87 protein-coding genes (2 of these 87 only partly in view) are annotated in these 115,343 nt (G+C 67.6%); 39 read left to right on the forward strand and 48 right to left on the reverse strand.

Going from position 1 to position 115,343, the window contains the following annotated elements; translation table 11 throughout:
- The 6 genes from MZV50_RS14855 to MZV50_RS14880 form a co-directional block, all read right to left on the reverse strand.
- A protein-coding gene (locus tag MZV50_RS14855) for a zinc-dependent metalloprotease (protein WP_252629957.1) crosses the window boundary here: on the reverse strand, nucleotides 1-444 show its beginning. The gene continues 2,067 nt to the left of window position 1, outside the view; 444 of the gene's 2,511 nt are visible here — the first part of the coding sequence; it begins with the start codon at nucleotides 442-444; its stop codon lies beyond the left edge, outside the window.
- A 16-nt stretch (nucleotides 445-460) separates the two neighbouring features.
- Nucleotides 461-3,511 carry a TonB-dependent receptor domain-containing protein gene (locus MZV50_RS14860; protein ID WP_252629959.1) on the reverse strand — a complete coding sequence of 1,017 codons (3,051 nt, stop codon included), beginning with the start codon at nucleotides 3,509-3,511 and terminating at the stop codon, nucleotides 461-463.
- Between the two features lie 404 nt (nucleotides 3,512-3,915).
- Nucleotides 3,916-4,527 carry a YceI family protein gene (locus MZV50_RS14865; protein ID WP_252629960.1) on the reverse strand — a complete coding sequence of 204 codons (612 nt, stop codon included), beginning with the start codon at nucleotides 4,525-4,527 and terminating at the stop codon, nucleotides 3,916-3,918.
- A 108-nt stretch (nucleotides 4,528-4,635) separates the two neighbouring features.
- A complete protein-coding gene (locus MZV50_RS14870) occupies nucleotides 4,636-6,051 on the reverse strand; it encodes a family 43 glycosylhydrolase (RefSeq protein WP_252629962.1) in 1,416 nt (471 codons plus the stop codon).
- Nucleotides 6,052-6,168: 117 nt separating this feature from the next.
- Nucleotides 6,169-6,792: a response regulator gene (locus MZV50_RS14875; RefSeq protein ID WP_252629964.1), complete on the reverse strand. Its 624-nt coding sequence runs from the start codon at nucleotides 6,790-6,792 to the stop codon at nucleotides 6,169-6,171.
- A complete protein-coding gene (locus tag MZV50_RS14880) occupies nucleotides 6,789-9,803 on the reverse strand; it encodes a sensor histidine kinase (RefSeq protein WP_252629966.1) in 3,015 nt (1,004 codons plus the stop codon). The genes MZV50_RS14875 and MZV50_RS14880 overlap by 4 nt, the downstream gene beginning before the upstream one ends.
- A 458-nt stretch (nucleotides 9,804-10,261) precedes the next feature.
- On the opposite strand from MZV50_RS14880, the gene MZV50_RS14885 reads away from it, so the two are divergent.
- The 8 genes from MZV50_RS14885 to MZV50_RS14920 all read left to right on the forward strand — a co-directional run bounded on the left by MZV50_RS14885 (nucleotide 10,262) and on the right by MZV50_RS14920 (nucleotide 17,437).
- On the forward strand, nucleotides 10,262-11,098 hold the full coding sequence (locus MZV50_RS14885; protein WP_252629967.1) for an alpha/beta fold hydrolase: 837 nt from the start codon (nucleotides 10,262-10,264) through the stop codon (nucleotides 11,096-11,098).
- Between the two features lie 181 nt (nucleotides 11,099-11,279).
- A complete protein-coding gene (locus MZV50_RS14890) occupies nucleotides 11,280-11,936 on the forward strand; it encodes a hydrolase (RefSeq protein ID WP_252629969.1) in 657 nt (218 codons plus the stop codon).
- Between the two features lie 51 nt (nucleotides 11,937-11,987).
- Nucleotides 11,988-12,257 carry a DUF1427 family protein gene (locus MZV50_RS14895; RefSeq protein ID WP_252629970.1) on the forward strand — a complete coding sequence of 90 codons (270 nt, stop codon included), beginning with the start codon at nucleotides 11,988-11,990 and terminating at the stop codon, nucleotides 12,255-12,257.
- Nucleotides 12,258-12,355: 98 nt separating this feature from the next.
- Nucleotides 12,356-14,206, forward strand: a complete 1,851-nt coding sequence (locus MZV50_RS14900) for an amidohydrolase (protein WP_252629972.1) — start codon at nucleotides 12,356-12,358, stop codon at nucleotides 14,204-14,206.
- A 2-nt stretch (nucleotides 14,207-14,208) separates the two neighbouring features.
- On the forward strand, nucleotides 14,209-14,637 hold the full coding sequence (locus tag MZV50_RS14905) for a DoxX family protein (protein ID WP_252629974.1): 429 nt from the start codon (nucleotides 14,209-14,211) through the stop codon (nucleotides 14,635-14,637).
- Complete coding sequence (locus MZV50_RS14910) at nucleotides 14,634-15,329, forward strand: YoaK family protein (RefSeq protein ID WP_252629976.1); 696 nt, start codon at nucleotides 14,634-14,636, stop codon at nucleotides 15,327-15,329. Before MZV50_RS14905 ends, MZV50_RS14910 begins: the two co-directional genes overlap by 4 nt.
- A complete protein-coding gene (locus tag MZV50_RS14915) occupies nucleotides 15,326-16,681 on the forward strand; it encodes an alginate export family protein (RefSeq protein WP_252629978.1) in 1,356 nt (451 codons plus the stop codon). Before MZV50_RS14910 ends, MZV50_RS14915 begins: the two co-directional genes overlap by 4 nt.
- A gap of 135 nt (nucleotides 16,682-16,816) precedes the next feature.
- The gene (locus MZV50_RS14920; protein WP_252629980.1) at nucleotides 16,817-17,437 is read left to right on the forward strand and encodes a glutathione S-transferase family protein; all 621 of its coding nucleotides are present in this window, start codon (nucleotides 16,817-16,819) and stop codon (nucleotides 17,435-17,437) included.
- Here MZV50_RS14920 and MZV50_RS14925 read toward each other — a convergent pair.
- Complete coding sequence (locus MZV50_RS14925) at nucleotides 17,434-18,687, reverse strand: M28 family peptidase (protein WP_252629982.1); 1,254 nt, start codon at nucleotides 18,685-18,687, stop codon at nucleotides 17,434-17,436. The two genes, MZV50_RS14920 and MZV50_RS14925, sit on opposite strands and share 4 nt — an antisense overlap.
- A gap of 268 nt (nucleotides 18,688-18,955) precedes the next feature.
- Between MZV50_RS14925 and MZV50_RS14930 the strand changes: the two genes are divergently transcribed.
- Together MZV50_RS14930 and MZV50_RS14935 are read left to right on the forward strand one after the other, a co-directional pair.
- On the forward strand, nucleotides 18,956-19,672 hold the full coding sequence (locus MZV50_RS14930) for a GntR family transcriptional regulator (RefSeq protein ID WP_252629984.1): 717 nt from the start codon (nucleotides 18,956-18,958) through the stop codon (nucleotides 19,670-19,672).
- A gap of 20 nt (nucleotides 19,673-19,692) precedes the next feature.
- Nucleotides 19,693-20,712: a serine hydrolase domain-containing protein gene (locus MZV50_RS14935; RefSeq protein WP_252629986.1), complete on the forward strand. Its 1,020-nt coding sequence runs from the start codon at nucleotides 19,693-19,695 to the stop codon at nucleotides 20,710-20,712.
- A gap of 215 nt (nucleotides 20,713-20,927) precedes the next feature.
- Here MZV50_RS14935 and MZV50_RS14940 read toward each other — a convergent pair whose 3' ends face one another.
- The 5 genes from MZV50_RS14940 to MZV50_RS14960 all read right to left on the reverse strand — a co-directional run bounded on the left by MZV50_RS14940 (nucleotide 20,928) and on the right by MZV50_RS14960 (nucleotide 27,019).
- A complete protein-coding gene (locus MZV50_RS14940; RefSeq protein ID WP_252629988.1) occupies nucleotides 20,928-22,100 on the reverse strand; it encodes an acetyl-CoA C-acyltransferase in 1,173 nt (390 codons plus the stop codon).
- Nucleotides 22,100-22,993, reverse strand: a complete 894-nt coding sequence (locus MZV50_RS14945) for an SDR family NAD(P)-dependent oxidoreductase (protein WP_252629990.1) — start codon at nucleotides 22,991-22,993, stop codon at nucleotides 22,100-22,102. The genes MZV50_RS14940 and MZV50_RS14945 overlap by 1 nt, the downstream gene beginning before the upstream one ends.
- A 101-nt stretch (nucleotides 22,994-23,094) precedes the next feature.
- Nucleotides 23,095-23,796 carry a TetR/AcrR family transcriptional regulator gene (locus tag MZV50_RS14950; RefSeq protein ID WP_252629992.1) on the reverse strand — a complete coding sequence of 234 codons (702 nt, stop codon included), beginning with the start codon at nucleotides 23,794-23,796 and terminating at the stop codon, nucleotides 23,095-23,097.
- The gene (locus MZV50_RS14955) at nucleotides 23,796-25,355 is read right to left on the reverse strand and encodes an AMP-binding protein (protein ID WP_252629994.1); all 1,560 of its coding nucleotides are present in this window, start codon (nucleotides 25,353-25,355) and stop codon (nucleotides 23,796-23,798) included. The genes MZV50_RS14950 and MZV50_RS14955 overlap by 1 nt, the downstream gene beginning before the upstream one ends.
- A gap of 11 nt (nucleotides 25,356-25,366) precedes the next feature.
- Nucleotides 25,367-27,019 carry a carboxylesterase/lipase family protein gene (locus MZV50_RS14960; RefSeq protein WP_252629996.1) on the reverse strand — a complete coding sequence of 551 codons (1,653 nt, stop codon included), beginning with the start codon at nucleotides 27,017-27,019 and terminating at the stop codon, nucleotides 25,367-25,369.
- Nucleotides 27,020-27,288: 269 nt separating this feature from the next.
- Here MZV50_RS14960 and MZV50_RS14965 point away from each other — a divergent pair, with 269 nt between their 5' ends.
- Nucleotides 27,289-28,506 carry a spinster family MFS transporter gene (locus tag MZV50_RS14965; RefSeq protein ID WP_252629998.1) on the forward strand — a complete coding sequence of 406 codons (1,218 nt, stop codon included), beginning with the start codon at nucleotides 27,289-27,291 and terminating at the stop codon, nucleotides 28,504-28,506.
- Nucleotides 28,507-28,509: 3 nt separating this feature from the next.
- Here MZV50_RS14965 and MZV50_RS14970 read toward each other — a convergent pair whose 3' ends face one another.
- A complete protein-coding gene (locus tag MZV50_RS14970) occupies nucleotides 28,510-29,184 on the reverse strand; it encodes a TetR/AcrR family transcriptional regulator (protein ID WP_252630000.1) in 675 nt (224 codons plus the stop codon).
- 202 nt (nucleotides 29,185-29,386) lie between these two features.
- Between MZV50_RS14970 and MZV50_RS14975 the strand changes: the two genes are divergently transcribed.
- A complete protein-coding gene (locus tag MZV50_RS14975; RefSeq protein WP_252630002.1) occupies nucleotides 29,387-32,431 on the forward strand; it encodes a TonB-dependent receptor domain-containing protein in 3,045 nt (1,014 codons plus the stop codon).
- A gap of 65 nt (nucleotides 32,432-32,496) precedes the next feature.
- Here MZV50_RS14975 and MZV50_RS14980 read toward each other — a convergent pair whose 3' ends face one another.
- From MZV50_RS14980 to MZV50_RS14995, 4 genes are all read right to left on the reverse strand, one after another.
- Complete coding sequence (locus tag MZV50_RS14980; protein WP_252630004.1) at nucleotides 32,497-33,660, reverse strand: glycosyltransferase; 1,164 nt, start codon at nucleotides 33,658-33,660, stop codon at nucleotides 32,497-32,499.
- A gap of 148 nt (nucleotides 33,661-33,808) precedes the next feature.
- On the reverse strand, nucleotides 33,809-34,693 hold the full coding sequence (locus tag MZV50_RS14985; protein WP_252630006.1) for a glucosamine inositolphosphorylceramide transferase family protein: 885 nt from the start codon (nucleotides 34,691-34,693) through the stop codon (nucleotides 33,809-33,811).
- Nucleotides 34,686-35,642, reverse strand: a complete 957-nt coding sequence (locus MZV50_RS14990) for a hypothetical protein (protein WP_252630008.1) — start codon at nucleotides 35,640-35,642, stop codon at nucleotides 34,686-34,688. The genes MZV50_RS14985 and MZV50_RS14990 overlap by 8 nt, the downstream gene beginning before the upstream one ends.
- A gap of 5 nt (nucleotides 35,643-35,647) precedes the next feature.
- Complete coding sequence (locus tag MZV50_RS14995) at nucleotides 35,648-36,814, reverse strand: glycosyltransferase (protein ID WP_252630010.1); 1,167 nt, start codon at nucleotides 36,812-36,814, stop codon at nucleotides 35,648-35,650.
- A 193-nt stretch (nucleotides 36,815-37,007) separates the two neighbouring features.
- On the opposite strand from MZV50_RS14995, the gene MZV50_RS15000 reads away from it, so the two are divergent.
- From MZV50_RS15000 to MZV50_RS15020, 5 genes are all read left to right on the forward strand, one after another.
- Nucleotides 37,008-38,267, forward strand: coding sequence for a glycosyltransferase family 4 protein (locus MZV50_RS15000; protein WP_354668899.1), 1,260 nt, complete (start codon nucleotides 37,008-37,010; stop codon nucleotides 38,265-38,267).
- A 12-nt stretch (nucleotides 38,268-38,279) separates the two neighbouring features.
- Nucleotides 38,280-39,479 carry an LptF/LptG family permease gene (locus MZV50_RS15005; protein WP_252630012.1) on the forward strand — a complete coding sequence of 400 codons (1,200 nt, stop codon included), beginning with the start codon at nucleotides 38,280-38,282 and terminating at the stop codon, nucleotides 39,477-39,479.
- A gap of 144 nt (nucleotides 39,480-39,623) precedes the next feature.
- Complete coding sequence (locus tag MZV50_RS15010; RefSeq protein ID WP_252630014.1) at nucleotides 39,624-40,151, forward strand: RNA polymerase sigma factor; 528 nt, start codon at nucleotides 39,624-39,626, stop codon at nucleotides 40,149-40,151.
- A 112-nt stretch (nucleotides 40,152-40,263) separates the two neighbouring features.
- Nucleotides 40,264-41,256 carry a FecR family protein gene (locus MZV50_RS15015; RefSeq protein ID WP_252630016.1) on the forward strand — a complete coding sequence of 331 codons (993 nt, stop codon included), beginning with the start codon at nucleotides 40,264-40,266 and terminating at the stop codon, nucleotides 41,254-41,256.
- Between the two features lie 2 nt (nucleotides 41,257-41,258).
- A complete protein-coding gene (locus MZV50_RS15020; RefSeq protein WP_252630018.1) occupies nucleotides 41,259-43,703 on the forward strand; it encodes a TonB-dependent receptor domain-containing protein in 2,445 nt (814 codons plus the stop codon).
- Here MZV50_RS15020 and MZV50_RS15025 read toward each other — a convergent pair.
- From MZV50_RS15025 to MZV50_RS15065, 9 genes are all read right to left on the reverse strand, one after another.
- Nucleotides 43,700-44,722, reverse strand: coding sequence for a purple acid phosphatase family protein (locus MZV50_RS15025; RefSeq protein WP_252630020.1), 1,023 nt, complete (start codon nucleotides 44,720-44,722; stop codon nucleotides 43,700-43,702). The two genes, MZV50_RS15020 and MZV50_RS15025, sit on opposite strands and share 4 nt — an antisense overlap.
- 98 nt (nucleotides 44,723-44,820) lie before the next feature.
- Entirely contained in the window at nucleotides 44,821-46,818 is a 1,998-nt protein-coding gene (locus MZV50_RS15030; RefSeq protein ID WP_252630022.1) for a TonB-dependent receptor, read from the reverse strand.
- A gap of 129 nt (nucleotides 46,819-46,947) precedes the next feature.
- Nucleotides 46,948-47,640: a hypothetical protein gene (locus tag MZV50_RS15035; RefSeq protein ID WP_252630025.1), complete on the reverse strand. Its 693-nt coding sequence runs from the start codon at nucleotides 47,638-47,640 to the stop codon at nucleotides 46,948-46,950.
- Between the two features lie 15 nt (nucleotides 47,641-47,655).
- Nucleotides 47,656-48,969 (reverse strand): ABC transporter ATP-binding protein, encoded by a 1,314-nt coding sequence (locus MZV50_RS15040; RefSeq protein WP_252630027.1) that lies wholly within the window; start codon nucleotides 48,967-48,969, stop codon nucleotides 47,656-47,658.
- A 12-nt stretch (nucleotides 48,970-48,981) separates the two neighbouring features.
- On the reverse strand, nucleotides 48,982-50,739 hold the full coding sequence (locus MZV50_RS15045) for an ABC transporter permease (protein ID WP_252630029.1): 1,758 nt from the start codon (nucleotides 50,737-50,739) through the stop codon (nucleotides 48,982-48,984).
- A gap of 244 nt (nucleotides 50,740-50,983) precedes the next feature.
- Nucleotides 50,984-51,886: an ROK family protein gene (locus MZV50_RS15050; RefSeq protein ID WP_252630031.1), complete on the reverse strand. Its 903-nt coding sequence runs from the start codon at nucleotides 51,884-51,886 to the stop codon at nucleotides 50,984-50,986.
- A 34-nt stretch (nucleotides 51,887-51,920) separates the two neighbouring features.
- On the reverse strand, nucleotides 51,921-53,612 hold the full coding sequence (locus MZV50_RS15055) for a carboxylesterase/lipase family protein (RefSeq protein WP_252630033.1): 1,692 nt from the start codon (nucleotides 53,610-53,612) through the stop codon (nucleotides 51,921-51,923).
- A 212-nt stretch (nucleotides 53,613-53,824) separates the two neighbouring features.
- On the reverse strand, nucleotides 53,825-55,993 hold the full coding sequence (locus MZV50_RS15060) for a TonB-dependent receptor (protein ID WP_252630036.1): 2,169 nt from the start codon (nucleotides 55,991-55,993) through the stop codon (nucleotides 53,825-53,827).
- 109 nt (nucleotides 55,994-56,102) lie between these two features.
- A complete protein-coding gene (locus MZV50_RS15065) occupies nucleotides 56,103-57,143 on the reverse strand; it encodes an alpha/beta hydrolase (RefSeq protein WP_252630037.1) in 1,041 nt (346 codons plus the stop codon).
- Between the two features lie 193 nt (nucleotides 57,144-57,336).
- On the opposite strand from MZV50_RS15065, the gene MZV50_RS15070 reads away from it, so the two are divergent.
- Entirely contained in the window at nucleotides 57,337-58,446 is a 1,110-nt protein-coding gene (locus MZV50_RS15070) for an alpha/beta hydrolase (protein ID WP_252630039.1), read from the forward strand.
- 28 nt (nucleotides 58,447-58,474) lie between these two features.
- Complete coding sequence (locus tag MZV50_RS15075) at nucleotides 58,475-59,395, forward strand: alpha/beta hydrolase (protein ID WP_252630041.1); 921 nt, start codon at nucleotides 58,475-58,477, stop codon at nucleotides 59,393-59,395.
- On the opposite strand, the gene MZV50_RS15080 is transcribed toward MZV50_RS15075, so the two are convergent.
- The 8 genes from MZV50_RS15080 to MZV50_RS15115 form a co-directional block, all read right to left on the reverse strand.
- Nucleotides 59,392-60,726 (reverse strand): MFS transporter, encoded by a 1,335-nt coding sequence (locus MZV50_RS15080; protein ID WP_252630043.1) that lies wholly within the window; start codon nucleotides 60,724-60,726, stop codon nucleotides 59,392-59,394. The two genes, MZV50_RS15075 and MZV50_RS15080, sit on opposite strands and share 4 nt — an antisense overlap.
- Nucleotides 60,727-60,802: 76 nt before the next feature.
- Nucleotides 60,803-61,798 (reverse strand): alpha/beta hydrolase, encoded by a 996-nt coding sequence (locus MZV50_RS15085; RefSeq protein ID WP_252630045.1) that lies wholly within the window; start codon nucleotides 61,796-61,798, stop codon nucleotides 60,803-60,805.
- Nucleotides 61,799-61,831: 33 nt separating this feature from the next.
- Nucleotides 61,832-62,824, reverse strand: a complete 993-nt coding sequence (locus tag MZV50_RS15090) for an alpha/beta hydrolase (RefSeq protein WP_252630046.1) — start codon at nucleotides 62,822-62,824, stop codon at nucleotides 61,832-61,834.
- Between the two features lie 36 nt (nucleotides 62,825-62,860).
- Nucleotides 62,861-64,990, reverse strand: coding sequence for a TonB-dependent receptor (locus MZV50_RS15095; protein WP_252630047.1), 2,130 nt, complete (start codon nucleotides 64,988-64,990; stop codon nucleotides 62,861-62,863).
- A gap of 361 nt (nucleotides 64,991-65,351) precedes the next feature.
- Nucleotides 65,352-66,401 carry a LacI family DNA-binding transcriptional regulator gene (locus MZV50_RS15100; protein WP_252630048.1) on the reverse strand — a complete coding sequence of 350 codons (1,050 nt, stop codon included), beginning with the start codon at nucleotides 66,399-66,401 and terminating at the stop codon, nucleotides 65,352-65,354.
- 91 nt (nucleotides 66,402-66,492) lie between these two features.
- Entirely contained in the window at nucleotides 66,493-67,842 is a 1,350-nt protein-coding gene (locus MZV50_RS15105) for a hypothetical protein (protein ID WP_252630049.1), read from the reverse strand.
- 101 nt (nucleotides 67,843-67,943) lie between these two features.
- Nucleotides 67,944-69,098, reverse strand: coding sequence for a glycoside hydrolase family 68 protein (locus MZV50_RS15110; protein ID WP_252630051.1), 1,155 nt, complete (start codon nucleotides 69,096-69,098; stop codon nucleotides 67,944-67,946).
- 517 nt (nucleotides 69,099-69,615) lie between these two features.
- Nucleotides 69,616-72,678, reverse strand: coding sequence for a TonB-dependent receptor plug domain-containing protein (locus MZV50_RS15115; protein ID WP_252630052.1), 3,063 nt, complete (start codon nucleotides 72,676-72,678; stop codon nucleotides 69,616-69,618).
- Between the two features lie 221 nt (nucleotides 72,679-72,899).
- Here MZV50_RS15115 and MZV50_RS15120 point away from each other — a divergent pair, with 221 nt between their 5' ends.
- Nucleotides 72,900-74,957, forward strand: a complete 2,058-nt coding sequence (locus MZV50_RS15120; protein WP_252630053.1) for an alpha/beta hydrolase family protein — start codon at nucleotides 72,900-72,902, stop codon at nucleotides 74,955-74,957.
- 119 nt (nucleotides 74,958-75,076) lie between these two features.
- Here MZV50_RS15120 and MZV50_RS15125 read toward each other — a convergent pair whose 3' ends face one another.
- From MZV50_RS15125 to MZV50_RS15135, 3 genes are read right to left on the reverse strand one after another with little or no spacing between them, the layout of a single operon-like run.
- Nucleotides 75,077-77,527, reverse strand: coding sequence for an ABC transporter permease (locus tag MZV50_RS15125; protein WP_252630054.1), 2,451 nt, complete (start codon nucleotides 77,525-77,527; stop codon nucleotides 75,077-75,079).
- A gap of 10 nt (nucleotides 77,528-77,537) precedes the next feature.
- Nucleotides 77,538-78,218, reverse strand: coding sequence for an ABC transporter ATP-binding protein (locus MZV50_RS15130; protein WP_252630056.1), 681 nt, complete (start codon nucleotides 78,216-78,218; stop codon nucleotides 77,538-77,540).
- 3 nt (nucleotides 78,219-78,221) lie between these two features.
- Nucleotides 78,222-79,481, reverse strand: a complete 1,260-nt coding sequence (locus MZV50_RS15135) for an efflux RND transporter periplasmic adaptor subunit (protein ID WP_252630057.1) — start codon at nucleotides 79,479-79,481, stop codon at nucleotides 78,222-78,224.
- A 168-nt stretch (nucleotides 79,482-79,649) separates the two neighbouring features.
- On the opposite strand from MZV50_RS15135, the gene MZV50_RS15140 reads away from it, so the two are divergent.
- Both MZV50_RS15140 and MZV50_RS15145 read left to right on the forward strand, forming a co-directional pair.
- Entirely contained in the window at nucleotides 79,650-80,207 is a 558-nt protein-coding gene (locus MZV50_RS15140; protein WP_252630059.1) for a response regulator, read from the forward strand.
- Nucleotides 80,197-81,399 carry a sensor histidine kinase gene (locus MZV50_RS15145; protein ID WP_252630060.1) on the forward strand — a complete coding sequence of 401 codons (1,203 nt, stop codon included), beginning with the start codon at nucleotides 80,197-80,199 and terminating at the stop codon, nucleotides 81,397-81,399. The genes MZV50_RS15140 and MZV50_RS15145 overlap by 11 nt, the downstream gene beginning before the upstream one ends.
- 87 nt (nucleotides 81,400-81,486) lie before the next feature.
- On the opposite strand, the gene MZV50_RS15150 is transcribed toward MZV50_RS15145, so the two are convergent.
- The gene (locus MZV50_RS15150) at nucleotides 81,487-81,918 is read right to left on the reverse strand and encodes an Lrp/AsnC family transcriptional regulator (RefSeq protein ID WP_252630062.1); all 432 of its coding nucleotides are present in this window, start codon (nucleotides 81,916-81,918) and stop codon (nucleotides 81,487-81,489) included.
- A gap of 120 nt (nucleotides 81,919-82,038) precedes the next feature.
- Between MZV50_RS15150 and MZV50_RS15155 the strand changes: the two genes are divergently transcribed.
- From MZV50_RS15155 to MZV50_RS15170, 4 genes are read left to right on the forward strand one after another with little or no spacing between them, the layout of a single operon-like run.
- Nucleotides 82,039-83,139: a saccharopine dehydrogenase family protein gene (locus MZV50_RS15155; RefSeq protein WP_252630063.1), complete on the forward strand. Its 1,101-nt coding sequence runs from the start codon at nucleotides 82,039-82,041 to the stop codon at nucleotides 83,137-83,139.
- A 1-nt stretch (nucleotide 83,140) separates the two neighbouring features.
- Nucleotides 83,141-84,577 carry an FAD-binding oxidoreductase gene (locus MZV50_RS15160; RefSeq protein WP_252630065.1) on the forward strand — a complete coding sequence of 479 codons (1,437 nt, stop codon included), beginning with the start codon at nucleotides 83,141-83,143 and terminating at the stop codon, nucleotides 84,575-84,577.
- Nucleotides 84,574-86,097 carry an L-piperidine-6-carboxylate dehydrogenase gene (gene amaB / locus MZV50_RS15165; protein ID WP_252630066.1) on the forward strand — a complete coding sequence of 508 codons (1,524 nt, stop codon included), beginning with the start codon at nucleotides 84,574-84,576 and terminating at the stop codon, nucleotides 86,095-86,097. Before MZV50_RS15160 ends, amaB begins: the two co-directional genes overlap by 4 nt.
- Nucleotides 86,098-86,107: 10 nt before the next feature.
- A complete protein-coding gene (locus MZV50_RS15170; protein WP_252630068.1) occupies nucleotides 86,108-87,124 on the forward strand; it encodes a 2-oxoadipate dioxygenase/decarboxylase family protein in 1,017 nt (338 codons plus the stop codon).
- Here the strand turns inward: MZV50_RS15170 and MZV50_RS15175 are convergent.
- On the reverse strand, nucleotides 87,121-88,659 hold the full coding sequence (locus tag MZV50_RS15175; RefSeq protein ID WP_252630070.1) for an N-acyl-D-amino-acid deacylase family protein: 1,539 nt from the start codon (nucleotides 88,657-88,659) through the stop codon (nucleotides 87,121-87,123). The two genes, MZV50_RS15170 and MZV50_RS15175, sit on opposite strands and share 4 nt — an antisense overlap.
- Nucleotides 88,660-88,825: 166 nt before the next feature.
- Here MZV50_RS15175 and MZV50_RS15180 point away from each other — a divergent pair, with 166 nt between their 5' ends.
- A complete protein-coding gene (locus MZV50_RS15180) occupies nucleotides 88,826-89,335 on the forward strand; it encodes an Lrp/AsnC family transcriptional regulator (RefSeq protein ID WP_252630072.1) in 510 nt (169 codons plus the stop codon).
- Nucleotides 89,336-89,338: 3 nt separating this feature from the next.
- Here MZV50_RS15180 and MZV50_RS15185 read toward each other — a convergent pair whose 3' ends face one another.
- The 6 genes from MZV50_RS15185 to MZV50_RS15210 form a co-directional block, all read right to left on the reverse strand.
- Nucleotides 89,339-90,325: a dipeptide epimerase gene (locus MZV50_RS15185; RefSeq protein WP_252630073.1), complete on the reverse strand. Its 987-nt coding sequence runs from the start codon at nucleotides 90,323-90,325 to the stop codon at nucleotides 89,339-89,341.
- On the reverse strand, nucleotides 90,325-91,350 hold the full coding sequence (locus tag MZV50_RS15190) for a DUF1611 domain-containing protein (protein ID WP_252630074.1): 1,026 nt from the start codon (nucleotides 91,348-91,350) through the stop codon (nucleotides 90,325-90,327). Before MZV50_RS15190 ends, MZV50_RS15185 begins: the two co-directional genes overlap by 1 nt.
- A 43-nt stretch (nucleotides 91,351-91,393) precedes the next feature.
- A complete protein-coding gene (locus MZV50_RS15195; protein WP_252630075.1) occupies nucleotides 91,394-91,729 on the reverse strand; it encodes an Lrp/AsnC ligand binding domain-containing protein in 336 nt (111 codons plus the stop codon).
- Between the two features lie 101 nt (nucleotides 91,730-91,830).
- Nucleotides 91,831-92,280, reverse strand: coding sequence for an Lrp/AsnC family transcriptional regulator (locus MZV50_RS15200; RefSeq protein ID WP_252630076.1), 450 nt, complete (start codon nucleotides 92,278-92,280; stop codon nucleotides 91,831-91,833).
- A 27-nt stretch (nucleotides 92,281-92,307) separates the two neighbouring features.
- Nucleotides 92,308-93,327 carry an isoaspartyl peptidase/L-asparaginase family protein gene (locus MZV50_RS15205; protein WP_252630077.1) on the reverse strand — a complete coding sequence of 340 codons (1,020 nt, stop codon included), beginning with the start codon at nucleotides 93,325-93,327 and terminating at the stop codon, nucleotides 92,308-92,310.
- Nucleotides 93,328-93,362: 35 nt separating this feature from the next.
- Complete coding sequence (locus tag MZV50_RS15210; protein WP_252630079.1) at nucleotides 93,363-94,346, reverse strand: cyanophycinase; 984 nt, start codon at nucleotides 94,344-94,346, stop codon at nucleotides 93,363-93,365.
- Nucleotides 94,347-94,649: 303 nt separating this feature from the next.
- Here MZV50_RS15210 and MZV50_RS15215 point away from each other — a divergent pair, with 303 nt between their 5' ends.
- The 6 genes from MZV50_RS15215 (at nucleotide 94,650) to MZV50_RS15240 (ending at nucleotide 105,469) form a co-directional block, all read left to right on the forward strand.
- On the forward strand, nucleotides 94,650-97,439 hold the full coding sequence (locus MZV50_RS15215) for a TonB-dependent receptor plug domain-containing protein (protein WP_252630081.1): 2,790 nt from the start codon (nucleotides 94,650-94,652) through the stop codon (nucleotides 97,437-97,439).
- Nucleotides 97,440-97,495: 56 nt separating this feature from the next.
- Complete coding sequence (locus MZV50_RS15220; RefSeq protein ID WP_252630082.1) at nucleotides 97,496-99,418, forward strand: M61 family metallopeptidase; 1,923 nt, start codon at nucleotides 97,496-97,498, stop codon at nucleotides 99,416-99,418.
- Nucleotides 99,419-99,648: 230 nt separating this feature from the next.
- The gene (locus MZV50_RS15225) at nucleotides 99,649-100,080 is read left to right on the forward strand and encodes a DcrB-related protein (RefSeq protein ID WP_252630083.1); all 432 of its coding nucleotides are present in this window, start codon (nucleotides 99,649-99,651) and stop codon (nucleotides 100,078-100,080) included.
- Nucleotides 100,081-100,097: 17 nt separating this feature from the next.
- On the forward strand, nucleotides 100,098-104,483 hold the full coding sequence (locus MZV50_RS15230) for an RHS repeat-associated core domain-containing protein (RefSeq protein WP_252630085.1): 4,386 nt from the start codon (nucleotides 100,098-100,100) through the stop codon (nucleotides 104,481-104,483).
- An 8-nt stretch (nucleotides 104,484-104,491) separates the two neighbouring features.
- Nucleotides 104,492-104,833 (forward strand): hypothetical protein, encoded by a 342-nt coding sequence (locus MZV50_RS15235; RefSeq protein WP_252630086.1) that lies wholly within the window; start codon nucleotides 104,492-104,494, stop codon nucleotides 104,831-104,833.
- Between the two features lie 90 nt (nucleotides 104,834-104,923).
- The gene (locus MZV50_RS15240; RefSeq protein ID WP_252630088.1) at nucleotides 104,924-105,469 is read left to right on the forward strand and encodes a hypothetical protein; all 546 of its coding nucleotides are present in this window, start codon (nucleotides 104,924-104,926) and stop codon (nucleotides 105,467-105,469) included.
- 45 nt (nucleotides 105,470-105,514) lie between these two features.
- Here the strand turns inward: MZV50_RS15240 and MZV50_RS15245 are convergent, their stop codons facing one another.
- The 3 genes from MZV50_RS15245 to MZV50_RS15255 form a co-directional block, all read right to left on the reverse strand.
- A complete protein-coding gene (locus MZV50_RS15245) occupies nucleotides 105,515-106,033 on the reverse strand; it encodes a hypothetical protein (RefSeq protein ID WP_252630090.1) in 519 nt (172 codons plus the stop codon).
- Nucleotides 106,034-106,065: 32 nt separating this feature from the next.
- Entirely contained in the window at nucleotides 106,066-106,683 is a 618-nt protein-coding gene (locus MZV50_RS15250) for a thioesterase domain-containing protein (RefSeq protein WP_252630091.1), read from the reverse strand.
- A gap of 184 nt (nucleotides 106,684-106,867) precedes the next feature.
- Complete coding sequence (locus tag MZV50_RS15255; RefSeq protein ID WP_252630092.1) at nucleotides 106,868-108,208, reverse strand: M23 family metallopeptidase; 1,341 nt, start codon at nucleotides 108,206-108,208, stop codon at nucleotides 106,868-106,870.
- A gap of 137 nt (nucleotides 108,209-108,345) precedes the next feature.
- Between MZV50_RS15255 and tssK the strand changes: the two genes are divergently transcribed.
- The 6 genes in view from tssK to MZV50_RS15285 are tightly spaced (at most 9 nt apart) and all read left to right on the forward strand, a layout consistent with a single transcriptional unit that may run on beyond the window.
- A complete protein-coding gene (gene tssK, locus MZV50_RS15260) occupies nucleotides 108,346-109,689 on the forward strand; it encodes a type VI secretion system baseplate subunit TssK (RefSeq protein WP_252630094.1) in 1,344 nt (447 codons plus the stop codon).
- A complete protein-coding gene (icmH, locus tag MZV50_RS15265) occupies nucleotides 109,686-111,071 on the forward strand; it encodes a type IVB secretion system protein IcmH/DotU (RefSeq protein ID WP_252630096.1) in 1,386 nt (461 codons plus the stop codon). Before tssK ends, icmH begins: the two co-directional genes overlap by 4 nt.
- On the forward strand, nucleotides 111,068-113,959 hold the full coding sequence (tssM, locus tag MZV50_RS15270; protein ID WP_252630097.1) for a type VI secretion system membrane subunit TssM: 2,892 nt from the start codon (nucleotides 111,068-111,070) through the stop codon (nucleotides 113,957-113,959). The genes icmH and tssM overlap by 4 nt, the downstream gene beginning before the upstream one ends.
- On the forward strand, nucleotides 113,938-114,504 hold the full coding sequence (locus MZV50_RS15275) for a type VI secretion IcmF C-terminal domain-containing protein (RefSeq protein ID WP_252635250.1): 567 nt from the start codon (nucleotides 113,938-113,940) through the stop codon (nucleotides 114,502-114,504). Before tssM ends, MZV50_RS15275 begins: the two co-directional genes overlap by 22 nt.
- Nucleotides 114,501-115,031 carry a type VI secretion system-associated protein TagF gene (gene tagF / locus MZV50_RS15280; protein WP_252630099.1) on the forward strand — a complete coding sequence of 177 codons (531 nt, stop codon included), beginning with the start codon at nucleotides 114,501-114,503 and terminating at the stop codon, nucleotides 115,029-115,031. The genes MZV50_RS15275 and tagF overlap by 4 nt, the downstream gene beginning before the upstream one ends.
- A 9-nt stretch (nucleotides 115,032-115,040) precedes the next feature.
- Nucleotides 115,041-115,343, forward strand: the beginning of a protein-coding gene (locus tag MZV50_RS15285) for a PP2C family protein-serine/threonine phosphatase (RefSeq protein WP_252630101.1). The gene runs 438 nt beyond the window's last position; 303 of the gene's 741 nt are visible here — the first part of the coding sequence; the start codon lies at nucleotides 115,041-115,043; the stop codon falls past the right edge of the window.

Below are 115,343 nucleotides of genomic sequence, written 5' to 3' on the forward strand. Positions count from 1 at the left end.
GACGTCGCCGGACCAGACCACCGACGCGGGGAAACTGTCCTGAACGGTCCGGATTTCCTCGGGCGTCCCGCCAACCGCGCGGAAGCCGTAGTTCTCGAACGCGATCAGCACCTTTTTGCCGACGCGCCGGAAGATCAGCACCTGGGTCTCGCCGGTCGCGGCCCGGTCCAGACCCACTGGCGTCGATCCCAGACCGCCGCTCAGGCTTGGCTGGTAGAGAAACCGTCCAGACACCCCGTCGGCGCCCGGCGCCGGCAGGGTGACGACGACGGCGCCCCTGGCCGCGTCGGTCTTCACCGGCAGCAGGCTCGAGGGCGAGGCGGCCGCCGGCGCGGGCGCGCCAGCGGCTTGAGCGAAGGTCGCCGGCGCGGCCGCGAGCACGAGCGCGGCCAGCGCGCTCGAAACCCGCCAGCGCGCCCGTTCAGCGCTGAACTCGTACTTCACGATCCGCCCCCTGTTCCTAGAACGTCTTCTTGACCGAGACGTACCAGTAGCGGGCATAGGGCAGATAGACCGTCCCGTCATAGCCCGCCGAGCTGAGCGGCGGGTCCTTGTCGGTGATGTTCCGAACGCCCAGGCGCAGCTTGGTGTTGGCCGAGGCGAAGTCGTACTCGCCGTACAGGTTGGCGGTGATCTGCGAGTCCACCACCCACGGCGCGCCGGCCGAGTCGATCAGGGCGGTGTCGTTGTACTCGCCGATGTACTGGGTGAAGCCGCCGACGGTCAGCTGCTTGTAGCGCCAGGTCAGCGCGGCCGAGACCTTCCAGTCGGTCTTGCCGTTCTGCTGCAGCAGGTTTCCGCCGCCGGTGATCGTGGTGCCGGCGTTGATCTTGCCCGCGTTACGCGCCGCCAGCAGTTCGGAGATGCCCGGCGAGGGCGACTGGTAGTACTTGATCAGGTGCGCGGCGTTCACGTTCAGGTCGAAGTCGCCGAGCTTGTCCGTCGACAGACGATACATCAGGCCGAGGTCCAGGCCCTCGACGTCCTGCGGCTGCAGGTTGGTGTACTTGTCGTTGACGTACAGCACCTGGCCCGCGGCCGCGAGACCGGTGCCAGCGAAGGCTGCCTGATCGTCGGCCGTCGGCGCGGCGCGGATGACGTTCGGGTTGCTCGAGCCCGACTGGCGCAGCAGGTAGTCCAGGATCAGGGCGTTGCCCTCGCCGAACACCCCGATCAGGCCCTTCTGCTTCACCTTCCAGTAGTCGACGGTGAAGGTCAGGCGACCGTACTCCGACGGGATGAACTTCGGCTCCAGGACCACGCCGTACGAGATGGTCTCGGACTCTTCGGGATTCAGGTCGGGGTTGCCCGCCCGGCGGGCCGTGGTCAGCAGCGAGCGCGAGCAGCCCGAGAACGCGGTGATGCGCTTCGCCCGCAGGTCGGCCTCGCAGAAGGCGTAGTCGGTCCGGGTGTTGGAGCGCGACACCACCGTGGCGTTGATCTGCTCCAGGTTCGGGGCGCGGAAGCCCTTGGCCCACGAGCCGCGGATGCGGAAGCCGTCGACCAGGTCCCAGGCGCCGGCCACCTTGGGCTTGGCCGTGTTGCCGAAGTCGCTGTAGTGCTCGTAGCGGCCAGCCAGTTGCAGATCCAGGCGATGGACCAGCGGGATCGACATCTCGGGCGAGACCAGCGGAACGGCGAACTCGATATAGGTCGAGGCGACCGAGCGGTGACCCTTGGTGTCGGGGTTCATGCTGGAGTTGATCAGGTCGCTCAGCACCGCGCCGCTGATCGGATCGGTGAAGGTGATCGTGCCATCGATGCGCTTGTCGCGGTCGTCCAGCTGGGTCTCGCGACGCACTTCGACGCCCGACGCCACGCCGACGTCGCCGCCCGGCAGGCTGAAGAGGTCGGGCTTGGAGACCTTGAAGTCCCACGAGGCCAGGCTGCTCTTGGTGCGGCGCTTGATCTTGACGCGGATGGCGTCGATCGCCGCTTCGCTGTTGCGCGTGGTGTCCGCGCCGCTGGGGTTGTTGATGTCCGAGCCGTTGAAGACGTTGTAGGCGTCGGGCGTCGACAGGGCCAACTGGGCATAGAGCTTGGTGTTGGAGATGTTGTCGCTGATGTCGTCGGCGGTGGCCTCCGAATAGACCAGGGCCGATTCCCAGTCGAAGCCGAACTTCCGGCCCCGAACGCCGCCCAGCACGCGGTACTGGTCGTTGGTGACGTCGACGTGGGTCAGGCCCAGGTCGGCGAAGGTATAGCCACGCAGGGTCAGCGACAGGCCGCTGGCCGGGACGTTCAGGTTGGGCAGACGGTTGGGATTGGTCGCGCCGTTGGCGAAGGTCACCGGACCGAAGGGGTTCCAGTAGTTGCTGGCCGGGATGCTGATCACGCCCGACGACAGCGTGGCGATCGGCGCCTGCAGGGCGCTGGTCTTGGCGTGATACAGGCCCAGTTCGCCGAAGACGGTAAGGTCGTCGGAGATGTCGTAGTGGCCGGTCAGGAAGACGTTGGTGCGCTTCAGCTCCGGGATCACCGTTGTTCCGAGGGCGGCCGAATTGAAGCGAAGGTCACGGTCGGCGGCCGAGGTGGCGAGCGCGCCGTCGTCGATGCACATGCCGCCGCTGATGTTCAGCTGACAGCCGGCGAACGTCGAAGGCTGGATATGGAAATAGCCAGCGCTGCTGGTCAGGGCCGTCGTCCCCTGACGCACCGTGCCGAAGCTCTGGGGCGTCTGGACGTAGGCCCACGGCGTCGTGGTGCTGCGGCCGTCCAGGCTGGCGGCGCTGTCGAAGCGGGTGCCGGCGAACAGCGGACGGCGATCCAGCGAGGCGGTGTAGTCCTGGTCGGTCGAGCGCATGCTGGTGCGCTGGTCGTAGGAGACGAAGACGCTGACGTTGCCGCGACCGTCGGCGAAGTTCTTCCCGCCGAAGGCGTTGAAATTGTACTCCTTCAGGTTCGTGCCCTCGGCGAAGCCATACTGGGCCGAGGTGGTCAGGCCCTCGACATCGTCGCGCAACACGGTGTTGACCACGCCGGCCACCGCGTCGGCGCCGTAGATGGCCGCCGCGCCGTCGCGCAGCACCTCCAGGCGCTTGAGGCCCGACACCGGGATGGCGCTGGTGTTGTAGGTCAGCACCGGCACCAGGTTGTCATTGGCCTGGCTGGTCGGGTGGGTCACCACGCGGCGGCCGTTCAGCAGGACCAGGGTATTGCCGATGCCCAGGTTGCGCAGGTTCACCGAGCCGACGTCGCCCCGGGCGCTGTTGCTGGTGCCCGGCAGGTACTGGGCGTTGAAGTTCACGTCGCCCATCTGCGGGATCGACCGGAAGAGCTCGTCGCCGGACACGGCGCCAGACGCCCCGATCTGATCCTCGCCGACCACCGTCACCGGCAGCGCCGCGTTGACCTTCGCGCCCTTGATCTGAGAACCGACGACCACGACGGCCTCGATCTCGGTGGGTTCAGCGCCGGCCGGCGGCGTGGTCTGGGCCCAGGCGTGGGCGGCGAAGCTCGCGGCGCACAACGCCGTGGTCGCAAGCACGAGTTTGCGGTGATTGATGATCATGGAAGCCCCTCCAATAACGCGATGCGCGGGCCACCCCCGCCCTGCTCCAGACGAAGCAAGGCATGGCCCGCGCCACACTCCGAACACAAATGGATCGGACGGATGTTAATCCCATCAAACTGGTTGGAATTAAAAGGAGAGTTTTTCTGACAAACGCCGCAGCGATTGTCACAGAAACAACCTCTAGAGAATGGCTTTGCTCAAGAGAAAGGCAAAGATCTTCCCATGTATAAAGGGATTGACGAGGCCAGAAAATGCGCTCTCGCGCGAGCCATCAACCCTGAAACTCATCTCAACTCAACAACAACCCTGCAGGGCGACGGGTCGGGATTACAGCGTTCTTCGAATGCGCCACAATCCCGCCCCCTTTAACGCCCGACCGATCGATCTTGCCGGCGACCCAATTATTTTTTGATCTGGTCGAACTCGATATCGATCTGGATGTCGATGTCATTGCCGATCGCGCCGGCCAGGGTGGTGAAGCCGAAGTCGCGGCGGTCGAATCGGGTGGTGGCGGCGAAGCCCAGCTTGGCGCCGTCGCGTGACTTGCCCACGCCGCCGAAGGTGACGTCCAGCACCACCGGCTTGGTCACGCCCATGAAAGTCAGGTCGCCCGCCACCTTGCCCGAGGTCGGACCACTGAGGCTGACCGACTTGGAGACGAAGGTGATCGTCGGGAACTGGGCCGACTTGAAGAACTTGTCGCCCGCCAGTTCCTCGGCGAACCCGGCCACCGGCGTGACGATCGACTTGGGGTCGATGGTGACCGACAGGCTGGACTGCTCGGGTTTGGCGCCATCCCACTTCAGGGTCCCGTCCAGGCCGTCGAAGCGGAACACACTCTTGGAGACGCCGCCCTGGTGGTCGACGCGGGCGATCAGCGCCGCGTGCCGCTTGTCGAGCGCGTAGTCGCCGCTGGGCGCGGTCGCGGGATTCTTGTCCGGCGCCGCGACCGCGGCGGACGCGGTGAGCAGCGCGAAGCTCGTCGACAGCGCGAGAATGAAAGCCCGAACCATTTGGATCCCTCCGAAGACTAGCACGCGCGCCAACCGCGGCCGCGCCGCCGCATATCGTCAGAATGTTCGCTCGGGCGATATACTCTTTTCTCGCAAGCCCCGCCCTCCTCAGGTCACCCGGAAGGTCGCCGCGCCCCGGCTGGCGGCCCGACCGACGATCAACGCCCCGTCGCGGTGGACGAGATGGCCGCCACCCACCGCCGCGAACGACACCGCCTTGGCGTTGGCCAGGCCCGGCATGCGGCGGAAGCCGGCGGCCCTGGGATCCCCGCCGGCGAGGACGATCCCGACCGCGCCGTTCGCGCCCACGCTCAGCACATGGCCGGGCTTGAGGATCGGCTCCAGGCTTATGGCGCCTCCACCCAGCGGGCTGGAAACCTGGCGAAACTGGGTGGTCGGCAGCGGACCAAAGCCGACCAGGGCTCGGTCCCCGTGATGGCGGAGGAACGCCTCCGGACGATCCAGCGGCGAAAAGCGATCGGGGATGGCCCCCGCCCCGACCGGCACGCCGAAATCAGGCGTCCCGTCGGCCTTGTAGTAGAGGCGTTGCACACGGGTGTGGCGGTTGGGATCGAACAGCGGATCACCCTGGATCTTCTTGTAGTCGCGGCCATGGTAGACGAGGACGTCGCGCCCCTGCTCGTCCACCGTGAACGCGTTGTGGCCGGGCCCCCAGACGCCGGTCTCCTCGGACGAGACGAAGACCGGTTCCGGCGATTTGCGCCAGGCGTCAGGCGACATCAGGTCGGCGCCCTCGTCCGCGCTCAGCAGGCCCAGGCAGTAACGGTCGTCGGTGGCGCTGGCCGAATAGCTGATGAAGACCCTGCCGTTGCGGACCAGGGGCGCGGGCCCTTCGGCGACCTTGAAACCCCGGATCTCCCAATCCAGCGTCGGCAGGGTCAGGCGCGCCGGCGGCGCGGCCAGGGTGGTTGGGCTCGCCAAGGGCGCCAGATAGAGATTGCTGTTGGTCTTTATGCCCGGCTCCTGCTGGGCCCACAGGGCGTAGCGCACGCGCCGGTGGCTGAAGATCGTGGAATCGAGGGTGAAGGTGTCCCAAGGCGTCTGGAACTGGCCGGCCATCTCCCAGCGACCGGTCAGGGCGTCCTTGTCGAGGCAGCGCAGGACATAGGTACGGATGTGGAACGGCTCGCCCGCGTCGCCAGCCGCGAAATACATGTGCCAGCGGCCGTCGATCTCGTGCAGCTCGGGCGCCCAGATATAGCCGCCCAGCTTGCCGGTTTTGGGTCGCCGCCAGATCACCGCCTCGGCGGCGGTGGAGAGCTCGGCCAGCGTGGGCGCGCGGCGGATGGCCAGCCGGTCGTACTCGGGCACGGACGCGGTCATGTAGTACACGCCGTCGCGATGCTTGAAGATCTGGGCGTCGGCGCGCTGGCGCACCAGCGGGTTCGAGGCCGCCGCCGCGGCCCTCGCGGCGAGGGCGCGGCCGCCCACGGTCAGCGGCGCGGCGAGCGCGCCGACGCCGGCCAGCAGGGCTCTGCGCGACGGCGGAAGATCGAAGGTCATCTGCGGCTCCCCATGCGGCGCGATTCAAGCCACACCGTCTCAACCGCCGCGCAGACTGCATCGACCGCGATCCCGGGAAAAGCATTTTGTCAGACAAATGAGCGGAAAGAACGCGACCTACAGAAGGATGATGCCCCGGCGGTGGGCGACGGTGACCGCCTGGGTCCGGTCGGTGACATCCAACTTGGTGAAGATGCTGCGCATATGGCTCTTCACCGTGTCTTCCGACAGCGACAGCAGCCGCGCGATCTCCTTGTTGGCGCGGCCCATGGACACGCTCTTCAGGACGTCGATCTCGCGATCCGTCAGCGGCTCGCCGATCGCGTTGAGCGCGATGTCGTGAGCCACCTGCGGGTTCAGATAGCGGCGGCCGCCGTGGACCGCGCGGATCGTATCGATCAGCTCTCGGCGCAGGCTGCTCTTCAGCAGATAGCCGCTGGCCCCCGCCTTTAGGGCGCGCAACGCCCGGACATCGCCGGCATAGGTCGTCAGGACGATGATCCTGGCCTCGGGCGCGGCGGACCGGATCTCGCCGATGGCGTCGACGCCGTCCATGCCCGGCATCTGCAGGTCCATCAGCACGACGTCGGGGGATAGGCGCGCGAAGGCCTCGACGGCCTCGGCGCCGTCCTTGGCCTCGCCGACGACGGTGATGTCGGCCTCGGCGTCCAGCACGGCGGCGACGCCTTCGCGCAGCAGCGGATGATCGTCGACGATCAGGACCGAGATGCTGTCGCTCACCGCTTCGCCTCCTGCCCGGCCGACCACGGCCGCAACCACGCCCAGCGGGCCGCCGGACGCGTCGCATAGGCCACATTGGCCGGCGCGACCAGCTCGACCTCGGTTCCTCGCCCCGGCGCGCTGCGGATCGTCAGAGTCCCACGGATCTTGCGGGCCCGCTCGCGCATGCCGGCCAGACCGAAGTGCCCTTCCCGCCCGCCGGCTTCCAGAATGGCCGGCTCGACGCCAACGCCGTCGTCATGGACGCTGACCCGCAATCGGCGCGGCTCGAACGCCACGACCACGTCGATCTTGGTGGCGCGGGCGTGACGATGGGCGTTGAACAAGGCCTCGATGACCACCCGCTCGATCTCGTCGGCGACCAGCGGATGCAGATCCGCCGCCCGCCCCTGGGCCATGACGACGGTCTCGGTCGAGCCCGGTGAGCGCATGGTCTCCGCCACCTCGGTCAGGGTCGCGACCAGGTCCCCGGCCGCACCGGACCTCAGGCTGCGCACACGGTCTCGGGCCTCGACGACCACGTCCTCGGCGCGATCCAGGGCGCGCTCCAGCTGGTCGCGGGCCGGCAGCTCGGGCGGCACCTGGCGGGTCGCCGACTGGAACTTCAGGATCAGTCCCTGGACGCCCTGCAGCAGGGTGTCATGCAGCTCGCGCGCGATGCGTTCGCGCTCGGCCATCCGCTCGCGGAGACCCGCCTGCAGACGCTCGCTCATGTTCCGCATCCGCCAATGATATGCGCCCGTCAGCAGGCCCGCCGCCACGCCCGCGCACAGCAGCAGGAACAGGCGGCTCTGGAACAGGGTCGGCGGCAGCTCCAGGGTCAGGCTGGCGCCCTGTTCATTCCAGACGCCGTCGTTGTTGGCCGCCCGCACGCGGAACACGTACTTGCCGGGCTTGAGGTTGGTGTAGAAAGCCTGCCGCCGCGCGCCGGCTTCCACCCAGTCGGTGTCGACGCCTTCCAGGCGATAACGGAAGCGCACCCGTTCGGGGATGGCCAGGCTGAGCGCGGCATAGTCGATCTCGACCGTCTTCGCGCCCCGAGGCAGGACGAGCGACGTCGGGCCGTCGGTGCGCACACCGTCCACGACGATGCTTCGGATCGTGACGGGCGGCGGAACGGTGTTGACGGGCAAGCGCGCCGGGTCGAGCCAGGCGATCCCGGTCGTCGTGGCGATCCAGATCCGACCATCACCGCCGACGGCCAGATCGGAGCGATACTTGTAGGACGCCGGCCCGGGCAGCCCGTCCTTCAGATCGAAGATCCGCGCGGGCAGCGGCGCCCTCGGATCCTGGAAGGCGCGCTCCAGGTCGGCGTTCTGCATCCTGACGAGGCCTGCGGCGCCCAATAGCCAGGTCTCACGATCGGTTTGCGCCATGCCATGGCTGAAGCCGATGAACGGGAAGCGGTCGCGGGAGATGAATTGGGTTCGATCGTCCTGGAAACGGGTCAGGCCACGATCGCTGCCCGACAATACGCCCAGCGGACCATCGGCCATGGGCATGGTGCCGCCGCGCATGGGACGGGGCGGTGTCGTGATCGTCCGCACATCCGGCCCGTCGATCAGCACCGCGCCGCGCCCGCCGTCAGCCACGATCCGGCCGCGCCAGTCGGACGCCAAGGCCGTGATCGCCAGGCCCAGAGGCTTGGGCAGAGAGGCGGTCCACTCCCGACCGTCATAGCGCAGAAGACCCGCCATGAAACCGGCCGCCCAAAGCGCGCCATGAGCGTCGTGGACGCAGGCGGAGGCATAGAGGTTCGGGAAATTCGGTCGCGGCGCCGGCCTGAGCTTGCCGTCCGCGATGTGGACGAACCGGTCTCCCAGCCCGACCCAAAGTCCGCCATCGGCCGCGTCGCACATGGTGCTGACGGGACCGAGGTCGCGAACAAAGGGCTTCAGCGGTCCGCCTGGAAGCGCCCGGTACAGCGTCGTCGAGTCGCTGACATAGACAACGCCGCGCGCGTCCGCGAACACAACGTAGCCGTACGGCGAACTGGCCGGCACTACCGGCTCGCTAACCAGGCTGGCGGGCCGAAAACGGTCCAGCCCGCGTATCGTCGCCACCCAGATGTTGCTCTCGCGGTCCTCGAAGACCGCATAGGCCATGGCGGAGCTGAGGCCCTGCGCGACCGAGAAGGTCTCGGGTCCGGGCGAGTTCGAGCGCCCCGCCTGGGCCGTCCGGATGCGGAACACGCCATCCGGATGCTGAGCGCCCCAGAGGTTCTGGTCGCGATCGATCAGGATGCGGGTGATACGGCTGCGGCTCGGATATGGAAGCTCCGCCGCCGCCCCGTCGATCACTCGCGTCCCGCGCGCGTCGGACGCCCAGATGCGCCCCTGACCATCCTGAGCAAGGCCGATCCCTTCGGCCAGGTCCGAGCGGATCACCTTGAAGCGCGCTTCCCCGGGCGACAGCCGCGCGACGTGGTGATCGGTCGCCACCCACACCGTCCCATCCCGCGCGACCAGTATGTCGCTCAGATCCTGGTCGGGCAGTCCCGTGATGTCGTCGACCGGTCGCCACGCCCCCTTGGCGAAGCGCGCCAGATGGACCTTGGGATTGGTCGTCGCCGCCCAGATCGTCCCGTCCCGCCCCTCGGCCATGCGGATCGTGACCGCGCGGAAGATCTTCGGATCATAGACGAGACGGAAGCGCCCGTGCTCGTAGACCGCGATCCCGCCGGACTCGTAGCCCGCCCAAAGCGCGCCCGACCGGGTCACCATCAGGCTGACCACCCGGTCGGCCATGCTGTACGCCGGTCGGGGCGGCCGCATGGGCTCGAAGGTCATCCCGTCGAACCGATAGAGGCCCAGCGGCGTACCGAGCCACAGATAGCCATCCGCCGTCTGGGCGATCACCTCGACACTGCTGGGCGCGCCGTCCTCGACGGTCCAACGGGTGTGCTTGTACTGGCCGATGGCGCGCTGCGGATCCAGCGCCCAGGCTGGCCCCGCCAGGAACGCGGCGGCCAGCAAAGCCGCGCAGCCGATCCTTGCAAAGCCACTCACCATGGGGGTCCTTCGATCACCGCCCGCCTGCCTAACCGCGGGCGTGCCGTCGTCTCAATATCGAGCGGGCTAGGCCAGGCCCACCCTTTTGGCGATCGCCAGCGCCTTTCAGGTGGGCGCTGGTCGCCCATCAGTGTCAGCTTCGTCTAACCCGCCCGAGATTTACGCGTCGTCGGGCGCGCGCCACGCTCCCGCCAACCAAGAAAAGAACGCCGGCAGGATCTTCCACGACGACTCGCCAGGCGGGTCGCCCTCCCCTGAGCGCTGCGTCCGTTTCATTCAAGATTTCCACTCTCTGCGGGGCTTCAAAGGTGACCGACCACAACCCTATCGACACGCGCGCGACGCGGCGGCGTGTTCTCGTCGCCGGCGCGGGCGCCGCGGCCCTCGCGGCCTTGCCCTCCGTTTCCTCGGCGCTGGCCAATCCAGCGTCGTCCACCCAAGACAAAGGATCTCACGTCATGAGCAGCGGCTTCGTCACCACCAAGGACGGCGTCCAGATCTACTACAAGGACTGGGGTCCCAAGGACGCCCAGCCGATCGTGTTCCACCACGGCTGGCCGCTGTCGGCCGACGACTGGGACAACCAGATGATGTTCTTCCTGCTGAAGGGCTATCGCGTCATCGCCCATGACCGCCGAGGTCATGGCCGCTCGACCCAGACCGACAGCGGCAACGAGATGGACACCTACGCCGCCGACGTCATCGCCCTGGCCGACCAACTGGACCTGAAGAACGCCTTCCACGTCGGCCACTCGACCGGCGGCGGCGAGGTCGCCCACTACGTCGCCCGCGCCAAGCCGGGCCGCGTGGGCAAGGCCGTGCTGGTCGGGGCGGTCACGCCGATCATGCTGAAGACCCCGGCCAATCCGATCGGCCTGCCGATGGAGGTCTTCGACGGCTTCCGTAACGGCACGGCGTTCAATCGCGCCCAGTTCTTCCGCGATGTCGCCGCCGGTCCGTTCTACGGCTTCAACCGTCCCGGCGCGAAGGTCTCCGAGGGGATCATTGACAACTGGTGGCGCCAAGGCATGCAGGCGGGCGTCAAGCCGCTCTACGACTGCGTGAAGGCCTTCTCGGAAACCGACTTCACCGAGGATCTCAAGAAGATCGACGTGCCGGTGCTGGTGCTGCACGGCGAGGATGACCAGGTCGTGCCGATCGACGCCGCGGCGCGCCAGGCGATCAAGCTGCTCAAGCACGGCAAGCTGATCACCTATCCGGGCTTCCCGCACGGCATGGCGACCACCGAAGCCGACACGATCAACGCCGACCTCCTGGCCTTCTTCAAGGCCTAGGGTCGGCTGTGGTGATGCGCCCGCCGGGCGCATCACCACCTCCTCGACATCGCCATTTTGGAAACGATGGATTTCCATCATTTCCATTTCTGAGCACACCGATAGAGGCCAAACTCTCCTCATCGGATCAAACGCGGCGGTCGAACCGGCCCGCCCAACCCAGGAAAAACGGAGCCAAGTCATGACCTTGCAAGCCAAGGCCGCCCCCGGCGCGCGCCTGCTCACCCCCACCGATCACACCCTGATCATGATCGACTTCCAGTCGCAGATGGCCTTCGCCACCAAGTCGATCGACGCCAGCCTGCTGCGCGCCAACGCGGCCCTGGTCGCCAGCGCCGCAGCCGGCTTCGGCGTCTCGACAATCCTGACGACCGTCGCCGAGAAGAGCTTCTCGGGCCCGATGTTCTCGGAGGTCACCGATCCCTTCCCCGGCAAGGCGCTGCTGGACCGCACCTCGATGAACACCTGGGAGGACCAGGCGGTGATCGACGAGGTCAACGCCATCGGCAAGAAGCGGATCGTGCTGGCTGGCCTGTGGACTGGTGTCTGCATCGTCGGTCCAGCGCTTTCGGCCATCGACCAGGGCTTCGAGGTCTTCGTGATCACCGACGCCAGCGGCGACATCTCGACCGAAGCGCACGAGCGCGCCGTGACCCGCATGGTCCAGGCCGGCGCCCAGCCGATGACCGCCCTGCAGTACCTGCTGGAAATGCAGCGCGATTGGGCCCGCGGCGAAACCTACGACATGACCACCGGCGTGGCCCGCAAGTTCGGCGGCGCCTATGGCCTAGGCATCACCTACGCCAAGACGATGTTCAACGCGTCCGAAGGCCACTGACAATCTCCGGGCGAGGCGTCAGCCTCGCCCGACTTGCGCCGGAGCGTGGCGATGAAACCCTATCTGTTGTCCATCGGTGTCGGCCTGCTGGTCGGGGTGATCTATTCCCTGTTGGGGGTGCGATCGCCGGCGCCGCCGGCCATCGCCCTGCTGGGTCTACTTGGCATGCTGCTGGGCGAACAGGCGGTTCCGATCGCCAAGCGCCTGCTGACCAGGGCGCCCGTCGTGGCCTATCTCAAGACACCCGACTGCGCCGGCCAGGTTCTTGGCCCTCAGGCCGTCGCGGGCGAGGGTCCAGACCCGGAGGGAAAGCAGGCATGACCTTCAACCACCGCTCCCTCGATCGTCGACAAGCCGTCGCCCTCGGCGCGGCCCTCCTCTCCAGTTCCGCTTTCGCCCAGCCTCGGAGGCCCGGCTCCATGACCGACCTGCTCCTCATCAACGGCAAGTTCACGACTCTCGATCGCGGCAATCCGCGCGCCGACGCCGCCCTGATCCGCGATGGCAAGTTCGCCGCCGTCGGTGAAGAACGCGACGTCCGCGCCGCCGCCGGGCCCAACCCGACGATCATCGACCTGAAGGGTCGCCGCGTGATCCCCGGGCTGATCGACAGCCACATGCACATCATTCGTGGCGGGCTGAACTACAACATGGAACTGCGCTGGGACGGCGTGCCGACCCTGGCCGACGCCATGGCCATGCTGAAGAAACAGGCCGCCAATACCCCGCCGCCCCAGTGGGTGCGCGTCGTCGGCGGCTTCACCGAGCACCAGTTCGTCGAGAAGCGCCTGCCAACCCTGGACGAGATCAACGCCGCCGCGCCCGAGACGCCGGTGTTCATCCTCCATCTTTACGACCGCGCGCTGCTCAACCGCGCCGCCCTGCGCGCCGTCGGCTACACCAAGGACACGCCCAATCCGCCGGGCGGCGAGATCCAGCGCGACGCCTCGGGCGAGCCGACCGGCCTGCTGCTGGCCCAGCCCAACGCGACGATTCTCTACGCCACCCTGGCCAAGGGCCCGAAGCTGCCGGAAGAGTACCAGCTCAACTCCACCCGCCACTTCATGCGCGAGATGAACCGCCTGGGCGTGACCGGGGTGATCGACGCCGGCGGCGGCTTCCAGAACTATCCCGACGACTATGCGATCATCGAGAAGCTGCACATCGATGACCAGCTGACCCTGCGCATCAGCTACAACCTGTTCACCCAGAAGCCGAAGGCCGAGCTGTCGGACTTCCAGTCGTGGTCCAAGCAGGTCAAGCCGGGTCAGGGCGATGACAAGTATCGCCACAACGGCGCGGGTGAGATGCTGGTCTACAGCGCCGCCGACTTCGAGGACTTCCGGGTCGAGCGGCCCGAGATGCCGGCCAACATGGAAACCGACCTGGAGCCGGTGATCCGCCACCTCGCCGAGAACCGCTGGCCCTGGCGCCTGCACGCCACCTATGACGAGACCATCAGCCGAGCGCTGGATGTCTACGAGAAGGTCAACAAGGACGTCCCGTTCGACGGCCTGCACTGGTTCTTCGACCACGCCGAGACCATCAGCGATCGCAACATCGACCGCATCGCGGCCCTGGGCGGCGGCATCGCCGTTCAGCACCGGATGGCCTATCAGGGCGAGTACTTCATGGAGCGCTATGGGGCCAAGGCCGCCGAGGCGACCCCGCCAATCGGCAAGATGCTGAAAGCTGGCATCCCCGTCGGAGCCGGCACCGACGCCACACGAGTGGCCAGCTACAACCCGTGGGTCTCGCTGAATTGGCTGGTGACCGGCAAGACGGTGGGCGGCACACGCCTTTATCCGCCGGCCAACCGCGTCGACCGCGAGGAGGCCCTGCGCCTGTGGACCACCGCCAACACCTGGTTCTCGAACGAGGAAGGCAAGAAGGGCCAGATCGCCGTCGGCCAGCTGGCGGACCTGGCGGTGCTCAGTGACGACTACATGACCGTGACCGAGGACGAGATCCCGCACCTGTCGTCGGTGCTAACCTTGCTGGGCGGCAAGGTCGTCCATGGCGAGGGCGACTTCACCAAGCTGGCCCCGGTGCTGCCGCCGCCCATGCCCGACTGGTCGCCGGTGCGGACCTTCGGCGGTTATCAGGATCGCTCGCGCGGCCATGCCCGGGCCCTGGCGTCCGCCTGCGGCTGCGCCAGCAGCTGCAATGTCCACGGCCACGATCACGCTTCCGCCTACACGCGGGAAGCGCCGACGTCCGACGCGCGCTCGTTCTGGGGCGCGATGGGCTGCGGCTGCTGGGCGGTGTGACCATGATCCGCTCGCAAGAAAACCCGCGCTTCGTCAACGCCGTGCTCGACTGGCCGCCCACCGCCTTGATCGCTCGCCTGGCCCTGGTCAGCGCCTATCTGCTGGGCGCGGCCGTCAAGGCCAGCGACTTTCCCGGCGCCGTCGCCGAGCAGGTCCATTTCGGCATGACCCCGCCAGCGTTCTGGGCCGTGCTGACCATCGCCGTCGAGATCGTCGGCCCTGTGCTGATCCTGACCCGTCGCTGGCTGTGGCTGGGCGCGGGGATGCTGGGCGTCTTCACCCTGCTGGCCGCCTTCAAGGCCAACGCCTTCTGGGCGATGGCTGCGGGTCACGACCGCTTCACGGCCATGAACGCCTTCGTCGAGCACATCGGCCTGATCGGCGGCTTCGTGCTGGTGGCGATGCTCGACCGTCGGGAGCGCGCCGCATGATCCCCCGCCCCACCCGTCTGGCCGGCGTGACCGGCATGGGCATGGCCTTCGTCGGCGGCTATGTCGACGTGATCGGCTTCGTGCTGCTGTTCGGCCTGTTCGTCGCCCACGCCACCGGCAACATCGTCATGCTGGGCGTCGGCCTGGCCGGCGACGCCGGCGGCCTGGCCACCAAGCTGCTGGCCCTGCCGGTGTTCATCGGGTCGGCCGCCGCCACCTACGCCCTCATCCGCTGGCGCAACGCCCAGGGGCAGCCCTGCGAGGTGCTGGTCCTGGCCTTGCAGGCCGCCCTGTTGCTGGTCTTCATGCTGCTGACCGCCCGCGCCCTGCCCGCCGCCAGCGCCAATGAGCCGGCGGTGATGCTGGCCGGCCTGGTGGGCGTGGTCGCCATGGCGGTGCAGAACGTCGGCGCCCGCGTGGTCTTCACCCACCTGGCGCCGACCACCATGATGACCGGCAACGTCACCCAGCTGGCGATCGACATCGTCGACCTCTTTATCGCACGCGGCCGTCCCGACGACGCGCTGAAGGCGCGGATCCTCAAGACCTGGCCGCCGGTCGCCGCCTTCGCGCTCGGGGCCATCGGCGGCGCGGTCGGCGTGCTGGTCGCCGGGGCCTGGAGCCTTGCCCTGGGCGTGATCGTGGTCGCCCTGCTGGCGGCGCTCCACGCCCTCCGTGGGGAACGGTCGTGAACCGCAGCACGGCTGTTCTGCTGGCCGCCATGGCCTTGGCCGGCTCGGCCCAGGCGGCCGACGCCCCCGCCTTCAAGCCGGTCCGCTCGGACGAGGACTACGGCTACCTGCGCGACGTCCAGGATCGCCAGGGCCTGGACCCGCTGCGCTATATTCCGCTGGGCGGCGAGGCCTATCTCAGCCTGGGCGGCGAAGCGCGGCTGAGGGTCGACGCGATCGACTCTCCCCGCTTCGGCCTGGATAGCGAGCGGCCCGACACCTTCGCCCTGGGCCGCCTGCTGCTGAGCGGCGACTTGCGCCTGACGCCCGCGCTGCGCGTCTATGGCGAGCTTGGCCTGCATCGCGACATCGGCAAGCGCGACGCGCCGGCCGCCATCGACCGCGACGGTGTCGACGCCCAGGTGCTGTTCGTCGATCTCGCCCCCGCCGCCGGCTGGCGGGTGCGCCTGGGCCGCCAGGAGCTGCAGTTGAACCCGACCCAGCGCTTCATCGCCGTCCGGGAGTCGCCCAACATCCGCCAAAGCTTCGATGGCCTTCGCGTCACGCGCGCGTCCGGAAACCTGAAGCTGGACGCCTTCTACCTGCAGCCCGTGACGCCCTCGCCCGGCGCCTTCGACGACGAGCGCAGCCGCACCCAGCGTTTCTACGGCCTCTATGCCTCGGCGAAGCTGTCGCCGCGCCAGACTTTGGACGTCTACACCCTGGGCCTGGAGCGCGATCGCGTGCGGTTCGGCGCCGTCAACGGCGACGAGCGCCGCATCAGTCTCGGCGCGCGCCTGGCCGGAACGGCCGGGGCCTTCGACTATGATACCGAAGGCGTGATTCAAGGCGGTCGCTTCGCGGGACGCAGGATCCGCGCCTTCGCCGCCTCGGCCAGCGGCGGCTACACGCTGGATCAGTCGTGGAAGCCTCGCCTGGCTTTGCGCCTGGACGTCGGGTCGGGCGACAAGGATCCGACCGACGGCACGCTCGGGACCTTCAACCCTCTGTTTCCCAAGGGGGCCTATTTCAACGAGACCACCCTGTTCAGTTGGGGCAATCTGGTTTCGGTCCGCCCTAGCCTGGGCGTGACGCCGCGCAAGGGCGTCAGCCTGGAAGTCAGCTACACGACGCACCGTCGCTGGACGGGCGCGGACGCTATCTACATTCAGCCCCTGGCCCCGCTGGCCCCCATCGGCGGCGACCACGCCAAGGCCGTCGGCGGCGCGACCCAGCTGGACGGGACGTGGCAGGTCAACCGCAACCTGAAGCTCCAGGCCCAGTTGGTCCACCAAGAGGCCGGTCCGGCGATCCGAGCCCTCGGCGGAAAGCCGGTGAACCTGGCGGTGCTGTTCACGCAGATCCGCTTCTGATGTCACTCGGCGCGGGGCGGACGGATCGCAAGTAGCTTCCGGACAAAACGATTGTGATCGCCGTACAGTCAGATTTGACAAAGCTGCTCGCCCCAGAGCCTGATCGCGGCAAGATCGGGATGGAAACGGCCGGGCATGATCGAGCTCTATCACTGCGTCGACGCGCGCTCCTTCCGCGCGCTGTGGGCCCTGGAGGAGATGGGCCTGAACTACCGCCTGCACCTCCTGCCCTTCCCACCGCGCATCCTGCGGCCAGACTATCTGCAAGAGAATCCTCTAGGCACCATCCCGCTGATGATCGACGGCGAGGTGCGGATGACCGAGTCCGCCGCGATCCCGCAGTATCTGGCCACCCGCTATGGGCCCTCGCCGCTGGCCGTCGGCGTCGAGGAGCCGGACTACGGGCCGTGGCTGGACTGGCTGCATCGCAGCGAGGCGACCCTGACATTCCCGCAGACGATCGTGCTGCGCTACACCCGGCTGGAGCCCGAGGCGCGCCGGTTGAAACAGGCGGCCGACGACTATGCCCAATGGTTTCTGTCGCGCCTGCGACACCTGACCCGCGCCCTGGCGGACCGCGAATGGTTGTGCGCCGGGCGTTTCACCATGGCCGACATCTGCGTCGGCTACGCCCTGCTGCTGGCGCGAGACCTGGGGCTGGACCACAAGTTCAGCCCTGAGATTTCGGCCTATTGGGAGCGCCTGGCCGCCCGCCCCGGCTTCCAGGCTGCGAAGGCGGCGCAGGCCCAGGCCTAGGTCCGCAGCGCCCCGTCGATGGCTGCCCGGAACGCCTTGGCCACCGGCTGTACCAGATCGCCCGACACGCAGCGCATGTCGTCACCCGCGGTGTGGAAGAAGCGGTGACCGCCGTAGAGGCCGATCGCCGAGCGGTAGCCTGCCTCGATCACGTTGACTAGTTCGCCGCCGGCATTGGCCTTGTTCGCTTCGTAGACAGCCTCCAGGCCATTCAGGCCCTTGAAAGCGGCCCGCGTCGGCTCGAGCAGGTCGGGCGTGGCGGTCAGCACGCGCTGCGAGTCGGCGCTGGGCAGCGGCCTTAAGGTGGCCAGTTCGTGCCAGTCCCGCGCCGCCGCGCTGGCCCCGATATGGACCCAAAGGCGGGTGTCGGCGGGCTTGGGCGCGTGGTGTTCCAGGTACTGCTCGCCGCCTAGATAGATGTACTCGTGCCCACTGGTGGCGACGAACTCCAGGTTCACGCCAGGCTTGGCGGCCGTCAGCGCGTGGGCCAATGACAGCCAGACGGCGACGCCGGCGCCGCGCTCGGCCGCGCAGGTGAACCAACCCGAGCGCGGCGTGGTGACGATCAAGGTCTGGGCCGCGCCCCGATCCAGCCGCCCGATCAGGTTGAACGCGGACCGTTTGCCAACCTCCGCATCGACCGTCAGGGTCACCGTCGCGCCGACCTTGGCGGCCGCTAAGAACGGCTCGGCGTCCTTGGGCGCCAGGATGACGACGGGCCTCCGGAAGCCGGGCTTGGTCGCGCTGACGTTCAGGCCGATCGTCTCGCCCGTCGGACCAGTGGTGACGACGACGGCCGCCGCCGCGCCACGGTCGAAGGCGTCCGCCAGCGCGAGATCCACCGGCGGCTGGGCCATGCTGATCCAGCGGCCGAACGGCAGCACGACCAGGGCGATCGCCCCGTCCAATACGCCACCGGCGCCGGCCAACTTGAGCGGTAGGGTCAGCCCGTTGACGCCCGTGGTCTTCACGAGGGCCTGCGGAAACACCGGCGCGACCCGATCGTCGACCGCCAGGGTCGCCTCGCGAACCTCGGCATAGGGGACCTGGAACGCCTGGCGCTCGCAACGGAAGCCGAGCGCCGTAAGGTCGCTTTCCAGCCACACGCCGCTGGCCGTATCCCCCGCCCCGCCCGAAGCCTTGATCCCAAAGCCCGCGAAACGTTCGAGCACGGCCTGCAGCCAAGCCGCGTCGGGCGGCGCGATGGCTGGCGCCGCGCGCACCGCCGTCGCCGCGCCAGTCGCGAGCACGCCCGCTCCTAGAATAAGGTCCCGACGCGACGCGCTCATACCAGCCTCTCCCAGGACTAAAGCTCATCAACGATGGACGGTGTTGGCGCCAACCGTCTTGAGCAGGCCCTTTTGATGGGAGCACACATGTCGGGCTTTCCGACGTCAATATAATTGTACAACAATACTATAGAAATTATCAGAACATATGCATCATATTGATCGCCAATAGGTCGCTCGACCCTTTCGCGGTCAAGATGCCGATCCACGATCCAAGGTCCGCCCCACCATGCCAGCCACCGTTGAGACGTCGCAAAACACCGAGACGCTCGCCGATGCGCTTCGCCGCCAGATCCAGGACGGCCTGCTCTCGCCTGGCGAATGGCTGCGCGAGGTCCGGATCTGCAACGCGTTCGGCGTGGGTCGTACGATCGCCCGCAAGGCGCTGCGCACCTTGGCCGACGACGGCCTGGTGGTGATCGAGGAGAACCGCGGCGCCTACGTCGCGTCGACCTCGGTGCAGGAGGTGTTCGACCTCTACGAGGTCCGCGCCGCGCTCTATGGCTGCGCCGCCCGCTTCGCCTGCATCCGCGCGACGCCCAAGCACATGGGCGAGACCCTGGAGCTGGTCGACAAGCTGATCCAGGCGTCCGAGAGCGGCGCCTCGGCCGAGGACCTGATCCATCAGAGCGAGGACATCTTCAGCCGCCTGGCCAGCGCCTCCAGCGCGGACACCCAGAAGATGATCGAGTCCATCCGGCGCAAGACGCGCTGGCACTATTCGTATGCCAGCCTGGCCGAGAGCACCGAAGGCGCGCCGTTCACCCACTGGCGCGTCGTGCGCGCGGGCCTGGCCAAGCGCGACGGAGCCATGGCCTCGGAGGGCGCGCGCAACATCCTCTACCACATGCAGAACGAGGCCATGCGGCTGATGATCTCGCGCGGCTACGGCCTGGCGCCGACCGAGGACACGCGGCCGGCGCGCGCCCGAAAGGCCTCGGCATAGCCACAGAAGCGGGACACGATATGACGTTCGCGATCTCACGCCGCCGCTGGCTCGCCGGCGCCGGCGCCCTGGCGGCCACCCCGGTCCTGGCCGATACCGCGACGCCCGACCTCCAGCCCGTGCTGGACTACGTCCAGGGCCAGAAGACCACCGGCTTCCTGATCGTCCAGAACCGTCGGATCCTCGTCGAGCGTAATTGGCCCCTGCCCGTCGACGCCGCCAATTTCCGCCTGGCCTTCACCTACGGCCCTGCGCCGGATGGCGCCCTACTGGAAGACGTCGCCTCGCAGCAGAAGAGCTTCGTGGCCGTGCTGGCGGCGATCGCGATCGACAAGGGCCTGCTGGACGTCGAAAGGCCGGTCTCGGACTATATCGGGTCGGGCTGGTCCAAGGCCTCGTCCGAGCAGGAGCAGGCGATCCGCGTGATCCACCTGCTGACCATGTCCTCGGGGCTGAACGAGGCGTTTGGCTATGTCGCCCCGGCCGGAGACCGCTTCTTCTACAACACCCCCGTCTACGCCGTGACCAAGCGCGTGCTGGCGGCGGTCGCCAAGGCCCCGCTGGAGAAGATCACCCACGACTGGCTGACCAAGCCGGCGGGCATGACCAACACCGCCTGGCGTCAGCGCCCCGCCGCGCTGGTCGTCCCCGGCAACGCCACGGGTCTCGTCACCACGCCGCGCGACATCGCCATCTTTGGCCAACTGGTGCTGGACGGCGGCCTAGCGCGTGATGGCCGTCGGGTCGTGTCTAAGGAGGCTCTATCGGCCCTGTTCGTCCGTTCGGCGACCAACCCTGCCTATGGGCGACTGTGGTGGCTGAACGGCGGGGTCGAGACGATCCGCGCCGGCGGAGTCCGTACGCCGGGCCAGTTGATCCCCGCCGCGCCCGCCGACCTGGTCGCCGCGCTCGGCGCCATGGACCGCCGACTCTATGTCGTCCCCAGCCGCGAACTGGTGGTCGTGCGGACCGGCCAGGCGGCGATCGACAAGGACTTCGACCAACAGCTGTGGCTACGCCTGGCGAAGGCGCTCGGCTAGAGCGCGTCAGGCCCGCCGAGCGCGCCGGGCCCTGGATGAACCGCAGGGCGACCAGCTGCAGCGGGGCCAAAGCCCGCTTACGGCCGAACAGGTCGCCGAAGTGGTCGAACAGCCGGCCGATCGGCCGGGCCACGAATCCGACCGCGAAGGCGCTGAACGCCGCGAGCCGAGCCACGAACGGCCGGAGGCCGGGCGGGGCGTCGAAGCCCCTGCCCTTACAGCACTTCGAACAGCCCGGCCGCGCCCATGCCGCCGCCGACGCACATCGTGACGACGACGTGCCTGGCGCCCCGGCGCTTGCCTTCCAGCAAGGCATGGCCGACCAGCCGCGCGCCCGACATGCCGTAGGGATGGCCCATGGCGATCGCGCCGCCGTTGACGTTCAAGAGCTCGTCCGGAATTCCCAGACGGTCGCGGCAATAGACGACCTGGCAGGCGAAGGCCTCGTTCAGCTCCCACAGGCCAATGTCATCGATCGACAGGTCGAACCGTTCGAGCAGGCGCGGGATCGCGAAGACCGGGCCGATGCCCATCTCGTCGGGCTTGGTCCCGGCCACGGCCATGCCGACATAGCGACCCAGCGGTTCCAGGCCGCGCTTCTCCGCGAGACCCGCCTCCATCACCACGCAGGCCGAGGCGCCGTCGGACAGCTGGCTGGCGTTGCCGGCGGTGACCACGCCGCCCGCCCGCACGGCCTTCAGGGCGGCGAGCCCCTCCAGCGTCGTCTCCGGCCGCACGCCCTCGTCACGCTCCAGGGTCACCTGACGATGCGAGACCGCCTGGGTGGCTTTGTCGACGACCTTCATGGTGGTCGTCATCGGCACGATTTCGGCGTCGAGGCGGCCCGTCTGCTGGGCGGCGGCGGCGCGGTATTGCGAGGCCAGGCTGTAGAGGTCGCAGGCTTCGCGGGTGATCCCGTAGCGGGCGGCGACCGTCTCGGCGGTGTCCAGCATCGGCATGTAGGCGTCGGCGTGCAGAGCCAACAGACCCGGGTCCTGATCGACCCTCAGTTCGGGCGTCTGGACCAGCGAGATCGACTCAACGCCGCCAGCGACGATCACGTCCATGCGATCGACGATGACCTGTTTGGCGGCCGTGGCGATGGTCATCAGGCCAGACGAGCACTGGCGGTCCATGGTCATGCCGGGCACGGTGACAGGCAGGCCCGCCCGCAGCGCCGCCATGCGCCCGATGGTATGCTGGTAGCCCTGCGGCAGCGAGCAGCCGAGGATGCAATCCTCGATCTCGTCCGGCGCCACGCCCGCCCGCGCGACGGCGGCGGACAGGACGTGGGCGGCCAGGGTCGGCGACGGAGTGGCGTTGAAGGCGCCGCGATAGGCGCGGCCGATCGGCGTGCGCGCCGTGGAGACGATGACGGCCTGACGCATCACGCGCGCCCTCCGGCAACCTTGGCGATCAGGCTGGCGCTGGCCACCTCGCGCTCGGCCTGGGCGAAGCCGTAGGCCGGCACGATCTCACCCGCCCGGTCGCTTACGCCGTCCCACTCGCGGATCAGCACCTCGCCCGCGTCCGCGCCGCCGCCGACGTAGCGACCTTCGGTCAGGGTGATATTGGCGGTGGCGAAGTGGCCGGCGCCGGCGCACAGGATCGCCCGGGTCGGGGCGTCGTCATGGACCAAGGCCAGCAGGCCCGGGCTGACCAGGGCCGGGTTCAGGCGCTGGAGGCTGTCCTCCGATAGCACGCCCTCGGTCATGCCGGTCGCCGCCGTCGGCGCCAGGCAGTTGACCCGGACGTTGTACTTCTCGCCCTCGATGGCCAGGGTCTGCATCAGTCCGACCAGCGCCATCTTGGCCGCGCCGTAGTTGGCCTGACCGAAATTGCCGTAGAGGCCCGAGGACGAGGTGGTCATGACGATGCGGCCATAGCCCTGCTCGCGCATGATCTCCCAGACGGCCTTGGCGCACACGGCCGCGCCCATCAGGTGCACGTCGACCACCAGGCGGAAGTCGTCGAGCGTCATCTTGGCGAAGCTCTTGTCGCGCAGGATGCCGGCGTTGCTGATCAGGATGTCGATCCGGCCCCAGCGGGCCACGACCTGCTCGACCATCGCCGTCACCGCCGCCTCGTCGGTGACCGAGGCCGCCACGCCGATGGCCGCGCCGCCGGCGGCCACGATCTCGGCGGCGACCCGATCAGCCGACTCCTGGGTCAGGTCATTGACGGCCACCTTGGCGCCCTGACTGGCGAGATACAGCGCGTGGGCTCGGCCCAACCCTCCGCCCGCTCCGGTGACGATCGCGATACGTCCGTTCAGCAACATCGAAAAATCCCCTTCAAGCTCGCGAAACGACGCTCGCATCTACCTTCACTAACTCAGCAGTGAATATTGTGAACAAACCTCGCCGGGATCGACGCTCCGGCCTAGGTCTGCTCCCTGCCCTCTCGCCTACAGACCGACAGGAAGCCGGCGGCCATGAATGTCGCCATCCGGTCCTTGACGGCGGCGAAGTCGTCCGACCGGCAGGCCCCGCGCGACAGCTTGTCGATCCGACCCGTGCGGGCCAAGGTCAGCATCAGGGCGCCGGTCACGAACTGATAGCTCCAGAAGATGTCGGCCTCCGAGCCGTCGGGCAGCGCCTTCCTGAGGATTTCGACCAGTCGCAGGACGACAGGATCGAAGTGCTGCTCCATCAGGTCCGCGCCCCACTCGGGCGCGGCCGCGACCTGGGCGACGACGGCGGCGTAGTTCTTCCAGCGCTCCCCGCCCTGGATGTAGAGATCCAGGTCGGTGTCGAGGAAGGCGCGCAGCGCGCCCTCCACCGTCGGCCGGCCCGCGCTGGCGGCCTCGTAGTCGTCCAGCGCCCGCGTCCGCTGCACGTTGGTCACGGCCGCCCGCCGGGCGAGAACCGCGTCGAACAAGGTCTTCTTGTCGTCGAAATAGTAGTTCATCAGCGTGTGGTGCACGCCCACGCGCTGGGCCACATCCTTCAGCGTGACGCCGTGCAAGCCATGGCGCGAGAACAACTCCTCGGCCGCGTCGAGGATCTGCTCCATCTTCTCGGCGCGCTGCTCGGCCTTGCGGCGACGCGGGGCTGTGGACGGGGCTGCTGACACAGGGGGCATCAGTTTCCGCCGTACTCCGACCTCAGCCGGATCTTGTCGATCTTGCCCGTGGCCGCCAGGGGCATGCGCGTCAGGCGGACGACCGCATCCGGGATCCACCACGACGCCACGCGCCCCTTGAGGCAGGCCAACAGCGTCTCGTCGCTGACCTCGGCTTGGACCTCGACCAGCAGGATCGGGCGCTCGCCCCACCTGTCGTGGGCGCGGCCGATCACGGCGGCCAGCGACACCTCGGGCAGCGCCCCGACCACCGCCTCGATCTCCGCAGGGTTGATCCACTCGCCGCCGGACTTGATCAGGTCCTTGGCGCGGCCGGTGATCATCAGGTTGCCCTCGCGGTCGATGCGCGCCAGGTCGCCGGTCGCGAACCAGCCGCCCGCGTCGGTCGCTGGCGTGTCGCAGCCGAAATAGCGCTCGATCACCGCCGCGCCCTTCACCCGCAGGTGCCCCTCGACGTCGCGCTGTTCCGCCAGGGCAACGCCGTCGGCGTCGGTCAGCAGGAAGTCGACGCCCACGGCCGGACGGCCGGAGATCGCCGCCTCGCGGGGCGCGCTCAGCGGCGCGACCGTGCCCACGGGCGACAGCTCGGTCATGCCCCAGGTGGTCTGGACGGTGACACCCAGGCGACGCTCGATCCGCTCCATCAGGGCCGGCGCGGTCGGGGCGCCGCCGACGACGATGCGCTTCAGCGACGGCAGCTCACCGCCGGTCGCCTCCAGGTGTTCGACCAGGCCCAGCCAGACGGTCGGCACGCCCACGGCGACGGTGACCTCCTCCTCGGCGATCAGGCGCGCCAGGCTGGCCCCGTCCATGTGACGCCCCGGCAGGACCAGCTTGGCCCCAACTGCCGTGGCGGCGAACGGCAGCCCCCAGGCGTTGGCGTGGAACATCGGCACCACCGCCAGCACGGCGTCCGCGCCCGATATCGCCAGGGAGTCGACCTGCAGGACCCGCAACGCGTGGAGATAGCTGGAACGGTGCGTATAGGTCACGCCCTTGGGCGCGCCCGTGGTGCCCGAGGTGAAACACAGACCGCATGGCGCGGTCTCGTCGAAGTCGCCCCAGACGACTCCCACCGCGTCGGCGTCATCGACCAGCGGCGCCAGCGCTTCACCCTCGGCAGCCTCGCCGTCGATAATCAGCAGACGCGCTACGTGCGGCGCGAACGCCTGGACCTCGGCGGCCAACGGCGCCAGATCCGCCGAAGCAATCAGGATCCGGGCTTCCGATTGCAGGATCATATCCGCCAGTTGTTCGGCGGTCAGGCGCGGGTTCAGCGTGTGGCACACGGCCCCCATGCCCATGATCGCGTACCAGACCTCGACGTGGTCCTGGCTGTTCCAGGCCAGGGTCGCGACCCGGTCGCCCGTCCTGACGCCCAGGCCGGCCAGCACGGCCGAGACCCGCCTCGCGCGGTTCATCAGCGCCGCGTAGCTGATCCGGTCGGTCCGACCGTCGCCGCGCGCGGTCGTCACCTCCCGGTCGGACCGCCACTTGGCGGCGTGCTCGAGAAACTTGTCCAGCGTCAGAGAAAACGCCTGCATCTCACCGTCGATCATCGGCACGCAACTCATCGGCATTGGGAAACGGGAGCCGGCAGCGGCGGCGAGACAACGCCGACGTTCCAGTTCCAGGGGACGTCGCCCTGGGCGCGGCGGCGGCAGACCACCGTCTCGTTCAGTTCGTACATGCCAGGCCGCAGATGTTCGCCCGGCCGAGGCGCATCGGTGAAGGCCATGTAGGCCCGCCCTTCGCCATAGGGTTTCCAGTCCGGCTGGCCGACGGCCTTCGGCGCGCTCGAGCGGGCGAAGGCCGTCCAGTAGTCGATCATCGCGGTCGACAGCCCGGCCTCGGCCGGCGTCTCGGGGATCTTGGGCCAGGCGGGCGGAGTCTTGTCGGCCGTGCCGAAGACGTACGGGATCTCGCTGGCGTGGAAGCCGTGCAGCCCTGCCGCCTCGGCCGCCGGGTAGCCGTGGTCGAAATAGTAGAAGTAGCCAGGCGCGCCGACGGCGGTCTGCTTGGCGACCAGCCGCTCGGCGGTCCAGCCATAGAGGCTGTCGCGCGGCGCCAGCAGCACGCTTTCGGGAATGTCCGTCGACGGATAGAGCTTCAGATAGTCCTCGGCGAGATCGCCGTAGCGCTTGCGGATCTCGGCCTCATAGGTCGTCGCATCGGCGGGCGGCGACGGGGCCAGGATGCGCAGCGAGCGGATCTCGCCGCTATTGAAGCCGGCCAGGATCGGAACCTTGGCCTGCTCGCCGCGATCGAAGGTTTCGACCAGTTGGCGCGGCAGCACCTTGCCATCGACCGTCGCGAAGGTCTGGAAGCCGGCCATCAGGGCCGCGCTGGTCAGGGTCTTGGCGTCCATCGCCCGCAACGCCGTCAGGTCGTTGGCGCCCAGCTTGGCGGCCACGGCAACGCCGGCCGTCTCGGCCGCGACGTGACCGAACCGGGTCTCGCGCAGCGTCGGCGACGAGATCATGTAGGCGCTCTGGGCGATCGCCTTTTGGAACAGCCCGCGCGCCTGGGGCGAGGCCATCAGGTACATCACGCTGAGCGCCCCGGCTGACTCCCCGGCCACGGTCACGTTGCCCGGGTCGCCCCCGAAGGCGGCAATGTTCCCACGAACCCACTTCAAGGCCGCGATCTGGTCGAGCAGTCCGTAGTTACCGGAGACGCGATCGGCCGTTTCCGCGCTGAGCTCGGGATGGGCCAGATAGCCCAGAACACCGAGGCGATAGTTGATCGAGACGACGACGACACCGCTGCGCCGCGCCACGGCCACGCCGTCATACATGGGTTCGCTGCTGGCGCCGGAGATCAGCGAGCCACCGTGGATCCAGACCAGCACCGGCGCCTTCCTGGCCTTGGCCGGCGTCCAGATATTCAGCGACAGGCAGTCCTCGCTCATCGCTTCGAGCGGATCGGCATAGATGCTGCCTGGCCTGGGCGGCGGCTGGAAGCAGGCGGGACCGAACGCCGTGGCGTCGCGTACGCCCGGCCACGCCGGCGCCGCGGCAGGCGGCTTCCAGCGCCCCTGGCCCACGGGCGGAGCCGCGTAGGGAATGCCCCTAAAGATCTCGAGCCCATCCTGTTTCACGCCCTGGACCGCGCCGGCCGGAGCGCGGACGATGGGCTGCCCCGCCAGCGCGCCGACCGGCGCCGCGACCAGACTCGCCAGGATGACGGCGAAGGCCGCGTTCGCGAAAAGACCAGTTCTCATGGCAGTTCCCACCTCCAGCCCGCCGATCTTCCCCGTCGGCGTTGAGCCAACCGTGCCGACGATCAGCCCCCATGTCAACATTCACTCTCACGCGCGTGAATGTTGACGCAAGCGTTTGATTGGGCGCATGCTCGGGACAAGCCAAGCCCACGAATGGGCGGTCGGGAGGAAGCCTTGGACACCACGCGCGTCACCACGCGGCCGCCGAGCGCGCCGCCCCTGCCCTCGCCGGCACGCCTTCCGCGAGCCGCGCTTGGGTCGTGCTGGCCATGCTGTGGTTTGTCTATGTGCTGAACTTCCTGGACCGGCAGCTGATGTCGATCCTGGCCAAGCCGATCCAGGACAGCCTGCACGTCACCGACAGCCAGCTGGGTTTGATCGGCGGCCTCTATTTCGCGATGTTCTACTGCTTCATCGCCATCCCCGTCGGCTGGCTGGCCGACCGGACCAACCGTGTGGCCGTGCTGAGTCTGGCCTGCGGCATCTGGAGCGCGGCGACGATCGCCTGCGGCCTGTCGCGCAACTACGGCCAGTTCGCCGTCTCGCGAATGACGGTCGGCTTTGGCGAGGCCGGCGGCGTGCCGCCCTCCTACGCGATCATCTCGGACTATTTCCCACCCGAGAGCCGGGGTACGGCGCTCAGCCTCTACAATCTTGGCCCGCCGGTGGGCGCGGCGCTGGGCATCGCCTTCGGCGCGGCGATCGCGGCGGCCTTCGACTGGCGCCACGCCTTTGTGGCGCTGGGCGTCATCGGCGTAGTGACCGCCGTCGCCCTGCCGCTGGTCGTGCGCGAGCCGCGGCGTGGCGCGATGGACGGCGTCGCCGCGGGCGTCCCGGTGCGCAAGGCCCCGTTCTGGGCGACGTTGCGAATGTTCTTCACGCGGCCGACCTTGATGCTGGCGGCATTGGGCAGCGGCGCGACCCAGTTCGTGACCTACGGCCTGGGCAACTTCACCACCCTGTTCCTGATGCGCGAGAAGGGCATGGCCTTAAGCGAGGTCGCCGTCTGGTACGCCCTGGTCGTCGGGATCGGCATGAGCGCCGGCATCTTCGTCTCGGGCCGGGTGATCGACCGCTTCCGCCGCCGCTCCAAGACGGTCTACGCCATCGCGCCTGTGATCTCGCTGACCCTGGCGATCCCGTTCTACCTGGGCTTCGTCTGGGCCCCGACCTGGCCGCTGGCCCTGGCCTTCCTGATCGGCCCCACGTTCCTGAACTACTTCTACCTGTCGTCGTCGGTGGCGCTGGTCCAGGAGGAGATGCGGCCCGAGGAGCGGGTGATGTCCGGCGCCCTCTTGCTGCTGATCATGAACTTCATCGGCCTGGGCCTGGGGCCCACCTATGTCGGCGCGGCCAGCGACTTCTTCCGGGCCAGCCACCCGCAGCACTCGTTGCAGATGGCGCTCTACACGCTCACGCCGTTCTACGTCGTGGCGATCGGCCTGTTCCTGGGACTGGCCCGGATCTTCGCCCGCGAGAAGGCGTGAGGCTCAGTCCTTCAGGGCGATGAAGCCGGCGGCCATGAAGCGGGCGATCCGCCTCTTGATCGCGGGGAAGTCGTCGGAGTGACAGATCCCGCTGGACAGCCGGTCGATCCGGCCCGTCCGCGCCAGGGTGTTCATCAGCGCGCCGCTGACGAAATGGTAACCCCAGAAGATCTCCTCGTCGGCATAGTCCGGCAGGGCGCGCTTGAGGATGCCGACCAGCTTCAGCACGACGGGATCGAAGTGCTCGTCCATCAGCGCCGCGCCCTCGGGCGTATTGCTGACCCTGGCGCAGAAGGCGGCGTAGTTCATCCAGTGCTCGCCGCCCTCGTAATAGAGGTCGAGGTCGGTATCGAGAAACGCGTGCAGCGCGCCCTCCACGGTCGGCTTGTCGCCGGCCGCCTGCTCGTACTGCTCCAGGGCGATCATCCGGCGCCCCGACGTCACCCCCGCCCGACGCGCGAACACGGCCTCGAACAGGTTGGTCTTGTCCTTGAAGTAGTAGTTCAGCAGCGTCGTATGGATGCCCACCCGGATCGCCACGTCGCGCAGCGTGACGCCGTAGAGGCCATTCTGCGAAAACAGGTACTCGGCCGCATCCAGGATCTGCTCCAGGCTCTGAGCGCGCTGCTCGGCCTTCGTCCGCCGCGCCTTGGTCTCCCCCGCCGTCGCTCCCGCCAAGCCATCCTCCTGATGCTTCCGACACCTCGCGTAGTCGGATCGCGGCGCGCCGCTGTCAATCATTCCCGTAACAAAACCATGCTGTCTCGGCGCATTCGAACTGGCCGAACGATGATCGATTGACATTGCACGAGGTTACGGGAAACACTCACTCTTGTGAGAATGAGCGTCAAGAGACTCATTCAACGGGAGGGTTCGCCATATGAAAGTCGGGCTAAACAGCGCCTCGGGCGTCGCGCTGGCGATCGCAATCGCCGGCGCCGGACTGCCGGCATGGGGTCAGGAAAAAACGTCTTCGGACCAATCCACCCAGGTCGAGGAAATCGTCGTCACGGGCTCGAACATCCGGGGCTCGGCGCTCGACGCCGCCCTACCCGTCGAGGTCTATTCGCAAGCGGATCTGGAGAAACAGGGCGCGCCGACGGCGCTGGAATTCGCCAAGAGCCTGACGATTTCGGGCCCGACGACCGGCGAGTCCTATTATTTCGGCGGTCCGACCCTAGTCGGCTCGGTCAACTACAACCTGCGCGGCCTGGGCGCGGACAAGACGCTGGTCCTGTTGAACGGCCGGCGGATGAACCAGAACACCGCCAACGTCCCCTCGATCGCCCTGGCCCGCACCGAGATCCTCAAGGACGGCGCGGCGGTGATCTATGGCGCGGACGCCACCGGCGGCGTCGTCAATTTCATCACTCGCGACAGGTTCGTCGGGGTGGAAGCTCAAGCCCAGTACAAGCACATCAAGGGTTCGAAGGGCGACTATTCGCTCGGCGTGATGGGCGGCATCGGCGAGGACCGCGTCAATCTGCTGGTCTCGGCGGAGTACGAGCACCGCTCGCGCCTCGGCACCCTGGAGCGTGACTTCAGCAAGGCCTCGCTGAACCCGACCACGGGCTACAACCCCGCACCCTGGTCAACCCTGACCAACCTGACCGGCTGGCAGGCGCGCGGCGCCCTGCCCGCCACGCCCAGCGCCACCGACGTCGGCGAATGGGGCTCGGCGCTGGGCGGCATCGTCTCAGACTTCACCCCCGCCAGCTGCGCCGCGGTCGGCGGCCGTTACGACAACGCCTTCACCTGCGCCTACAACTACATCTCGTACTACCGGCTGGTGGAGAAGCAGGACACCTATCGGCTCTACGCCCAGCTGAAGGCGCAGATCACCGACAGCATGAAGTTCCACATGGACGCGTCGTACGGACGTGTGAACCTGCCCCAGGTGATGGGCTCGCCGGCCCAGCCCGTGTCACGCGGCCCCGCCCTGGCGACCGGCGCCGTCAACCAGTTCTATGTGCCGATCACCAACCCGTTCGCGGCCGATTTCGCCGCCGCCCACGGCATCGTCGGGGCCCAGGGCTTCACGCCGATCACCTATCGGCTGTTCGGCCACGGCGGCAATCCGTACTATTCGGGCGGCGACGGCTTCGGCGTGGCCGACAAGATCGACAACAAGGTCTGGCGCGTGTCGGCCGGGCTCACCGGCGACCTGGGCGATCTGGCGCCGTTCGCCAAGGCCGTCAGATACGATTTCGCCCTGACCTATAACGACGCCTACAACTACAACACGCACGCCGACACGATCGGCTATCGCCTGCAAGAGGCCCTGAACGGCTTCGGCGGCTCAAACTGCAAGGCTGTGGACCTGGATCCGAGCCGCTTTGGCACCCAGAACCCCGCCGCCGCCGGCAAGAACGGCTGCCAGTACTGGAACCCCTTCTCCACCTCGTTCAAGGGCCAGCCGATGCTGGGCCTGTCCAACCCCAGCTACGTGGCCGGCAAGGAGAATCCCGAGGACCTGGCCCTGTGGATGTTCGATCCGCGCGCGGTCGAGACCCTTAGCCACAACTTCACGGCCGACCTGGTGTTCAACGGCCGCTCCGGCGTCAAGCTGCCCGGCGGCGAGATCGGCTGGGCGCTCGGCGCGCAGTACCGCTCGCTGGCCAACCGCGTGAACGTGCCCAGCGCGTTCAACAATGGCTCGATCCAGTGCGAATGGCCCAGCAACACCACCAGCGCCAACGGCGCGGGGTCGGGCAATCTGAGCCCCACGCCCACCTCGACGACCAGCGCTAACTTCCGGGGCTGCACGCCCGACGCGCCAGGCCCGTTCGTGCTGTTCGCCCCGACCCTGCCCACCCAGGCCGAACAGAGCCAGTACTCGCTGTTCGGCGAGTTGCAGATCCCGCTGTTCGAAACCGTCGACATCCAGCTGGCGGCGCGCCGCGAGAAGTTCTCCAACGACCTGGGCGCCACGGTCTACAAGGCGTCGGGCAAGTGGAACGTCTGGGGCCCGCTGACCCTGCGCGCCTCGTACGGCACCAACTACCAGACGCCGCCGCTGGGCGTGACGCCGGGCGCGATCACGGTCGCCGCCCGCACCTACACCGTTGCGGCCAGCAACTGGCTGGCGGCCCAGTTCATCACCGACGCCGACCTCAAGCCCGAGACCGCCAGGACCTCGAACATCGGCGCCATCTGGCAGAGCCGCGGCTTCGCCGCCGACCATAGGCTGCGCCTGATCGTCGACTATTTCGACATCAAGACCAAAGACCAGATCGGCCAGGTCGCCGATCCGAACCAGATCGCCAGCCTGGTCTTCAACGGCGCCGGCGGCACCATCACCACCTGTGATGCGACCAAGCAACCGCTGCTGGCCCGCATCACTTTCAACAGCGGTTGCGCGGTGGGCATGAGCGGCGTCGGCAGCTTCTCGGCCGTTTCCACCCGCTATGGCAATGGCCCGGGCCAGACGACCAAGGGCTTTGACTTCCAAGGCAGCTACGGCCTTCCCCTGGGCCCCGGCGACCTTGACATCAACGTCACCGCCACGCGCGTGACCGAGTTGAAGACCGGTCCGACCACCCTGGACGGCGTGACGATCTCGACGGGCGATGATCGCCTGGGCACGCTGAACTTCGCCACCTTCGCCCAGGCCGCGCCCAAGTGGCGCGCCAACCTCGGCGTCAACTACGGGCTGGGTCGCCAGAACTTCCGCCTGGGCGTCAACTTCGTCTCGGCCGTGAAGGACGAACGCGCCGGCATCCAGTACGGCGAGGACGGCGAGAACTGGATCACCACCGACTTCACCTATCGCCTGCAGCTGGACGGCGACATGGCGCTGACGGCGACCGTGGCCAACATCTTCGATCGCGATCCGCCGCCGGCCCAGGAGGAGTTCGGCTACGATCCCTGGACCGGCAACCCGCTGGGCCGGACCTTCGAGATCGGCTTCAAGAAAGCCTTCTAGTCCCACCTCGCGCCTGGCGGGCGACCTCGTGTCGCCCGCCATTCTTTTCGTCGCCCGTGAGGGCTTCAAGCCGGTTGCCCGTCCCACCTATCTTCGGTTGGTAGTCGTGACACCGACGATGCGCAAAGCCTGGACAAGACACTGAGATAGGCTCCCGAGGCGTTCTCGATCGTGAAGCGCCGCGCTTGCGCGAGGCTCAGATGCTCGTCCTGGGAAGACGGCCGAACCCTCGCGATCGCCTCGGCCAGCGCCGCCTCGTTGCCCACCGGAACAAGGTCCCCCAGGGCGCCATGCCCAAGCAGGGTGGCCATGCTGCGGCTGCAGTCGGTGGCGACGATGGGGAGCCCCGCGGCCAGCGCTTCAAGAACGACGGCGGGCACGCCTTCGTAATTCGAGGAGAGCAGCAGGACGTCGAATGACGGCAGCAGCGCCGCCGGCTCCGACGCGTAACCCGCGAACGTCACCCGCCCTTCAAGACCCAGATCCCGCGTCAGCTGTTCGAGCTTCGCGCGTTCGGGGCCGTCCCCGATCACCGTCAGTGTATCGTCCGGGCGGGCGCCGCGCCCGAAGGCGCGAACCATCAGGGCGATGTTCTTCTGTGGTGTCAGGCGGGCGACACAGACGAAGCGTCGGCCAACGCCCTCGGCCCGCGCGGCGCCCCGGCTAGCCCGCAGCCTTTCGATCAGCGGCCTGGACAGGGCGGGATCCGGGATGATCGTGACCCGATCGGACGATACCCCGAGGCACTGGCCGATCTCGTCGGCCATCGGCGTTTCCATGCCGACGAAGTGATCCAGATAGCGTCCCTGGATCCTGAGCCACAGTCGATAGAAGGGGCGGAACCACCATGGCTGGTCGTGGCGGTCGAGGTCGTTGCTGACCTTCAACAGAACAGGCGGACAGCGGCGACCGAGCAGGACCTTGAGCGCCACCGCCACGACGGCATAGGTGTTGCCCGCGCAAAACAGGACATCGGGGCGGGTTCGTCGCACGACCTTAGGCAGCGTCCGGATCATCCAGAGCGTTTCCATCTTCGCCGCGCCCGGACCGACGCCGGGCGGCGAGATGAAATCGAGGTCCGCGCCGACATCCCCCAGCATGTCGCCCTCACGACGCCCCACGAATAGCAGCGCGTCGACGTTTTGGGCGCGCCATTGCCGCACCATCCGCAACGCGATGCGTTCAACGCCTCCAGGCTCGAAACTGTGCAGGAAGGTCAGGATACGCAAAGGTGGGCCGCCTCCTGGGCCAGGAAATCGCGCGCCATCGGCGGCGAGACAAGCAAGCGATAGACCAAGACCGCCACAGCGATGCGACGATCATCGCCAAGCGCTCGGGATGCGACAGGAGCCGCCCCGCGGCCTTGGCCACCATTCTTCAACGCCCCCGCGGCGCCCACAGCGACCGATCGATCCGCTTGACGTCGAACAGAGTGACCGGGCCGCAGGCCGACAGCGTGTGCAATCCTTGCGAATAGGATCCCGCGCCCGGCGCCGGGCCGAGCGGCGCGCTGGCTTCAGCTTCGAACCGCTCCGCGTCCAGCGTGAGGATCTTCAGTTGGCGGATGCCGCCGCCGTAGGTGCGCGTGCAATCCTGCATCGGCAGGACCGGCAAACCGTCCTCCACCCACGCCGTACCGCCAGGACGGCTGGAGGAGAGGTCGTCGCGGACAGGATTGCCGGCATGCAGGCGCCACGGCCCCGTCAGACGCTCGGCGAAGGCGAAGTGCAGACGGCCTTGTTTCCATCGCTGCGGCCCGGTCGGCGAATAGGCCAGCCACCATAGCCCCTCGTGGTGAAAAGGCGTGGCGTCGATCGCCGGGGTGTCCAGCTCCAGGCGCGCCACGGGTTCCCACACGTCGGGAAACGCCGCCGCGCGGTACAGCGTCAATGCGCCGGACTTATAGGCTTCGGGCAACATCCAGGTCTCGCCGTCGGCTTCGAAGACCTGCGGATACGACAGGTGCCAAGGCTCCCGAAGCACCACCGACCGTCGGATCGGCGCGAAGTTCGCGTCCAGCTCGAGCCACTCGATGACGCCGTGGCGGGTCCGATAGTCGTAGGCTTCGACGAACAGATGCAGCCGACCTTCGCGCCAGACGCCGAACGGATCGGCCAGGAACTTCAGATGGCCCTCCTCGGCGAGCCAATGCACAGGCGCGTCGAGGGAAAAGCCGCGTCGGGCGACCTCGGCGATCGGCGCCTCGACGAGGCCGACCCGCCAGATGTCGCGGCCGGGAATCTTCGCGGTCCAGCTAGTCATGACCACCGGTTTCAGCAGCGGTCTGGATGGCTCGCCCGCGCGGGCTGGCGCGCCACCAGCCACGCGCCAGATCGACCGCCCCGAGCCCGACGATGACGCCGAGGTGCAGGACAAGCGTGACAAGCGCCAAAGCCGCCATCAGCGCCGCGACGGTGGAATGCGCGCCAAGCAGGAGCAGCATCAGGTTTCCGAACACCAGATCCTTGTTGGAGATCAGCGGAATACGCGACACCAGACAGCGGATGGCCAGAAGGACGATCCACTGGCCAGTCGAAACGTCCGGCAACGCCATCCGCCAGATCAGCACGGTCAGCACCGTCCAGAAGATCAGGCGCAGGCCGCAAACCACGCCGACGTGGATCAGCTCGGCCAGGCGCAGCGAAAACACCCGGCGCCCGAAAGCCAGAACGCCAACCGAGATCGCCAAGGGGATCAATCCCGACCAGAGCGCCGGCCCCATCCGTTGGGCGAAATCGAGGTCTCGCAGCTGCGTCGCGCTGACTGCCGCTAGGACCAGGGTCAAAAGATTGCCCAGCAGCGCCGACACGATATTGGCGTCCTTGATGGCTGCGAACGGCGCGGCCACGACGCCGGCCGCCCTTCGCGCCCAGACGTAGAGAAAAGCCTCGCCGCTGTAGCCGAGCACGACTTCATTGATGACGTTCTTGCGCAGCAAAGCCTCGAAGCCAGCCAGCGGCATGTTCCAGAGGCGCCGGAACACCGCGAAATCGAACAAGGGCTGCGTCAGGTAGAGCAGCACGAGAGCCGGCCAGGCGAGAGGCGGCAGCCGGCTGATCGTCCGCAACACCGTGGAAGTCGCGTCGCCCAGTTGCAGGACGATGGCCGCGACCAGTCCGGCCGACAGCGCAGCGCCTAGCCAGCCCCATAGCCGTGAGCGTTTCGGATCCGCGGGCTTGAGCGTCTCCTGACCGGCGGTGTCTTGCCCCACGCCCATCACGCCCGCGCGCCGGTGGCGATCGACCCGTAGTGGTCGAAGAGATCGGCGAAATGATCGATGTCGCGACGCACCTTGACCGCCGCCTCGATCGCCGCGTCCTTCAAGGTCCGGGGATCACGGGCGAACAGGCGACGGATAGCCTCCGCCGCCGCTCCGGCGTCTCCCGCGCGATAGAGTTCCGAGATCGAGGGCTGAGCCAGATGCGCGAAGCCGCCGCGGTCAGGCCCCACCACCGGAAGACCGCTGGCCATGGCCTCGGCCGGGATCAGGCCGAAGGTCTCCGACTCGCAGCCGTGGACGAGAGCGTCCGCGCTGGCCAGGTGCGCGGCCAGCAAGGCCCGATCGCGGATCGGCGGCAGGATCCGAACATGCGGATTGGCGGCGGCCGCCTTGCGGACCCGATTGCGATCGATGCCGTCGCCGACCAGCACCAGACCGATCGGAACCTCCGCGCGAACCCGCGTCACCGCCTCGATCACCATCGGCCAGCGCTTTTCCGGATGAAAACGTCCGACGCCCAGGACCAGCCGGGCCTGGTTCGAGCAGCCGCAGGCCTCAAGAAGCTCCGATCGCAGACGCTCGTCCCGCATCGCCGGCGAGAAGGCTCCATGATCGATGCCCAGAGGAACACTGGTGACCGCGCCGACGCCCTGCTGTCCGAGGCGCTCCGAAAGCCAGGGCCCGCCGGTGACGACGGAGGAAAAGCACCCGGTGAGCCGGCGTAGATAGGTCCAGAACCAATCGAAGAGCTGGTCGATACGCTGCGGGCTAGCGACGGGAGCTAACCAGCGTTGGGGATAGGACGCGACGGGATCGGCATGCATGAACATCGCGCGCGGCGCGGTTCCGGCCCAACGGGCCACGATCCAGGCCCCGCGCCACGGCGAGGATGCTTCGACGAGGTCCGGTGCGAGCGCGTCCAGATGCCGGTGCACGGGGGCCGCGTCCCAGAACATATGATAGTTGGCGTCGAACGGCAGGCTGGGCGAGCGGACGTGGATCACCCCGCCCGCGCCGCGCCTCTCGAAAGCGTCCCGCGGCCCCGGCGCGATGACGAAAAGCTCATGGCCCAACTGGGCCGCGGCCTCGAACTTGCGGTCGATATAGGTCCGCACGCCCCCGCCGGTGGGCGAATAGAACTCGGCGACATCCACGATCCGCATCGATTTTAGCAGCTTTCCAACACGCCCCGCCGCCACCGCTAGAGCATCACCATGACGATGATTGCGGTGTCGCCTTCACAAAAAGACGACATGCGCCGGTGTAGGTCTCATCGATTTCGAGAATCCGTGTGGTGGCGTTGGGGGCGCGTCGTCTTGGTCGGCAGGGGCCGGGCGACCACTTGGAAGGATAAGCATGGATATCAAGGCGCTGACGGGCATCGATGGTGCGCGTCCACTAAGGATCGCCTTATTCTCGGGGAACTATAACTACACCCTCGACGGAGCCAACAAGTCGCTGAACCGGCTCGTGGATCATCTGCAGAGCAGGATGGGCGCCAAGGTGCGGGTGTACTCCCCGACCTCGCCGACGCCAGCCTTCGCGGCCGTCGGCGATCTGGTTTCCGTGCCGTCGCTGAAGATCCCCTTCCGGGCCGACTACCGCCTGGCCCTTGGACTTCCCCCGGCCATTCGCCGGGACGTCGAGGCCTTCGAGCCCGATCTCGTCCACCTCTCCGCCCCCGACTTCCTGGGCTCGGCGGCGCTCAGGCTGGGGCGCGACCTGAAGGTCCCGGTGGTCGCCAGCCTGCACACCCTGTTCGACACCTATCTCGACTACTACGGACTGAGCTTTCTGCGCCCGCTGGCGCGTCGCCAGCTCTGGAAGTTCTATGACGCCTGCGACTACGTCATGGCCCCCACCGAGGCGATCGCCGACGAGCTGCGGTCGCAAACCCATTCCACCCGAGTGCGGACCTGGGCGCGCGGCGTCGATTCCGAGCTCTTCCACCCGGGCCGGCGCGACGCCTCCTGGCGGGCCGGACTCGGCTTCGATCCCGACCGCCCCGTGATCGTATTCCTGGGCCGGATCGTCATGGAGAAGGGCCTCGCGGCGTTCGCCGACACGATCGCCAGGCTCGAAGAAGCCGGTCACGCGCCTCAGGTTCTGGTGATCGGCGATGGTCCGGCCCGGACCTGGTTCCAGGCTCGCCTGCCCACCGCCGTCTTCGCCGGCTTTCTGACGGGCGAGGCGCTGGCCACGGCGCTGGCCAGCGGCGACATCTTCCTCAATCCCAGCACCACCGAGACGTTCGGCAACGTCAATCTCGAGGCGATGGCCTCGGGTCTCGCCATGGTCTGCGCCGACGCGCCCAACACCCGCGCCCTGCTGCGCCATGGACGCAACGCCCTGCTCTGCGCGCCCGATCGCCCCTCGGCCTACGCCGAAGCCCTCTCGGCTTTGCTCACCGACGGCGACGCGCGGCATCGACTGGCCGCCGAGGCGCTAGACCGCAGCGCCGCCTACCGTTGGACCGAGATTCTGGACGAAGTCGTGGAGGTCTATGCCGAGGCCCTGGAGCGGCCCGCGTCCTTGCCGTCGTCTGAGCCTCGCCTTCTGGCGTCCAGGACAAGCGGCATGGCGTCCCCTCACCCCGCCAGCGTGCCCGCTCTCTAGCCTGGCGACATGATGATCCTGACCACGCTCGACCGGTATCTGCTGCGGCGGACCCTGACGCCGATGTCCGCGGTGCTGATCAGCACGATGGTGGCGTTCCTGATGGAGCGCCTCATGCGCTCGTTCCAGCTGCTGTCGCAAACCACCGACGGCTTCAAGTTGCTGACCGAACTTATGGTGAACCTGGTGCCGCACTATGTGGGCCTGACTCTGCCCGGCGGCTTCTTCATCGGCCTGTTCGTGGTGGTCAACGGGCTGAACAAAAGCTCGGAGATCGACGCCATCCTGGCCAGCGGCATTTCCCTGGGCCGCTTCGCCACGCCGTTCGTCGGCCTGGGCGTCGTCCTGATGCTGTTCAGCGTGGCGCTGTTCGGCTTTATCCAGCCCTACAGCCGCTATGCCTATCACGCCGTGCTGCACGCGGCGGCGAACGCCGGCTGGAACGGCGACGTGCGCCCCAAGGCGCTGCTGTCGGCCGGCCCGGACGTCATCCTGACCGCCGACAGCGCCGACGCCAGCGGCCGCCATCTCGAGCACGTGTTCATCCGCAAGATCGGGCCCGAGGGCCGCGAGGACGTACTGACGGCCGCGTCCGCCGACGTTCTCAAGGCCCCTGGCGATCAAAAGGCCACCCTGGTGCTGAACCACGGCCGGCAAGTCAGCACCACGCGGCAAGCGGAGGTCTATGTCGCAGACTTCGCCGCCTTCAGGTTCGATCTCCCCGTGAGCCAGGCCGCCAAGCTCCTGCGCCTGCGTGGCGACGAGGTGAGCGAGCTGACGCTGATCGAGTTGGCCCAGCAAGGTTTCGGCAAATCGCCGCCCACCCTGCCCCGCCAGACCCTGCTGGCCGAACTGTTCTCGCGTTCGTCCAGGGCGCTGATGCTTCCGCTCTTGCCGCTGTTGGCCGTGCCCTTCGGGCTCAGCGCCAAGCGGGCTGGATCCGGCTCGGCGATGGTGATCGGCGGCCTGCTGCTCTTCGCCTTCGAGACCTCGATGATTCTGGGTCAAGCCATGGTGACGGCCGCGAACGTCCCCGCCATCGCCACGATCGGCGCGCCCGCCGGCCTGTTCGCGGCCGCTTGCGTGGCCACCTGGATGGCCAGCCGCAAGCGTCCCGGCCAGAACCCCGTCAGCTGGCTATCCGAACGCCTGGCCGAAGTCTTCACCGCGATCGCTAAAGCCATGGGACGAAGACAGGCCCTGCGGGAATAGTCGAGGTCGTGGACGGACTTGCCGAACGGCTTGCCTTCAACCGCCGAGCAAGCCATGTCTGACTCTTCACCGACTCCTCAAGCGGTCCGATTTCCTGGCGATGACCACCAACGCCGACCGGCAGCCTCCGATTTCGCGCTGACGATGAAGGCCGCTTCTCCGGACCTCTCGCCTCTGGCGACCACCTATCTGGAGCGCCGCGATGACATGCGGCGTTTTTTCCTCGCGCGCCTGGGCGGCCGGGGCGAGGTCGAGGACCTAGTTCAGGAGCTTTACCTCAAGGTTCAGGCGGTTACCGAAGATCCGATCGAAAACCCGTCCGCCTATCTCTATCGCCTGGCCTCGAACCTGATGCTCGACCGCCTGCGGCAGGCTAGGCGGTCAGGCGCTCGAGAAACCGAATGGCGCCGGACCCACCACGCCACCGTCGGTGCGCTGGATGTCGCCGACACGCCCGACGCCGAAAGCGCGGTGATCGCGCGGCAACGCCTGGAGAAGCTGGCCTCGGCCCTGGAGACGCTGGCGCCGCTGACCCAGCGGGTCTTCCGTCTGCACAAGTTCGAGGGCCTGACCCACGCCGAGACCGCCGCGCGTCTCGGCATCTCGCGCAGCGCCGTCGAGAAGCACGTCAGCCTGGCCCTTGGTCATCTGGTCAAGAAGGTGGGACGATGAGTGTGGCAGGCTTGCATCACCTCACCGAGATGTGGAGAGGACCTAGGGATGGTGTGGCGTCATTGTGGCGACGCCCCTCCAAGGCCGGGCGCGAAGGAAGCGCAAACCGTCGATGACCGAGTCCGTCCACCAAGATCCGATCCAGCAGGCCGCCGCCGACTGGTTCGCCAAGCTGCAGGACGATCCGGCCCTGGCGGACTGGACGGCGTTCCAGGCCTGGCTCGAGGCCGATCCCGAGCACGCCACGGCCTATGACGCGGTCGAGGCTGTCTGGCTCGATCTGGAGGATCTGCCCGCCAATGACTCGCGAGCCTCGCCCGCCGACGCCGCGCCGCTCACCGCCAACGTCGTGCCCCTGCGCCCTCGCGCGTCCGCGCCGCCGCGTCGCGGCCTCCTGATCGGCCTTGGCGTCGCCGCCGCGGCGGCCGTCGCCGCCCTGGTGGTGACGCCGCAGCTGACCCGGCCGGCGTTCACCGATTATTCGACCCAGCGCGGCGAAACCCGCGAGATCGCCCTGGCCGACGGCTCGCGCCTGACCCTGGGCAGCGGCACGACCTTGCGCGTGCGGCTTGGCCGCCAGCAGCGCGACGTGACCCTGGTCGATGGCGAGGCCAGCTTCGATGTCGCCCACCTGGAAAACCGCCCGTTCGTGGTGGCGGTGGGTGAGCGCGAGGTGCGTGTCCTGGGCACGGAATTCAACATCCTCAACCACGCCGGCCGCCTCGCCGTTTCGGTTCGCCGCGGTCTGGTGGCCGTCTCCGGCGGCCAGGAAGGCGCGATCCGGCTGGCGCGCGGCCAGCAGTTGGTCCAGACCCCGGGCTCGGCGGCCGATGTCCGCGACGTCGCCCCGGACACGGCCTTCGCCTGGAAGTCCGGCAAGTTGGTCTACGACCGAGCGCCGCTGGCCGAGGTGGTCGCCGACCTCAATCGCTATGTCGCGACGCCAATCCGCGTTGATCCCAGCGCCGCCTCGGTGACAGTCTCGGGCGTCCTGCTGGTCGACGAGGAGGCCGCCATGATCCGGCGCCTGGAACTGTTCGCCCCGATCGTCGCCGAAGCGACGGCGCAAGAGGTTATCCTCAAGGCCAAGACGGCGCGCCGCTGATCGTGGCGAGCAAGAGCGTCCGCGCCGGCGGCCGGGCCTGGGCCGCGACCTTGGCCGTCGGCCTGGCGGGTCTTTCCGCGGTCCCCGCCGAGGCCGCGCCGCGACTGTTCGCCGGCCGCCTCTCGCCCGTCGTGCGCCTGCGGATCGCCGCCAAGCCGGTCCAGGCGGCGCTGATCGATTTCGCCCTGCAGGCCGAGCTATCGCTTGGCGGGGACCTCGAGGCTTGCCGTGGCCAGGCGCCCGCCTTGACCGGACGCCTCTCCGTCCAGGCCGCGCTTGACCGGATCCTGGCCGGCAGCGGCTGCGGCTATCGCCAGCCCGATCCGCGCACGGTGATCATCCATCGCCTGGCGCCGCAGACGCGTCCGGCCACACCCGCGCAGGTCGCGCCGACCGCACCGCCCCTAGGACTGGGCGAAGTGGTGGTGACGGCCCAACGCTATCCCAACCTGCCGGGCCGCACGCCCTACGCCATCTCCGTCGTGTCGGGCGGCGCCCTCGAACGGGAAGCCGTCACCAGCCTCAACGACCTGACGGGCCAGATCGCTGGCATGACGGTGACCAATCTCGGGCCCGGGCGCGACAAGGTGATGTTGCGCGGCCTGTCGGATGGCGCCTTCACCGGCCAGGCCCAATCGATGGTGTCGCTCTATCTGGACGATGTGCCGATCACCTACAACGCGCCCGACCCCGACCTGCGGCTGGCCGATGTCGAACGGGTGGAGGTCATGCGCGGCCCTCAGGGTACGCTGTACGGCGGCGGGTCGCTGGGCGGCGTGATGCGGATCGCCACCCGCAAGCCCGACCTCGACCGCTACCAGGCCAGCGTCCTGGCCGGCCTCGGCTGGGTCAAGGGCGGCGGCCGCGACGGCGAGTTCGAGGCGATGGCCAATCTGCCGCTCGTGCGTGGCCGCGTGGCGCTGCGGACCGTGGCCTATCACGAAGCGCAGGACGGCTACATCGCCAATTCCGCCCTCGGTCTTCGTCGCGCCAACGAGTCGACACGCTCTGGCGTACGCGCCAGCGTGCGCGCGGCGCTGACACCGAACTGGGCGCTGACGCTGGGGCTGACCCGTCAGTGGATCAACAATCAGGACACGCAGTACGGTCTGCGGCGACTGGGCTCCAAGGTCCGCGACAACCTCGTGCGCGAACCGCACGACAACGACTTCGACCACACGTCCTTGACCCTCACGGGCGAAGGCGGCTGGGGGCGCGTGACGGGCTCTATCTCGCAGCTGTCCCATCGGTTCCAGAGCCGCTACGACGCGACCTCGGTCTCGACGCTGTATGGCCTTGGCGGCGCGCTGGCGGCGTTCGACGAGGACAAGAACATCGACCTGACGGTGGGCGAAGTGACCTACGCCACGCCCGGCCAGTATCGCCTGCATGGCCTGGTCGGCGCCTTCGCCTCGTCAGGGTCCATCCGGCTCGGCGCCAATCTGCACGCGCTTCCCGCCGGCTCACCCGCCGCCTATGCCGAGCGACGGCGGGACGACATCAACGAGGCCGCGCTCTATGGCGAGGTGACCTTCGACGTCACCTCGCGCTTGTCCGCCACCGCGGGCTTGCGTTGGTTCGACTTCAGCTTCAACACCGATTCCAACGTCACCCAGGCGAGCGGCGTGCGCGGGAAACAGCAGTCGGCCGACGCCGCCGGCTTCTCGCCAAAGGTTCTGATCAGCTACGACGCACGGCCGGGCCTGCTGATCTACGCCCAGGCCGCCGAAGGCTATCGTCCCGGCGGTTTCAACACCGCGGGCCGGATCGGCCAGGTGTTCGACGCCCCCGAGGCGCCGCCCAGCCGCTATGAGGCCGACGAGCTCTGGAACTACGAACTGGGGGCCAAGCTGCGGGCCTTCGACGACCGACTGCGGGGCCGCGTGGCGGTGTTTTACGCCACTTGGGAGTCGGTGCAGAGCGATCAGTACCTGCCCGACGGCACGGCCTACACTACCAACATCGGCAACGGGGCCAACTGGGGCATCGAGGCCGAGGCCGCCTTCCGCGTCAGCGGGCGACTCGACCTGCGCGCGGCCGCGCTGATAGACGATCCGGAAATCACCAAGCTCAACCTGGCCTTCAGCACGCGCAAGGACGCCGACCTCCCGGGCGTCTCCAGGACGTCGGCCAGTTTTGGGATCGACTATCATCGGGAGCTGCCCTGGGGCCCGGCGTTGCGACTGCAGGGCCAGGCGTCCTATGTGGGCCCGTCCTATCTGACCTTCGACGCCGACAAGGCGCACAGGATGGGCGAGTCGTTGAGTCTGCGCGGGATAGCCAGCCTCTCGACGCCGGATTGGACGCTGAGCGCCACGCTGGACAATCCATTGAACAGCCACCCCAACAGCTTCTCGTTCGGCAACCCGTTCCTGATCGCCCGCGACCAGATCGTCACCCCGCCGCGCCCCCGGACCCTGAGCGTGCGGCTGACCGCCCGCTTCTAGACGCGCGACGGGCGCTCACGCGGCAGGCTCACGTCGTAGACTGGTCGCCCGTCGAGGTCGCGGAATGTCAGGTCGAGCGCATCCCTCCCGACCTTGAAGGCGGCGAAGCCGGGTCGCGACAGGTAGAAGCGCGTGCCCTCGACAGCCACGACCCTATCCCTGGCCTCCGCGCCGGATCCCGTGCAGACATAGTCGACCTGGCCGCGCCGGATGTGTTGCAGGCTATGGTCGTGGCCATTGATATAGAGCTGCACGCCATGCGCTTCGAGCAACGGCGCGACCTGGTCGACGAGCTCGGGATTGTCGCCGTGGCCGCCCGAATAGACCGGGTGATGGCCCATCACGATCTTCCAGGGGGCGCGCGATCGGCCAAGCGCTTGGTCGAGCCAGGCGATCTGGTCTCCGCCGTCGTGACGTTCGAGGTGACCCCGCGCTATCTGCTGCAGCATTTCGTCGTAGTTCCCGCCGTCGACCAGCGGCGCGGTGTCGATGACGAATAGGTCGATCAGGCTTGTCCCCAATTCGTCGCCGCCGATCGCGAAGTAGCGACTGGGCATGCGCCAGCGATGGCTCAGGGCGGTGTAGTCGATCTGGGCCTGGACGCGCCCGCGATAATCGTGATTGCCGAGCGCGGCGTACCACGGCGTCTGTAGAGCCGGCGCGGTGTAGATGTCCTCGAACGAGTCTTGCCAATGGGCGTCTTCGACTGATCTGACGCCAGCCGGATAGAAGTTGTCGCCAGCCGCCAGGACGAACCGGCTCGAAAGATCCGCCGCCGTCGTCGCCATCGCTTTCGCGACCTGATGCTGGGACCGCCTTCCCCGCTGCCCCCAATCGCCGAGGGCGACGAAGGCTATCGCCTCGTGCTCGTCGGCGGCGGCCGGGGCGGCGAACGTCGTGGCCGCCGCCAGCCCTTGCAGCAACGCGCGACGGTGCAACCGCGATTGGGACACCAAGACCTCCGGAACGATCCGCGGGCGACGCCGGCCCATGAGTTCAAGGACGACGCCAACCCACAAGTCTCTCATCGTTTCGGCGGAAATCTTGTCCCAGGACGATGATCAGGCGGACATGGTCGTTCTCGGCCATGTCCGCCCGGGACGCGGGTCGAACCGCGTCAGAACTTGGCGCTGAGCACCAACCTCACGTCACGGCCGGGCATCAACACCGAATCCTTGTTCAGCGCCGTGGCGTTGCGGATCGTCTCGTCGGCGAGGTTGTGTCCCACGAGCAGAAGCTCGAGCCCCGGCTTGGCCTTGAACGGCCGCCAACGGACCTGGGCGTCGACCGAGGTGTAGCCATCAGTCGCCAGGTCGGCGACGCCGACATGGTCTTGTGAAGACACGGCCAGCACCAGGAAGCTGGCGTCGATAGAGTCATTGGCCCAGTCCAGGCCGCCGCCAAAACGGCCAGGCTGGATACGCGGCACGTCGCCGCCGCCGCCCGTGAACTTGGCGCGGACATAGTCGCCCAGCACCTGGCCCGACAACTTGCCGCCCGCCACCGTGGTCAGCGGGAAGAAGGCCTTAGCCTCGACGCCCCAGAAGTTGGCGTCACGCTGGCCGTAGTTGAGTTCCTTGAGATCACCGGCGCCGCCGGCCGCGCAGATCCCATCGTCGTCACACGTGCGTCCGGTCAGGGCGCCGTAGATGTAGTTGTCGAAGTGCGCGCCCCAGGCCGACGCCTCGATACGGCCTTCGGAGCCGAGCTTGTAGCGCGCCGTCGCCTCTAAGGAGTTGGCCCGCTCGATCTTCAGACCTGGATCGCCGGTCTCGAACGTGGCCGGACCGTCGTGCGGGCCCCGAGCGAACAGTTCGGTCTGGGCCGGCGCCCGCGCCGCCGAGGCGGCGGTCAGGCCCAGGCGCAATGCGTCGGTGGCGTCGTAGGTGAAGCCCGCGGACACGCTGAACGGCGTATAGTCGCGGCTGGTCTCGACGCCCGAGGCCGGGGTGCCGTCGATCTTGACGTGCTCGACGCGCGCCGCGCCCTGGAATTGCAGAGCCCCGACCGGCGCCTCGACGAACGCGAAGGCCGCCGCGCTCTGGGTGTGGGTAGGCAGCAGATAGTTGGCGCCCTCGCCGAGCGCGCTGAACTTGCGGTCCTGGAACTGAACGCCCAGCGCCGAGGCCGAGAGCGGACCGGTGGCGCCGAACAACGCCTCCATCCGGCCGTCCCATTCCTTGTTGTTGAACGTGGACAGGACCTGGTTGCCTTCCGGATCGATCTCGCTGTGGGTGTAGTTGGCATAGCCGGCGTCGACGTTGATCCGCTGGAGCACGCCTTGGCCGAACTTGAACGACCCGCCGAGCGCGCCCTTGTCCTGCTTCATGCGGATGAAGGTGTCGTCCGACGGAATCCCGTAGCGAGCCTCGTAGTGCGTGCCGCTGGCCCCGACGCGGCTGTCGTCACCGAAGAAGTAGGACGCGCCACCCGAATAGCCATTCCCTCGGAAGAACGAGTTCGGCTGGACGCCATCCGGCGTCTGGTAGTTGCTGGCCCGGCGGCCAAAGCCGTCCAGGTGAACCGCGAACGGTCCCTGCCCCGCGTCAAGGCTGACCGTACCCTCGCCGGTCGCCGCGCCCGTGGAGTAGGCCGTCGTCGCTTCGCCTTCGATCCCGTCGATGGGCTTGAGCGGAATGCGGTTGTTGATCACGTTGACGACGCCGCCGATCGCCTGGCTGCCGTAGCGCAGAGTGGCCGCGCCGCGCACGACCTCAATCTGTTGCGCGGCGAGCGGGTCGATCGGCACGCCATGGTCGGGACCGACGTCGGATACGTCCGAACTGGAGAGACCGTTCTCGGCCAGCTTCACGCGCTGGGCGTCCATCCCACGGATTACCGGACGGCTGGCGCCCGCCGCGAAACCGGTTCCGGCCACACCCGGCACGTTGCGCAGCGCATCGGCCAGACTGGCCCCGCCGTTGCTCAGAACCTGATCACGGCTGACCTGTTCGACGATGGTCGCGAACCGGTCAGGATCACCCGCGAGCGGCGAAGCGGTGATCACCACTTCGGACACGGAATGGCCAAGATCCTGGGCGCTGGCTTGGCTGGCGGCGGCCAATAAAACGCCCGCCCCGGCGGCCGTCAGCAACATCGTACGCAGTCGCAACATCTAACCCTCGCAGCCTACATATCAAAATGATATGTTATAACGTAATTAACGTAAAGCTGGCTTTTTTGGGGCCGGTTCCAATAGGGATGAGAAAGCGCCACTTGGCGTCGCGCGTTGTGCGTTCCGGGATCATCGGCGCACGGTTAGACCCAGCGAAACCGCTCGCGGGCTGGCCCCGTCGATGCGGCGTCCCGCGACGAGATCGAGATCAAACCGCCCGCCGCCCGGATTCCAGCGCACGCCGAGCTGACCGCCGGCATGGCCTGCATCACGCCGGAAGGTCTCGACCATCAAGGTCAGGTTCCGCGCCATCGACCACTCGGCCTGAGCCCCAACGAAGGCCGCATCGGACTTCGCGTCGGCGCGGACATAACTCCAACCGGCGTTCAGGTTGATCCGCAGCCGTGGGCCGACCGGAATCGTCATCGGCGCGACCAGGCTGGCCGAGTCGAGATGGCCCGCGCGCAGCCCAAAGCCCGCCGCCCCCGCCAAGCCGAGCCCAAGCCCCCTGTCCTCCGGCAGAATGTTGAGCTTCAGGGCGGGTCCCACCGTGGTCTCGGCGGCGCCGTTGCTCCAGGCGCGCTGCAATCCGCCGCCGATCTCCAGCCGCGGCCACGTCTTGCGCGTACAGGCCGGCGCGAGATTGAGCAGGCCCTGCCGTCGTGCGAACCGTGTGGTCCAGGTTTCCAGGTGGCAGACTCCCGGCGTCTCGACCGCCGCGTCGTCGATGACGTGCTCGTTGCCCGAGGCCCAGGCTTGCGCCACGGCGAGAAGGCTGGACGCGGCGATGGCCGCGCCCAGTATGGCGAATTTGAAGGTCATGGCCTTCCCTTGGCGCTAGACGGCGTCTTCAAGCGAGAAGCGATCGGCTCCCTCGTCGTAGGAGAAGACCTCCGCGTAGCGGCTCCAGTTGATCACGGCCCGCAAGGTCTGGTCGGCGTAGTCGGGGGACATGAAGTCCTCCAGCTCGTCGCGGAACCGGCTGGCGGGCGCGATGTGGCTGGGCCGGTCATCCAGCACCCGGCGCACGTGAGCGGCCAGGGGGACATGGGCCAGAAGCTGCTGAGCGAAGATCGACTTGCGCGCATCGACGTCGGCCTCCGCGTAGCGGCGGGCCGTGGCGGTCAGGACAAGGTCGCCCTCGCGCATCTCGACCAGACGCAGCAACTGCAAGGTCTCGGCGATGGGGAAGAGTTCATCGGCCTCGTACCGCAGGTCCTGGGCGAGATCCGACATCGACGCGCGACCGTCGAACGGCGCGGCATGCACCGCCTCGATCAGGCCGGCCATCACATTGGTCGAAACGCGCGGCAGCACCATGCCCAGGCCCATGCCGGGGAAAATCCCGTCGTGCGGCGCCGGCGCCTGGTCGGGCCGGGTCATCTGGGCGTAGATCCGCTCGACCAGCGCCCGGAAGGCTGGGTCCTGGCGGTTGCGTGGCTGGGGCAGGTCCACCTCGATCGCCTGGACCACCCGACCCGGATTGGACGAAAACACCAGGATGCGGTCGCACATCAGCACGGCCTCCTCGATGTTGTGGGTGACCATCAGGATCGACTTGATCGGCATCCGCCCCTCGCTCCACAGGTCGAGCAGGTCGGTGCGTAGAGTCTCGGCGGTCAGCACGTCCAGCGCCGAGAACGGCTCGTCCATCAGGAGGATGGAGGGATCGACCACCAGGGCGCGCGCCAGGCCCACACGCTGGCGCATGCCGCCCGACAGCTCTTTGGGATAGGCGTTCTCGAAGCCGTCCAGACCGATCAGGTCGATGGCGGCCAGGGATCGGCGACGGCGTTCCTCGGGACGCACGCCCTTGGCCTCCAGCCCGACCTCGACGTTCTGCAGCACCGTCAGCCAGGGGAAGAGCGCGAAGCTCTGGAAGACCATGCTGAGCGTGGTCGGGCCATCGGGACGAGGCGGGAAGACGATCTGGCCCTCGGTCGGCTTGATCAGGCCAGCGATCGAGCGCAGCAGCGTCGACTTGCCCGAGCCCGAGCGGCCCAGCAGGCCGACGATCTCGTTCTCGTTCAGGGTCAGGTCGACATTGTCGAGGACCAGCAGGTTGGCGCCCTCGGCCTTGCCATAGCGATGGCGGACGGCGATCGCCTGGACGAGCGGGACGGCGGTCTTGATGGGGGTGAGGCAGGTCATGGATGCTCTCCCTTAAGCCAGACGGAGACGGCGCTCAGCGAAGCGGTACATCGGCCGCCAGAGCACGCGATTGAAGGCGATGACGAAGACGGACATGACGGCCACGCCCAGAGCGACGCGGGCGCTGTCGCCGGCGGCGGTGGCCTTGGCGATGTAGGCGCCCAGGCCCACGGCCTCGAGGTGTTCATGGCCCCAGCTCACCGCCTCGGCGACGATGCTGGCGTTCCACGAGCCGCCCGAGGCGGTGAGCGCGCCGGTCACGTAGTAGGGGAAGATCCCCGGGATCGCGACCTGCCGCCACCACTGCCAACCCTCGAGGCCGAACATGCCGGCGGCTTCGCGCAGGTCGCTGGGGATGGCGCTCGCGCCGGCGATGACGTTGAACAGGATGTACCACTGCGTCCCGAACACCATCAGCGGCGAAAGCCAGATGTTGGGGTTCAGATGCATGGCCACGATGGCCGCCACCGCGAACGGGAACAGCACATTGGCCGGAAAGGCGGCCAGGAACTGCGCGATGGGCTGGAGGCGCTCGGCCCAGGCCGGACGGAGGCCGATCCAGACACCGATCGGAACCCAGATCAGGGTGGCCAGCGCGATCAGCACCACGACCCGAACCAAGGTCGCCAGGCCCAAGACCGACACCTCGCCCAGATCGCCGAACGTCAGGCGCGCGCTGAGGAACGACCACAGCAACCCGCCGCCGCCGATCACGGCGACGCCGACCAGCGCCAGCCACAGGATGTCCAAGAGACGCCCTAGCGCCGGATGCGGCGCGGGCAGGCGAAGGACCGGCAAGGCGACCGGCGGGCGGAGGCGCGGGAGGGCGCGCGATAGGCCGGCCAGAGACCAGGTCAACGACCGCGTCCAGGCGGCGCGGCGCAGCAGGTCATAGAGCCACGAGGCCGGGCGCTGCTGGCTGGCGGTCTGCTCGAAGCGGAACTTGTCGGCCCAGGCCACCACCGGTCGGAAGACCAACTGGTCGTACAGCACGATGACCACGGCCATCGCCCCGACGCCGGTGGCGACGGCCTTCATGTCCTGGCGAGCGATGGCCACCGACAGCCACGAGCCGATGCCCGGCAGGGTGACGGTGGTGTCGCCCACGGTGATGGCCTCGGACGCCACGACGAAGAACCAGCCGCCCGACATCGACATCATCACGTTCCAGACCAGACTGGGCGTGGCGAACGGCAGTTCCAGACGCGTGAACCGCCGCCAGGGCGAAAAGCCGAACTGGCGGCTGACCTCATCCAGGTCGGCGGGCAAGGTCCGCAGCGACTGGTAGAAGCTGAAGGCCATGTTCCAGGCCTGGCTGGTGAAGATGGCGAAGATCGCCGCGCACTCCACGCCCAGCTGGCGGCCGGGGAACAGGCCCATGAAGAAGGTGACCGTGAAGGTCAGGAAGCCCAGCACCGGCACGGACTGCAGGATGTCGAGGGCGGGTACGATCAAGAGCTCGGCCTTGCGGCTCTTGGCGGCCAGGGTGGCGACCGTGAACGTGAAGACGAGCGAGGCGGCCAGCGCCAGGAACATCCTCAGCGTCGTGCGCAGGGCGTATTCGGGCAGACGAGCTGGATCCAGCGTGACGGGAGCCGCGTGCAGGGCCGCCAGGGGCTGGCTCATGTCCTCGGCGCCGCGCACCACGAGAATGGCGCAGGCGGCGAGCAGCAGGAACGCAACCAGATCCGCCCACGAGGGGACGGTTCCGGCGCGAAGAAAACGCGCGAGCGGGCGCGCGGCCTTGTGGTCTCCGGAGAGGAAAACCATGGGCTTCACCTTGTGACTGTCGCCGCGACCGGCCGTCAGCAAGGAGCCCGTTAAACCCCTAGCGTGACACCTTTCGCGGCGTGGTGGATCGACTGTGACTGTCGCTGGGCATGGGGTTTGGGTTTCCGTTGTTCGCCTCGCCACTGCAGTGCAGCAACGAACGCGGCGGCGGGATGCGCCTGTCGAAAGGCGTTGTCAAGCTGATCTCGATGGCGGAGCAAAAGCGAGTGGCGGAACCGCTGCGTCATTCAGTGTCGGCCGACCGCCGTAGTGCGTCGCCGGCCAATGCGATCGCGCCCAAAACACCGGAATTCTCGTTGAGGGCCGGAGCGACAAGATAGGCTTCGATCGCCTGCGGAAGCCGAAGTTCCGGCAGGTAACCGCCGAGCCAGAACGCCAGGCGTTCGCGGACGCGGGACAGGACCTGCTGGGTCTGGCCGATCCCACCGCCCAGTACGATCCGACGAGGCGACACCGCATAGGTGAGCACGGCGGCCATCTGCGCCAGGTAGTCGGCCACCTGGTCCCAGACGGGATCGTCGGCCGAAAGCGTCTCTCCGGCGCGTCCCAGTCGCGCGGCGAGCGCGGGTCCACTGACCAGACCTTCGAGGCAATCGCCGTGATAGGGGCAGGCGCCCGCGAACGGATCTTGGGCCTGGTCGCGGCGCACGGGCAGATGGCCCAGTTCGGGATGCAGCGCTCCGTGGATCGGCGCGCCGTTGACCACGACGCCAATGCCGACCCCTGTCCCGACGGTCACATACGCATGGTTGTCGAGCCCCACGCAGGCGCCCCATCGCCCCTCGCCCAGGGCCGCGCCATTGACGTCGGTATCCAATCCGATGGGAAGCCCGAGAGTCTTCAAAGGCCCCAGGAGGTCGGCGCCCGACCAGCCAGGCTTCGGCGTCGCCAGGATGCGGCCATGGTCCGCGGCCTTCGGGTCCAGTCGCACGGGCCCGAACGTCGCCACACCGATGGCGTCGAGGCCCGACCGCCGACGCCGCGCTTCCAGCACGTCGACAATCGCGCCGATCGTCTCGCCCGGTGTCGTTGTCGGAATGCGAACCCGGTCGCCGAAGTCCTCCGGCCCGGAGCCGAACCCGACCACGACCTTTGTTCCACCGATTTCCACGCCCGCATAAGTCATTGGACCGTCCCATCAAGGAAAGCGCCGCGGCCCTTCACGTGATCGCCGCGCGCTCGACGGCGTCCGGGTCACGGTCAAATCGGGTCTTGGCGTCGAAGATCATGGTGGCCGCGCCCTCCACCACGACCGGATCCCAGCGCGGCAGGCCGGCGTGGTTGGGATCACCGCCCTTCGCGAAGGCGACGAAGGCGTCGGCGATCTGGGCGCTCAGCGCGCGGGCCGCCTCGCCGCCGCCGGTCATCGAGTCGCAGCGATCGGTGTTGGCGAAGGCGAAGGGAATATCCAGGCAGTGAAACGCGCGCGGCCGTCCGTCCAGAACCGGCGAGGCCCAGTTGAACTCATAGAGATAGGCAGGCGCCCGCCCCTGCCGCGCCTTGGTCGCCGCCTGATCGACCGCGGCCTTGCGGATGGGCGCGGTCGCGATGCGCGACCATATATCGAAGGGGCTGGCGGTCGGGGCGCGCTGGCGAAACGCCGCCACCAGGTCCGCGCTCTTGCCGGGCAGGAACCGTTCGGCCCGCGCCATGAGTTCGGCCTCGCTCATTGTCTCGAACTCGGGATGATTGATCCCATGGACGAACTCGTTGAGCGTCGCGCCGACGATCAGCGGCACGTCGGCGGAGATCGCCGGCGCATCCGGGTGGAAGGGGCAAGTCGGCAGGACCGTCCCATCGACCACGGGCGCGAAGTCCAGTTGCTCGGGGATCAGGCGGGCGTCGACGAAACCGTCGAACGGCTTGTTGACCCGCGCCCGCGCCTTCTGGCCAGCTTCCAGGAGCCGGGCGTGGGGCATGGTCCGCAGGCGGACGGCTTCAGCGGCCGAGAGGCCCAGCTCCGCCAGCGTGAGGTCCGTGAGCCGCCGCGCCTTGTCCTGGGAGACGGCGCGGCTGAACGAGCCGCTCATGACGATGGCGCGGTGGAAGAGGCCGCGGGCGGCCGGCATGCCCATCAGGGTCGAGACCTTGGCCCCGCCTCCGGACTGACCGAAGATCAGCACGCGGTCCGGGTCGCCGCCGAACTGGGCGATGTTGTCGCGAACCCACGCGAGGGCGGCGACGATGTCCAGCATGCCGACATTGCCCGACTGGGCGAAACTTTCGCCGCAGTGCGACAGGTCGAGATGGCCCAGGACGTTCAGGCGGTGATTGAGGGTGACGACCACGACATCGCCCCGGCGCGCGAGGTTCTCACCATCAAAAGCGGGCAGATCGTGACCAGAGCCGGCCGCGAAGCCGCCGCCATGCAACCAGACCATGACCGGCCGCCGGCCCGAGCCCTCCAGGCCCGGTGTCCAGACATTCAGCCTCAGGCAGTCTTCACTCTGAACGGCGTCGTTCCATTGGAAGACGAAGGCCTCCTCGTCGTTGAGGCGACCCGTTCCCTGGTCCTGGGGGCAGATCGGGCCGTAGTGGCGCGCGCTTCGGACGCCCGTCCAGGGCTCCGGCGGACGCGGCGGCAGAAACCGGCCCTCCCCGCCCGTGGGTGCCGCGTAGGGCACGCCTTTGAAGATGAAAACGCCGTTCCTGACGTAACCGGCCACGCGCCCGGCGGTGGTCGAGCCCTGGGCCACGCCCGCGCCGGCGGTCAGGACCGGTCGCGCGACCTTGGTCGCCGCCGCCGCGGCCCCCGACATCGCGCCCTGGACGCCAGCGACCAAGGCCGCGCCCTTGAGAAGGGATCGGCGTCCCACGCCTGATCCACGGCGATCGTCGAAGACACTGCTCATGGTCAAAACCATCCTTGGTCCTCGCGACGCTCGAGGCGGACGCGTTCGGTTTCGAAGAGAAAGTCGCAGGGAGAGCGGCAGGCGCGCCTCTCCCTGCGCGGGGAATGGGCCGCGTCACCACCTCGATCCGATCGACGGCGGCGCGCGGAGCCCCTCAGTTCGGGGAGTCATCAGGTGGCGGGATATCGCCCCGCCACCCGCCAGGCCTAAGCCTAGTTGAAGTCCAGGCTCAGGCTGACGCCGATCGTCCGAGGACGCGGGCCCGCCAGCAGGGTCGGACCGTTCGCGGCGGTCGGCCCGCGTTCGTCGGAGAGGTTGTCGCCAAACAGCTTGACCTCATAGGCGCCCTTACGAACCCCGATGCTGGCGCGATAGAGTTGATAGGGATCCAGCGTGTCGACGGTGGCGTCGCTGTTGCGCGCGCGACCTACGGCCGTGGCCGAGGCGTTGGCGAACACGTCGTAGAGCCCGACGCTCTTCTGATAGTTCACGTCCAGCCGCCAGTTGTAGGGTGGCGTGTTGAACAGGTCCTGGCCATTGCGGTTGCGCGGGTTGGCGGTGGCGAAGGCGGGGATGACGTTGGTGAACTCCGACGTATTGACGTTGCCGATCAGGGTCAGGTTCAGCCCCTTGACCGGCGTGTCCCAAGAGGCCTCGATGTCGATGCCCTGGGTCTTTGCGTCGCCCAGATTGGCGAAGGCCGAGAGCCCGATCGAGGTGTTAAAGGCGCTTTGCAGATTGGTGTACTTGATGTCGTAAGCGCTGACCGACAGGTGGAGCTTGTCGTCGAACAGCTTGCCCTTGGCGCCGATCTCGATGTTCCGCAGCTTGTCCGGGGTCAGCGAGATGCTGGTCGGCACGCCGTCGGCGATCACGGCGTTGGCCTGGGCCTGCGACTGCAGGATGCCGCTCCGGAAGCCGGTGCCGGCGTTGAAGAACAGCATCCAGGAGTCGGACGGATAGTAGGCCAGGTTCGCCCGCCAGGTCAGGGAATCCGGCTTGGCCTGGCTAGTGACGAGCGCGCCGTTGGTCACCGACTCCGAGGAGCGATCGTCCTTGAAGTAGCGAAGGCCGAAGAGCGGCACCAGCTTGCCGCCCATCAGGTCGTAGCTGACTTCCGAGAAGACCGAGGCGTTCTCGGTGCGGGTGATCGTGCTGCCGCCCAGCTTCAGGGTCGGGAAGTCCAGGGAGAAGGTATAGAGGCCCCGGGCCTTCTGGTAGAAGGCGCCGCCCACCCAGTGCAGCGGACCGTCGCCCGAGGTCGCCAGCCGGAACTCGTTGACGAAGCTGTGAGCGTCGCCGCCGTTGATCAGCGTGCCGATGCCCAGCGGCGAGCCCAGGTTCAAGGCGACGCCAAAGCCGCCCGGAAGCGACTTCTGATAGGACGTGGCGTTGGTCAGGGTCAGACCGTCGAACTCGTGGGTGAACGTCCCCGAATAGTAGTTGGCGCGCCGGCGGTCGTAGCCCTGGATGTTGCCCTGGTAGGACGCGTAGGGCGGGTCCACCGAGTTCATGACGTTCAGATAGTCCTGGTCGGTGCTGAACCGCCAGGCGCGCAGCCGCACCGTCGAACGGTCCGTGGGCTTCCATAACAGCACCGCCTGGAGGTTCTTGGCGACGACGCCGTTGGCGTCGGTCTTGTACGGCGTTCCAACCGGAGCGCCCTGATAGATGTCGTTATAGCCCGCCCGCTTGTCGTAGCCGCCGCTGATCCGGATGCCCAGCTTGTCCTCGACGATCGGGATCGAGACGGCGCCGGCCACGCGATAGTTGGGATCGCCGGCGTCGCGGGTTCCCGAAAGCTCACTCTCGGCGGTGAACCCCATATGGGTGAGACTGGGGTTCTTGGTCCGATAGATGATGGCGCCGCCCATCGAGCCCGAGCCGTACAGCGTGCCTTGGGGCCCGCGCAGCACCTCGACCCGCTCGATGTCGAAGTACTGCAGGGGCGGCGCGGCCTGGTTGTTGGGGACGCCGAACGGGGTGTCATCCAGATAGTAGCCGATCATGCCGTCGCCGACCGGGCCGCCGGCGCCGGAGCCCCGGAACGAGAAGATGCGATAGCCGGCGCCGATCTCCTGCGCTTGCGAGGCGCCGGGGATCATCTGGATCAGGTCCGCGCCGTCGCGTACCCCGCGCTGGGTCAGGACCTTGTCCGAAAACGCCTGGATCGCGACAGGCGCGCGGGCGATGACCTGCGAGCCGCCCTTCAGGGCCGTGACGACCACTTCGTCCAGCTTGTCGGGCTCGGCCGCCTCGCCCTGCGCCTGTTGGGCCAAGGCCGGGCCGCAGGCGGCGAGTGCAAGGCTCGTCAGGGCCGCGAGGCTGACGCCACGCCAAAGCGCCGACCGCGGGACCGCGCGGAATGATGGTGTTCTCATGAATAGACCTCCCCTTCTTATTGTTTAGCGCCAGCATTGCAATCGATTGCCATGGATTGCAATAGACGCTTTCGATTGACCTTTCAGCCCGTGACCCGCCGCGCGTGCGTCAGGCGAAGGCCGCGCGCAATCCGCTCATCCAGGCAGCGACGAAGGCCTTGGACGGGCGCGACTGCGGCGCGATGAAATCAAAACCGTGATAAGCGCCCGGCGTGAGCTGGAACTGCGTAGGCACCCCGGCCAACACGAGACGCCGGGCGTATTCCAGATCCTCCTCGACGAAGAGATCGATGCCGCCGACGCCGATGAAGGCCGGAGCCAGACCGCGAAGATCCGCGACGCGCGCGGGAACCGCGCCGTGGGGCGGTTTGCCCTGCCCCGCCGGCGCGCCCAGGAAGCTGGTCCAGCCGAACCGGTTGCCCGCCTCGTTCCAGCCGATGCGACCGATGAACGGCGGGACGCGTCGCGTGCTGCCGGTGCGGTCGTCGAGCATCGGATAGATCAGCACCTGATAGCGCAGCTGCACTTCGCGGCGATCCCGAGCGGCGATGGCCACCATCGCCGCCAAGCCTCCGCCAGCGCTCTCGCCCATCACGGCGATGCGACCGCGATCGACCCCCAGGGCGTTGGCGTTACGATGCAGCCAGACCAAGGCCGCGTAACAATCCTCGACGGGGCCAGGGAACGGCGTCTCCGGAGTCAGCCGGTATTCGACATTGACCACGAGACAATCGAGTTCCGCGGCGATCGTCTGGCACAAGGGCGTGGAATCCTCGGCGCGCCCAAGGACGAAGCCGCCGCCATGGATGTGGAGCAAGGCCGGGCGCGGCTTCCCGCCAGTACCGGCGCCGATGACCTGAACAGCCACGTCCGGCGCGCCCGGGCCACCAGGGATGGTACGACGCTCCACCGACGGACTAGCCAGAGCCTTAGGCGGCGGCGGGATTCGCGCGCGCAGAGCCACCAGTTCCTGCCGGGTCCACTCCATCGACCGCTGGGCCAGCAGGACGCGGGCGCCCTCACGCAATTCAGGATCGACGTGGGCCAGAAGGTCCTCGCCGCCGCCTGGTTCGGCGGCCAGAGAAGCGCCGCCGCTCGCGAACGCCACGCCCAGCATCATCGCGTGCAGATCGCGTCTCGATAGGGTCAAGCCAGCCTCCCCGACTCCGAACACTTCGGTTCCTTGCCCTAAGTGATCCCCGAAAAAGCAATCGATTGCAACCCCTATGGAGAAGGAACTTGCAATCGATTACCTCTCACGGTCTAGTCCGCTCGTGCGAAGGCTCCGGCGCGCGGCTAAGCAGCGACAGGCCGGCAAAGGCCGGCCACAGGGAGAAGACGAGATGGCATTGCGGAACTCGGAGAAACGCGGCGTCGCCAAGGCGATGCTGATCGCGCTCTGCGCCTTGGCGGCCGGCGCCGCTGGGGCCCAGGATCGGAAATCACCGCCGGTGCAGGTCGATCCGGACGGAACCGTCCACGCTCCGGCCATGAGCGTACCGGTGTCGAGCCTGCTTTCGCCCGAGGGAAAGGCCTACATGGCCGAGCACCTGCGCCAGATGCAGCAACCCGCCCTGCTGGCGCAAAAGGATGGCGTTCCGGTCTTCATGGAGCCCTATCTGGCTCGCCAGCGCGCCTTGTTCCCCCACGACAGGACCGACACCAAGATCGGTGGCGTGCACGTCTACGACTACGCGCCCAAGGGTGGCGTGGCCCCGGAAAACCGCAACCGCGTCCTGATCAATCTGCACGGCGGCGGCTTCATGGGATGCTTCCAAGGCTGTGGCGAGCTTGAGTCCCTGCCCCTGACCAGCCTCGGGCGCATTCGCGTCGTCGCGGTCGACTACCGCCAGGGCCCGGAGCACCGCTTCCCCGCCGCCAGCGAGGACGTGGCCGCGGTCTATCGCGAACTGCTCAAGACCTATCCCGCCCAGAACATCGGCATCTACGGTTGCTCGGCCGGCGGCATGCTGACGGGCATGTCGGTCGCCTGGTTCCAGACGCATGGCCTGCCCAGGCCCGGCGCGATCGGCATCTTCTGCGCGGGCGCGACCTTGTCGTCCTCCGGCTTTGGCGGCGACGCCGACTTCTTCACGGGTCCGCTGGGCGATGCGCGGCCGCCCGCGCCCTGGCCCCCTACCCGGCCGGCTTCGGACAAGTCGGGCATGCCCTATCTGGCCGGCGCCAGCATCAAGGATCCAATGGTGTCGCCGACCGCCTCCGACGCGGTGCTGAGCCAGTTCCCGCCCACCCTGCTGATCACCGCCACGCGGGGCTTCGAGCTGAGCTCGACGGTCTATACCCACACCCAGTTGGTCCGGCTGGGCGTCGAGGCCGAGCTGCATGTCTGGGAAGGCCTGTTCCACGGCTTTTTCTACAATGCCGACGTGCCGGAATCGCGCCAGGCCTATGACGTCATGCTGAAGTTCTTCGACAAGCGCCTGGGGCGCTGATCGAGACTTCGGGACCAGGAGTTCGCCGATGTGCACGGTCAAGCCGGACGCGCCTGGACGCGCGCCGAAAGGCTGGACCCGACTGACCGCGCCTTCCGGGCGCGGTCAGCTCTATGTCCTGCGCGACTTCACCTCGAGCCATCTGGCCCCGCGCGATCTCTATGTCTGGACGCCCGACGGCGTCGACGAGGCCACGCGCCTTCCGGTGCTCTACATGCAGGATGGCCAGAACCTGTTCGACGCTGGGCTGGTGCCGTTCGGCGTGGCCTGGGAGGCGGACGCCAGCCTGTCGCGACTGATCGATGCGGGCCGGATCGCACCGACTATCGTGGTCGGCGTGGCCTGTACGGAGGACCGGTTCGCCGAATACGCACCGGCCTTGATCCTAGATCTGCTCCCCGCCCCTGCCCGCCAGGCCGTCGTCGACGCCTGGCCCGGCGCGCCGAAATCGGCGGCCTACGCCCGGATGCTGATCGAAGAGGTCAAACCGCTCGTCGACGCGGCCTTCCCGACGCTGCCCGACCGCGAGAGCACCTTCCTCGGGGGCTCCTCAATGGGCGCCGTCGTGGCGGCCGAACTGCTGGCGCGGCACGCCGACGTCTTCGCGGGCGCGGCCCTGCTGTCGGCGCATTTCAGCCTATTGCCCGTGACCGAGGCCGAGCCCCTCCCCGAGGGCTTCGCCAAGGACGTCGCCCGCGCGGTCGGCCTGTTTGCCCGGCGCCATATGCCCCGCGCGGGGTCGCACCGTCTTTGGCTGGACCGCAGCACGCTGAGCATCGATCGCTTCTATCCGCCTTCGCACGCGGCCTTCGTCGAAGCGCTGCAGGCGCTGGGCTATGCGGAGGGCGATGACCTCAGCGTCCGCGCCTATAACGGCGTCGGCCACGACGAGGGCGCGTGGCGCGAACGCCTGGACGAGGCGCTCGCGTTCCTGCTCGCCCGGGCCTAGACGACCGCGCTCGCCGCGCGTGGACTGGCTGAACGGCCCGCCCAGAGCACGCACACCGCCGCCGCCGCCATCAGCACGCCGCACAGCATCAGCACGCGGCGCGGATCGCCGGCCAGCAGACTGTCGAAGTACAGCGGCATGGTCACCGCGTTCAGCAGCATCGGCGTGACGATCATCATGTTGAAGATGCCCATATAGACACCGGTACGCTCGGGCGGGATGCTTTCGGACAGGATGATGTAGGGGTTGCCCATGATGCTGGCCCAGCCCAGTCCGACCCCGATCGCCGGCAGGAACAGCCAGGCCTTCTGAGCGACATGCGGAATGGCGAACATGCCCAGACCCGCCGCCAGCAGGCAGAAGGCATGCATGGCCGCCGCACCGTAGCGCCGCGTGAACGGCACCATGGCGAAGGCGGCGACGAAGGCTACCCCATTGTAGAAGCCCCCGACCTGGCCGTTGTCCAAGACGGCCCGGCGGAAATTCTCCGACAGCGGATTGGCCTCGCCATAGACCGAGCGGCTGATCGAATAGATCACGTAGTTCCAGTAGCCGAACATGGCGTACCACTGGAACAGGCTCATCAGGGCCAGCTTGCGCATGGTCATCGGCATGGTGACGATGGCGTCCCAGATCTCGCGCAGGGTCGCGGTGATCGTCAGCGGCAAGGCCTTGAGCCTGGCCCTCTGGTCCTCGCTCAAGGGCAACTCCGGCACGCGGAAGATCGACCACAGGATCGTGGTCAGCGACAACACTGCCCCGACCGTGAACGCCACCCGGGTGATCACCGGAATGTGGTGGGCGTCGACCGCGTTGATGTCGAAGCCCAGCATGTTGACCATGAAGGTCGGCGCCAGATAGGCCAGCATCTGGCCCAGGCCCGTAAAGGCGCTCTGGGACAGGAAACCGAAGCGCCGCTGCTCGGTCGACAGTCGGTCGCTGACATAGGCCCGGTAGGGCTCCATGGTGATGTTGTTGCCCGCATCCAGGATCCACAGCAGGCTGACCGCGGCCAGGATGGTCGGGGACAGCGGCATGAAGAACAGCCCGATGGCGCACAGCACCGCACCGAACACGAAATAGGGCGTCCGCCGGCCCCAGCGTGAGGCCGTACGGTCGCTCATCGCGCCGATGATCGGCTGGACCAGCAGCCCCGTCATCGGACCAGCCAACTGCAGAAGCGGAATATCGGCCTCGTGAGCCCCGAGGTAGGAATAGATCGGCGCCATGTTCGACTGCTGCAGGCCGAAGCTGAACTGCAGTCCCAGGAAGCCGAGGTTCATCTCCACGATACGAAGCCAAGGCAGCCTGGGCTTCAGCGCGTCTTCCATCCTCGTTCCTCCGTGGACGCAAACACCGCGTCCGATCTTCTTGATTGCGGTTAGAGGCTCGCCTGGGCGGCGGACCTCAGCCGGCGACGGCGCGCTGGAGCCACAGGTCGAACAGCGCCAGCCATTGGCCATCGGGCGCGTCGGGCGATCCCAAGCCAAAACCGTGTCCGCCCTCCTCCAGCAGATGCGCCTCGGCGCGAACCCCGGCCTTGCGAAGGGCGTCCAGCATCATCAGGCTGTTCTCGGGCGGCACGGCCGTGTCATCCAAGGCGTGCGCCAGGAAGCACGGCGGCGTCGTGGCCGAGACGTGTCGCTGCGGCGAGCGGCGAGCGACCAGATCCTCACTTGGCGAGGGGCCCAGGAGCGACAGACGCGTCTGCGGATTGGTGTAGGGCGGCTCCAGCGTGATCACCGGATAGATCAGGCCGACGGCCGCAGGGCGCGCGCTCAGCGCGTCGGCGGCGTCGACCGCCGGGTACAGGGACTGGGCGTGGTCGGTGGCCAGTGAGGCGATCAGATGCCCTCCGGCCGAAAAGCCCAACGCCGCGACCTGGGCCGGGTCGAAGCCGAACTGCGCCGCATTGGCGCGAACGACCCGCATGGCGCGCTGGGCGTCTTGCAAGGGCACGTCCCAGAAGGCGCTCCACCCCTCGGCGGGGAGCCGGTAGATCAGGACGAAGACGGTATAGCCGCGCGCGACGAGGGCCTCGGCGACCGCCGCGCCCTCGTGAGTGCCGACCACGAAACTGTAGGCGCCGCCGGGCGCCGTCACGACCGCCTTGCCGTTGCTCTTGGCAGGCCGGAATACATGCAAGAACGGCTTGGCGACGTTGCGGAAGAACCCCGGCGGAAAGCCGGCGGGGACCGGCTGGGCCTTGAAGTCGCCGTTCGGCGGCGGCCCGGGCCAGAGGGGGATCACCTCGGCGTTCAGCCAGTTGGCGGGCAACGGGCCCAAAGCGGGCGGCGGGACCAGGGCCTTGCGCTCGGCGAAGGCCGGAGCAGCGGCGGCGGCCAGACCCGCGCTCAGGACCAGGCGCCGCGACATCGCCCACCGCGCTTGCGTCTTGCTCATGGAGACTCCCGAGGTGCTCATGTCGATCCGGCGTCAGGCCGCGAACGCGGTCTTGAGGGCGGCCTTCCACGCCCGGGTGAAGTCGCGCGACACGCGGGCTTCGGGCGCGACGAAGTCGAAGGCGTGGAAGGCGCCGGGCACGACGACCAATTCGGTCGGCACGCCGGCCAGCACCAGGCGCCGAGCGTAGTCGAAGCTCTCCTCGACGAAGAGATCGATATCGCCCACGCCAATGAAGGTCGGCGGCAGCCGGGAAAGATCAGCCACGCGCGCGGGCGACGCGCCCGCCGGAATGCGCGCCCTGCCCGCCGCCCCGCCGAGAAAGCTGTCCCAGCCGAAGCGATTGGCCGCAGCGCCCCAGCCGATGGTCCCGATGTGCGACGGCGGCGCGCGCGTCGCGCCGGTGCGATCGTCGAGCATCGGGTAGAGGAGGATCTGGCTTCGGACCGGAACCTCGCCCCGGTCCCGCGCCAGCAGGGTCAGGATCGCGGCGTGCCCGCCGCCCGCGCTCTCGCCCATAACCACGATGCGCTGCGGATCGACGCCCAGGCGCCGCGCGTCGCGATGGAGCCACGAAAGCGCGGCGTAGTTGTCCTCCACCGCCCCTGGATAGGGGATCTCGGGCGCCAGGCGATAATCGACATTGACGACCACGCAGTCGAATTCCGACGCCAGTTGCTGGCAGAAGGCGGTGAGATTACGCGCCTTGCCCGAAACGAAGCCGCCGCCGTGGATGTGCAGGATCGCCGGACGCGGCTGGCCGGTCGGCTCCGTCCCGATCAGCTCCACGCGCACGTCGGGGGCGCCGCGCGGTCCGGGCGTGGTCAACAGCTTCACCTCGGGCGCCGGGAGCAGTGGCGGCGGAACCCACAGCCCACGGATTTCGGACAGATTGGCCCGAGTCATGGGAGCGGACGGCTGACTCAGGATCTGCAACGCGGCGGCGCGGAGTTCTGGATCGACGTGCGACAGGTCGGGATGCGCGCCCTCGTCGGCGATCGGCGTCCCCGGCGGGATGGCTAGCATATCCAGATCCTCCTCCGGCCCGTTCGCCACTGAAGCTTACTGCGACGTCACGCGCAGGCGGAAGCCCAGGGTGCGCGGGGTCGGCCCGGAGCCGGAAAGAGGACCGTTTGTGCCGACGAAGGTCGGGCCACGTTCGTCGCCCAGATTGTTGCCGACGAACGCGAACTCCCACGCCCCGCGCCGCACGCCGATCGTCGCGCTGAGCTGGTCGTAGGGCTTCGTGGGGAAGCCGTTGGTCTGCAGACGGTCGCCGCTGTGGCTCAGGGCCACGTTGCCGAATCCTTCCAGGCCATTGGCCAGATCGCGCACGTAGTTGAGGTCGACGCGATAGTTCTGATCGAGCGTGTTGATCAAGCGCGAGCCCGGACGCAGCAGGGGCTGGGCGGCGGCCACGACAGGATTGACCGTGTCGTATTTGCTGTCGTTGAAATTGCCCACGAACCCGACGCCGAGCCCCGGGATCGGGGTGCGCCAGTGAAGTTCGAGGTCGATGCCCTTGGTCGTCGCGTCGCCGAAATTGGCGAAGCCGTTCACACCGTCGATGCCGCCGGTCACCGAGGTCTGGAGGTTGGTGTATTCCAGCTGGTAGAGATTGAGCCCGACCGTCCAGGCGCGATCGTCGCTGCGCCACTTGAGGCCGAACTCATAGTTCTTGGACTCTTCGGGCTCCAGCGCCACCGACACCGGCACGCCCGCCAGCGTCAGGGACTCCACCTGCACGCGGGACTGCACGATGCCGGGGCGGAAGCCCGTGGCGGCCGACACGAACATCGTCAGGTTGTCGGTCGGCAGATAGGCCAGATTGAGCCGCCAGGTGTTGACCTTGGCGTTGGTCGGCACCTTGGCGGTTCCGTCGGCGAACGAGCGGTCGTCGTGATAGGTGCGCAGCCCGACCAGCGGCACCAGCTTGCCGCCCAGCAGGTCGTAGCTGACCTCGCCGAAGAACGCATAGTTCTTAGTCAGCGTGTTGTTGCTGGCGTTGATGTTGACGCCGGGACGGATCAGCGCGTTGACCTGCGGCCCCTGCCCGTCCTGGTAGGATGCGCCCGCGACCCAGTGCAAAGGGCCGGAGGTCGTGGAGTTCACCCGGATTTCCTCGGCGAACATCTTGGGCAGGAAGCGGCTGGAGAATGAACCGGCCGGCGACAGCGGAATGTTGATCCCGAAATCACCCTCCAGATTGCTGGTCGCGCTGGTGATGGAGAAGCCGTCGAAGTCGACCTTGGCCGCCAGGCTCCACAGCTTGAAGTCGCCGTTCGAGAAGCCTTGTTGCCCCGCGGTGTTCTGGAAATAGGGCGGCTTCACCGAGGCCGTGAAGCCTGTGAAGTCCTGGCGCGGCTGGAAATGCCAGTACTGGGCGCGGAGCTCGACATTGTCGGCCGGCCGGAACAGGGCGACGAGACGAAGGTCGTCGTTCTTGGCCTTGTTGACGCCCTTCTGGTCGGGCGTGCCGTCGTAGGCGCCATAATAGGCGTCGGCCCAGCCGGCGTCGCGCGACGTGCCGCCGCTGATGCGGATCGCCAGGCGGTCCTTGATGATCGGAACCGACACCGCGCCGGAGACGCCGTAGTTGAAGCCCTCGGCCCCCACGGTGCGCGAGCCCTCGCTTTCGGCGGCGTATTCGATCTCGTTGAGATTGGGATCGCGGGTGTGGAAGATGAACACGCCACCCGAGGACCCCTGGCCATAGAGGGTGCCTTGCGGCCCGCGCAGCACCTCCACGCGATCCATGTCGATGAACCGCACCGGCGGCGCGATGCCGAAGTTGGTGACGATGAAGGGGACGTCGTCGAGATAGTAGCCGAGCGGCGAGTCGCCGTTCTGGGTCACGGCGCCCCGGAGATTGTAGAAGCGCGAGCCCACCGACTGCCGGAAGCCTTCGAAGGCGCCGGGGATCGTCGACACCAGATCGCCGACCGTGCTGATGTTGCGAGCCTTCAGCTCTTCGCCGGAGAACGCCTGGATCGCCATAGGCACTGTCTGGAGCGTCTGGCTGCCAGTCTTGGATGCGGTGACGACGACTTCCTGCACGGCGCTGACGGAGTCCTGGGCCGGCTTCGGGGCGTCTTCCTGCCCGCTCGCGACCTGTTGCGCCCGCGCGACGCCCAAAGGCGCGCACATCATCAAGGCCGTCGCGCTCACAGCGAGCCACTTACGATTTTGCATTCGTTCAACCTCCCCAATGTTCGAGCGCGTCGTTTCGCTCATCTCCCGCTCTTCAGTTGGCGGGAGTTACGCCTCAGCCTGTCGATAGTGCTGTTTGGCGATATGCGCACACTGGACCGCAAACGATTGCCGGTCAACCTCACTCTTTGGCCCGATAGTGAAAGGTGAGACCAAAGCGGCGCCAAACGGCGCTTTTTCTTGATATTATCGGGAAAAATGCACGCCCTACGCTTACGCGACCAGGGCCAGGCGCTCTCGATAGACAATCGATTGCCATCAAAGGAGCGGTCGAGTCTCGCGTTTACGAAGAATCATGAGCGGAGGCGCTCTCTTCCCAGCGGCGGCCTATCCGCCGCGCCGGTCAAGCGCTCAGGGCGGTCGAGGCGCGAGGGGTCAGGGTCGGCGACAGCAGCACCGACGGCGCGGCGTGGTCGCGCATCAGCGCCAGCAGCGTGTCGACCAGCGCCTCCGCGCCCTTGCCGAGGTCCTGGCGGACCGATGTCAGAGGCGGCAGGGTGTGGCGCGCGATCTCCAGGTCGTCGAATCCGACGACCTTGACGTCGGCGGGCACGACGCGACCGCGCTCGGCCAGCGCCTGGATGGTCATCATGGCGATGGTGTCCGAGGCGGCGAAAATCCCGTCGACGCCGTCGGCGATGCCAAGATAGTCAGAAATGGTCGCCAAGGCCATGTCGGGCACGAAATGCACGGGCAACAGCGCGCCCGCCACGCCCTCGCCCGCGGCCTTGATCGCCTCGCGAAAGCCTCCCAGACGCTCTTCGACCTCGGGCACGTTGGGATCGCCGAAGAAGGCCAGCTTGCGACAGCCCTGGGCGAGCAGGTGTTCCGTCGCGATCCTCCCACCCAGCCGGTTGTCGCTGCCGACGGTGTGATAGGCGTGCCCCTCGATCTGGGCGCCCCAGACGACCATCGGCTTGTAGGTCTTGGCGGCCTGGTCGAGCACCAGCGCCTGGTCCGACTGGCCGATGACGATGATGCCGTCGACCCGACCCGACTGAGCGATACGGTCCAGCCAGTCGCTGTCGCTCGGCACCACGCGGCTGAGCAGCACATCGTAGCCATGGTCGGCGAGCCGGTCGGCCACATGGCTGATCAGGGTCATGAAGAATGGGTCGGACAGATGCTGGGTGCGCTCGTGGCCGAGGGGCACCACGACGCCGATGGCCCCCGTCCGCCCGATCCGTAGATTGCGCGCCGTCGTGCTGGGCTTGAACTGCAGTTCGGCGGCCAACTTCTGGATACGCTCACGCGTTGCCGTCGACAGATGGCCGGCGCCGGTCAAGGCGCGCGACACCGTCGCCGTCGACACGCCGGCGATCTTGGCCAGTTCCTGGATATTCTGAGGTCTGGCCCCGGCCGTCTTGGAGCCGGGCCTAATCTTCGGGGGCAAAGCAACCTCGATGAAAGATGCGTAGGCGGCTCAGCGGACGGCAAGCTTGCTTCCACGTCAAGGCCGCCGGGCCAGAGCGCTCGCGAGAGAGTTAATTCGATTCCGACGCCTGTTCGAGGTCGAGCAAGCCTTCGATGATCGCCGTCTCCGCACAGCCCGGCTTGAGCCGGGATGACACGACCTCGAAGGTGTTCTGGCCGAAGGCCTCGTCGTGGGGAATGTAGCCGGAGGGGGCCAGGCCGTTGGTCAGAGTGGCCATCATCGTCCGGCTCGAGCCGCTCCTGGCCTTGAAGCGCTGGGCGATCGGGTTGAACACCTCGGCGTTGACCCCGCCGATCTCGATGCCGCCGATCTTCAGGAGGCTGAGGCGGATCGGCACGTCCGGTCCGTCGACATAGGTCCCAGGATAGCCGGCCCGGCCGGTGTCCGTCCGCGCGCGGCCGGGACAGGTCACCGTCTTGGACGCGCCGAAGATGCGCGGATTGACCTCCGGCCGATCCAATCCGTCCCGCCCGACGCGCAACACCTCCTCACCGAGCATCTGGCCCATCGTGTTGACCATCTGGCGCTGCTGAGCCATCAGCCTGGCGACTTGGGGATCCTTCCTGTCGAGGCCCTGACCGCCAGGCGGCATGGCATTGCTGATATCCTCCCCGCGCTTGGCGTAGTCGGCGATGCGGATGTTTCTCAGGTCGTAGGTCTGCTGGAAGAAGATCGGGTTCTGATCGCCAGCGGCCCCCTCGCTCCAGATCGCCACCGCGCCCTCCCCCAGGGAGTCCTCGATGTAACGCGATGCCGCGCCGGGGATGTCACCGCTGACCTGGTCCAGTTGCCCGTTCACCACCGCATGGACCGCGTAGTTGTAGTAGACCGCTATTGGCTGGCCGGATGTGGAGGCGATCCTGACCACCGCCACGGTCTTGTCCGACGGACCTTCGTAGTTGGGGCCCTCCCACCAGCGGCGGGTCTTCGGGTCGATGATGTTGCGGTTGATGTTGATGTAGGAGACGCCCTGGCCGTACGCGATCGTGGCCGGTTGCAGCTTGGTCGCGGCTTCGCGCAGGGCCGCGACGATCTTTTCGTCGAGCTGGGGAACGCCACGCGGCACGCTGTGGGAGTGGGTGGCGGTCAGCATCAGGTTCGCCGACGGAATGCCCAGGCTCTGCGCGCCCTGAACGGCGGCCGCCCAGGTCGTGTCCGGCATGCCGCCGATATCCACCGTGACCAGCGCCGCCTTCCGCCCGCCATGCTCGAGCACGGCGGCGCGCACATAGATCGGATCATTGATCCCGTCGTAGCCCTTGGGGAGTTGGGCCTTTGTCGGGGTGATCTCGATCTTGGCCGCGCCGGCCAGAAGGGGCTCGGATCCCGCGGCGCAAAGCGCCGACGTGGCCGACAGTGTGGTCGCTCCCGCGACCAGGGCAAGAATGGCGTACTTCACGTTTCCCTCCCAGTTCAGCCAGCGCTCTGGAGGCGCTGTTGACAATCGATTGCTTAGCCGCTGACATTCTCTCGTATCTGGATCGGCGGCAACGCGGCGATCTAGGTTTCCAGTTCGGCCCGATCGCCGCTCAGTCGCAGGCGCAGCACCGGCGCGAAGGTCGCCCCAAAGCGCCGCGCGCCTACCGCGTCCGCCGGCCGGCCCCAGTCGTCGATGAAGCTGATCACCGAAAGGTCGGGCAGTACGAGCCAGCTATAGGCCTGGCGCGGCGCGGTCGGCGGGTTGGCGAACACCAGTCCGGTCCCGTTCAAGGGTCGCCAGCCTTGGCTCAGGCGCTCGGAGACCATGCCATAGAGGCCCGTCGGGGCCTGTCGCAGGTGCGGCGAGAAGACATGGGTCTGCGTCGACCAGAACATGTAGTAGAGGCCGCCCGCCATGACGACATGCGGCCGCTCCAGCTCGTTGTTGACGTCGGTCGCGTCGATCAGCGGCGGCGTGATCCGCCAGTCGCCCGCCTCGCCCGAGCGCGACACGGCCGCGCCGATCACCCCGTTGAATTCCGATCCGCAAGCCGCCGAGCCAGCGAAGAACAGGTAGTGGCCACCGCCCCGAGGGTCGTGGAAATAGGCTGGATCGCGGAACGCCTTGATGGTCCCTACGACGCCCACGCCACCGTCGCTGGCCATGTAGTCCGCCGGGTCGCGCTCGACGATCTCGCGCAGGTCCCGCCAGTCGGAGAAGCTGAAGCGACCGTCAGATATTCCAAGGCTGGCGCGAGCGCTGAACAGCCTCTGCTCGAAGGTCGGCGACGCCTCGCCTCGCCGGCCCGTGGCGGTGAAATAGAGCGTCAGCGCGCGCTGGTCGGCGTCCAGGACGGCCGAACCGGACCATTCTCGGCTTCCAGGAGAGAAGCCGTCGGGCATCACCGGGCCAAGATGCGACCAGCCCGAGGCGTCGTGCTGCAGCAGATGGATACGCGCGTGCCCATGCCGAGTGTCGGGGTCGTCGAAGCGCGGTGACGCCAGGGCCATCCACAGCGTTACCCCGCGGCCGAACACCATCGGCGAGCCGGATTGCACCTGGACGGGCCATGCGTCCCAGATGTCCAGGTCGGGAGCCACGCGGACGATGTCGCTCTCGACGATCAGCGGCGCCGTGCTCATGCCTCGAGCGTCAATTCGCGCCACGTCGGCGGCCGCCCAGCGATCCGGAGCAGCCCGCTCGGAACTGATCGCTGAAGGAATGACACTGGACATGCGTTCTCCTGGCCCTGCCGAAGAACAGCGCGCTCCGGCAAGGCCGGTGTAGAAGAAAGAGATCGGCTTGGCAAACGATTGCCATCCATTTTTATGCAGCTTGCGATCGGGCCAAACCGCGTATCAATCGCTGGGAATTGGAGCCGCGCGAAGACGCCAGGATCCATCGCCCCCGCACTGCATCGCCCCGAGAGATGCAGCTTCCACCGCTGAAGTCGCGCGGTCGGCCGACGGCGCCGCCTCGCCGTCAATGCATTTTCGCTCGTCCGCGGCGGCATCCATTTTCAGGACCAAACGATGAGAAAGTCCTGAGGTCCACGTCCGAGCGGAAAACCCGCCCAGGACCGCGTCGGACGCGCCTTCGGGACGCTTCGTGGAGCCCCACGGCGAAACACTGCGATGAGCGTCCTTAGCCGGATGGTAGCTCACTGCTCGCCGAGCAGGTTCTGCTCGACGGCCACCCGCCTATCGTCAGCGCGAGGAGCGGCCCGCTGGGCCGCTCCAATTGGCCACTGCGTCAGAAGCGGCGCGTCAGGTTCACGAAGACCTGGCGCCCGATGTAGTCGTACTGGGACGCGAAAGCATAGCTGCCCGCGCGGCCGTATGTGTAGTTGCCACGATCCTGCAGCGCCGGCGACACCTTGGGCGGAGCCTCGTTGAACACGTTGCTGACGCCCACGATGCCTTCCCACTTGTCGGCTTCGTAACGCACCGAGAGGCTGTGATACCACATGGCCTCGGCATGGTTCTTGGCCTTGAAAGCGGAGCCCTGCGGCGTGGTGAAGTTCGATGGCGGCGCGATATCGGTGTCGAACTGGTACTTGTAGTTCGACTGATGCCCGACGAACCGCGTTGACCACGAGAACGTCAGATCGTTCCAGCGATAGCGCAGCTGGGTGTTTCCCACGACCTTTGGCTCGCCGATCACGCCATTGAAGTCGTCGGTCGAGCCCGGGAACAGTTCCTGGGAGTCCTCAAGCGTGTAGCTGAACTGCATGTCCAGGGTCAGCTTGCCCGGGCCGACGTCGCGGTTGTAGCGGGTCGTCAGGTCGATGCCCCGGCTCGTCTGGCTGACGATGTTCCGGAACGAACCGTCGATGTTCGTGATCCCCAGATAGGTCGGCGAATTCGGGTCCAGGTCGCGAGTGAACAGATTGCAGAACGGATTGTTCGGGAAGTCGCTCGACGCGTAGCACTGGCCGATGACGGCCGCGCCATTGCTGGTGACCTGATTGTTGACGTCGATCTCATAGTAGTCGATCGCCACGTTGATGTCGGCGAACTTGGGAGTCCAGATGAAGCCAGCGCTGAACGCCTTGGACTTCTCCGGCTTCAGGTTCTTGCCGCCGCCGGTGACGATGAAGGCCGACGGGTTGTTGCCGCCGTAGTCGCCCGGGATGCCTTGGGCGGCGCAGTTGGCGGCGATGGTCGGGTTCGCGACACCGCCGCCTTCGGGCGGGGCGTAGCGGATGCAGGGGTCGACCGAGGCCTGGCTGAGAAAGCCGCCCTGGTCGCCCAGGTTCAGCTCGAACAGCGCCGGGGCGCGGAACGAGGTGCCATAGCTGGTGCGCAGACGATATTCGCTGCTGATCTGCCAGTTCAGGCCGGCCTTGTAGGTCGAGTTGGTGCCGTACGACTTGTAGTCCGACACCCGGCCCGAGAGGTTCACTGTCAGGGCCTCGACCAGCGGCAAGGCCTTGATGATTGGCGCTTCCAGCTCGGCATAGGCTTCCTTGACCGTGTCGCTGCCCTTCGTGCGGCTGGCGGTGGCCAGGTTGTAGAAGTTCTGGGCGGTCAGGTCGGCGCCGGGCTTGTCGTCCAGCTTGTCGTGGCGATACGACACGCCGACGGCGGCAGACAGCGGGCCGGCCGGCAGCTTGAAGAGATCACCGGAGATGGAGAATTCGGCGATGGTCTGCTCGTACTCCGTAATGCCGGTGTCTTTCAGCTTCAGGTACGTATAGTCGTCTGGCGTCAGGTTGCCGGTGCGCAGAACCTGCTCTGAGAACAGGTTGATCGGCCGGCAGCCGGCAGGCGACCCAGCCGGGCAGATGCCGGTGAAGTCGCTGCTGGCCCAGTCGCCGCCGATGCCGGCCAGGAATTTGGCGCTGTTGATGCCCGTCAGGCTGTACTTGCCCCGGTTCTTGGAGAAGCTGCCGTAGCCATCCCACTGCCAGCCGTTCAGGAAGCCCACGTTCTCGCCGAACCGGCCGCGCAGGCCCAGCACGCCGCGGTACACGGTGACGTCCTGAGTATATTTGAACGGCGTCAGCACCAGGGCCTGCGGGGCATAGAGGCCCCCATCGGCAGGATTGTTCGGATTCGGATCCCAGCCAGGGATCGTCTGAGCCGCGTTGCCCCATGACGCCCCCACGCAGTTGAATGGATTGACGCTGCACGGCGCCTCGGGGGCGATGATCGGGAAAAGCTGCTGGATGTTGGTCTGGGACGACTTGCGCTGGTGACCCAGGAACTCGCCATAGACCTCGCCAAAGCCAACGTCATATTGGCCATCGGCGTACAGGGTGTAGCGCTTGACCGGCGAAAGGAAGTCGGACGACCGTTCCAGATCATTGATCGTGTCGCGATCGTTGAGCGGCGCGAAGCGGTAGCCCGGCAGACGCGGGTCCGCCGCGGCCGCCCCTACGATCGGCGGGTTGGCTGGATAGGCAGGCCCGTCGGTCGCGATGCTGGCGCGGCTGCCATAGAAGGCGCCCGTCGAGGAATAGACCGGAATGTAGTTGAACAACGCACCCGAGGGCCCCGTGCACTTGTACGTGCCGGTGTCGACGTCGATCCAGTCGTTGCGCGCGCCCGTCACCGGATCGAAGCTGTACTGCTGCTCGCACATCAGATCCTTGCGATCGCCGTATGTGAGCGCCTTTTGCTCGTAATACTGGCCGCTGATCTGAAAACGTCCCTTGCTGAGGACCTTTCCGAAGGCGGCGCTGAGCGTGTACTCGTTGCCGCCATCCCCGCCGCCGCCGAACGTGCCGGAGGCCTCCATTCGGCCGCCGTCCAGCTTGTTGCGGGTGATCACGTTGACGACCCCGGCCACGGCGTCCGAACCGTAGATCGACGAGGCGCCGTCTTTCAGGATCTCATATCGCTCGACGATCGCGTCGGGCAGGATGTTGAGGTCGACGGCCGCCACCGCCCCTTGCGTGCCCGCGGGCGGCAGACGTCGACCATTCAGCAGGACCAACGTCCGTTGGTCGCCCAGGCCCCGGAGCGAGACGGTGTTGACGCCGCCACCGCCGTTCACGACGAAATTGCCGAACTGATTGTTGATCTGGGTGGAGCCGGCCGAGACCGACGCGCCCTGCAGGATCTCGCTGCCGCTGACGAGGCCCGCCAGCGTCGAGCCCTCGCTGGTGATCACCTGCACCGGCGAAGTGCTGTTGAACTCGTTGCGCCGAATGCGCGAGCCGGTCACCACCAGTTCGTCGACCTCGGTCGAATCCGGAGCCGCGGCCGGCGCCGCGGCGGTGTCCTGTGCGACCGCCAGCGCCGGCGCCCCCATCGTCACGAGACCCGCGATCATGCTTGAGCACAGCAGTCGCTTTCGGAAGAACATCATAGACCCCTCCACAATCAGCCCTTTTGGAACATCCCCTTCGATGTTCGAGAATTTACAACTTAGGCCCATCCAAAAACGGGCAGCAACCAGCGGTAAGGCCAAGCTATCGGCAATTTTCAGCTGCGTTACAAAATGGCGACACTCTGGCGCCATCGGCAATTTTCTGCCTCGAAGAGCAGCTTTGGGATATTGCGCCGTGCCAAGCGAGCCGCTCTACTCTCGTGACGATTGTGCTCATCGACGAGGCGCAGGTGCGGATTTACTCTAGAGCGTCTTGGCTGGCTGTGCTGAGCGTGGGCCTGGCCTTAATGACGACACTGGCGGCGCCGCGACCCGCCCTCGCCGCTCCGCCTAGCGCCAGGGACTTCACGCGCTACGCGGCGCTGTCGGACGTGGCCATGTCACCGGACGGCCAACACATCGCCGGCTTGATCTCAACCGACGGCGAAGAGCGCCTGCTTGGAGTCTGGAAGACCGCGCACCCCGAACAGCCGCCGTTCGTGATCGCCTCGCGGCACATGCGGCTGATGAGCGTGAGGTTCGTCAAGAACGACCGCCTCGCCGTGGTCGTGCAGCAGACCATAACGGTGGGCTCGTACAAAGGTCACCTGAGCCAGCTCTACATCACCGACCTGAAGGGCGAGAACTGGAACACGGCCCTACCCAAGGCGCGCACGACCACCGACGACGCCGAATTGGCGCAGCGCACGGGTGTTCCGATGATCCTTAGCCGCCTGCCCGCTGATCCGCGCCATATCCTGGTGATGGACACCAATGGGGACGGGGCTGGCGACGTCTATCGCGCGGACGTCTATAGCGGCGGCGCCGAGCTGGTCGAGCGCGGTTCGGAAAAGTTCGATCGGCTGCAGGCCGACGCCAAGGGCCAGATCCGCGCCAAGGTCCAGTTGGACTACGAGGACGGCAAGGCCGTTTACGTCCAGTGGATCCGCAACCCGAAGGGCGACTGGGAGCCGCACTTCCGGTCGTTCTTCAAGGACCGCAACCTGTTCGGCGTGGTCGGCTTCAGCGACGATCCCAACATCGTCTACGTCGCGGGAACGCAGCCTGGGGCCGACAAGTCCGGCATCTACCTCTACGACGTCACGGCCCGAAAGATCCTGGAGCCGGCTTTCGAGCATAAGCTGTTCGACGCTGACGGCGTGGTCCAGGACGCGTCGGGCCAGCTTATGGGCTTCACCTATTCGGGCCCCAACAACGGAATCTACTGGATCGAGCCAAAGCTGGCGGGCCTGGACAAGGGCGTTCGCGCGGCGTTGGGCTTGAAGACCACGCCAGTGGCCTGGACCGATCCGGGAACCGGGCAGAAGGCGCGGATCGGCGTTGCGGACGGCGCCGACCTTTCCGTCGCCTCGTGGTCAGACGACCACAGCGCGATCATCGTCGAAAAGTCGGGTCCGCGCGAGCCTGGCGAATTCTACCTGTTCACCGCCGATGGCAAGCTGTCGCTGCTGGGCAAGGCCCGTCCCTGGATCAAGGCCGAGGCCCTGGGCGACACGCGGCTCGTGCAATACGCCGCGCGCGACGGCCTGATCATCCCCGCGTTCCTGACCACCCCGCCGGCTTCGGCTGGCCCAGGCCCCTACCCCGCCATCGTCCTGCCTCACGGCGGCCCTTGGGCGCGTGACTGGCTGCAATGGGATTTCGGCGGCTGGACCCAGTACTTCGCCAGCCGCGGCTACGCGGTGCTCCAGCCTCAGTTCCGAGGCAGCGAAGGCTGGGGTCGCAAGCTCTGGACCGCTGGCGACAGCGAGTGGGGCCAGAAGATGCAGGACGACAAGGACGACGGCGCCAAATGGCTGATCGACCAAAAGATCGCTGATCCCCGGCGCATCGCGATGTTCGGTTATTCCTACGGTGGCTATTCGGCCCTGGCGGCCAGTATTCGACCGAACGGTCTGTACCAGTGCGCGGTGTCGGGCGCCGGCGGCAGCCTGGCGGACATGAAGCACGTCACCGCCGAGAGCCGTACGATGCGCGAATACCAGCGCCCGTTCGTCGGTGGCTTGGACGCGATCAAGAACGCCAAGGACGCCAAGATCCCGATCTTCCTCTATCACGGCGAGCGCGACACCAACGTCGACATCAAGGAGTCCCGCAGCTTCATCGCGGGGCTCAAGGCTGCGAACAAGCCTTACAAGTGGCTAGAGATCAAGGATATGGGCCACAGCTACGATACGATGACCCCCGCGATGCTCGAAACTCAGCTCGTCGAGATCGAGAAGTTCTTCGGCTCCGAGTGCAAGCCGGGCGGGCTCTAGGCGTCGCTCGCGGAACGCCCCCTCCTAGAACCGGACGTTCAAGCGCTTGGGCGACCGCCTCCGAGCGAATGGATCGAGCGCCAAGAGCGCTGTCCAACATCGAGGCTCGCGCCGACCGACTACTCCTGTCGCAGCGCCTCGCCGGGCGAGGTCGAGGCGGCCGACCAACCGAGGCCCGCGACGGTCGCCAATCCGATGATCACCGCGCCCCCGGCGCCGGCCAGGAAGATCCAGGGACTGACCCCGACCGGATCATCGAACTGCGACAACCACTGCCTCAGGGCCCAATACGCCAGCGGCCAGGCCACCAGACAGGCGATCAGGATCGGGCGCAGGAACTGTCCGATCAGCAAGGCCGCCACCTGCTCTCGTGACGCCCCCAACACCTTGCGAAGCCCAACCTCCCGCGCGCGTCGAGACGTATTGAACGCCGCCAGGCCATAGAGCCCGATGCAGCCCACCCCCGCCCCCACCGCCGCGCCGAGGCTGAAGAGGTTCGTGCGGTCCCGCTGAGGCTTGTAGTAGCGGTCCAGGTTGGCGAGCGCGGTCTTCCCCTCGAACGGAACATCCGGCGCCGCCTGCCGCCAAGCCGCCTCTAGCCGCGCCCGGATCGTCGCCTCGTCGACACCGGCATAGCGCACGATGGTGATTGGCCAGGCCGACGGCCAGTACGCCGGATGGGCGTTGAAGGTGTAGAGCCTGGCGCGCACCTTCTCGGTGGGGCTGTAGAAGCGTGTGTCCTCGACCACACCGACGATGCGGGACTTGCGGCCGTTGAAATCGATGATCTGATCCAACGCCGCCTCGGGCGAGGCGTATTCGAGATCTCGCGCGGCGGCGCGGCTGATGACCACGTTGGTCACCGTCTCGGGACCGGCGTTCGGGACGTATTGCTCGTCGCCGCCATGCGCGGCGTCCAGCAGGCGGCCAGCGATCGGCTTGATCCCGAGTGTCCGGAAATAGTCGGGACCGATGGCCGCCCAGTTCAGGGTCGGCGACAAGCCCAAGCGTCCCGACCGATCCAGGCGGGTGGCTGTCGAGTTGCTGTCGATTGCGTTGTCGGCCGGGGCGCTGGTGCTGGCTGTGAGGCCGGTGACGCCCGGAATGCGACTGATCGCCTGCCAATAGGTCTGACGCTGTTCGGGCTTCACCCCAACGCCGCGCGTTGCGGTGACCAGATAAAGCCCGTCGCGCCGGTAGCCGAAGTCGGCGTTCCGCATGTGCTGGATCTGGCCCACGAAGCCCAACATCAGGATGAAGGCCGCGACCACCGCGGCGAACTGAAACACGACAAGGCCCTCACGCAGCCGCGCGCCAAAACGCCCCCCGCTTGGCGCGCGGCTCGAGGCCAGCACCTGGGCGGGCTTGAAGGCCGCCAGCATGAAGGCCGGATAGATGGCCGCGATCAGGCCAGCGCCCAGCACCACGCCGAACACGGTCGCCACCCAGGGTCCGTCTCGCCGGTAGTCGAGAACCAGCGACAGGCCAGCCGCGACGTTGATCAACGGCAAGGCCAGCTCCACGATCGCCAAACCTATCAGGAAGGCCAAGGCGATCGTGATGGCCGCCTCGCCCAGGAACTGCAGCCGCAGAACGCTCGGCCCGGCTCCGAGGCTCTTGCGGACAGCCACCTCGCGCGCACGCAGACCGGCGCGAGCGGTCGCCAGGTTCACGTAGTTGATCAGCGCCAACGCCAGGGCCGCCACGCCAACCAAGCCCAGGGTTTCGATCGCCGCCCGTTGCTTGGGATCCAGCAGGTGAACATCGCGCAACGGCACGATCTTCAAGGCCAGGATCTGGTGGGGAACGACGGCGTCGCCGAAGCTCTTTCCGGCCTCGCGATCGACGAAGGCGGGCAGTTGCGCCTCGAATGCACGCGCCTGTCCGGGCTTGTCGAACTTGAAGAAGGTCAGGAGCTGAATTGAACCCCAACTGCGCCAACTCGTCTGGTCGGCGAGGCGAGCTGGCGTGATCAGGCTCACCAGATCAAGCTTCAGCTCGGTGTTCTTGGGCAGCGCCTTGATCACGGCGCTGACCGTGTAGACGCTCCGGCCCCATGCGTCGGAAATCTCGAGAGACCGCCCGATCACATCGACCGAGCCGAAGTATTTGCGAGCCAGATCTTCGGAAATCGCCACGCGACTCGGATCCGCCAGGGCCGTGCGCGCGTCGCCCGACAAAAGGGGCGCGTCGAAAAATTCGAGGAAGTCGGCATCGACCAGCTCCAGCTGCTCGGCGGTGGCGACCCCGCCCTTGTGGACGATCACCTGCTGGTTCCAGTCACGCACGCCGCGCAGATCCGGAAAATCAGTCTTCATTTCCTCCAATAGGCCGCCCATCGCGCCAACCCGGGTGTCATGGGGGAAGCCTGGGATGTTGAAAGCGATTCCGCTGGCGTAGATTCGATCGCGCTGGGGTGTCCAACCCTCGTATCCGGTCTCGAACCGATAGAGCAGGCTCAGCGTCAGGAACGCCGCCACGCCCAGGCTCAGACCCAAAAGGTTTAGGCCGGCATAGAGCGGCCGACGGGTGAAGGACCGCCAGAAGGCGATAAGGGTCGATCTCAGCATCCGCCCGTCCTCACAACACCTGGGCGACGGAGGCGACCAGCCTGCCGTCGAGGATGTCGATCCGCCGACCGGCTTGATCGGCGTGGCTGGGCGAGTGGGTGACCATGACGATGGTGGCGCCGGCCGCGTTCAACCCCTTGAGGATTTCCATGACCTGCGCGCCGTTCTCAGTGTCGAGATTGCCTGTCGGCTCATCGGCCAGGATCAGGCTGGGCTCGCCGACGATGGCGCGGGCGATGGCCGCGCGCTGCTGCTGGCCGCCCGAAAGCTGATGGGGAAAGTGTCGGGCTCGGTGGGCCACGCCCACCCGGTCCATCGCCGCCTCGACCAGCGTCCGGCGCGCGCCCTGGCGCCCTGGCCGGTAGAGCAGGCCCAGTTCGACGTTCTCGGCGATCGTCAGGTCATCGACCAAATTGAAGCTCTGGAAGATGAACCCCAAATGCTGAGCCCGGTGCCGGGCGAGAGCGGCTTCGCTCTGGGTCGCCAGATCGGCCCCGTCGAACAGGTAACGACCTGAGGTCGGCCGATCGATGGTTCCCAGGATGTTCAGCAGGGTGGACTTTCCACACCCCGAAGGCCCCATGATGGCGACGAACTCACCTCGCCGGATGTTCATGGAAATCTCGTGCAGGGCCGTGGTCTCGATCTCGTCGGACCTGTAGCGACGCGAGAGGGATTGAAGTTCGATCATCGGTCAGCCTCTCGTGCGAAGTCTCAGAATCTTGGCTTTCAGGAGGTCCTGGGCCCCGGCGACGACGAACCGGTCTCCCGGCGCGAGGCCGCCCAGAACTTCGACCTGTTCGGGATTGCGCCGGCCGATCGTCACGGCCCGGCGCACGGCCTGCCTGCTGTCGGGCGACAGGACAAACGCCCAGGCGCCGCCGGTCTCGGCCAGCCACGCGCCGGGCGGCGCCACCACGGCCACGTCGGACCGCCCCAGAGAAAGGCGCAGGTCGATCGCCTCGCCGCGCTTCAGATCGGCCGGCTGGGCGCCTAGGAATGCCAGATCGACCGTCACCCGCCCCGCCGTCACTTGCGGATAGATCTTGGCAACCCGGATCCGCACGGGACGGCCATGGACGTTCGCGTCAGCGCTTTGGCCTACGGTCAGGCGCTGGAGATAGAACTCGTCGACCTGGGCCTGGAGCTTGTAGACGTCTTCGACATCCACCTGTCCAAGGCTCTGTCCGAGGGTCACGGCCTGACCCGGTTTGAGATCAAAGGCGGTCAGACGGCCGGCGGTCGGCGCGCGAACGGTCAGGACCGAGCGCCCCGCGCCGGCCTGGACCAGATTGCGCCGTAGGTCCTCGCTCGTCCGGGCCGCCTGGGCCCGTTGCGCGGCGTAAAACACCTTGTCGGAGGCCTGCCCCGCCGCCAGCGCCGCCAGCCTACCGCGCTGATAGGCGACCTCGTCGACGAAGGGCCGGATCGCGGCCGGGCTGAGCAGATCGCGCGCCAGAAGCACCTGACGCTTATCCAGTTCCTGCTGGGCCTTGTTGAGCGCATGAGCGGTATCGGCCAGGGCCTGTTCGCGCGCTTCCTCGGCGCTCTTCAGGGCCATGATGCGGCTGGCGTTGTCGCTGATACGGGCGGAAATGTCGGCCTCGCGTGTGGCGACGTCCAGGCTCATTTGGGGATTGCTCAGGACGGCCAGGACCTGTCCCGCGGTGACACTGTCCCCATCGCTCGCGCCAACCCGCTCGACCCGGCCCGAGGCTTCGGCCGCCACCAGCGTGGTCTGGGCGGGAACGGCCTCGGCGCGCACCGCGGCATAGTCGATATAGGGCGCGCGAACGACCTCGCCGACGGTCAGGGTCTCGGCCGCTACAGTCACGGTTCCGGCCTCGGGCGCGAAGATCCAGGCCGCCACGACGGCGCAGGCGACCGCCGCGCCAGCCGCGCCCAAGCGGTAAGCACGCTTGGCGTGCCAAGGCCGGGCTACGCGCCGGTCCATGCCGCCGCCAGCGTCGTCGTCAGGCGTTGAAAGCAGGGCGCTCGAGTTCATGCTGCTAGGCTAACGCACTGCGCTCAATAGGCATAAACATATGATTTTACTTGATTTATTGATATTTTTGGCGCGACAATCACCTTCAACGACGAACGAAAGTGTGCGATTCCGAACATGTCCGAAGGCCGTCCCAAGGTGCTCTTTCTCGACGACGACCCCGACATCCTGGCGTCGGCCAAGCTTGTTCTCGATCGCGGCGGCTTCTCGTTCGAAGGCGTCGAGACGCCTGCAGCGGCGCGGGCCCGCCTCGACCAGGGAGACGTGGATCTGCTGCTGCTGGACCTCAACTTTCGACGGGGCGACACCTCGGGTGAGGCGGGCCTGACTTTCCTGGAGGCCGCACTGGCCGCCAGCCCCGAACTGCCGATCGTCGTGGTCACCGGGCATTCGGGCATGGCGATCGCCATCCAGGCCATGCGGTTGGGCGCGCGCGACTTCGTGGTGAAACCGTGGAACAACGAGCGCTTCGTCGGTTCGGCAAAAGCCGCGCTCCAAGCGCCTTCCCGCGCGCCAATCCCCCTCGCCTCGGCGGACCTCAATCTGGAGCGCTCCGAGCGCGCCCTGGTCCAGGCCGCCCTGACGCGGCGCGGCTTCAACGTGTCCCAAGCGGCCAAGGACCTCGGCATCACCCGCGCGGCCCTGTATCGCAGGATGGAAAAGCATGGGCTCTAGGTCGCTCGCCCCCCTGCTAGCGATCCAGTTCGCGCTCTTCCTGTTTGGCGCCCTGGCTTGGCTGGCCTTCACCCGGGACCTTTACGCCAATGCGATACTTTGCGTCCTGGTGGCGGCGGCTCTGGCGGGCGGGCTCTCTCAGCGCCTGCTTTACGGCCGCCCGCTCGCCGTCCGCACGGAGCCTGCCGGCCAGACCTATGCGGCGGATCTCAGCCGCAGACGGCTGCAGTTGCTCCTGGATCAGACGCCCTCGCCGCTGCTGCTTCGCGGAGACGTCGACCAGATCATCGCGGTCAACCGCGCCGCGCGCCGGCTCTTCGACACGCCTTATGCCCTCTCCCCGCAAGCCCGCCGCACCCTGGCCGATAACCTGCTTCCGGGCGACCCGATCTCTCCCATTCGCTGGCGAGATGCCGTCTACGCCGTCAACCGGGCCGAACTGGTCGAAAACGGCGAGGCGACAGACCTCCTGGCGCTGACGGACATCTCGGCTGACGTACGGGCCGCCGAGGCCATGGCGCTGCGAGATCTGCTGCGCGTGTTGAACCATGAACTGATGAACGCCCTCACCCCCGTGGCCTCGATGAGCCGCAGCGCGCTCGATCTGCTGCGTGAGGGCGGAGAGGAGAACGCGAACACGGCGATCAAAGCCCTGGAGAGGGTGGTCGCGCGCACGACGGGCCTCCAGGACTTCATCAACGCCTATCGCGCGATGACCCGCCTGCCGCCGCCCACGCGCGCGGTCGTGGCGCTGCCGATTTGGTTCGACGTGGCCTGCGAGAGCTTCCAGGCTCAATGGGCCGACAAGGGTGTCGTTCTTGAACGCGCGCCTCCGCCCGACGTCGAGGTCCGGCTGGACGAGGACCAAATGTGGCTGGCGGTCGGCAACCTCATGAACAACGCCGCCCAAGCGGCCTTGGAGCGCCCCGCGCCTCGTGTCCGGTTGACCGCGGATAGTGTGGAAGGTCGCCTCGCCCTTACGGTCGAAGACAGCGGACCTGGCATCGCTTCCGATCAGATCGATAAGATATTCCTGCCGTTCTATACGACGAAGCGATCCGGTTCCGGCGTGGGGTTGAGCCTGTCGCGCCAGATCATTCAGGCTCACGGCGGTGCCTTGAGCGCCCTGCCCCCGGCCCCAGGCGACCTCCCCGGAGCAAAGTTTCGCTTGATGATCGAAGCCGGAAACTGAGCCGCTGATTAGAGGCGCAACGGGCCATTTGGCGATCAAGCGCACGACGTATTTCGCGGGATCTTAACCGCGTAATCGACCCCAGTTCTACCGATCGAACTTCGTCGACAGGATGATCGAGGAGGTGGTGCGCTCGACGCCCGGCAGGTGGCCGATGCTGTCGATCACCTCGTCCATCCGCGCGACCGAGGCGGTGGCCGCCACGGCGATCATGTCGAAGTCTCCACTGACCGAGTGCAGGACGCGCACCTCGGGGATGGCCCGTAGCGCGGCCTCAACCGCCCGGCTCTCCTTGGGCGCAACCTTGATCATCACCTGGGCGCGTACGGCGCCATGTTCATGATCCGGCGCCAGACGCACGGCGTAGCCGACGATCACCCCCTCGCGTTCCAGGCGCTCGATCCGGCTCTGGACCGTCGTGCGCGAGCGTCCCACCCGGCGGGCGAGGTCGGCCGTCGAGGCGCGGCCGTTTTCGCGCAAGGCCGCGAGCAGCTTCTGGTCGACGGTGTCGATCGTCACTTCGCCAATGTTCCCCTGCGTTCTGCCGACATCTTCCCGGCATTTCGACGATCGCGCCACTATGAATCGCTTATGCGCCTCGCATCATGGATCCGCGTCTGTCGCGGGAGAGTGGGACACATGAAAGAGGTCGTGGTTGTCGGGGGCGGCAAGATCGGGTCGATGATCGCCGAATTGCTTGCCGGATGCGGCGGCTATCTCGTCACCGTGGCTGACGCCTCGGCCCAGGCGCTGGAGCGCTTGGAAACCAGCGCGCCGGTGAGCAAGGTCAGGGTCGACATCACAGACGAGGCGGCCCTCGAAGGCCTGCTGGCCGGCAAGTTCGCGGTGCTGAGCGCGGCGCCTTTCAACCTGACCGTGGCCATCGCGCGCGCCGCCAGGGTCGCCGGCGCGCACTACCTGGACCTGACCGAGGACGTGGCCAGCACGCGGGCGGTCAAGGCCATGGCCCAGGACGCTCGCAGCGCCTTCGTCCCGCAATGCGGCCTGGCGCCGGGCTTCATCGGCATCGCCGCCTACGACCTGGCCCAGCGGTTCGACGAATTGCACGACGTGCGGATGGGCGTGGGCGCCCTGCCGAAGTTTCCGTCCAACGCCCTCAACTACAATCTGACCTGGTCGACCGACGGCCTGATCAACGAATATTGCGAGCCGTGCGAGGCCATCGTCGGCGGCGTGCGTCGCGAGACCCAGCCCCTGGAGGACCGCGAGGAGTTCGCTTTGGACGGGGTGCTGTACGAGGCCTTCAATACCTCGGGCGGTCTCGGCACGCTGTGCGAGACCCTGGACGGCCAAGTGCGCAACCTGTCGTATCGCACGATCCGCTATCCGGGCCACGCGGCCCTGATGAAGGCCCTGTTGCATGATCTTCGCCTGCGCGAGCGGCGCGAGGTGCTCAAGGACATCCTGGAGAACGCCCTGCCCGCGACCTTGCAGGACGTGGTGATCGTGTTCGCCAGCGTCAGCGGCCTACGCGGCGGCCGGCTGATGCAGGAGACCTACGCCCAGAAGATCTACGGCGCCCAGATCGGCGGTCGCTCGCGCAGCGCCATCCAGATCACCACGGCGGCGGGAATCTGCGCGGTGCTGGACCTGCTGGCCGAAGGCAAGTTGCCCTCGGCCGGCTTCGTGCGCCAGGAGGACGTGGCGCTGGCCGACTTCCTGGCCAATCGCTTCGGGCGACGCTACGCCCCGACCCAAGTCGCCGACATCGCCGCCTGACGTGCTGAGCTCTCGCCATCTGGCCGCGCTCGAAACCCTGCTCGGGCCGTCCGGCCTCGTGCTGGATCCCGCCGCGCGCGCCGCCTACGAGACACCAGCCCGTTACGCCAAAGGCGTCGCGGCGGCGATCGTGCGGCCAGCCACCACCGCCGAGGTATCGGCCGTGATCGGCTATTGCGTGCGCGAAGGCCTGGTCTTCGTTCCACAGGGCGCCAATACGGGCCTGGCCGAGGGCTCGACACCCGACGCCAGCGGCCAGCATCTGGTCCTGTCGCTTGAGCGCCTTGTGGACACGCTGGACATCGACACCGCCGATCGCACCGCCACCGTGAGCGCCGGCGTGCGCCTGTCGGCCCTCAATGCTGCTCTAGAGCCGCACGGTCTGTTCCTGCCCATCGACCTGGGCGCGGATCCCAGCCTGGGCGGCATGGCCGCCACCAACACCGGCGGCGCTCGCTTCCTGCGCTACGGTGACATGCGTCGCCACGTGCTGGGCCTGGAGGTGGTGCTGCCCGACGCCGCGGGCACGGTGCTGACGCTGTCGCACGGCCTACGCAAGGACAACGCCGCGATCGCCCTGCGCCAGTTGTTCGTCGGCGGGTGCGGGGTGTTCGGCGTGATCACCAAGGTCACGGTCGAGGTCCACCATCGCCCCCGCCAGACGGCCGCCGCCCTGCTGGTACCCCGCGACATAGACGCGGTGCTGCCGCTTCTATGCGCCTTCGAGGCGCAGGCCGGGACGATGCTGACGGCGTTCGAAGGCATGTCCAGAGCGGCCATGGAGCGGGCCATCGCCCACGTGCCATCCCTCCCCAATCCTTTCGCCAACGGGATCCCCGACTATGCCGTGCTGGTCGAGCTGACCCGCGCCTGGTCGCCTCGCGAGGGCGAAGCCAGCCTGGACGAAACGCTCCAAGAGATCGCCGGCCAGTTGCTGGAACACGATGACGCGCACCTGGCCGACGCCCTGTTCGGTCCGACGACCAGGATGTGGACCCTGCGTCATGCCTTGTCGGAAGGCTTGAGGGCCAGCGGCCCGGTGCTGGGTCTCGATCTCAGCTTCCGCCGCCGGGACCTGGCGCGGTTTCGGACCGAAGCCGTAGCGATGCTGGCCACGGATTTCCCCGACTACGTACTTTGCGACTTTGGCCACGTCGCCGACGGGGGGACCCACTTCAACCTCGTGGGCCCGACCGACCCGGACCGTCGCGCGGCCCTGCGCGAGGCGGTGCTGACCCTGGCCATCGACGGCTATGCCGCCAGCTTCAGCGGCGAGCACGGCCTGGGGCGCGCCGTTCAAGACGCCTACGACCGCTTCACGCCGCGCGCCGTGCAGGACTACTCTGCCGCCGTGGCGGCTGTATTCGGGCGCGGATCGGCCAGCATTCGGTTGGCGCCCGCCACGTCTTCCACTCCCTCTTGCCAGGACTTCCGATGACCTCCCTGCCCTCCGCCATCGCCGACGCGCGCGCTCTGCTGGCGCGCCTGGGCGTCGATCCCGCCGTTCTAGACGGCGGCTCCTTGGCCGCGCGCTCGCCGGTCACCGGCGAGGTCATGGCGCGCCTGCGCGAGCACACCGCCGGGGAGGCCGCCTCAGCGATCGAGACAGCCCACCAAGCCTATCTGGCCTGGCGCAAGGTGCCCGCGCCGCGTCGCGGCGAACTGGTGCGCCTGCTGGGCGAGGCGCTGCGTGCGGCCAAGACCGATCTGGCCGCTCTGGTCACCCAGGAAGCGGGCAAGGTCGTCTCCGAGGGCTTGGGCGAGGTGCAGGAGATGATCGACATCTGCGACTACGCCACCGGCCTGTCGCGTCAGCTGTTCGGTTTGACCCTCGCCACCGAGCGTCCGTCGCATCGGATGATGGAGACTTGGCACCCGCTGGGCGTCGTGGGGGTGATCAGCGCCTTCAACTTCCCGGTCGCCGTCTGGTCATGGAACGCGGCCCTGGCCCTGGTCTGCGGCGACGCCGTGGTCTGGAAGCCGTCGGAAAAGACCCCGCTGACGGCCCTGGCCGTCCAGGCCCTGTTCGAGAAGGCGCGCGCGCAGTTCGGGCCCGACGCCCCGGACGGCCTGTCCACTTTGCTGATCGGCGGCCGCGCCGTGGGCGAGGTTCTGGTCGACCACCCCAAGGTTCCGCTGGTGTCCGCGACAGGCTCGACGGCCATGGGTCGGCAGGTGGGGCCGCGCCTGGCCGCCCGCTTCGCCCGCGCCCTTCTGGAGCTGGGCGGCAACAACGCCGCCATCGTCGCGCCGTCCGCCGACCTGGACCTGGCCCTGCGCGGCGTGGCCTTCGCGGCCATGGGCACGGCGGGTCAGCGCTGCACCACGCTGCGTCGCCTGTTCGTGCATGACAGCGTCTACGACGCCTTCGTGCCCCGCCTGAAGGCCGCCTACCCCACCGTTCCCGTCGGAGACCCGCGCGCCAGCGGCGTTCTGGTCGGGCCGCTCATCGACAAAGCCGCGTTCGACGCCATGCAGGAGGCTCTTGATCAAGCCCGGGCGGCCGGCGGCGAGGTCACCGGCGGAAGCCGAAGCGATGTGGCCGGACCGGAAGCCTTTTACGTGGCCCCCGCCCTGGTCGAGATCGACCACCAGGCCGACATCGTCCGGCATGAGACCTTCGCCCCGATCCTCTATGTCATGCGCTACACCGATCTGGCGGACGCCATCGCCGCCCAGAACGACGTGGCCCAGGGGCTGTCGTCGTCGATCTTCACCTTGAATGTCCGCGAAGCCGAGCAGTTCGTGTCGACGGAAGGCAGCGACTGCGGCATCGCCAACGTCAATATCGGTCCCTCGGGCGCCGAGATCGGCGGGGCGTTCGGCGGCGAGAAGGAGACCGGCGGCGGCCGCGAAGCGGGCTCCGACAGCTGGAAGGCCTACATGCGTCGCGCCACCAACACCATCAACTACGGAACCACCCTGCCGCTAGCGCAGGGCGTGACCTTCGACGTCTGAGGCCTGAACCATGTCGCATCTTTCCACCCTCGTCAGCTCAGCCCTGGGCCAGAAGGCGGCCGTCGCGATCCTGGACGTCCTGGAGATCGTCCCCGCCCTGGCCGCCGAGACCGACGGCCCGGTCTCGCGCGGGGTCTTCGCCATGGCTCTGAACGCGGTGCTGTTCCACGACGTCATGAACCGCGTGCCCTTGGGCGCGGCCTATGTCAGCGAGCGTCGGGCCGAAGGGCATCGGATCCTGTTCGACCACGGCGCCTTACGGACGATCGATTTCGGCGACGGCCCGACCGGCGCCTTGCCGGCAGGGCATCAGGCGTTCGCCCGCATCTTGCAGCCGCTGGGCTATGAGGTGGCCGATGTTTACCCGCTGGATCGCCTGAAGATGACCGGCCGGGCCTACGCCCACGTCGACCTGCCCGAAGCGATCCCGCAGTTCTTCGTCAGCGAGCTGCATGTCCAGCGTTTCTCCCCGGCTTTCCAGGTGATCGTCCACGCTGTGTTCGACTCTTCGGCGGACGTCCTGGGTGAGGCGGCCACCACCGCGCTGAAGGCCTTCGCGACGGATGGTGTCTGCGATCTGGACGAGGCGCGCGCGGCCCTGCCCCAGATCGTCGCCGCCTTCGCCCGCACACACGGCCCGCTGCGCCTGGAACACTATGAGGCGCTGAAGGCGGAATCCGCCGAGGCCGCCTGGATCGCCACCGAGGGCCAGGCCTTCAACCACGCCACTGACCGTGTCCCTGATGTCCAGGCCGTGGCCGAGAGTCAGAAGGCGCTGGGCCGACCGGTCAAGGACGCCGTCGAGATCTCCGGTTCGGGCCGCGTGCGCCAGACCGCGTTCAAGGCCCAGCCGGTCTCGCGCACGTTCGTGACCGACGCCGGCGAGCAGACCCTGACCGTCCCGGGCTCGTTCCACGAGTTCATCAGCCGCGACCGCTTCGTCGACGAGCATGGGGTCGAGCGGCTGGACCTGCGGTTCGACAGCGGCAACGCCCAGGGCATCTTCAAGATGACGGAAGCGGCCTAACCGCCCGGTCGCCAGCTGGCCCGGCGCACGACCTGCCCGGGCCGCGCCTGGGTCGGGACGCCTTTGTCGAACACGACGACGCCATTGACCCAGACCGTGCTGACGCCGGTCGCCAAGGCGTTGGGGTGGTCCAGATCCGAACGGTCGGCGATGCGCGCGGGATCGAACAGGACGAGGTCGGCGTGATAGCCCGGCGCGATGGTTCCTCGCTCGGCCAGACCAAGCTGAGCCGCCGTCTGAGCCGACATCTTGTGAATGGCCTGTTCCAGGGTCAGCAGGCGCTTTTCCCGGACATAGACGCGCAGAATCTTGGCGAAAGCTCCGAACCCTCGCGGATGCAGGCCATGTGTCATGCCGTCCGAACAGATCACCGCGTGCTTCCAGGCAATGAAGGCGGCGATGTCGGACTCGGCCATGGCCGAGCCGATCACGGCGTCCACTCGCTCCACCTCCGGATGGGTCGCACGGTAGGCTTCCGACTGCCGGGTCAGCGCCAGATAGGTCTCGACAGGATCGGCATGCCGCTCGGCCGCGATCTGGGCGATGGTCTTGCCGACCAGCGAAGGATCAGGCGCAAACACCGCGATCCGCAGACCCTCGGGCGTGGTCAGCTTGGTCAGGGCGAAGCGAGCGGCGGCGCGATCCTGGAAGTTCCGCTCCGGCAGCAGCACCGACAGATTGCTCTGCCAGTAGCTGTACGGATAGACGTCGGCGGTGATGTCCACGCCCTGCGCGCGGGCGGCGTCCAGCTTGGCGAGGATCCTGGGCGCCTCGCCCCAGCGATCGACCAGGCCGATCTTCAGGTGCGAGATCTGCACGGGCAGCTTGGCTTCGCGGCCGATGGCGATGATCTCGTCGATCGCCGCATCCAGCTTCACGTCCTCGCTGCGCAGGTGGCTAATGTAGCGCCCGCCTCCCGCCGCCGCCGTCTTGGCCAGGGCCACGACCTCTTCCGGCGGCCCGTAGATCCCTGGATCGTACTCCAACCCCGTCGACAGACCCAGCGAACCCGCGCGCAGGTCCTCGGCCAGCTCTGTGCTCATGGTCGCCATCTCGGCCGGCGTGGCCGCGCGCTTGTAGTCCTGGCCCATGGCGCGGGCGCGCAAGCTGCCATGGCCGGTATAGGAGGCGACATTGACGGCCAGGGGCGAGCGCGCCAGCGTTTCGAAATAGGCCTTCAAGGGAAGAGCGGACTCTCCATCTTGACCCACGACGATGGTGGTCACGCCCTGGGCGGTCAGCGCCGCCATCTCCGGCGTCTTTTCCGCTTGCCGATCATGATGACTGTGGGCGTCGATGAAGCCCGGCGCCAAGGTCAGTCCCTTGGCGTCGACGACGGTTTCGCCCCGCGAGGGCTTGAGTTGGCCGACGGCGACGATGCGGTCCTGGTCGATCCGGATGCTGACCGAGCGCGCCGACGCGCCCGAGCCGTCTATCACCTTGGCGTGGACGATCAGCGTCGACGCAAGGGCGCTGGATCCCAGCAGGCACGCCACGGCCGCGCCCAGGGCCGAACGGAACAGTTGAACTCTCATGCGCCCACGCTCTGTTTCATCGGCGGAGTCTATGCGGTCACGTGCGAGGGTTTCCGCCGTTTCCAGGGCCCATGACGCGAGGAGCCCTCCCGCCGCCCCGCGCCGACGCTTACCTTTCCCGGCGCCGTTGCGCTAAGCGTGGGGCGACGATCATCAAGGACGGCTCATGACCGATCAGCGCAAGGACCTCGACCGGATCGACATCAAGATCCTGGCGCTGCTGCAGCGCCAGGGCCGGGTCACCAAGGCCGCGATGGGCGAACTCGTCGGGCTGTCGGCGTCGCGCTGCTGGGAGCGCATGAAGCGACTGGAGAAATCCAAGATCGTCAGGGGCTATCACGCCGAGATCGACCTTGGCCGGCTGGCCAAGCTCTCGACCTTCGTCGTGCAGATCAAGCTGACCGACTATTCGTACGCCAAGGCCAAGGTCTTCGAGGCCGGGATCGCCGACCTGCCCAATGTCATCAGCTGCCAGTCGGTTCTGGGTGGGGTCGACTATCTGATCACGGTGGCCGCCTTCGGCATCGAGCACTACCAGACGATCATGGAACACATGCTCGACACCCTGAACGTCTCGTTCGACTATGTGACCCTGCCCGTGACCAAGAAGCTGAAAGGCGAAGCCAGTCTCGACCTGACCGCCCTGCTGGCCACCGCCCAAGAGCTCGAGACCTGACGCCTATCCCCAGAGGTCCGGCCCGTTCGGCCTCAGCCAGCCGTCTTGGTAGCCGAACCCGCCGTCGACATCGCGAACCAGCTGCATCGGGCAATCCAGGTCGACGATCTCGCAGGCTTGCGCCAGCAGCAGCGCCGGCGCGATGCCCAAAGAGGTGCCCTCCATGCAGCCGACCATCAGCCGCAGGCCCCGCTGCCGCGCCGCCTCCGCCAAGGCCAAGGCTTCGGTCAGCCCGCCAGCCTTGTCCAGCTTGATGTTGCAGAACGCATAGCGTCCCACGACCCGATCCAGGTCCGCGCGATCGTCGAACGACTCGTCCGCGCAGAGCGGTACGGCGCCGCGATAGTCGAGAAGCTCGTCGTCATGACCGACCGGCAGCGGTTGTTCCAGCAGTTCCACGCCCAACTGGGCCATGCGCGGCGCGCGGTCGTTCAGCTGCGCCAGCGTCCAGCCCTGGTTGGCGTCGGCGATCAAGCGGGCCTGGGGCGCGGCCGCGCGGATCGCCTCCAGCCGCACCATGTCGTCTGCGTCGCCCAGCTTGACCTTCAGCGCCGCGTAGCGCTGGGCCCAGCGCGCGGCCTTCGCGCCCATGGTCGCCGGCGTGTCCATGCCCAAGGTGACGAAGGTCTCGACGGGCCGCAACGGCGTCAGGCCCGCGCGCGCCGCGGCGGACACGCCTGAGCGTTTGGCCTCGAGGTCCCATAGCGCGCAATCAACGGCGTTGCGCGCGCCGCCCGGCGGCAAGTCCGTCGCCAGGCGCGCACGGTCCAGCGCCTCGCCGCGATCCAGCCGTTCGGAAAGGTCCCTGAGCTGGAGCAGCATCCGATCGGGCGTGTCGCCGCGATAGTCGACGCCCGCCGCCTCGCCACGCCCGGTGACGCCGTCGGCCTCGATCTCGACCTCGACGACCAGGGCTTCGGTATAGGCCTTGCGCGCGATGACGAAGGGCTCGGTCAGGGCGTGGACCCGCTCGCGCGCGGTCAGCCGCATCAGGCCGCGCCTCGCCGTACCGCTCCCGCCAGCAGGGCGTCGACGATCACCGCCACGCCGGTGCGCACCGGGTCGCAGCAGGGCACGCCCAATTCGTCGGCCGTCTCGCTCAGATAGATCGCGGCCGCCTCGGGCGACAGGCGCGAGGTGTTGACGCAGACCCCGGCGAAGCGGACGGCGGGGTTGGTCAGACGCGCCAGCCGCAGGTTCAGCTCGGCCGCCTCGACCAGGCTGGGCGTCGGAAAGGCCTCCAGCCCGTCGATGGCCGTCCGGGTGGCGTCGTGGCAGAGGACCAGCGCGTCGGGCTGGCTGCCGTGCAGCAGGCCCAGGGTGACGCCCGCATAGGCGGGATGGAACAACGACCCCTGCCCCTCGACGACGTCCCAATGGTCGTCGCCGGCCGCCGGACTGAGGGCCTCGGCCGCGCCGGCCACGAAGTCCGAGACGATGGCGTCGATCGGCGCGCCGGATCCGGCGATGAAGATGCCGGTCTGGCCCGTGGCGCGAAAATCCGCGTCCACGCCGCGCGCCTTGAGTTCCTTGGCGATCGCCAGGGCGGCGTACATCTTGCCCACGGCGCAGTCGGTGCCGACCGTAAGCAGGCGCTGGCCACCGCGCTTGGCGCCCTCGCCGACCACGTTGAACCGGGGGTCTGGTTCCCGCGCCTCCAATAGCCGTCGTCCCAGTCGCTCGGCCGTCTCCCGAACCCGCGGCAAGCTGGCCAAGCGTGTGTGGAGCCCGGAGATCAGGTCCAATCCGGCTTCCAACGCCTCGATCAGCACCGCCTCCCAGTGCGGTGGGATGAAGCCGCCGGCGTTGGCCACCCCGATCAGCAGCGAGCGCGCTCCAGCCGCCCTGGCGGCGGCGGGCGTCATGTCGGGCAGGCCAAGATCGACCTCGCAGCCTTGCAGGCGAAGCTGGCCGACACAGGCGTCCGGCCGCCAGTAGGCCACGCCCAAAGCGGTCTTGGCGCTGACCCGATCAACGTCGGCCAGGAACATCAGGCTCGGATAGGGAAAATCCACGGCGGGCTCTCGTGTTGGCGCGTTGAGGCGGCGGAGACCTTGCCTAGGCGGCGAAGGACCGGTTGCGGGAATGACTGATCGAGGACCGCAGGCGCGAGGTCATGACGGCGTCGACGCCGCGCAGCCGCGCGATCCTGGCGATCAGCGCGTCCAGGGCCTCGGCGTGCGAGGCCTCGACAACCGCGACGAGGTCATAGTCGCCCGAAATCTGGTGCAGGGCGGTCAGGCCGGCGATCTCGGCCAGGGCCTGCTCGGCCCCGACGATGTCGCACCGCGCCAGCCGCAGCATCACGTGGGCGCGCAGCATATCGTCGGGACGGCCGGCGTCGGCCGCGACACCCAGAAATCCGGGCCCGGTGTCGATCTGCTGGAGGCTCAAGACGTTTCTCCGCTGAAGCTCACGCATCAGCTTATGTCGGCGCGCGCCCAGGAAAGCGCCGACTTGCCCGGATCCAGCGAGAGAAACTGTCGCTGATCGTTCTAGCGCAGGACTTTCGTCGCCAGCAGGATCGAAGAGGTTGTCCGCTCGATGCCCTCGATCTCGCCGATACGGTCGATCAGCGCATTGAGCTCACCGACGGTCTCGGCCTCGACCACCGCGATCAGATCATACTCGCCGCTGATCGCATGCAGCGCCGAAAGCTCGGGGATGGCCGCCAGGGCTTCCTCGATGGTCTTGGTGTGCTTCAGCTGGGCCTTGATCATCACCTGAGCGCGGATCAGCCGCCGATCATAGGGATCGCCGAGCCGTACGGTGTAGCCGCCGATGACTCCGTCCTCCTCCAGGCGGCTGAGACGGGCATAGACATTGGCGCGAGACAGGCCCAGGTCGCTCGCCAGCTTGGTCACCGGCTGGCGAGAATCCTCCCGCAGCATGGCCAGCAGGCGGCGATCCAGGTCGCTCAGTCCCCGGTCATCCGATTTCGGCAAGCCTTGTCCCCCTGCTGGCGCTCGAGATCAACGCGGTGAAGGCTCGTCGGCATAGATCGCCGTGCGCGGCGCGGGCGCCGCCGAGGAAATCGCGCCGCGATACATGCCCAGGTCGTTCATGCCAAACGCCGCCTGGCCCTGGCCGTCGATGGCGATCAATCCGCCGTCGCCGCCGATCTTGGTGATCGAGGCCATGGTCCCGTCCGCGGCCTGCTGGATGGTCTCGCCCTTCCAGGCGACCCGGTCGCAGACCTGACGCGCGGCGCTTTCGCGGATGAAGTACTCGCCCGAGCCGGTGGCCGACACCGCACACACCCCGTCTCGCGCGTAAGTCCCCGCGCCGATGATCGGGCTGTCGCCGATCCGGCCCCAGCGCTTGCCAGTCATGCCGCCGGTCGAGGTCGCGGCGGCGACGTGGCCGGCCTGGTCCAGAGCGACCGCGCCGACCGTGCCGAAGAGGTGGGTGGGATCCAGCATGGCTTGGTGATCCTTGCGCCAGGCCAGCAGCTGTTTCCAGCGCTCTTCGGTATAGAAGTACTCCGGCGGCGCCTGTTCCAGGCCCATCTCCTTTGAGAACTGGTCCGCGCCGTCACGGGCCAACAGCACGTGAGGCGACTTCTCCATGACCGCGCGGGCTAGGCTGATGGGATTGCGCGTGCGCGTCACGCCCGCGACGGCGCCGGCCTTCAAGGTAGCGCCGTCCATGATCGCCGCATCCAGCTCGTTACGCCCCTCGGCGGTGAAGACCGCGCCTTTGCCGGCGTTGAACAGAGGATTGTCCTCCAGAACCCGCACGGCGGCCTCGACGGCGTCGAGGCTGGAGCCGCCGGCCTTCAGGACCTTGGCGCCCGCCTCCAGCGCGGCGTCCAGGCCGGCGCGGAAGGCCTTGTCCTTCTCGGGTGTAAGCTCCCCGCGCTCGAGCACGCCCGCGCCGCCATGCACGGCGAGAGACCATTTGGGCGCGCTGTCGGCCGCCGCCGCGGGTGAAGCCAGCGCCAGGACGGTCAGGGCGATGCAGGCGAAGCGGCGAAGGGTCGGAGCGGTCATCTTTGATCTCGGTCTTTACGGACGGTCGGGCGGGTCTATCGGTCGCTGCGGACCAGGGTTCCCTTGTCGACCCGCGCGGTGATCGTGAAGGCGGGCTTGGTGACTTCGAAGGTCTTGAAATCGAGCGTGCTGTCCGGACCCAGCCCAACGATCGGGAACGATGCATAGGTCAGCGGCTGTCCGGCGATGATGGTGGCCGGCTTCTTCAGAGGACGCACCAGCCAAGCATGGCCAGGGCCGTAGTAGCGGCCGACGCCCTGCCCGTCGATCAGCATGGCCCCGGCCTCGTCGACGCCCAGGCCGGTGATCGCGGTGTCGTTCTCCTCCTGAACGAGCCGTCCCACGAAGGTCACCAGCCGTCCCTGCCGATCGCGCTTGTCGAAGTGGGTGTCGGTGATGACCTTCGAGAGATAGGGCAGATGCAGAAAGTCGCGCACCAGCGTGACGCTGGCCCCGGTCGGGTTCTTCAGCGCATCCGGCGAGGTCAGGCTGATCGAATCCAGGCAGCCGTAGACATAGCCGCCCAGCACCGCCAGCCCAGCGCTGGTGCCGCCGATCGGCTTGCCGGCCTTGACGTGGGCGTCCAGCGCCTTGTTCAGCGCCGTGCCCTTCCACGCTCGTACGTAATTGCTCTGGTCGCCGCCGCCGAAGAAGATGCCGTCAGCGCGGGCGATGATCGCCAGGAGCTTGGGATCCTCGCCGGCGTCTTCGTCGTGGATCACCAAGGTCTCGACCGACGCCACGCCGCCGACGTCGTTGTAGATCTCGTCCTGCAGCTCGCGGCCACCGCGGGCGCGCAGCACGACGATGTGGCCGCCGCCGGACTGTTTGACGAACGTCCGGAAGGCTTCGATCGGCCAGTCGCCGCCGCCGAACAATCCCAGCAGCGGCCCCGTCTTGCCGGGCGTCGGCGCGCCGATATCGCCGATCTTGTAGTACTCGTATCCCGGTCCCACGGCGTCGGGCCCCGCCGGCGTATCGGCCCGCGCGGCGGTAGCGCCCATGAGCAATGCGGCCATGGCCATAGCCGACGCCAATCGAACCATCTGGCTTCCTCCATCAGGGCCCAGCCTAACCGCCCCGCGAATTTTCGCGATCGGTGACACGCGCTTCGCCGCCAGGAACAGCCCATTCGCTCAGCATCGCGGCGTGATGACCAAATTGCTGCACGCTGCGCGCAATATGTCCATAAGTTTTGACAATCTGTCATTTCCGACTTCCAATCTGAGAAAGTCGCGATCCAAATGGGCCCAATCTCGGAGCAACGCCGAGGTTCGAGCCCTAGAGGCAGGACCTCGGCGCAACAAAAAAGGGGGATAACGATGAAGACGCATCTTCTTCGCGCCAGCGCGCTGGCTGGCGCGGCCGGCCTTCTGATCGTCGGCCAGGCCGCCGCGCAGACGACGCCAACCACCAGCGACGACGCCGTCGATACGCTGGTGATCACCGGCTCGCGCATCCCCCGCATCGCGACCGAAGGCCCCGCCCCCGTCACCGTCATTACCAGCGACAACATCAAGGCCGCCGGCTTCAACAGCGTCCCGGACGTCATGCGCGCCCTGACCCAGAACGGCGGCGAAACCCAGACCCAGCAGTCGTCCAGCGGCATGGACTGGACCCCTGGCGCCCAGCAGGTCGATCTGCGCGGCCTGGGCCCCAACCACACGCTGGTGCTGGTCAATGGTCGCCGCATCGCCGACTTCCCCCTGCCCTACAATGGCAAGAGCGCCTTCACCGACACCTCGTCGATCCCGCTAGGCATGATCGACCGCATCGAGGTCCTGAGCGGCAGCGCCTCGGCCGTCTACGGCTCTGACGCCATCTCGGGCGTGGTGAACTTCAACCTGAAGAAAAAGGTCGACGGCACGACGGTGGACGTGACGTTCGGCGGATACGAGCACGGCGGCGGCGCCAGCCAGCGGGTGAACGTCTCCAGCGGCTATTCCAAGGGCGACTTCGATCTCGTGATCGGCGGCGAGTTCGTCAACCAGCGCCCGATGTGGGCTTACGAGCGCGACATCCAGGACAGCACCAAGGACAGCCCCAGCAGCCGCACGGCCATCGCACGGCGCGACTTCCTGCGCATGGATCCGTCGGAAGACGTCTATGTCGATCCCGGCGCGAGCACCTGCAAGACGCTCTCGAAACTGAACGGCGGATCGATCGAATATGTGAGCCGCCCTGGCTGGGGCCTCGATGGCGATCCCGGCTACTATTGCGGCAGCTACAGCTCGATCGGCTATGGCACGATCGTCAGCGAGCGAAAGAGCGCCAATGTGGTCGCCTCGCTGAACTACGCACCGCGCGACAACCTCTCGTTCTTCGCCGACATCTCAGCCGGCTACAGTCGCACGCGACAATTCCAGGACGTCCTGAACTGGGAGTACCAGGACGCCAACGGCAGCGAGGACGGGATCTTCTACAACCAGTTCACCGGCGCGCTGGATCTCTGGCACCGCAACTTCACGCCCGAGGAAATGGGCGGGCTGAACAAGGGCTTCATCAAGAACGTCTCGCGCACCCTCAGTATCACGCCAGGGGTGAAGGGCTCGCTGGGCGGCGGCTGGGAGTACGAGGCCTTCTACAACTTCAGCCAGTACAAGTCTTCGATCAGCTGGCCCAAGGTCGTCACCTCGAAGGCCACCGCCTTCTTCCTGGGCCAGCAACTGGGCGTCGACGCCGATAGCGGCTATCCCATCTTCAACGCCGATCCGGCACGCCTCTACACGCCCCTGACCACGGCGCAGCTCAACGCGATCACGGCGCGAACGACCTACAGGCCGATCGCGCGCCAGCAGGGCGTGTCGTTCCAGGTCAACAAGGCCGATCTCTTCAGCTTGCCGGCCGGCCCGGTGGGCTTCGCGGCGGTCGCCGAATATGGCCACCAGTCCTACAGGCTGGGCCTCGATCCGCTGGCCACCGTAAACTACTATTACGGTCTGCGGGACGCCGACGGTTCAGGATCTCGCGATCGCTGGGGCGTCGGCTACGAGTTCCGGGTTCCGCTGCTGCGCAGTCTCGAGCTTTCGACCGCAGGTCGCTATGACGGTTACAAGTACGGCGGCAACACGATCGACAAGTTCACCTACAACGGCGGCCTCGAGTGGCGGCCGGTGAAGACCCTGCTGTTGCGCGCCGCCTACGGCACCGGCTTCCGCGCCCCGGACCTGCACTACGTGTTCGCCAGGGAAGGCATCAGCCACCCCTCGGGCACCGACTACTACCGCTGCCGCAGCGAGGAGCCGGACGAGGACATCGGCGACTGCAGCTATGCCGACGAAGGTCTGGTCAAGGTTCGCCTGGGCAACGCCAAGCTCAAGCCCGAGACCTCGAAGTCGTTCAATTACGGCGCGGTCTGGTCGCCCGTCCGCAACTTCGACATCTCGGTGGACTACTTCCGCGTCCAGTTGGACAACGCCGTGCTCGACATGAGCCTGGACAGCGTCCTGCGCCAGGAAGCCGACTGCCGGATCGGCAAGACTTCGGCCGGGACCGCCGTCAGCGCCGCCTCGCCGACCTGCGTCGACGCCCTGGCGCGTGTGAAACGCAACCCGCTGACCGCCGCCATCAATCCGGGCGCGATCAGCACCGTGACGATCAATCCGATCAACGTCGCCACCGAGCGCACCACCGGCATCGACGTGGCGGCCCACTATCGCTGGCCGACCGACAGCCTGGGGACGTTCAACTTCAGCCTCGCCCATACCTGGGTGCATAACCACACCAGCCGCCAATACCCCGGCGATCCGGTCGAGAACCAGCTGGCCTTCGACAGCGGCTACGACATCCCGCGCACCAAGAGCAGCGCGGCGATCAACTGGACGCTCGGCGCGCTCAGCATCGGCCTGCACGGTCAGCGCCTGGACCGGATCCCCAACTACAACGAGGACGGCTGGACCAAGGCGACCTACATGTTCAACGCCACGGCCCAGTACGAGATCAACGACCGCACGCGCGTGAGCCTGGCCGTCGACAACCTGCTGGACAAGAACCCGCCGCGCGATCCGACCTACTCGGGCTATCCATACTACGACACCTCGTGGTTCTCCTCGACGGGACGCAGCTACTACCTGCAGCTGACGCACAAGTTCGGCGGCGCCAGCGGCCTGTAAGGCATGGGCGGAGCGGTCCGCGCGACCGCTCCGCCACTTCCCGCGAGGAGATCCGCATGACGCCCAGGCTGACCTTGGCCCTGTGTCTGGTCCTGACGACCGCATCGGTCGCACTGGCCGGTCCCAAGCCTGCCGCGCCGACACCGCCGATCCCCGCGGCGCGGGCCATCGATTATCCGGGCGTCATCGAGCTCAAGGTCGATGTCAGCGATACGACGCGCAAGGTGTTCCGGGTCACCGAGATCCTTCCGGTGACGCCTGGCTCCCTAGTGCTCTCGTTGCCCAAATGGATCCCCGGGGAGCATTCGCCCAGCGCCCAGATCGTGCTGATGAGCGGCTTTTCGATCACCACCGACGACGGCCGCCGCCTGGCCTGGCGGCGCGACCCGGTCGAGATGACGGCCTTCCACGTCGATGTCCCGGCTGGGGTCCAATCCCTCACCATCCAGCTGGAACAGCCCACGGCCCAGCCCGGCGGCCCTGTGCGGATCGCGGTGACACCCAATCTGGTGCTGCTGAAATGGACGGCCGTCGCCCTCTATCCGGCCGGCTACGAGGTCGGCCGCATTCGCGTCCGCCCGACCCTGACCGTCCCGGCGGGCTGGAGCCTCGCCACCGCCCTGGACGGCGCGGAGACCACCGGCGCGACCACGCGCTTCGCCGCCACCAGCTTCGAAACCTTGATGGATTCCCCGGTCTATGCCGGCCGCCACAAGGCGAGCTTCGACCTCGCTCCGGGATCGCCGCGGCCAGTGCGCCTGAACGTTTTCGCGGACGATCCCAAGGACCTGAAGGCGACCCCGGCCCAGATCGAGGTCCATCGCCGCCTGATCCAGCAAACCGACAAGCTGTTCGGCGGAGCGCGCAACTTCGACCACTACGACTTCCTGCTCAGCCTGAACCCCACGGTAGGCTATCTGGGCGCCGAGCATCAGCGGTCCAGCGAGAACGGCTACAGCTCGGCGGGCTATTTCACGGCCTGGGAGACCGCCTTCAGCGGCCGCGACATCCTGGCCCACGAATATGTACACGCCTGGAACGGCAAGCACCGGCGTCCGGCCGACCTGTGGACGCCGGACTACACGACGCCGATGCGCAACAGCCTGCTCTGGGTCTATGAGGGCCTGACCGAATACTACGGCGACACGCTAGCGACGCGGTCGGGTCTCTATTCGCCCGAGCAGATGCGCCAGCGCCTGGCCCTGATCGCGGCCAATGCCCAAGCCACGCCGGGCCGCAGCTGGCGCAGTCTGCGGGACACGACGAACGCCTACATCATGAACTCGGCGGGCGGCACGGGCTCCACCAGCTGGCTGCGGTCGCTCGACTACTACGAAGAGGGCCAGCTGCTGTGGCTGGACGTCGACACCCTGATCCGCGAGCGCACCCATGGCGCCAGATCGCTGGACGATTTCGCCCGCGCCTTCTTCGGCGTGGACGACGGCGACATGAGCGTTTCGACCTACGACTTCGAGGATGTCGTCGCCGCCTTGAACGCGGTGACGCCCTACGACTGGGCCAGTTTCCTCAATGCCCGCCTCGACGCCCACGATCGCGCGCCGCTCGACGGCCTGGCGCGTTCGGGTTGGGGCCTGGTCTTCGAGACGCGGCCGTCGGCCTATGTCACCGCCTATGAGAACGACGCCGAGGTCAGCCTGTTGACCTTCTCGCTGGGCGCGGAGATCGGCCGGGACGGCGCGGTCAAGGAAACGCTCTGGGACGGTCCGCTCTTCCGGGCCGGCGTCATCGCCGGAACCCGGATCGTCAGGGTCGCCGGCAAGCCCTACACTCCCGAGGCCCTGAACGCCGCGATCATCGCGGCCGCCAAGCCAGGCTCGCCCCCGATCACGCTCGGTGTGAAGGCCGACGACCAGGTCCGCGTCGTTCGGGTCCCCTATCACGGCGGTCCGAGATATCCGCGCCTGAAGCGTCTGACGCAGACTCCCGACCGGCTTGAGCAGATTCTCTCGGCCCGATAGGCGACGCACGCGGCGGGCAACGCGGCCATGTCAGACTGGACGAGACCGCCAGGTCCACCATCCCATTTCAGGGCTGGCGTACGTTGATGGCTGGCCGCCGCCTCCGCTCCAGTCGTCGCGCGGCAAAAATCCAAAGCTGTGGATCCACCGTCCACCTGCGCCGTTTCAACGGTGCAGCTGCCGCCAAAAAGACAAACTACACGTTGTATTGCCCACAATCTGGAGGTGACATGGCCCAGGACTGCCGGACCGCTGAGTTCTCGTTTTTGGTGCCGGACGACTGGAAGGACCGCCGGGTGATCGCCTGGTCCAGCCAGCCTCGTCCCGGACAGGCGGTGGTTCCCAACATCCTGGCCACCTACGACCGACTTCCGACCGACAAGACCATCGAGGCGTTTGTTGACGCGCAGGCAGCGGACCTGGCCCGCCAGGCCAAGAAGTTCAGTCTGATTGGCCGGCGCGAGGTGCTCATCGACGGCCGCCGCGGCCTGGAGATCCTGTTCCGGTGGGACGCCGGTTCGGGCCTCTTGCGCCAGCGCCAAATCTACGTGCCGCTCGACGACGGCAGGCTGATCACGCTGGTGAACACGGCGCTGGACAGCGAGTTCGAGGCCGTCGACCCGCTGTTCCTGGACATGCTGAGCGGCTTCAAGTGGTTGTAGGCTTGGAGTTCTAAGCGATGGAAGCCGCGCTTGCCGCCGCCCGCGTGGGCGATCAGATCGAGCATTCCAATGCGATGCTGGGCTTTCTGATCGGCGCGGCCGTCGGCTTGGCGGTGGGCGTGGCCCTGCTCGGCGCCGTCGTGGCCGCGCCGTTCACCGGCGGCCTCTCTCTTTGCGCGGGGGTCGCCGCGGTGGCCGCCTTGGGAGGCATAGTCGCGGGGGTCGGCGCGGGAGCCATGGCCGGCGGCGTACTGGGCGGGCTGATGAGCGTGCCGAGCGGCCCCATCATCACCGGCTCCCTGAACGTCTTCGTCAATGGCATCCCCGCCGCGCGCGGCGTCCGGGACATTGTCGCCTGCATCAAGCACGGCCAGGTCCCGAAGCGGATCGCCCAGGGCAGCAAGACCGTCGGCATCAACAGCCTGCCGGCGGCCCGCAAGGGCGACAAGACCGAGTGCGACGGGACGATCGCCGCCGGCTCGCCCAACGTCTTCATCGGCGCCGAGCCGGGCACCTTCCTGCCGATCAGCCCCGAAATCCCCGAATGGATGAGCGCCACCGCCAAGTGGATGATGATCATCGGCGGCGGCGTGGCCTTGGGCGCGGGCCTGCTCGGCGCGGCGCTGGGCGGCCTGGCCGCGGTCGCCGCCTTTGTCGGCGAGGTCGGGCTGGCGGTGGTGACCAGCGCCGCCGGCAAGATGATCGGCGGGGCGATCGGCGAGGCCTTCTGGGGCGAGAAGGGCCGCATTGCCGGCGAGACGATCGGCGAATTGGCCGGCGTGCCCGGCGCTCGCAACGCGATCCGCAGCCTTCGTGGCCATCCGGTCGACGTGGCGACCGGCGAGCTGATCGTCGAATACACCGACTTCGAACTGCCCGGTCCCCTGCCCCTGACCTGGACGCGGCGCTGGAACTCCGCCTCGAACGTCAACGGCGATCTCGGCTGGGGCTGGTCGCACCCGTTCGACATGGCGCTGGAGGTCCTGCCGCGCGAGGGCCTCGTGCGCGCGCGCCTCGACGATGGTCGCCTGACCTTCTTCCCGATCCCCAGGCCGGGCGAGCCTATGGTCAACCTGGCCGAACAGCTGGTGTTGCACGCCCAGGCGGACAGCTATCGGCTCGGAAGCTATGACGGCCTGAACCATCTGTTCCAACGCCACCCCGACGGCGTTCACCGCCTGGCGGTCGTGCGCGACGGGGCCGGAAACCAGATCCGGATCGAGCGGGACGAGGTCGGGCGGATCCTGGCCCTGATCGACGCCGGCGGACGGCGGCTGCGGGTCGCCAGCGACGAAGCCGGACGGATCGTCGGCGTTGACGGCCCGCATCCCGACGAGCCTGGCGTCTGGCGGCGTCTGGTGTCCTACGCCTATGGCGCCGACGGCGACCTCGTGGAGGCGACCGACGCCCGCGGGGCCTCGGCGACCTACCGTCACGCCCAGCATCTGATCGTCGAGGAGCAAAGGCGCGGCGGATTCCGGTTCTACTTCCGCTGGGACAACCTGGCCTTGGGCCGTCGCGCCCGCTGCGTCGAGACCTGGGGCGACAACAACCTCTACCACTGCCGGTTCGACTACCGCCCCGACGACCATGTCACCGTGGTCGCCGACGACCAGGGCGCGGAGACGCTCTACGCCTACAACCGCATTGGCCTGGTGGTGCTGGAACGCGATCCGCTGGGACACGAGCAGCATTGGCTCTGGTCCGAGACCGGCGCCCTGCTGGAGTACAAGGATGGCGAAGGGCGCGCCTCCACCTTCGCCTATGACGATCTGAACCGTCTCGTGCGCCAGACAGGGCCGGACGGGGCCTCGACCGAGGCCGGTTTCGAGGCTGCGCTCGACGCCGCGTCGCTGGACTCGCCCAGCCTCGGCCTGCCGCTTTTCGCGACCACGCGCTCCGGCGGCGTCAACCGCTACGCCTACGATCATCGCGGCCAACTGATCTCGGCGATCGATCCCCTCGGGCGCGAAACCAGGTTCCTGCGAGACGAGCGCGGCCTGCCGCTGGCGATCCGCGACGACGAGGGCGTGCTCCGCCGTTTCGGCTGGGACGAGCAAGGCCTCTTGGCCTGGGAGACCGACGGCCGTGGCCGCGGCCGCGAGCTGCGCCACGACGCCCTCGGCCGGCCGCGCGCCGTCACGGTCGACGGCCAGACCACGCGTTATGAGCGCGACGAGAACGGCAACATCCTGACCATCACCCGCGCCCGCGACGGGGTGCGAGTGCGTCTGGCCTACGACGCCGAGGACAATGTCGTAGAGCATGTCGATCCAGGCGGACGGACGACCCGCTGGGAGTATGCCGGCCTGCCGGTCCCGATCGCGCGCACCGAGCCCTCCGGCGATACGCTGCGCTACGGTTATGACGGCGTGCTGAGGCTGGTCAGCCTTACCAACGCCAAGGGCGAGGTCCATCGCTTCGACACAGATCCCGCCGGGCGGGTGGTGCGCGAGACCGGGTTCGACGGACGCGAGATTCGCTATGCCTGGGACGCCAGCGACCTGATGGTCGAGCGCCGCGATGCGGCCGGCGCCACGCGCTTCCATCTCGACGAGGCTGGCCGGGTGATCCTGGTCAACTACCCCGACGGCCAGCGCCACCGCTTCGCCTGGGACGCGGCCGGGCGCCTGCTGTCGGCGGTCTCGCCGGAGCGTTCGGTTCGCCTGGCTTATGACGCGGCCGGACAACTGATCAGCGAACGTCAGGACGACCTTGCCCTTGTCCACCGCTACGACGGCCGGGGGCGGCGCACCGCCACGCGGCTGCCGGACGGACGCGAGGTGGCGGTCGTCTATGACGCTGGCGACGGTTTCACCGCGGTGTCTCTGGACGGCCGCGTGGTGGCCGCCGTGCAGCGCGACCAGGCCGGCCGCGAGGTGCTCCGGCGCGCTGGGGCGCTGGAAACCGCTAGCGAACACGATTCCGCTGGCTTCCTCGTGCGCCAGCACGCCCAACGCCGAGGCCACGCGACGCCGGTGATCGAGCGTCGCTACGCCTATGATCTCCACGGCCAACTCGTGGCGCTCAGCGACCTGGCGCGGGGCGAAAAGCGCTATCGCCACGACAGCAACGCCCGGCTGGTTGGGGTGGAGGGAGCGACACCGGAGGCCTTCGTCGCTGATCCTTCCGGCAACATGCTGCCAGTGGGGCCAGGCGGTGTCGAAGGTGTCGCCAGCGGCGATCGCTTGCGGGTCTGGGGCGACCGGCGCTTCGAGTACGACGCCAACGGGCGGCGGGTCCGCGAGCTGCGCGGAGCCGGAGACGGACGTGAGCTGCGTTACGCCTATGACGGGACGGGACGGCTCTCGGAGGTGGCGGAGCGCTCGCGCCGAGGCCTGCGGGTAACGCGGTTCGGCTACGACGCCCTGGGCCGGCGCGCCTGGAAGGAGACGCGCGAAGCGCCGCCGAACGCCGCCAACGCCGAGCCTGGCGCGCCGGCTCCAGAGCCGAATGTCGCGCGGACGGTGTTCTACTGGGATGGCGACGTGCTTCTGGCCGAAAGCGCGGCGGGCGCTCCCGATCCACTGTCGACCCTCTATCTGCATGAACCCGGCGCCTTCAAGCCGTTGGCCCTGGCGCGGCGGCGCGCGCCGGACGAGACTGCGGAGCTTCATCACTTCCAGCTGGACGTGGCGGGCACGCCGCAAGAGCTGACCAACGACAATGGCGAGGTCACTTGGCGGCGCGACTTCACGGTATGGGGCGCGGTGGCGCGCGAGGCGGAGTCGGAGGTGGACAACCCCATCCGCTTCCAGGGCCAGTATGCCGACGCGGAAACCGGCCTGCACTACAACCGCTTTCGCTACTACGACCCCCACGTCGCCCGATACGTCTCCCCCGATCCGATCGGCCTGGTGGGCGGCCCCAACCCCTATGCCTATGTCCCCGACCCGACCAGCTGGATCGACCCGCTGGGCTTGACGCCGTGCAAGTTTGATTGGAAGGCGGGCAGGCTTCGCGAGGTGGAAACAGGGCGCTTCCATCCCTGGCGCCCCGATCCGAAGACCTATATGTCAGCCGGGCAGATCGACGCGCATCTGGCGCCGTTCCGCAATGGTGCGGCTAAGATCGTCCCAAGCGCGCCGACGCGCCCCGTGGGCCCGCCGCAAGGGCACTACGTCATGTCGCGGTCCGATGCGGACGCGGTCATCAAGCGGACCGGCGGAGATCCCCGAAAACTGGAACAGGAGTTGGGGCTCGACAACGGCTATCTCGGTGATAAGCCGCAGCTCATCGCGATCGACAATCCGCAAGGATTGCGCATGCCGACGGGCAACGAGCCTGGCGCGAACGAGCATTGGATTCCTGGCGGCGTGACAAGCGGCGGCGTGCGCGAGGCGGTCATCAACCAGACGCCGCTCAGCGATATCAAGGTCATCCCGATCCCGCATTCACCTTAGGACGGAACATGGTGGAATATCTCGGCACCTGGCAGGGCGCACTGCTGCTGCGGCGGGGCAACACGTATTTCCAGCAGAGCGACGATGGGGCGCTGGGGCCGAAGTGGCGCGAGTTCCGCATCTCCAAGGCGGAGGCGGAGGCCATAATGGCCATGGGCCGGACGCAGTACGACATGGTCTTCGGCTACAATGACGACAATATTCCTCCGCCCGCCGACGAACCTTTCTGGCGCACCAACCCGGTCGAATATCTGAGCTGGCATCGCGATCACGATCCATCGCCTTGGTCGGAAATGGCCGATCAGGCGTTGCAGAAGCTGGGTGAGTCAGCCCCGCGCCGCAGCCATTGAGCGCTCCGGTTGCGACTTAAAGTCAGTGACAGCATGGCCGACCTTTCATCCATTGAGGTCTCATGCCGCCCAACCGATCGAGACAAGGTCATGCTGATCAAAGACCTGATCGAAGCCACTTTCGCCAAGACCGTGGAGCTCTGGGGCGAGCCCGTCGAAGGCATGGCCCCGAAGCTGTGGCCGCCCGAACCGATGGGACAAGGCGTTCCGACGATGGCGCCGTGGGTCAATCGTCCTTACAGCCCTATGCTGCGGGAGCGGTTCGAGATCTGTGGCCGCTGGACGATCGCCGCTCACGGCCACTGGCTTTCGACCGTCGACATGGAGGCGCTCTGGTCCGACGAGAAGACGGCGGCCGATCCGCTTCTGGAGGGCGTCCGGGAGCAACAGGTCGCCGGCATGGAGAATTGGGCGAACGAAGCCTCCAGCCTGTTCGGACCCGAGCGCCTCTCGCTGTTCGCCGGCAGCGACTACACCTACGAGAAGGTCTATCTTCTGTGGGTGGACTACAAGCCCGAGCCGGAGCTCTGGGTCTACGACGCTAACGGCGAGTCCCGTTATCGCGACCTGGCCGCCTATCTCCAGGCCTATCTGGACGACGACGTCAGCGCCGCCAACAACACCTGGCGAGCCTGAAACTGGTGGGCAAGGCGGCGGTTCGACCGTCCGCCGTCCTCCATTTTACGCCGCCAGGTAGCGGTCGGCGGACGTCACCAGCTTGTCGCTCGCGACCGGCCCCGAAATCAGCGACGTCAGCCACGGATCAGGATTCCGGCCGGTATCGCTGACCGGGATGATCAGCTGGATGGAGCCGCCCGCGTAGGATCGCCGCGTGACGCGCCCGCCGCGATCCTGCTCGGCGGCCGACACCTTGGGCTGGAACTTGGTCGCGCCCCAGCAGGCGGGGATAGCCTGGCCACGCGGCACGTCCATGAACCAGACCAGGCCCTTGTCGCCCCAGTCGTCGCAGACGGCCCATCTCTGGCTCACCTCCTTGACGAGGTGCTTGCCCGACGGGCCGGCGGACAGGATCTCGGCGACCTCGCTGCCATAAAGCCAGAAGCGGCCGAGGCGCCCGTTCGCGCCCCGACTGGAGTCACTGAATCTGACCAGGCGGATCGGCCCGCCGATCGTGGTGAACCGGAAGAACCCGCCTTCGAACGACTGGGCTTCCTGAACGCTGATGTCGAAGGGACTCAAGGAACACCTCTTTGGAGAAGCGACTTGACGGATCAGGCCTTCAGCGTGGCGTTGACGCCCTGCGACTTGAGCTGGCCATTCATCCACTCGGCGACGGCCAAGGCGCAGGCGCGGTCACCGACGACGTCGGCCCAAGGCACGCCCCCGGCGGCCCCGTGCGTGCCAGTGAACTTCTTCTCCTCCAAGATGCCGTGGCCGTCGAGCCAGCGACCCGTGTTGTAGAAGTAGAACCGCGACTTCACAGGGTTGCGGATCCAGAAACCCAGGCTTCTGGCCGTGCGCGCGTGGGCGACGAAATCCACATTGTCGGGAATGGTCTGGGACAGGCCAAGCTCGCTGGTCTGCATGTCGACGGCGTCGAACAGGAACATCGCCTTGACGCGCTTGCCCTGCGCCTTGAGCCGCTTGGCCGTGATGATCGCCGTACAGCCTCCGCGGCTGTAGCCGACCAGCATGATGGGACCGGAGCCTTGCGCGGCCCCAACGGCGCGGTCAGCGATCTGAGAGACCTCGCTACCGGTCAGCGAAGGTCCTCGAAAGTAAGTACTTCCAACAACTTGCTTGGCTATCTGACTGGGGAAGGAGTTCCCCATTTCTTTCGCATACTCCTTGTCGTCGCTCGGTCCGGTTCCATCGATGATGACGATCATACTCTCTCTCGCTGGCCAGAGGTCGCGGGAGCCTAGCGCTAGCACTCAGCACACTCAATACAGATCAACCACCTTTTGTTGTATTTTGAGAAAACCTCTTACAGTTCAAGCCGATGATGTCAGATCATTTTAAAGCAAAGCTTGACCTTTAAAACCGCCAAATGCTTCGGAACCTTTGTAAGACTTATCCGTTCTGCGCCGCCCTAAGGGCATCAATCCTGTCACGCTCGTGGCGGAACGCCTCCAAAGCTTGACCATTGAGGGTTCGCCCCTGATTGAGCTGGAAACTCATGGGGTCGACCTGGGCGCCGCCGACGATCACCTCGTAGTGAAGATGCGGCCCTGACGAGAGGCCGGTATTGCCAGAAAACGCGATCGGCTGGCCCTGGCGCACCGTCGCTCCGACGACGACACCGGGCGCGAACCGCGAAAGGTGGGCGTAGGCCGTCTCCAGATCCGCCTTGTGCCGAATCCGCACGAAGTTGCCGTGCCCGCCGTGGACGCCGACGAACTCGACCACCCCATCGCCGGAGGCCAGGACGGCGGTGCCAATCGGGACGGCGAAGTCCGTCCCCTTGTGAAGGCGGGTATAGCCCAGCACCGGATGAAGGCGCGGCCCGAAACTGGAGGTGATGCGCGCGCCGTTGACCGGCGTGCGCATCAACCCGCGCACGACGCTGACGCCATTGCCGTCGAACCAACTGGGCTGAGCGTCACCGGACGGCTGAAAGGCATAGAGGGCGCGGGATTTCGCCCCCGTCTGCAGCGACACGTAGACGAGCCGCTCGCTGCCGGCCACGCCCCCCTCGCCGTCCATCTGGCGCTCGAACGCGGCCTCGAAGATGTCGCCCGGCTTGATTTCCCGCTGGAAGTCGAAGTCGAACGCGAACGCGGCGGCGAAATCATCGATCAACGAGTCCCTGACGCCAGCCGCCACGGCGGACGAATAGAAACTGTTGGCGTCCATCTCGCCCCGCACCACCTTGACCGCGACGACGCGATCCGACGCCAGGGGCTTTGCTTCCACGCCGCTCGCGCCGTCACCCCTCAACAGCAGGCCGGAACCGTCGGCACGACGCAGCTCGATGCTGTCCACGACACCGGCCTGACCCGGGCGGAAGCGCAACGCCACGCGAAGCTCGCCGGGCGCGGCGTTCAGCTTTTCGTTAGCCGCCAACCCCAGCCGAACCGCTCGCTCCATGGTCACGCCCTCGGCGACCAGCGCGGCCGCCAGATCCTGGACACGGTCGATCACGAAGGTCCGGCGCAGGCCTTCGACGCGCGCGGGCCCAGCGGCGGGGGCCGGCCGCGACGACTTCACGGGCGCTCGCCACGCCATCCATCCTACCACCAAGCCCGCCGCCAAGAGCGCCACCGCGCCCAACATGACGAGATTACGACGACGCAAGGCCGAGCTTGACCGTGACAAGCTTGACTGTTCGGCGGCGGTTTTGGCGGGGGAAGAAGTCTTTCTCACCCAGCTACGGGGATCGAAGGAAACTTCATCGTCGGAACGGCGATGCATCCGCTTGCCTTTGCTTGCGTTTCCCAAAGCATAGCTATGGGTGACGGTCGAACCAGCGCCAAAATGCCGGAAATCCGACTTCCGTAGCTCTATCGACTAGTGTTTAAGTGCAACCCCCAGGGGAACGAGGGAAGCGTATGCAGAGCGACAGCCGCGTCGCGTGGCGCGAGGGTCTTTTCCTTCGACAACAGCACTTCCAACAGCAGGATCGCTATCTGGAGGCGCTGATTACAGCCCGGGCCAGCGGCCTGCGTCCCTATCCCTGGGGCGTATCGCAACTCAAGATCAACGCGGACCTGGCGGCATTGGGCAAGTTCGCGGTCGAATCAATGTCGGGCGTGTTGCCGGATGGACTGCCCTTCTCGATTCCGGGTGACCTGCCGCCGCCACCGCCGCTCGACATCCCCGCCGACGCCCGGGATGTCGTCGTCTACCTGACCCTCCCCGCCCGCCAGGCCGGCGCCGTCGAGTTCAAGGGACGCGAGGAGCGCGACACGGCCGCCGTGCGCTACCTGGTCGACGAAGAGGACGTCACCGACGCTTTCTCCGAGGAACGCGGGCAGGAGCCGATCGAGGTCGCCCGACCCAACCTCGCCTTCGGGGTGACCCAGGACCAGACCTATGGCCGTGTCCTGTTGGGATTGGCGCGCATCCGCGAGGCGCACAACGGCGGGCTGGTGTTCGACGAGCGCTACATCCCTCCGGCGCTCGACATCCAGGCCAGTCGTCGCCTCTCGGGCTTTCTGACGGACATCATCGGTCGGGCATCCCAGCGCATCGACGAACTGGCGTTGCGCGCGGTCGAGGCCACCGATGGCGGCGCCGAGACCTTCGCCAGCTTCCTCCTTCTGCAGGCGTTGAATCGCTGGACGCCGCAATTGCGTCATCTGGCCGCCCTGCCCGGCGTGCATCCCGAGCGTCTTTACGAAACCTTCCTGGGCATGGCCGGCGAATTGGCCACGCTGACCCGGCCCGATCGCCGACCGCCGCCATTTCCCGACTACGTCCACGAAAAGTTGCAGCCGACCTTCGAACCGGTCTTCGAGGTCCTGCAATCGGCGCTCTCGGCGGTGTTCGATCGCTCGGCGATCCAGCTTCCGCTGCAGATGGCCGGCCTGGGCGCCTACACCTCGCGGATCACCGACCATAATCTTTACAAGAACGGCTACTTCTACCTCGCCGTGAACGCCCGTGCGTCCCTGGATGACATCCGCGGCCGTTTTCCGTCGGTGGCCAAGATCGGCGCGGTTCAGAAGATGCGCGAGATCGTCGACTCCGCCCTGCCCGGCGTCCCGCTCCGTCACACGCCGACGCCGCCGCCTCAGCTTCGGGTCATCCCGGGCTACGTCTATTTCGAACTGGATCGCTCCGCGCCCGACTGGCGCGACTTCGCCAGCGCCGCCGCCCTAGGTCTGCACGTCGCCGGCGACTGGCCCGAGTTGAAGCTTGAACTCTGGTGCGTCAAGGGGACCGGCCGATGAACGGCGACGAGGATCCCGAGAACCCGAACAAGACCGTGTTCCGCCCCTCGCCTCTGCAGGGCCTGCGCGCGGCGGCGGGCGCGCCGCCTTCCCCGTCGTTCACACCGGGCTATGCCGGAAATATCCCATCCGCGCCCGCCGCGGCTCGGCGCCGCCAAGCCGCCAGCGACGACGACATTCCTCTTCCGCCGACGGCCGCGCGGGCGCGAAACCCGATGATGCTGGCGGCCGCGCCCGTGCTATCCCTGATCATCGGCGTGCGTTCCGGACGCGTGCGGATCGACCTGCCGGAGCTGCACCGGAGCGCTTCGGCCGGCGTGGCGGCCTTCGACAAGGCGCTTCACGCGGCGAACTACGACGCCGAGACCCGGCAGCGCGCTCTGTATGCCGTCAGCGCCACCGTCGACGACGTCGCCCAGAACCTGCCCGGCCAGGCGGCCGACGGCGCGGAGTGGGCGCGCCGCAGCCTCGTCGTCCAGGCCTTCAACGAGAACATCGGCGGAGACCGCTTCTGGCGCCTGCTAGAGGACATGCTTGCCCGCCCAAGCCAGTTCGCCGACCTGATCGAGCTCTATCACGCCTGCCTCGCGGCCGGTTTCGAAGGCCGCTACCGCGTCTCTCCGGACGGCAAGCGCCAGTTGCACGAAATCATGACCAGCGCCTACGCCGCCCTGGACCACACGCGCGGCCTGTCGCAGACAGAGCTAACCCCGCGCTGGCGCGGTCACCCGACGCCCGCCGCCCGGGTGAGCTTCTGGGCCAGCCTGGCCCTGGCGGGCGCGATCGCCCTGGGCGTGCTGCTGGCGGCCTTCATCCTCCTCCGCGTCATGCTGATCCAGACCGGGCAGCCGTCCCTGGCCGCCTTGAAGGCCATCAATCCCGACCAGCCTTTGCGCATGTCGCGTCTGGCCGCGTCGCCCCCTGCCCAGACCAGCACGCAACTCGAGCGAATCCGAACCTTCCTGGCGCCCGAGATCGCCCAGCATCTCGTCGCGGTCGAACAGGACAGCCAGTCCATCCGCGTGCGCACGACGATCGGCGCACTGTTCAAGTCGGGCTCCGACAAGCTCGAGCCCAACGCCGACAAGCTCTTCGCGCGGATCGGCGCGGCCATCGAGCCCGAGCGCGGCGCGGTGCGCGTGGAGGGACACGCCGACACCGACCGTCTGGCCAGCATCACCTTCCCGGACAACTTCGCCCTGTCGAAGGCGCGCGCCGAAGCCGCCGCCCGCATTGTTCGAGACCAGCTGAGCGACAAGGCGCGCGTCAGCACCGAAGGCTTCGGCGACAGCCAGCCGATCGCCTCCAACGCCACGGCGGCCGGCAAGGCGCTGAACCGCCGGGTTGAAGTCGTCATTCCGCGCGGTGAACAGGCGCCATGAAGCGTTTTTTCCTGAACTGGTGGTTGCTGACCGGCCTGGCCGCGATCCTCACCCTCATCCTGCTGGTCCTGGTCCTGCCCCTGCTGGTGCCATTCCTGCGGCCCTGGTGGGTGCGGTTGTTGCTGGCCGTGGTCGTCGTCGCCGTCTGGGGCCTCTTCGCCACGCTGCGCATCCTGCACGCTCGCAAGGCATCGGCGGCGATCGTGGCCGAACTCTCCGCTCCCTCTCCCGGCGACGTGGAGGCCGAGGCCCTGTCCGGCCGTATGCGCGCGGCCCTGGCCAAGCTGAAGACGGCGGCCGGCAGTCAGCGCGACTACCTCTACGCCCGCCCCTGGTACCTGATCATCGGGCCGCCCGGGGCCGGCAAGACGACCGCCCTGCTGAAGTCGGGCGTGCGGTTTCCGTTCGCCGATGCGGCGCTCAAGGGCGTCGGCGGCACGCGCAACCTGGACTTCTGGTTCGCCGACGAGGCCGTGCTGGTGGACACCGCCGGCCGCTACACCACCCAGACTTCCGACGCCGCCGTCGACCAGAAGGGCTGGGAGAGTTTCCTCGCAATCCTGCGCCGAACCCGACCGCTGCAACCGATCAACGGCGTTCTGGTGGCTATCGGCCTGGACGAGATTCTGCACGCCGACCGGGCGGGGCTGGACGATCACGCCTTGGCTGTCCGCCGTCGCCTGGACGAGCTGCGTCGCGTTCTGGAGGTCTCCGCGCCGGTCTATGTGCTCTTCACCAAGGCCGACCTGCTGGCGGGCTTTGGCGAGTTCTTCGAGGACCTGGACGTCGAAGGCCGCCGCGCCGTGCTCGGCGCAAGTCTGCCGCTGGATCAGGCCTACGACCTGCAAGGTCTGCTGGCCGAGTTCGACGCCATCGTCCAAGCGCTCTCCGACCGTGTCGCCAAGCGCCTGCAGGAGGAAACCGACCCGCATCGGCGCAGCCTCATTCTCGGCTTTCCGGCCCAGGTGGCGTCGCTTCGTGCACGCCTCGCGCGCTTTCTCGACGGCGCTCTGGTGGCCGAGCAGGACACGCCGGCCAAGATGCGCGGCTTCTACTTCACGAGCGGCGTCCAGGAAGGGGCGCCGTTGGATCGGATTCTCGACGGCGTCGCGGCCGTCTATGACGCGCCCACCGTGTCCCAGGCCGGCCAGGCGGGGCGAGCCTATTTCCTCAATCGCCTGCTCAAGGAGGTGATCTTCGCCGAGGCCGGGCTGGTGCAAGCCTCGCCGCGTGCGCGGGCGCGTCGGCGCGCGGCCCTGATCGGCGGGATCAGCGCGATCGCCGTGACCTCCGTGGTGATCCTGTCGCTCTGGACCGTCAGCTATGCGCGCAACCGCGCCCTGCAGGACCGCTTGCTGTCGGGCGCGCAGAACATCAGCGCCGAGGTACGAGAAACGGGGATCGACCTCGTGGAGGTGCGCGACAGCGATCCAGATCTCGAGCAGGCCCTGTCGCTGATCCGGGCTCTGCGCCAACTGCCGCGGGGTTACGGCGACCAGGCCAAGGGCGGTCCTCCCCTGATGGCGCGCTGGGGCCTCTTCCAGGGCGGCCACGCCAAGGCGGCCAAGCAGGCCTATCTCGACTCGCTGCAGCGTATTCTGCTGCCGCGCCTGCTCCTGCGCCTTGAGCACTATATGCAAGAGCATGCCCGGGAGCCGCTCAAGGTCTATGAGCCACTGAAGGTCTACCTCATGCTGGGCGGGCTGGGTCCGCTCGACGCCAAGGCCGTCAAGGCGTGGGTGACCGAGGACTGGAGCGAGACCGTACTGCCCGGCGACGACCGAGCCGAGGTGCGCGCCGAGCTGGCTTCGCACCTGGACGCCATGTTGGCCGATCCCCAGCTGGGCCGGGTATGGCCGGGGCGCGAGGCGCCGCTCGACGGAGCGCTGATCGAGTCGACGCGCGCGTCGATCCAAACCCTGTCCCTCGCTGACCGGGCCTACGCCATTCTGCGCCAAAAGGCGTCGGCCAGCGACCAGCCCGACTGGCGCGCCGACACCGTGCTGGCCAGCGGCGACCGACAGGCCTTCCTCAATGGAGACTCGGTCCTGCAGGCCAGCGTTCCCTACTTCTTCACCCGAGCGGGTTTCGAACGCGCCTATCAGCCGGGTCTGCAGACCGTCGCCGCGGACCTTGAAAAGGACCTCTGGGTCATGGGCGGCGACGCCAACAAGGCGGCGATCCGTAGCCAGATCACCCAAGTCAGGCCCGGCGTGGCCGCCCTTTACGCCAAGGAATATATCGCCGCCTGGGACGGCGTCGTGCAGGGCCTCAAGCCGGCCGACTACTTCTCCAACCCCGCCGCCCTCGGGGCTTTCACACGCACGCCCTCGCCCTTGAAGGTGCTGCTGCTGGAGGTGCGCAAGAACACCACGTTCGGAAAGCCGCCGTCGGTCCGCGCGCCGAGCAAGCTGAAAGCGGCCGCCAAGATCGTCGGCGCCACGGTGCTGGAGACGGGCGGCGTCGACGCCGGCAAGACCATCACCGGCTATTTCCGTCCGCTGGCGGACTATGTCGGCGACGGCAAGGGCGCCGCGCCGATCGACGAATTCCTCGCTGCTGTGAAGCAGGCGGCGTCGGCCAATATGGCCGCGGGCGTGGCGGGGGCGGTTTGGGCGGCGTCTCGGCGCAAGGCGAGCTCGCCTCTGCTCTGGGTCAGGTCGCCACCGCCGGCGTGGTCGCGCCGCCGCAGCTGCAGGGCTTCGTCACCGAGGCCACGCAAACGGGCAAGGGCGCGGCGGTGTCGTCGGCCCAAAACGCCATCGCCCAGGAATACGCCACCAGCCTGGCCAGCGCCTGCCGAAGCGTCAGCGAGAACCGCTACCCGTTCTATGGCGCGGCGCGCAACGACGGCACGACGGGCGAGATGCTGCAGGTCTTCGGCCTGAACGGTCAGTTCGACAGCCTGGTGCGCGACCGCCTTCAGCCCCTGCTGGTCACGTCGGGACCCGTATGGCGTTGGCGGACCGAGGACCCGATCGCCGCCACCTTCGACCCGGCCAGCGCCGAGCAGTTCCAGAAGGCCGCGCAGGTTCGCGATCTCCTCACCTCGGGTTTGCCGCTCAAGGTCGAGGCGGCGGGCTTTGGCGGCGCCGTCACCGCCGCGGAGTTTTCGGCCGCCGGGACCACCTATCGTTTCGAGCCCAGCACCGTCGGGGCCAAGCCGGTGATGTGGTCGATCTCCAGCCTGCCAGAAGCGCGCCTCGTGCTCTATTCCGGCGGCAAGGAAGTGCGGCGCTTCGAAGCCCAGGGCCCCTGGGCCCTGTTCCACCTGATGGACGCGGCCCAGAAGGAAAATGCCGGCCCGGCGACGCTCAAGGCCACCTTTGGCCAGGGCTCGCAATACTTCTCGCTGAAGGTCAGTCTGCCGTCGGACAAGAACCCGTTCGGACGCGGCGGCCTGTGGTCATTCCGATGCCCCGGGAAGCTGTGACCGCGCCCCGCGTCTTCGCGTTCGGCAAGCTGCCAGCGCACGGCGATTTCGTCTCGCGTGGCCTGGCGGCCGACGAGCGCGAGGCCTGGGACGCCTGGTCGAGCGCCGGCCTGGAGGCGGCGCGCGCCGATCTTGGCGACACATTCGAGGCGCGGCACGACACCGCCCCACCGGTGCGCTTCGCGTTCGGCCCAGGCGCCTTCGGCGGCGGCTGGAACACCGGCGCCCTAACCGCGTCGATCGATGCGGCCGGGCGGCGTTTCATTGTCGTGTTGGGTCTCCGCACCGACGCGGCCCCTTCGGCGCGCGAGCGGATCGCCGAAGCGGCGGAGAACGAGATCTATCACGCGTTCGAAGCGGGCGCGGACATCGACGTGATGCTAGCCAAAGCGCAGGATGTCTTTCAAACTCTGGAATCAGAAGGCGACCCGGACGCGCATGGACGCTTCTGGCGGCCGATTTCGCCCTTCGATATCTCCGCCGGCCAACCGCCCGCCGACCTAATCACCCGGGCCTTGACGATATAAGGAGCTGTCATGGACGATGGAAACCTGCGGGTCCGCGACGCCATTCTCACCCATCCAGGCCGGGTGCGCAGCGACAACGAGGACCACGTCCTCGCGCGCCCAGAGGAAGGCCTGTGGGTCGTGGCCGATGGCATGGGCGGCCACGCCAACGGCAAGTGGTCGTCGAGAACGATCGTCAACGCGCTGGAAGCGACCGTCTTGCCCGCCGATTTCGACGCGGCTTCGGAAGCGGCGGCCGCGGCGGTGCACAAGGCCAACGAACGCATCTGGCTCAAGGCCGGCGGTCAGCCCATGGGCTCGACGGTGGTGGTG

Origin of the sequence: Caulobacter segnis, assembly GCF_023935105.1 — a bacterium.
Lineage (GTDB): Bacteria > Pseudomonadota > Alphaproteobacteria > Caulobacterales > Caulobacteraceae > Caulobacter > Caulobacter segnis_B.

What these genes read in the sequence shown, in the direction of transcription:
- MZV50_RS15135 (WP_252630057.1), bottom strand. Translation starts at nt 79,481, where the DNA reads ATGGACCGGCGCGTAGCCCGGCCTTGGCACGCCAAGCGTGCTTACCGC.
- MZV50_RS15240 (WP_252630088.1), top strand. Translation starts at nt 104,924, where the DNA reads ATGCTGATCAAAGACCTGATCGAAGCCACTTTCGCCAAGACCGTGGAG.
- MZV50_RS15110 (WP_252630051.1), bottom strand. Translation starts at nt 69,098, where the DNA reads ATGTCCAGTGTCATTCCTTCAGCGATCAGTTCCGAGCGGGCTGCTCCG.
- MZV50_RS15115 (WP_252630052.1), bottom strand. Translation starts at nt 72,678, where the DNA reads ATGATGTTCTTCCGAAAGCGACTGCTGTGCTCAAGCATGATCGCGGGT.
- MZV50_RS15255 (WP_252630092.1), bottom strand. Translation starts at nt 108,208, where the DNA reads ATGCATCGCCGTTCCGACGATGAAGTTTCCTTCGATCCCCGTAGCTGG.
- MZV50_RS14860 (WP_252629959.1), bottom strand. Translation starts at nt 3,511, where the DNA reads ATGATCATCAATCACCGCAAACTCGTGCTTGCGACCACGGCGTTGTGC.
- MZV50_RS15000 (WP_354668899.1), top strand. Translation starts at nt 37,008, where the DNA reads ATGGATATCAAGGCGCTGACGGGCATCGATGGTGCGCGTCCACTAAGG.
- MZV50_RS14910 (WP_252629976.1), top strand. Translation starts at nt 14,634, where the DNA reads ATGATCCCCCGCCCCACCCGTCTGGCCGGCGTGACCGGCATGGGCATG.
- MZV50_RS15220 (WP_252630082.1), top strand. Translation starts at nt 97,496, where the DNA reads ATGACGCCCAGGCTGACCTTGGCCCTGTGTCTGGTCCTGACGACCGCA.
- MZV50_RS14930 (WP_252629984.1), top strand. Translation starts at nt 18,956, where the DNA reads ATGCCAGCCACCGTTGAGACGTCGCAAAACACCGAGACGCTCGCCGAT.
- MZV50_RS14880 (WP_252629966.1), bottom strand. Translation starts at nt 9,803, where the DNA reads ATGGTGAGTGGCTTTGCAAGGATCGGCTGCGCGGCTTTGCTGGCCGCC.
- MZV50_RS15180 (WP_252630072.1), top strand. Translation starts at nt 88,826, where the DNA reads ATGACCGATCAGCGCAAGGACCTCGACCGGATCGACATCAAGATCCTG.
- MZV50_RS15050 (WP_252630031.1), bottom strand. Translation starts at nt 51,886, where the DNA reads ATGACTTATGCGGGCGTGGAAATCGGTGGAACAAAGGTCGTGGTCGGG.
- MZV50_RS15080 (WP_252630043.1), bottom strand. Translation starts at nt 60,726, where the DNA reads ATGGAAGACGCGCTGAAGCCCAGGCTGCCTTGGCTTCGTATCGTGGAG.
- MZV50_RS15035 (WP_252630025.1), bottom strand. Translation starts at nt 47,640, where the DNA reads ATGACCTTCAAATTCGCCATACTGGGCGCGGCCATCGCCGCGTCCAGC.
- MZV50_RS14900 (WP_252629972.1), top strand. Translation starts at nt 12,356, where the DNA reads ATGACCGACCTGCTCCTCATCAACGGCAAGTTCACGACTCTCGATCGC.
- MZV50_RS14895 (WP_252629970.1), top strand. Translation starts at nt 11,988, where the DNA reads ATGAAACCCTATCTGTTGTCCATCGGTGTCGGCCTGCTGGTCGGGGTG.
- MZV50_RS15145 (WP_252630060.1), top strand. Translation starts at nt 80,197, where the DNA reads ATGGGCTCTAGGTCGCTCGCCCCCCTGCTAGCGATCCAGTTCGCGCTC.
- MZV50_RS14950 (WP_252629992.1), bottom strand. Translation starts at nt 23,796, where the DNA reads ATGCCCCCTGTGTCAGCAGCCCCGTCCACAGCCCCGCGTCGCCGCAAG.
- MZV50_RS15125 (WP_252630054.1), bottom strand. Translation starts at nt 77,527, where the DNA reads ATGCTGAGATCGACCCTTATCGCCTTCTGGCGGTCCTTCACCCGTCGG.
- MZV50_RS14940 (WP_252629988.1), bottom strand. Translation starts at nt 22,100, where the DNA reads ATGCGTCAGGCCGTCATCGTCTCCACGGCGCGCACGCCGATCGGCCGC.
- MZV50_RS15015 (WP_252630016.1), top strand. Translation starts at nt 40,264, where the DNA reads ATGACCGAGTCCGTCCACCAAGATCCGATCCAGCAGGCCGCCGCCGAC.
- MZV50_RS14890 (WP_252629969.1), top strand. Translation starts at nt 11,280, where the DNA reads ATGACCTTGCAAGCCAAGGCCGCCCCCGGCGCGCGCCTGCTCACCCCC.
- MZV50_RS14945 (WP_252629990.1), bottom strand. Translation starts at nt 22,993, where the DNA reads ATGTTGCTGAACGGACGTATCGCGATCGTCACCGGAGCGGGCGGAGGG.
- MZV50_RS15230 (WP_252630085.1), top strand. Translation starts at nt 100,098, where the DNA reads ATGGAAGCCGCGCTTGCCGCCGCCCGCGTGGGCGATCAGATCGAGCAT.
- icmH (WP_252630096.1), top strand. Translation starts at nt 109,686, where the DNA reads ATGAACGGCGACGAGGATCCCGAGAACCCGAACAAGACCGTGTTCCGC.
- amaB (WP_252630066.1), top strand. Translation starts at nt 84,574, where the DNA reads ATGACCTCCCTGCCCTCCGCCATCGCCGACGCGCGCGCTCTGCTGGCG.
- MZV50_RS14965 (WP_252629998.1), top strand. Translation starts at nt 27,289, where the DNA reads ATGCTGTGGTTTGTCTATGTGCTGAACTTCCTGGACCGGCAGCTGATG.
- MZV50_RS14975 (WP_252630002.1), top strand. Translation starts at nt 29,387, where the DNA reads ATGAAAGTCGGGCTAAACAGCGCCTCGGGCGTCGCGCTGGCGATCGCA.
- MZV50_RS14960 (WP_252629996.1), bottom strand. Translation starts at nt 27,019, where the DNA reads ATGAGAACTGGTCTTTTCGCGAACGCGGCCTTCGCCGTCATCCTGGCG.
- MZV50_RS14920 (WP_252629980.1), top strand. Translation starts at nt 16,817, where the DNA reads ATGATCGAGCTCTATCACTGCGTCGACGCGCGCTCCTTCCGCGCGCTG.
- tssM (WP_252630097.1), top strand. Translation starts at nt 111,068, where the DNA reads ATGAAGCGTTTTTTCCTGAACTGGTGGTTGCTGACCGGCCTGGCCGCG.
- MZV50_RS15075 (WP_252630041.1), top strand. Translation starts at nt 58,475, where the DNA reads ATGTGCACGGTCAAGCCGGACGCGCCTGGACGCGCGCCGAAAGGCTGG.
- MZV50_RS15210 (WP_252630079.1), bottom strand. Translation starts at nt 94,346, where the DNA reads ATGGCCGCATTGCTCATGGGCGCTACCGCCGCGCGGGCCGATACGCCG.
- MZV50_RS15090 (WP_252630046.1), bottom strand. Translation starts at nt 62,824, where the DNA reads ATGCTAGCCATCCCGCCGGGGACGCCGATCGCCGACGAGGGCGCGCAT.
- MZV50_RS15130 (WP_252630056.1), bottom strand. Translation starts at nt 78,218, where the DNA reads ATGATCGAACTTCAATCCCTCTCGCGTCGCTACAGGTCCGACGAGATC.
- MZV50_RS15225 (WP_252630083.1), top strand. Translation starts at nt 99,649, where the DNA reads ATGGCCCAGGACTGCCGGACCGCTGAGTTCTCGTTTTTGGTGCCGGAC.
- MZV50_RS14995 (WP_252630010.1), bottom strand. Translation starts at nt 36,814, where the DNA reads ATGCGGATCGTGGATGTCGCCGAGTTCTATTCGCCCACCGGCGGGGGC.
- MZV50_RS14935 (WP_252629986.1), top strand. Translation starts at nt 19,693, where the DNA reads ATGACGTTCGCGATCTCACGCCGCCGCTGGCTCGCCGGCGCCGGCGCC.
- MZV50_RS14865 (WP_252629960.1), bottom strand. Translation starts at nt 4,527, where the DNA reads ATGGTTCGGGCTTTCATTCTCGCGCTGTCGACGAGCTTCGCGCTGCTC.
- MZV50_RS15030 (WP_252630022.1), bottom strand. Translation starts at nt 46,818, where the DNA reads ATGTTGCGACTGCGTACGATGTTGCTGACGGCCGCCGGGGCGGGCGTT.
- MZV50_RS15070 (WP_252630039.1), top strand. Translation starts at nt 57,337, where the DNA reads ATGGCATTGCGGAACTCGGAGAAACGCGGCGTCGCCAAGGCGATGCTG.
- MZV50_RS14905 (WP_252629974.1), top strand. Translation starts at nt 14,209, where the DNA reads ATGATCCGCTCGCAAGAAAACCCGCGCTTCGTCAACGCCGTGCTCGAC.
- tssK (WP_252630094.1), top strand. Translation starts at nt 108,346, where the DNA reads ATGCAGAGCGACAGCCGCGTCGCGTGGCGCGAGGGTCTTTTCCTTCGA.
- MZV50_RS14870 (WP_252629962.1), bottom strand. Translation starts at nt 6,051, where the DNA reads ATGACCTTCGATCTTCCGCCGTCGCGCAGAGCCCTGCTGGCCGGCGTC.
- MZV50_RS14955 (WP_252629994.1), bottom strand. Translation starts at nt 25,355, where the DNA reads ATGATCGACGGTGAGATGCAGGCGTTTTCTCTGACGCTGGACAAGTTT.
- MZV50_RS15175 (WP_252630070.1), bottom strand. Translation starts at nt 88,659, where the DNA reads ATGAGAGTTCAACTGTTCCGTTCGGCCCTGGGCGCGGCCGTGGCGTGC.
- MZV50_RS15040 (WP_252630027.1), bottom strand. Translation starts at nt 48,969, where the DNA reads ATGACCTGCCTCACCCCCATCAAGACCGCCGTCCCGCTCGTCCAGGCG.
- MZV50_RS15250 (WP_252630091.1), bottom strand. Translation starts at nt 106,683, where the DNA reads ATGATCGTCATCATCGATGGAACCGGACCGAGCGACGACAAGGAGTAT.
- MZV50_RS15045 (WP_252630029.1), bottom strand. Translation starts at nt 50,739, where the DNA reads ATGGTTTTCCTCTCCGGAGACCACAAGGCCGCGCGCCCGCTCGCGCGT.
- MZV50_RS15010 (WP_252630014.1), top strand. Translation starts at nt 39,624, where the DNA reads ATGAAGGCCGCTTCTCCGGACCTCTCGCCTCTGGCGACCACCTATCTG.
- MZV50_RS15275 (WP_252635250.1), top strand. Translation starts at nt 113,938, where the DNA reads ATGCTGCAGGTCTTCGGCCTGAACGGTCAGTTCGACAGCCTGGTGCGC.
- MZV50_RS15095 (WP_252630047.1), bottom strand. Translation starts at nt 64,990, where the DNA reads ATGCAAAATCGTAAGTGGCTCGCTGTGAGCGCGACGGCCTTGATGATG.
- MZV50_RS15085 (WP_252630045.1), bottom strand. Translation starts at nt 61,798, where the DNA reads ATGAGCAAGACGCAAGCGCGGTGGGCGATGTCGCGGCGCCTGGTCCTG.
- MZV50_RS15140 (WP_252630059.1), top strand. Translation starts at nt 79,650, where the DNA reads ATGTCCGAAGGCCGTCCCAAGGTGCTCTTTCTCGACGACGACCCCGAC.
- MZV50_RS15170 (WP_252630068.1), top strand. Translation starts at nt 86,108, where the DNA reads ATGTCGCATCTTTCCACCCTCGTCAGCTCAGCCCTGGGCCAGAAGGCG.
- MZV50_RS15155 (WP_252630063.1), top strand. Translation starts at nt 82,039, where the DNA reads ATGAAAGAGGTCGTGGTTGTCGGGGGCGGCAAGATCGGGTCGATGATC.
- MZV50_RS14885 (WP_252629967.1), top strand. Translation starts at nt 10,262, where the DNA reads ATGAGCAGCGGCTTCGTCACCACCAAGGACGGCGTCCAGATCTACTAC.
- MZV50_RS15235 (WP_252630086.1), top strand. Translation starts at nt 104,492, where the DNA reads ATGGTGGAATATCTCGGCACCTGGCAGGGCGCACTGCTGCTGCGGCGG.
- MZV50_RS15005 (WP_252630012.1), top strand. Translation starts at nt 38,280, where the DNA reads ATGATCCTGACCACGCTCGACCGGTATCTGCTGCGGCGGACCCTGACG.
- MZV50_RS15215 (WP_252630081.1), top strand. Translation starts at nt 94,650, where the DNA reads ATGAAGACGCATCTTCTTCGCGCCAGCGCGCTGGCTGGCGCGGCCGGC.
- MZV50_RS15185 (WP_252630073.1), bottom strand. Translation starts at nt 90,325, where the DNA reads ATGCGGCTGACCGCGCGCGAGCGGGTCCACGCCCTGACCGAGCCCTTC.
- MZV50_RS15060 (WP_252630036.1), bottom strand. Translation starts at nt 55,993, where the DNA reads ATGAGAACACCATCATTCCGCGCGGTCCCGCGGTCGGCGCTTTGGCGT.
- MZV50_RS15205 (WP_252630077.1), bottom strand. Translation starts at nt 93,327, where the DNA reads ATGACCGCTCCGACCCTTCGCCGCTTCGCCTGCATCGCCCTGACCGTC.
- MZV50_RS14985 (WP_252630006.1), bottom strand. Translation starts at nt 34,693, where the DNA reads ATGACTAGCTGGACCGCGAAGATTCCCGGCCGCGACATCTGGCGGGTC.
- MZV50_RS15055 (WP_252630033.1), bottom strand. Translation starts at nt 53,612, where the DNA reads ATGAGCAGTGTCTTCGACGATCGCCGTGGATCAGGCGTGGGACGCCGA.